Origin of the sequence: Kitasatospora sp. A2-31 (assembly GCF_022288725.1) — a bacterium.
GTDB lineage: Bacteria > Actinomycetota > Actinomycetes > Streptomycetales > Streptomycetaceae > Kitasatospora.
Genome location: NZ_JAKNTA010000006.1, coordinates 330,618 through 444,741 on the forward strand (window position 1 = coordinate 330,618; position 114,124 = coordinate 444,741).

Below are 114,124 nucleotides of genomic sequence, written 5' to 3' on the forward strand. Positions count from 1 at the left end.
AGTGCGATGCGGCGGGCCCGCTCGACCTGCTCCGGGCGGTAGCGGCGGAACCCGGTCCGCGGATCGACGTGTGCGGGCGGCAGCAGCCCCCGGTCGCCGTACAGCCGCAGCGCCTTGTGGCTCAGCCCGGTCCGGGCCGCGAGCTCACCGATGCCGATCGAGTCCTCGTGCATGCCGCCACTGTGGCCCCTGCCCCAGGGGCAGAGGCAAGCCGCCCCCTCGCGGGCCGGCCCGCGCAGGAAGTCGGCCCTGTCGACGTTTCCCGCTCCAGCCCGACTCACGGACCGGCCGCGGCACGACGGCCGGCCCACCAGTGGACGCCTCCGGGGCGTCCCTGAGGTGAACCCCGAGAGCACGTCCGCCTTCCCGGTGACGGAGCTCCGGGGCGGGATCGCCATCCAGGCTGAGGATTCCGCGGCCGCGACGGCGGAGCATGGAAGTACGCCAGCCGGAGAGACCGGCCCAGGCGCTACGACACGGAGAACGCCATGAGCCGCCTCGCCCGCCCCCGCCACAACCGCGTCATCGCCGGCGTCTGCGCCGGGATCGCCGAGCGCTTCGGCCTGTCCCCGTGGACCGTCCGGATCATCTTCCTCGCCTCCTGCCTGCTGCCCGGCCCGCAGTTCCTCATCTACCTGGCGCTCTGGCTGCTGCTCCCCCAGGAGCCGTGACCGCGGGGGGCTCGTGGCCCGCGGGCTCGTGGCCCCGGGGTTCGCCGCCCCCCCGACAACGGCGACGGGCCGCCCGCGCCCCGGGATCACCGGGGTGCGGGCGGCCCGCCGTACGAGGTGGAACGCTCAGCCGCCGATGCCCGGCAGCGGGAGGGCGCCGGTCAGCCCGCCGAGCGGGGTCTTGTCCAGGCCCGGCACGCTCGGCACGGCGGCCCGGGGGGCCGCGTCGGCCATCGGCGCCTGACCGGCGGTGGGGGCGAGGGTGCCCAGGGTGCCCGTCACCTTGTCGCCACCGGGCAGCTTGCCCGCGGTGTCGACGACCGCACCGGTCACGGCCGGGTTGCTCACCAGGCCGGCGGGAGACCCGAGGCCCCCGGCGGCGACCGGGTCGGCCGACGCGCTGCCGGCGCCGACCGCCGCGATGGCGAGCCCCAGCGCGGCGGTGCCGGCGGCCTTGAGCTTGGCCTGCTTCATGTTCGTCCCCTTGGATCCTCGTCGGTGGCCGACGTCCACGGCCGGACGGCGGTTTCCGCCGCCACGACCGGTCGGCGATGACTGGCACACCGTAGTGAGTGGATCGCACGAGGATCAAAGGCCGTTAACCCACACGAGTGGGTAGTCGGATGAACGCCGATTCCCTTGCGGGCAACGGGCGTTCATCCGATCTGGCGTTCGGGTCGGCGCCGGCCGGCACCCCCCGGTGCCGGCCACCGCTCGACCTCAGGAGCCGCTGCTGAACAGCCACTCCGCCTTGAGCTCGGCATAGCCCGGCTTGATCACGTCGTTGATCATCGCCAGCCGCTCGTCGAACGGCAGGAACGCCGACTTCATCGCGTTGACCGTGAACCACTCCATGTCGCCCAGGGTGTAGCCGAAGGCGTCCACCAGGTGACCGAACTCCCGGCTCATGCTGGTACCGCTCATCAGGCGGTTGTCGGTGTTGACCGTCACCCGGAACTTCAGCCGGCTGAGCAGCCCGATCGGGTGCTCGGCGTACGACGTGGCCGCCGCGGTCTGGAGGTTGGAGGTGGGGCACATCTCCAGCGGGATGCGCTTGTCGCGCACGTAGGCGGCCAGGCGGCCGAGCTCGACGCTGCCGTCCTCGTTGACGGTGATGTCGTCGACGATCCGCACGCCGTGGCCGAGCCGGTCGGCGCCGCAGCACTGCAGGGCCTCCCAGATCGACGGCAGGCCGAAGGCCTCACCGGCGTGGATGGTGAAGTGGTTGTTCTCGCCCTTGAGGTAGTCGAAGGCGGCCTGGTGACGGGTGGGGGGGTAGCCGGCCTCGGCGCCCGCGATGTCGAACCCGACCACGCCGCTGTCCCGGTGGCGGTTGGCCAGCTCGGCGATCTCCTGCGAGCGGGCGGCGTGCCGCATCGCGGTGATCAGGGTGCCGACGCGGATGCGGTGGCCGGCCTCACGGGCGTTGCGCTCACCGAGGCGGAAGCCCTCCTGGACGGCCTCGACGACCTCGTCCAGGGTCAGGCCGCCCTCCAGGTGCTGCTCGGGGGCGTAGCGGACCTCGGCGTAGACGACACCGTCGGCGGCCAGGTCCTCGGCACAGTCGGCGGCGACCTTGATCAGGGCCTCGCGGGTCTGCATGACGGCGCAGGTGTGCGCGAAGGTCTCCAGGTAGCGGACCAGCGAGCCGGAGTCGGCGGCCTCGCGGAACCACTCGCCGAGTTCCTTCGGGTCGGTGGTGGGGAGGCCCTCGTAGCCGACCGCGGCGGCCAGCTCGACCACGGTCTCGGGGCGCAGCCCGCCGTCCAGGTGGTCGTGCAGCAGCACCTTGGGGGCGCGGGCGATCTGCTCGGGGGTGGGGATCCGGGGGCCGGTGCCCGCGGTGGTGACAGGGATCTGCTTCTCCATTGCGGGAGTGTAGCTCCTACGCGCGTAGACAGGCCACCGTCCACACGGCCGGTTCGGCCGATGTGCACCGGTAATTCCCCCGATCGGACGAGCCCCGCTCGCTACCGGCCGGTTACCCCGCCCCGGGAGCCGGCGCCGCGCGGTCGCCGCTGCCGGGCGGCTCCCCGCCCCGGACCGACTTGCGCCCCGGAGCCCCCGCTCCCGCAGAGCCCCGTCAGTCGTGCTGGAGCAGCCGCCCCCGCCGCGACAGGACGAAGTCCCGGAACGCCGCCACCGGCGGGGTCACCGGCCGGCCCGCCGCCCAGGCCAGGCCGATCGCCCGCCGGGTGCGCGGCGCCGTCACCTCCAGTTCCGCCACCCCGGGCCGCGGCACCAGCGCGGGCGGCAGCAGCGCCACGCCCAGCCCGGCCGCGACCAGGCCGCGCAGCGTCTCCGCCTCCTCGCCCTCGAAGGCGATCCGCGGCGTGAACCCGGCCTCCTCGCAGAACCCGTCGGTGATCGCCCGCAGCCCGTACCCGCGCTCCAGCCCGACGAACGGCTCCTCGGCCACCTCCGCCAGCCGGATCCGACGCCGGCCGGCCAGCCGGTGGTCGGCCGGCACCACCAGGTGCAGCCGCTGCTCGTCCAGCCGCCGCGCCACCAGCGCCGGGTCGTCGTCCGGCACCGGCGCGACCAGGCAGAGGTCCAGCTCGCCGGCGCGCAGCCGCTCCAGCATCGCGCCGACGTAGTCCTGCACCAGCTGGAACCGCACCTGCGGGTACGCCGCCCGGAAGTCACGCAGCAGCGCCGGGACGGCGTCCGTCCCCATCGTGTGGAGGAAGCCGAACGCCACCCGCCCGGTGGCCGGATCGGCCTCCGCCCGGGCCGCCTCCGCGCCGCGCTCGACCTCGGCCAGCGCCCGCTCCACCGAGGCCAGCAGCAGCCGGCCGGCCCGGGTCAGCCGGACGGTCCGGCCCTGACGGGCCAGCAGGTCCACCCCCAGCTCCGCCTCCAACCGGGCCACCGAACGGGACAGCGTCGGCTGCGGCATGCCCAGCAGCGCGGCCGCCTGCGTCACGTGCTCCAGCCGCGCCACGGCGGCGAACTGGGCGAGTCTCGGGGCGAGCCGGGCGGCCGGCAGCTCCGGCCCCAACTCGGCCAACCGGTGCGGGAGCTCGGGCTCCGGTTCACCCTCGGCCATCTCCGCGCCACCTTCCCTCGCCGACCTTGGCTCATGCACTGTCGTATGCATTATCGGCTGATCATGCATTGGACGCATCAAGCGCGGCGGGCCTAACGTCGGAGCCATGCAGCCCTCCAGTACCGGGGCATCCGTGGTCACTCCGGATGCCCTCACCCAGCCGTCCCCGCACACCGGTTCCGCAGCGTGCACCCAGCCGTCCCCGCGCACGCAGCCGGCGGGCCGCACCCGCCCGCTGCCGGGCACCACCGCCGCCGACCGGCTCCGCCCCGGGCAGAGCGCCTTCCGCCGCGCCAACCTCGCGCTCTTCGCCGCCGGCATCGCGACCTTCGTCCTCCTCTACTCCACCCAGGGCCTGCTGCCGATCCTCTCGGCCGATCTCGACCTCACCCCGGGCCAGGCCAGCTGGACGGCCTCCGCCGCCACCCTCGGTCTCGCGCTGGCCCTGCTCCCGGCCAGCGCGCTCTCCGACCGGTACGGCCGGACCGCGGTGATGACCGCCTCCGTGCTGGCCGCCTCCGTGCTCGCGCTGGCGCTGCCGTTCGCCCCGGACCTCGCCACCCTGGTCGTGCTGCGCGCCCTCCAGGGCGCCGCGCTCGCCGGGCTGCCGGCCACCGCGATGGCCTACCTCGCCGAGGAGGTGCACCCGTCCGCGCTGGCCTCGGCGATGGGCCTGTACGTGGCGGGCAACAGCATCGGCGGCATGGGCGGCCGGCTGCTCTCCGGCTGGGTCGCCGCCGGCTTCGGCTGGCGCTGGGGCCTGGCCGCCTCGGCCGCCCTGGCCCTGCTCGCGGTGCTCGCCTTCCGGCTGCTGATCCCGGCCGCCCGGCACTTCACCCCGGCCCCGGTGGACGCCCGAGCCCTGGCCCGCACGGTCGGCCGGCACCTGCGCAACCCGCTGCTGGTCCGGCTCTACGCACTCGGGCTGCTCTTCATGGCCGTCTTCGGCGCGGTGTACAACACCGTCGGCTACCGGCTGATCGCAGCGCCGTTCCAGCTGCCGGAGTCCGTCGCCGCCTCGATCTTCGTCGTCTACCTGGTCGGCACCGGCACCTCGGCCGCCGCCGGGCGCCTCTGCGGCCGCCTCGGCCGCCGCGGCGCGCTCTACGTGGCGATCGGCGTGACCGCCGCCGGGCTGCTGCTGTCGCTCACCGACTCGCTGGTCTGCGCCCTGCTCGGCCTGGTGCTGATCACCGCCGGCTTCTTCGCCGGCCACGCCACCGCCTCCTCGGCCGTCGGACGCACCGCCACCGAGGGCCGCGCCCAGGCCTCGGCGCTGTACCTGATCGCCTACTACCTGGGGAACAGCCTCGGCGGCACGCTCGGCGCCGACGCCTACCACTCCACCGGCTGGTCCGGCGCGGCCGCCGTCGGCCTCGTCGCGATGACCGTGGCCGCCGCGGTCACCCTCTACGCCACCCGCCAGGCCCACACCGCGCGGCGTACCGTGCCCGCGGTGCGCTGAACCGGCCTGCCGTCGCCGCGACGGCACCGACCTGCCGAAGCCGTGACCGCCCGGCGGATACCCGACGCTCCACGTGAGGTGTCCGCCGAAGCGTCTCCCCGTCCGGCCCGCAGGGCCTCACCGCCGCGGGCTGTGGGCCGGCCGGCCATCGGCAGACGTCGATGCACTCCGGAACACGAGCATCGATCCTGCTGTGCACGCCCGGCTGCGCGAGATCGCGGAGCGGCTGCCGCAGGTTCCGGGGGCAGGGAAGGGCGACCGCGTCGCCGTCGGCCCCTGGAGCCCCGACCCGAGTGGCCTGCTCACGTACGCCTGAGCGGGCGCACGTGAGCAGGCCCCAGACCGCTCAGGCGATGCGGTCCAGGACGATCGGGTTCGGCGTGAACGCGGTGCCGGCCGGGGAGACCCCGATGCCGCCGGCCAGCGCCTCGATCGCGTACTCGAAGCGCTCCGGGGTGTCGGTGTGCAGGGTCAGCAGCGGCTGGCCGGCCACCACGGTGTCGCCCGGCTTGGCGTGCATCTCGACGCCGGCGCCGGCCTGCACCGGGTCCTCCTTGCGGGCGCGGCCGGCACCGAGGCGCCAGGCGCAGACACCCACCGCGTAGGCGTCCAGCTCGGTGAGCACGCCGGAGGCCGGGGCCGGGATGACGTGCTGCTCGCGGGCGACCGGCAGCGCGGCGTCCACGTCGCCGCCCTGGGCGGCGATCATCCGGCGCCAGTGGTCCATCGCCGAGCCGTCGCGCAGCGCGTCGGCCGGGTCCTTGCCGTGCACGCCGGCCGCGGCGAGCATCTCGCGGGCCAGCGCGAGGGTGAGCTCGACGACGTCCGCCGGGCCGCCGCCGGCCAGCACCTCGACCGACTCGCGGACCTCCAGCGCGTTGCCCGCGGTGAGGCCGAGCGGGGTGGACATGTCGGTGAGCAGGGCGACGGTGTTGACGCCGGCCGTGGTGCCGAGGCCGACCATGGTGCGGGCCAGCTCGCGGGCGTCGTCCAGGTTCTTCATGAAGGCGCCGGAGCCGACCTTCACGTCGAGGACGAGCGCGCCGGTGCCCTCGGCGATCTTCTTGGACATGATCGAGGAGGCGATCAGCGGGATCGCCTCGACGGTGCCGGTGACGTCGCGCAGCGCGTAGAGCTTCTTGTCGGCAGGGGCCAGGCCGTCGCCGGCGGCGCAGATGACGGCGCCGCTGGAGCGCAGGACGTCCATCATCTCCTCGTTGGAGAGCAGGGCGCGCCAGCCGGGGATGGACTCCAGCTTGTCGAGGGTGCCGCCGGTGTGGCCGAGGCCGCGGCCGGAGAGCTGCGGCACGGCGGCGCCGCACGCGGCGACCAGCGGGGCGAGCGGCAGGGTGATCTTGTCGCCGACGCCGCCGGTGGAGTGCTTGTCGCTGGTGGGCAGCGGCAGCGAGGAGAAGTCCATCCGGACGCCGGAGCGGATCATCGCGTCGGTCCAGCGGCTGATCTCGCGCGGCTGCATGCCGTTCAGCAGGATCGCCATGGCCAGCGCGGACATCTGCTCGTCGGCGACCTCGCCGCGGGTGTAGGCGTCGATGACCCAGTCGATCTGAGCGTCGCTCAGCTCTCCGCGGTCGCGCTTGGTCCTGATGACGGAGATGGCGTCCATGGCGTGCTCCAAGAGGGGTTCAAAAAGCGAAGAGTGTCGCGAGCTGGCCGGGTTTCGGCCTACTCGCGACACTCTACGCGCGTAACAGAGAGACAGACTAGAGCCGCTCCGGCCCGAACGCGTCGGGGAGCACCTCGCTCATCGGCTTCACCCCGGAGGGCAGCTCGACCAGCAGATCCGGCCCGCCGTGCTCGTAGAGCAACTGGCGGCAGCGCCCGCACGGCATGAGCAGCTGGCCGTCCCCGTCCACACAGGTGAACGCGGTCAGCCGGCCGCCGCCGCCGGCGTGCAGCGCGGAGACCAGACCGCACTCGGCACAGAGACCGAGCCCGTACGAGGCGTTCTCCACGTTGCAGCCGGTGACCACGCGGCCGTCGTCCACCAGCGCTGCAGCGCCGACCGGGAACCTGCTGTACGGGGCGTAGGCGTGGCCCATCGCCTCCCGCGCCGCGGCGCGCAGCCGCTCCCAGTCGACCTCCGGGGCCGTTCCGGACGTCACTTGCCCTGGCCCTTGCGGTAGATCTGGCCGTCGGCCTTCGGCGGCCGCAGGCGCTGCGAGGCCAGCGAGAGCACCACCAGGGTGATCACGTACGGCGTCGCCACGATCAGCGGACGCTGGACCTGGTCGGTCAGCGCGTACCAGGCCGCCAGGCCGCCGGAGACCACGAAGGTGATCGCGGCGCCGGTGAACTTCCGCCGGTAGACGTTCCAGAGCGCCAGCAGGAACATGGCGATGGCGACGACCAGGATCAGCACGTGGACCGACTCCGGGTCGCGCAGCTGGAGGCTGTCGGTGAAGCCGAACAGGCCGGCGCCCATGGCGAGACCGCCGGGCATCCAGTTGCCGAAGATCATCGCCGCGAGGCCGATGAAGCCCCGGCCGTTGGTCTGGCCGTCCTTGTAGAAGTGCGCCGCGACCAGCGAGAGGTAGGCACCGCCGAGGCCGGCGAAGGCACCGGAGGCGACGACCGCGTAGTACTTGTACTTGTAGACGTTGACGCCCAGCGACTCGGCCGCGGTCGGGTTCTCACCGCAGGAGCGCAGGCGCAGGCCGAACACGGTGCGCCAGAGCGCGAAGTAGCTCGCCACGATCAGCGCGCCGGCCAGCAGCACGACCACCGAGATGTTGGTGACCAGGCCGCCGAGCACACCGGCGACGTCGGAGACCAGGAACCAGTGGTGGCCCTCGATGTCCTTCAGGCCGGACGAGAGGCCGGGGACGGTGATGTACGGCAGCGGATCGGCCGGCGGGGACTGGTTCGCACCGGCCCCGACGGAGATGTAGTCCTTGTAGTAGATCCGGTTGACGTAGGCGCAGATGCCGGGGATCAGCAGGTTGACGCCGACACCGGAGACGATGTGGTCGACGCCGAAGGTCACCGTGATGACGGCGTGCAGCAGACCGCCGAGGGCACCACCGAGCATGCCGGCCACCAGGCCGACCCACGGGTTGTAGAGGTACCCGGCCCAGGCGCCGCAGAAGGTGCCGGCGACCATCATGCCTTCGAGACCGATGTTGACCACACCGGCCCGCTCGGACCAGAGACCGCCCAGACCGGCCATGCCGATCGGCACGGCGGCGCTGAGGGCGGCGGTGACCTGCCCGGAGGAGGTCAGCGAGTGGTTCCCGGTGGCCATGCCCACGGCGGAGAAGAGGACCAGGGCGCCCGCGATCAGCAGGAGCACCACCGGCCAGGACATCTTGCGCTTCTTGGCGGGAGCGCCCGGCGCCTTCGCACGGGCAGCGGTGGCGGTGCTCATGCCGACACCTCCTTCTTCTCGTTGGCAGCGGCCTGGGCGGCCAGCTCTGCGCCGACCTTCTGCTGCTGGCGCTTGAGGCCGTAGCGGCGCACCAGCTCGTACGCGACCACGACGCAGATGACGATGGTGCCCTGCATGACCGGGACGATCTCGAACGGGAAGCCGCCCTGGAGGGGCAGCTGCGCGCCGGTGGCGTCCAGGAAGGCGAAGAGCAGGGCGGCGAAGGCCATGCCGATCGGGCTGTTGCGGCCGAGCAGGGCGACCGAGATGCCCAGGAAGCCGAGGCCGCCCTGGAAGCTCTGGCCGAAGTAGTACGAGTTCTGCAGCAGCTCGGGCAGGCCGATCAGACCGGCCAGCGCGCCGGAGACCAGCATCGAGATGACGACCATGCGCTTGACGTTCACGCCGGACGCGGTGGCCGCGGTCTCGGAGCGGCCGGTGGCGCGCAGGTCGAAGCCGAAGCGGGTGCGGGTCAGGGTGAACTGGAACGCCACGCCGACCAGGATCGCGATGAACAGGAAGCCGTAGAGCGGGCCCCCGTCGGTGTTGATCGCGAAGAAGTGGCTGGACTGCGAGACCGGGGAGGTCTGGATCGCGTTGGACGTGCCGCCCTTCTCCGGCGCGAAGACGCCGGGGACGAGCAGCAGACCGACGATGGCGACCGCGATGGCGTTCAGCATGATGGTCGAGATGACCTCGCTGACGCCGCGGAAGACCTTCAGCAGACCGGCGATGCTGGCGTAGAGGCCACCGACCAGCATGGCGGTGATCAGCAGCAGCGGGATCTGGATGAACGACGGCAGGTCGAGCCGGCTGCCGATGTACGCCGCGAACAGCGCCGCGACCTTGTACTGGCCCTCGACACCGATGTTGAAGAGGTTCATCCGGAAGCCGAACGCAGCGGCCGCGGCGGCCAGGTAGTACGTGGTGGACCGGTTGAGGATGGCGACCTGACCGTCCGACTTGGTGGCGTACGTGATCATCACGTTCCACGCGTCGAACGGGTTCTTGCCCGAGGTCGCCAGCAGGACCGAGCAGATCGCGACGGAGAGGACGACGGCGAGCACCGGCGCCGCGAGGGCGAGCACGATCTTCTCGACGTTGAACCGCTGCGCCAGGGAGCTCTTGGCGGCGGGGGTGGGACTGGTCATGTGGCTACTCCCCCGCCTGCGGGTCGTCGGCGGTGTCGGTGGGGGTGTCGGACGCTTCGGTGCCCTCGGCCAGCGCCGCGTGGAACTCCTCGACGGCCTCCGGCTCGGACTCGATGTGGCCGCGGGCAGCACCGGTCATCGCGGTACCCAGATCCTCCGCGGTGACCGTGGCCGGGTCGGCATCGGCGACCAGACGGCCGCGGTAGATCACCCGGATGGTGTCGGAGAGGCCGATCAGCTCGTCGAGGTCGGCGGAGATCAGCAGCACCGCGAGGCCGTCGCGCTGGGCGGTCCGGATGTGCTCCCAGATCTGCGCCTGCGCGCCGACGTCCACACCACGGGTCGGGTGCGCCGCGATCAGCAGCTTGGGGTCGTGGCTCATCTCGCGGCCGATGATCAGCTTCTGCTGGTTGCCGCCGGAGAGGGAGGCCGCGGTGACCTCGATGCCCGGGGTGCGGACGTCGTACTCCTCGACGATCCGCTGGGTGTCCTTGCGGGCACCGGCCGGGTCGAGCAGCACGCCCTTGGAGTTCGGGGTCTCGGTGACGTGGCCGAGGATCCGGTTCTCCCAGAGCGGGGCCTCCAGCAGCAGGCCGTGCCGGTGGCGGTCCTCGGGGATGTAGCCGATGCCGGCCTCGCGGCGGGCGCGGGTGAGCGTGCCGGAGAGGTCCTTGCCGTCCAGGGTGACGGTGCCGGCGTCCAGCGGGAGCATGCCCATGATGGCCTCGACCAGCTCGGCCTGGCCGTTGCCCTCGACACCGGCGATCCCCAGGACCTCGCCCTTGTGGATGCGCAGCGAGATGTCGTCCAGCACCACGCGCTCGATGCCCTCGGCGTCGGTCTTGGCGATCCGCAGGCCCTGGACGTCGAGCATCTCGGTGGTGGTGACGGTGGACTCGCGGCTCTCCGGGGAGGGGAGCTCGGCGCCGACCATCAGCTCGGCGAGCTGGCGCGCGGTGACGCTCTTCGGGTCGGCGTCGCCGACGGTGGTGCCGCGCCGGATGACGCTGATCGCGTCGGCCACCGACAGCACCTCGTGCAGCTTGTGCGAGATGAAGATGACGGTGACGCCCTCGGACTTGAGCTCGCGGAGGTTGTCGAAGAGTGCGTCGACCTCCTGCGGGACGAGCACGGCGGTCGGCTCGTCGAGGATCAGGATCCGGGCGCCGCGGTAGAGCACCTTGAGGATCTCGACGCGCTGGCGGTCGGCCACGCCCAGGTCCTCGACCAGGGCGTCCGGGCGGACGCCCAGGCCGTACTGGTCGGAGATCTCCTTGATCTTCGCCTTGGCCTTGGCGCCGATGCCGTGCATGTGCTCGCCGCCGAGGACGACGTTCTCCCAGACGGTCAGGTTGTCGGCCAGCATGAAGTGCTGGTGCACCATGCCGATGCCGCGCGCGATGGCGTCGCCCGGGGTGTTGAACTCGCACTGCTCGCCGTTGATCGCGATGGTGCCCTCGTCCGGCTTCTGCATGCCGTAGAGGATCTTCATCAGCGTCGACTTGCCGGCGCCGTTCTCGCCCATGAGCGCGTGCACCGTACCGGTGCGGACGGTCAGGTTGATGTCGTGGTTGGCCACGACACCGGGGAAGCGCTTGGTGATGCCGCGCAGTTCGACGGCCGGTGTCGCCGTCCCCGCGCTGGGGGTACCGCCCTGGTTCAGGGCGGGGTCGGATGCGGTGATGGCGATCTCCTGGTGGTCTGGAGGCGCGACGTTGCGCTGGAGGGCCAAAAGAGAAAACGGTGGGGGGACGGGACGGGGCCCGGGGGTACGCACTGAGCGCACCCTTCCGGGCCCCTCCCTGATGCTGCGTCAATCATGGCGCTGCCGGGCAGGTGGCAGCGGCAGCGACGTCCGGGCGCGCCTTACGGGGCGGTCGGGACGGTGGTGGCGCCGCTCTTGATCGCCGTGGCGGCGTCGTTGAGCTTGCCCTGGATGTCGTCGATCTTGCCACCGGTGGTGGCGAGCGAGACACCGTCGGCCTTCAGGTCGAAGTTCTTCACGCCGGTGAAGACGGAGCCCTTCTTCGCCGACTCGATGTAGGCGTAGACGGCCTTGTCGACGTTCTTGACCATGGAGGTCATGATGACGTTCTTGTACTTCGCCAGGGCCGGCTGGGCGGCCTGGTCGGAGTCGACGCCGATGGCCAGGGCGCCCGGCTTGTTGGAGACGGCCTCGATGGCGCCGTTGCCGGAGGAGCCGGCCGCGGAGTAGATGACGTCCGCACCCTTGTCCAGCTGGCCCTGCGCGGCCTCCTTGCCCTTGTCGGGCGAGTTGAAGCCGGAGAAGTCCGGGGGCGTGGTCAGGTAGGTGGTCTCGATCTTGATGTTCGGGTCGATCGACTTGGCGCCGGCCACGTAACCGGCCTCGAACTTCTTGATCAGCTCGGACTGCACACCACCGATGAAGCCGATGTGCTTGTTCTTGGACTTGAGGGCGGCGGCCACACCGGCCAGGTACGAGCCCTCCTGCTCCGAGAAGGTCAGCGAGGTGACGTTCGCCGGCTGGGTGTCGGAGGCCGAGTCGATGATCGCGAACTTGGTGTTCGGGTTCTCCTTGGCGACCTTCTCGACCGCGGCCTGGTACACGAAGCCGACCGCGATGATCGGGCTGTAGCCGGCGGTGACCAGGTTCTTGAGGCGGGTCTCCTTGTCGGCCTCGGCCTCACCGGTCTTGGCGTCGGCCTCGGTGACGGTGACGCCGAGGTCGGCCTTGGCCTTGTCGAGGCCACGAGCGGCGGAGTCGTTGAACGACTGGTCGCCACGGCCACCGATGTCGTAGGCCATACCGACCTTCAGGCTGCCCTCGGAGGAGCCGGAGGAAGCGGTGGTGTCGTTGCTCTTTGCGCCGCAAGCGGCGAGCGAGGCCATGCCCAGGGAGCCCGAGAGCACGACCGCGGCGAGCTTAGTTGAACGGCGCAAGGGAGTATCTCCTTCTCACACGCACCCGTTTAGCGTGGTCGGACGCCACCGTAACGCGCGTAGAACACGGTTGGGTTACGGGCCGCCGGAGCATTCGGGTTGTTATCAAACCGTGGTCTCACGGCTCACCCGACGCTCCTTTCCGGTACGCGAACAGTGCTTGGTACTGGCCCGGCCCAGTTTACGTAACCCGACATAAAGCCCGTATCGCGACAATCCGCCCGGCAACTCCCTGCTCCTCCGGCCCTCGCCGCCCCTCCGCCCCTCGCCGCCCGTCCTCGGGCCGCCGACGCCCGGGCCTACGACTCCGCCGGGGCCAGCGCCAGGGTCGCGAACAGTTCCACGCCGATCCCGATCGCCCGCTCGTCCACGTCGAAGCGGCCCTGGTGCAGGTCGCGGACCGAGGTGTCGCCGGGGGTGCGGACGCCGAGCCGGGCGAGGGCGCCGGGCGCGTGCTCCAGGTACCAGGAGAAGTCCTCGCCGCCGAGGCTCTGCTCGGTGTCCTCCACCACCTGGCGGCCGTCCCGCCCGAACCGCGCCGTCATGGCCGCGTCCAGCAGCCCGACCGAGACCGCCTCGTTGACCACCGGCGGCACCCCGCGGTGGTAGTCGAGCGTCCACTTCGCCCGGTAGGTCTCGGCCAGCTTGGCGATCAGCTCGTGCAGCTGGTCCGGCGCCTCCCGCCAGCCGGCCAGCTCCAGGCAGCGGACGGTGCCCTCCAGCTCGGCGTGCTGCGGGATCACGTTGGGGGCGGAGCCGGAGGCGATCCGGCCCCAGACCAGGCTCACGCCCCAGCGCGGGTCCATCCGGCGGGCCAGCGCGGCCGGCAGGTCGGCCGCCATCCGCGCGATCGCGGTCACCAGGTCGGTGGTCAGGTGCGGGCGGGCGGTGTGACCGCCGGGCCCGTCCAGGTGCAGCACCAGCCGGTCGCAGGCGGAGGTGATCGCCCCGGTCCGCAGCCCGATCCGCCCCACCTCCACCTTGGGGTCGCAGTGCACCGCGAAGATCCGGCCCACGCCGTCCATCCCGCCCGCGTTGATCACGTCCAGCGCCCCGCCCGGCATGACCTCCTCGGCGGGCTGGAAGACCAGTCGGACCGGGCGGCGCAGCGCGCCGCTGCGGGCGGCCTCGGCGAGCACCAGGGCGGTGCCCAGCACCACCGCGGTGTGGACGTCGTGGCCGCAGGCGTGGGCCCGGCCCGGGACCGTCGAGCGGTACGGCACGTCGGTCTTGGCGTCGTCGATCGGCAGGGCGTCGATGTCGGCGCGGAAGGCGAGGAACTCGGCACCGCGCGGGGTGCCCGCGGGCACGATGTCCACGGTCATGCCGGTGCCGCCGGGCAGCACCCGGGGGTCGAGGCCGGCGGCCGTCAGCCGGTCGCGGAGCAGGCCGGTGGTGCGGAACTCCTGGCGGCCCAGCTCCGGGTGCCGGTGCAGATCGCGGCGGAAGGCGATCAGCTCGGGCTCCAGCGCCGCGATCCGGCCGCGCAGGTCGGCGGCGGGGCGGGCAGCGGTGAGCGTGACGGCCGGCTGGGCGGACTCAGGACGGTTCATCTCAACAAGGGTAGGCCTGTCGGGGGGATTTGGCCCGACTTCCCGAAAAGAAGTCCCCGGATGGGCGCATACTGGCCGCGCAGGTGGGTATGACATCTCGTTTCAGCCGCCTTCCCCGGGTTGCCTGCACTGTGCAACGACCGCCCGCCCCGGCGGTCACGGTCCCACCCGCTCGGCGGATTGACGTGCCGTCAGAACCGCTCGACGGGCGTGTGCGTCCCCCACACCTGCCGCAGGGCGTCACAGACCTCGCCGAGGGTGGCCCTGGCGGCCAGCGCCTCCTTCATCGGGTAGAGCACGTTGTCCCGCCCCTCGGCGGCACGCCGCAGGGCGCCCAGCGCACGGTCCACCGCGGACGCGTCGCGGGCGGCCCGCAGCCGGGCCAGCCGCTCGGCCTGCTGCGCCTCGATCGCCGGGTCCACCCGCAGCGGCTGGTACGGCTCCTCGGCGTCCAGCCGGAAGCGGTTGACGCCGACCACGGTCCGCTCACCGGAGTCGGTCTCCTGCTGGACGCGGTAGGCGGTGCGCTCGATCTCGGCCTTCTGGTGGCCGGCCTCGATCGCCGCCACCGCGCCGCCGAGGTCCTCCACCCGCTCCATCAGCACGAGTGCGGCGGCCTCCACCTCGTCGGTCAGCGACTCGACGGCGTACGAGCCGGCGAACGGGTCGACGGTGGCGGTGACGTCGGTCTCGTAGGCGAGCACCTGCTGGGTTCGCAGCGCGAGCCGGGCCGCCTTCTCGGTGGGGAGCGCGATCGCCTCGTCGAAACTGTTGGTGTGCAGCGACTGGGTGCCGCCGAGGACCGCCGCCAGCGCCTGCACCGAGACCCGGACCAGGTTGACCTCGGGCTGCTGCGCGGTGAGCTGCACCCCCGCGGTCTGGGTGTGGAAGCGGAGCATCTGCGACTTCGGGTCGCGGGCGCCGAACCGCTCGCGCATGATCCGGGCCCAGATCCGGCGGGCGGCCCGGAACTTGGCCACCTCCTCCAGCAGCGTGGTGCGGGCGACGAAGAAGAAGGAGAGCCGGGGCGCGAAGTCGTCCACCGCCATGCCGGCCGCCACGGCGGTGCGCACGTACTCGATGCCGTTGGCGAGGGTGAAGGCGATCTCCTGCGCGGGGTCCGCCCCGGCCTCGGCCATGTGGTAGCCGGAGATCGAGATGGTGTTCCAGCGCGGGACCTCGGCCCGGCAGTACCGGAACACGTCGGCGACCAGCCGCAGCGAGGGCTTCGGCGGGAAGATGTAGGTGCCGCGGGCGATGTACTCCTTCAGCACGTCGTTCTGGACGGTGCCGGTCAGCCGGGCGGCCGGCACGCCCTGGGCCTCGCCGACCAGCTGGTACAGGAGCAGCAGCAGGGCGGCCGGGGCGTTGATGGTCATCGAGGTGGAGACCTCGCCCAGCGGGATGCCGTCGAACAGCACGCCCATGTCCTCGACGCTGTCGACCGCGACCCCGACCTTGCCGACCTCGCCGGCCGCGAGCGGGGCGTCCGAGTCGTAGCCCATCTGGGTGGGCAGGTCGAAGGCGACCGAGAGGCCGGTGCCGCCGCCCGCGATCAGCTGCCGGTAGCGGGCGTTGGACTCGGCGGCGGTCCCGAAGCCGGCGTACTGGCGCATGGTCCACGGCCGGCCGGTGTACATCGTCGGGTAGACGCCGCGGGTGTAGGGGTACTCCCCCGGCCTGCCCAGGCGCTCCCCGGGATCCCAGCCGGCCAGGGCCTCGGGGCCGTACAGCGGCTCGACGGGGAAGCCCGACTCGGTGCGGCGCGGCTCGGCTGCCATGGTGTCCTCCGCGGGATCGGCGGAACGGTGCACTGGTACCCGCAATGTAGTGGTGCGGGCGGTCGCGGGCGCGGGCGACACCATTGAGATGATCGGGTCAGCGACCGAAGTGCTTCCACGAATGACCCAGGGAGTGGCAATGACCGAGCAGAAGGTGGCCGTGGTCACCGGTGCCAGCAGCGGAATCGGCGCGGCGACCGCCCGCCGGCTCGCCGAGGAGGGCTTCGAGGTGGTGCTGACCGCCCGGCGGACCGACCGGATCGAGGCACTGGCCAAGGAGATCGGCGGGCGCGCCCACACCCTGGACGTCACCGACCGGGCCGCGGTGGACGCGTTCGCGGCCGGGATCGGCCGGGTGGACGTCCTGGTCAACAACGCCGGCGGGGCGATCGGCGCGGAGACGGTGGAGAGCGGCGACCCGGCCGACTGGCTGGCGATGTACCAGGTGAACGTCCTCGGCGTGCTGCACATGACGCAGGCGCTGCTGCCGGCGCTGCGGGCGAGCGGCGACGGCACCGTGCTGCTGATGTCCTCCACCGCGGCGCTGGCCGCGTACGAGGGCGGCGGCGGCTACGTGGCCGCCAAGCACGCGGCGCACACCATCGCCGCGACCCTGCGGCTGGAGCTGTGCGGGGAGCCGATCCGGGTGATCGAGATCGCCCCGGGCATGGTGAAGTCCGAGGGCTTCGCGGTCACCCGGTTCCGCGGTGACGAGGAGAAGGCGGCCGCCGTGTACGCGGGGGTGGCCGAGCCGCTGACCTCGGAGGACATCGCGGACACCGTCGCCTGGGCGGTCACCCGGCCCTCGCACGTCAACATCGACCTGCTGGTGGTCCGCCCGCGCGCCCAGGCCGCCAACCACAAGGTCCACCGCGCCTGACGGCCCCGGGGCGGGCGGCCCGGGGGTCAAGATCGAACGCGTCACCCGGCAGTGGTACACACGTGCGATGACATCTCTTCGGGCCGCCCGTCCGCGGCTGCTGCTGGCCGCACTGGCGACCGGCACCCTGCTCCTCACCTCGGCCTGCGACGACGGCCCCGTGCCCGCGCAGGACCGGGCCGCCGGGACCAGCCCGGCCGCCGGCGCCCTGTCGGCCACCCCGACGGCGACGCCGACCTCGACGCCGACGCCGAAGCCCACCGGCGCGGACGACCCCGCGCTCAAGCCCTTCTACGGCCAGCAGATCTCCTGGGCCGCCTGCCCGGAGGACCCCAAGGCCGCCAAGGCCAGGATCGACACGTCCGGGATGCTCTGCGGCAGGCTGCACGTCCCGCTGGACTACGCCCACCCCGCCGCGGACGCCCTGGACCTCGCGCTGATCAAGCTGCCGGCCGCCAAGCCGGAGCAGCGGCTGGGCTCGCTGATGGTCAACCCCGGCGGCCCCGGCGGCTCCGGCATCGAGATGGTCAAGTACGGCGCCAAGGAGTACGACGGCGTCCTGCACAACCGCTTCGACGTGATCGGCTTCGACCCGCGCGGCACCGGCGAGAGCTCGCCCGTCGTCTGCTACGACGACAAGCAGCACGAGGAGTCCAACCAGCGCGACACCCCGATGGAGCCGGCCGCCCGCAAGGCGCAGCACGTCAAGGCCGCCACCGAGCACGCCGCGGCCTGCCAGGCCAAGGCCGGCAAGCTGCTGCCCTTCGTCGGCACCCGCAACACCGCCCGCGACCTGGACGTGCTGCGCGCCGCCGTCGGCGACCGGAAGCTCAACTATCTCGGCATCTCCTACGGCACCTACCTCGGCGCGCTCTACGCCGAGGAGTTCCCGAAGAACGCCGGGCGGCTGGTCCTGGACGGCGCCGTCGACCCCGCCCAGGACCGCCTGGACCACGGCATCGACCAGCAGGTCGCCTTCGAGAAGGCCTTCCGGCGCTTCGCCGCGGACTGCGTCGAGAACCACCCCGAGGACTGCCCGCTCGGCAAGGACCCGGACACGGCGGCGAAGAAGGCCGCCGACTTCCTGGACGGCCTGTACGAGCACCCGCTCACCGCCAAGGACGGACGCAAGCTCAACCGCGACCTCGGCTGGACCGGGACCGTCTCGATGCTCTACGGCGACGAGAAGACCTACTGGAAGGCCCTGCGGATCGCCCTCGGCTGGGCGATGAAGGGCGACAAGCCCGACTACCTGCTGGCCTTCGCCGACGAGTACAACGGCCGCGACGAGGACGGCCACTACAGCCCGATGGAGGAGGCCAACGGCGCGATCAGCTGCGCCGACACCTCCCGCCCGGCCCCGACCCCCGAGCGCGCCCGGCAGGCGGTCGCCCGGCTCCAGGCCGAGGCCCCGCTGCTCTCCAAGGGCGTCACGGTCGAGGACTACGACGAGCCCTCGTGCGCGTACTGGCCGTTCAAGACCACCGAGAAGCCGCACGCCGTCCGCGCCGAGGGAGCCGCGCCGATCCTGGTGGTCGGCACCACCGGGGACCCGGCCACGCCCTACGCCTCGGCCGAGGCGCTGGCCAAGGGCTTCGCCGACGCCACCCTGCTGACCCGGGTGGGCGAGGGCCACGGTGCCTTCGGCAAGGGCAACGGCTGCATCGACGCCGCGCTGGAGGCGTACCTCGTCGACGGGACCATGCCGGCCGCCGGGACCAGGTGCTCCTGAGGGGCCGGGCATGCCCAGGGATCCGGAGTATTAGCAGATGAAGGCGGGGAGAGCGCTGACAGAGAGGTGTCAACGTCACAACTTGATAGCTCGATCGGATGAATTCCGCGCGCGCTCTCCCCAACTGATGACCGCTCAACTACCGTTGAGCCGCTGCCCGGCGGGCGCTGGACGCCGCTCCGCAGCCCCATACTTCATCTGCTCCACCCCTTCCCACCGGCCCCTTCCCGCCCTCACGAGGAGGACCCGCTGGCCAGCGACATCCCGCCGCAGCGGCTCGATCCACACTCCGAGCCGACCCTCCTCGGGTTGCACCGCTTCAACGAGGCCGACGCCGGCGCCGCCGAGGAGGCCCTGCTGGCCTGCTGCGGCAGCCACCGCTGGGCCCTGCGGCTCACCGCCCACCGGCCCTACCCCGACATAGAGTCCCTGCTGGCCGCCGCCAGTGAGGCCTCCTACGACCTGCGCCCGGCCGACCTGGCCGAGGCGCTGGCGGACGAGAGCTGGATGCCGCAGCCGCTCCTCGGCATGCGCGCGCCGGGCAGCCAGGCCGCCCACACCGCCCTCCGCGCGGCCCACGCCGCGTACGAGGCCCGGTTCGGGCACGTCTTCGTGGTCTGCCTGGAGGGCGTCGCCCCCGAGGAGATGCTCGACACCGTCCTCCACTCGATCCGCACCCGGCTCGCCAACGACCCGGACGAGGAGCGGCTGATCGCGGCCGACGAGCTGCGCCGGATCGCCCTCACCCGGTTGGAGCACCTGGTCGCCACGCATTCCGGGGCCGCGGCCCGCTGAACCGCGGCTGCACCGCACCTCGCCCGGTGGCTCCGCGCCCCACGGCTCCGGGTTCCACGGCGCCACGCGTCACGGCGCCACGCGTCATGGCGCCACGCGTCACCGCACCGCCTGCGCGGCGCGGAGCTTGGCCGCCTGCTGCCGGACGATCCGCTCGTCCGGCGCGGCGGCCGGCTTCGCGCCGACGCCGACGGTCGTGAAGACCGCCAGCACCTGGCCGACCCTGACCACCAGCGCGCGCTGCGAGAGCACCACCGAGCCCGATTCATTCGTCAGGGTGAACCCGGTTACCGCGTCCGCTCCCCCGGGCGTGGGCGTGTCGTCCCGGGTCAGCCGGTGCCTGGTCCGCACTCCCTTCCGCGACCGGTCCGCCGGCGGAGGCGGCGCCGTGGAGGAGAAGGAGGCGCACGGGCCGAACAGCTTCTCCAGCTCGGCCTGCAGCCGCGCCGCCCGGCCCGGCCGGTAGCCCAGCAGCCCGCCGTACACCCCGCCCTCCGGATCGGCCGCCCGCGCCACGCTCAGACCGGTCTGCGCGTACGGGCCCTCCGGGCCGGGCGAGGCAGAGGCGGCCGGGGCCGCCTGGGCCGCCTGAGCCGCCGGGGTCACCGTGTCCAGCAACGGCTGGCAGGCCGGCACGTCGGACACCTCCCGCCCCCCGCCGGAGCCGGTCTCCCCGTGGCCGGGGGCCATCACCGTCACCGTGTACCCGGGACCGAGGTCGGCGTCGGCCACCGCGGCCGCCCGCAGCTCCCCCGCGGACAGCTCGCGCACCGGCCCGGCCCCGTCGGCCGAGCCGCCGACCGTGGTGCAGCCCGCCGCCAGCAGCAGCACGAGGACGGCGGCGGGGGCGAGGGGACGGGGCGGGGGGAGCGGCACGGCGGCCTCGGCAGGGTGTCGGCGCGGACGGCGAGCGGCCACCGTAGCGCAACCGCGAGGTCACCCTCCGTGCCGAATCGGGGCGGAGTTCCCGGCAGACTAGGCCAGTCGTGCCTGATTGATCACACCTCGGGCCCCCGGAGGCGGTTACCGAGAAGGCGTCGATAGGATGCTCGCGGCCGGTGGACCGTACCCGGCCGGGCTGACCGACACCGAAGCCGGCCGAGCCCCCAATCGCTTCCGGAGGGTTTTTCCGTGCCGGCTGGAACGCTGTACCGCGGCCGGGAAGGCATGTGGAGCTGGGTGGCTCATCGAGTCACCGGCGTCCTCATCTTCTTCTTCCTGTTCGCCCATGTCCTGGACACCGCACTGGTGCGGGTGTCGCCCGAGGATTACGACACCGTCATTCAGACGTACAAGACGCCGCTGGTGAACCTGATGGAGTACGGCCTGGTGGCCGCCATCCTGTTCCACGCGCTCAACGGCCTGCGCGTCGTCGCCGTCGACTTCTGGTCGAAGGGCCCGAAGTACCAGAAGCAGATGCTCTGGAGCGTGGTGGGGGTGTGGGTCGTCCTGATGGCCGGCGCCTTCTACCCGATCCTTCAGCACACGCTGACCTCCTGGTTCGGGAAGTGATCTGAGACATGTCCACGGAAATCTCCGACGCCCTGGTCGTCCCCTCCGCCCAGGCGCACACCGGCAAGGGCCTCGGCACCGGCAACCCGGCCGACGCCTTCGTGATCGAGCCGGCCCGGCAGCGGACCAAGAAGACCCCGCGCCGCACCCGCACCAACTTCGAGATGCTGGCCTGGCTCTTCATGCGCCTGTCCGGCATCGTCCTCGTGGTGCTGATCCTCGGCCACCTGCTGATCATGCTGGTGCTCGACGGCGGCGTCTCCCGGATCGGCTTCGCCTTCGTGGCCGGCCGCTGGGCCTCGCCGTTCTGGCAGGGCTGGGACCTCCTGATGCTCTGGCTCGCCATGCTGCACGGCGCCAACGGCATGCGGACGGTCATCAACGACTACGCCGAGAAGGACTCCACCCGGCTCTGGCTGAAGGGCCTCATGGGCGCCGCCACGGTCTTCACCGTGCTGCTCGGCACCCTGGTCATCTTCACCTTCGACCCGAACATCTAATCGGCAGAGGCCAGAGGCGAGTTAGAACCCCATGCAGATTCACCAGTACGACACCGTCATCGTCGGGGCCGGTGGCGCCGGCATGCGCGCGGCCATCGAGTCGACCCAGCGCACCCGCACCGCGGTGCTCACCAAGCTGTACCCGACCCGGTCCCACACCGGCGCGGCCCAGGGCGGCATGTGCGCCGCCCTCGCCAACGTCGAGGAGGACAACTGGGAGTGGCACACCTTCGACACGGTCAAGGGTGGTGACTACCTGGTCGACCAGGACGCCGCCGAGATCATGTGCAAGGAGGCCATCGACGCCGTCCTCGACCTGGAGAAGATGGGCCTGCCCTTCTCCCGCACCGAGCAGGGCCGGATCGACCAGCGCCGCTTCGGCGGCCACTCCCGCAACCACGGCGAGGCCCCGGTCCGCCGCTCCTGCTACGCGGCCGACCGCACCGGCCACATGATCCTCCAGACGCTGTTCCAGAACTGCGTCAAGCACGGCGTCGAGTTCTTCAACGAGTTCTACGTCCTCGACCTGCTGCTCAACGAGGGCAAGACGGCCGGCGTCGTCGCCTACGAGCTGGCCACCGGCGAGATCCACGTCTTCCAGGCCAAGTCGGTCGTGTTCGCCTCCGGCGGCACCGGCAAGTTCTTCAAGGTCTCCTCCAACGCCCACACCCTCACCGGTGACGGCCAGGCCCTGGTCTACCGCCGCGGCCTGCCGCTGGAGGACATGGAGTTCTTCCAGTTCCACCCGACGGGCATCTGGCGCATGGGCATCCTGCTCACCGAGGGCGCCCGCGGCGAGGGCGGCATCCTGCGCAACAAGGACGGCGAGCGCTTCATGGAGCGCTACGCCCCCGTCATGAAGGACCTCGCGTCCCGTGACGTCTGCTCCCGCGCGATCTACACCGAGATCCGCGAGGGTCGCGGCTGCGGTCCGGACGGCGACCACGTCTACCTGGACCTCACCCACCTGCCGCCGGAGCAGCTGGACGCCAAGCTGCCGGACATCACCGAGTTCGCGCGCACCTACCTCGGCATCGAGCCCTACACGGACCCGATCCCGATCCAGCCCACCGCGCACTACGCCATGGGCGGCATCCCGACCAACGTCGAGGGTGAGGTCCTGCGCAACAACACCGACGTCGTCCCGGGCCTGTACGCGGCCGGCGAGGTCGCCTGCGTGTCCGTGCACGGCGCCAACCGCCTGGGCACCAACTCGCTGCTGGACATCAACGTGTTCGGCCGCCGCGCGGGCATCGCCGCCGCCGACTTCGCCAACGCGAACGACTTCGTCGAGCTGCCCGAGAACCCGGCCGAGAAGGTCCAGGCCCTGGTCGACGGCCTGCGCGAGTCCACCGGCACCGAGTCCGTGGCGCAGATCCGCAAGGAGCTGCAGGAGACCATGGACACCAACGCGATGGTGTACCGCACCGGCGCCACCCTGAAGCAGGCGGTCGAGGACATCGCCGCGCTGAAGGAGCGCTACAAGAACGTGGCGATCCAGGACAAGGGCTTCCGTTACAACACGGACCTGCTGGAGGCCGTCGAGCTCGGCAACCTGCTCGACCTGGCCGAGGTGCTGGCGGTCTCCGCGCTCGCCCGCGAGGAGTCCCGCGGCGGCCACTACCGCGAGGACTTCCCGACGCGTGACGACGTGAAGTTCATGCAGCACACCATGGCGTACCAGGAGGTTGCCGAGGACGGCACCACCTCCATCCGCCTCGACTACAAGCCGGTCGTCACGACCCGCTACCAGCCGATGGAGCGTAAGTACTGATGAGCACTCCGACCGTGGAGAAGCACTCGGCCGCTCTGGACGCGGCCGAGGCGGATGCCGTCCAGCTGATCACCGTCACCTTCCGGATCCGCCGGTTCAACCCGGAGGAGCACCCGGACCCGGTGTGGGTCGACTACCAGCTGGAGATGGACCCGAAGGAGCGCGTCCTGGACGCGCTCAACAAGATCAAGTGGGAGCAGGACGGCACCCTCACGTACCGCCGTTCCTGCGCGCACGGCATCTGCGGCTCCGACGCCATGCGGATCAACGGCCGCAACCGGCTGGCGTGCAAGACCCTGATCAAGGACGTCAACCCGGAGAAGCCGATCACGATCGAGGCCATCAAGGGCCTGACGGTCCTCAAGGACCTGGTCGTGGACATGGACCCGTTCTTCCAGGCGTACAAGGACGTCATGCCGTTCCTCATCACCAAGGGGAACGACCCGACCCGCGAGCGCCTGCAGTCCGCCGAGGACCGCGAGCGCTTCGACGACACCACCAAGTGCATCCTGTGCGCCGCGTGCACGTCGTCCTGCCCGGTCTTCTGGAACGACGGCCAGTACTTCGGCCCGGCCGCGATCGTCAACGCGCACCGCTTCATCTTCGACTCGCGCGACGAGGGTGCGGAGCAGCGGCTGGAGGTCCTGAACGACCGCGAGGGCGTCTGGCGCTGCCGGACCACCTTCAACTGCTCGGAGGCCTGCCCGCGCGGCATCGAGGTCACCAAGGCGATCCAGGAAGTGAAGCGGGCGCTGGTCACCCGCCGCTTCTGATCCCGGCCTGACACGACGAGGGCCCCGTCCGATCCGCCGATCGGACGGGGCCCTCGTGCGTCCCGGCTCAGCGCAGGACGCCGAGGTCCTTCGGGGTGGTGAAGCCCTTGTACGTCAGCAGGTGCCGGTCGGCCGTGACGGCCCACAGGTCCGGCGTGCCGTCACCGTCGAGGTCACCGGAGCTGCCGAGGGTCGGGTAGGCGTCCACGGTGAACCCGGTGGCGACCGCACCGGACGACGGATCGGCGAGGGCGGAGAAGTCGAACGTGCCGTCGGCCTTCTTCGGGAGCGGGTACGCGTGCAGCGTGCCGGTGGCCCGCTCGCGCGCCCAGAGCGCGAGGTTCCCTGCGGCATCCGCGCCGGGGGCGATCAGGTCGTAGCCGTTCCACGCGCCGCTGGTGGTGAGCTTGTGAGCCTTCGGCCCGAAGAAGGCGAAGTTGCCGGAGTACAGCCAGAGGTTGCCGCGTTCCAGCGTGACCAGCGAGGGCGAAGGATCACCGCCCAACGGTCCGAGCGCGACGAGCTGGTCCACCTTCGACCAGTCGCTCGCGTAGTCGGCCGGGCAGGAGACCGTGGCACCGGTGGTGTCCTGGCACTCCTTCGGCCTCCGGGCGCTCGTCATTCCGCCCTCGAATGCCCCGTAGTCGGAGTTCTGGTAGAGATTCATCCAGCCGCTGCCCGGCTGGTGGATGAACACATCGTCCATCGACGGTGCGTGAGCGCCCGGGTTCCAGCCTCGGTGGGCGATCTGGAGCGCCGACCAATTCCGCTGGTCGCTGGGGGCACGCCTCGCCTCGACGACCGCGTGGGGCGTGCTTTCGCTCGCCGAGGCGCTGATGTACTGAAGGTTCCCCTGGGTGTCAGGAAGCACGATGTCCGCGACCCCGTCGCCGTCCACGTCGCCGAGCGTGCTCGGCGGGTTGGGGTTGGACGGCGCGTAGAAGTTGTAGGCGAAGGCCTGGCTGACGTTCCCCGCGTTGTCCACGGCCTCGACGTAGAGGGTGTTGCTGCCCCACTCCTTCACCTTCACGTCGAGGGTGGCGGTGCCGTCCGGGCCGGGCTGCACGGTGGGGCCGGCGCAGCCGCTGTAGACGGCGCTGTGGTCGTTCAGGGCGTACCGGTAGCACGCGATCCCCGAGGCCTCGCCTCCGCCGGCCGGCACCGGGTCGGTGCCGCTGATGACGAAGGCGGCGGTCTCGCCCGCGTACTTGTTCGGCTTCTGGCCGGAGCCGACGGGCGGGAAGTCCGTGGAGGTGACGGCCACGATGGCGCTGGTGAGGTCCACCCGGAAGTGGCAGTCGGCCGACGCCGGGGAGATCTTGTGGCCCTGGAGGGCGCGGGCCTGCCAGGTGTAGCCGTGGCCGTCCGCCAGGCCCGGGACGGTGATCCGGGCGCGGCCGGCCACCGCCGGGGCGGTGCCGCTGAAGACGGCCGGGTCGGTGCCGGTCGTGCTGTCCCAGACGGCGAAGCGGGCCGAGAGGCCGGTCGGCTGCTCGGCGGTGACTGTCGCGTCGAGGGCCGGGCCGTCGACGGTGCGCCCGATCCAGCCGGGCGTGGTGGTCGAGTCGCAGGCGTCCGTGACGGCGCCCGTGGAGACGGTCCGCGGCTGCGGGGACGCGGTCGTCGTGGTGACCCGCAGTCCAGTGTCGGCCGCGGCGGCCGGAGCCGCCAGCAGACCGGCGGCCATCGCCGCGGTCGCCGCGGCGCCCCACCGGCGCAGGTGCGCAGGCTTCATGAAAGTACCCACCCCTTGGGAGTCGAAGAAAGGTTCGACCTCTACTCAAACGGTGTGGATCTTGCCAGCGCCCCCGCTGACCGGCAACCGGGTTTGGTCGCTCAGTCGACGGCCGGCTCGCGTCGGGTGGCCCGGAGGCCGCGGACGCCGATGGCGCCGATCCCGACGCCGAGGACGAAGGACGTCACCGCGAGCAGGAGGTGCACCCAGAAGAAGGCGGTGGGCTGCGAGTGGTCGCCGCCGGCGAAGGCCTGACCGCCCGAGTCCTTCCAGAGGTTCTTGACGAAGGTGGTCCAAATGATCATGGACCAGACGCCGAAGGCGGTCAGGAACCAGGACGTGCGACGGCTGAGCTTCATGAGGTCCTCAACGGGCGGTGGCGTGAAGAAGGCGTGTCCCCCCAGTATGCGCGGGGGGCCGTTCGGCGTACCGCAGCCCCCTCCTGCGGAGGACGGGCCCGGAGTGGCGGACGACCGGGGCCCCGACTGGGTACGGTCAGCTGGTGCTCACACGCCCTAAGCTCGCACAGCTGATCGCCGCGTGCCTCGCGGCGCTCCCGGTCCTCCTCGCCGCCCCGGCCGCCGTCGCGGCCCCGCACTCCCCGCCGCCCCCGCAGACAGCGGTCGGCGGCGAGCGGATGGGGCTCTCCGGTGTCCAGGTGGACCCGCTGGCAGGCGCGCCGGCGCTGCCGCGGGACCTCACCGGGCGCTCCTGGATAGTCGCCGACGCCGCGTCAGGGGACGTGCTGGCCGCCAGCAACCCGCACCTGCGCCTGGCGCCCGCCAGCACGCTGAAGATCCTCTTCGCCGACACCGTGCTGCCCAAGTTCGACCGCAACGCCGTGCACCGGGTCGCGGACGCGGAGATCCAGGGCATCGGCCCCGGCAGCAGCCTCGTCGGCATCAAGGAGGACCTCGACTACAAGGTCGAGGACCTCTGGCGCGGGGTCTTCCTCAGCTCCGGCAACGACGCCGTGCACGTCCTGGCGCACATGAACGGCGGCATCCAGCAGACCGTCGCCGAGATGCAGGCCCGCGCGGACGCGCTGCAGGCCAGGGACACCAGGGTCGTCTCGCCGGACGGCTACGACATGGAGGGCCAGCTCTCCTCGGCCTACGACCTCACGCTGTTCGCCCGTGCCGGGCTGCGCAACCCCGACTTCCGGATGTACTGCGCCACCCGGGACGCGCTCTTCCCCGGCGCGGTGGACAGGAACACCGGCCAGCGCGGCAGCTTCGGCATCGCCAACACGGACCGGCTGCTCGGCAAGTATCCGGGGCTGATCGGTGTGAAGAACGGTTTCACCACCGAGGCCGGCTCCACCTTCGTCGGCGCCGCCGAACGGGACGGCCGTACCCTGCTGGTGACGGTGATGCACCCGACCACGTACCAGAAGGTCTACGACGAGACCGCGGCGCTGCTGGACTGGGGGTTCGCCGCGGCCGACAAGGTCACGCCGGTCGGGCGGCTGGTGGACGAGGCACCGGCGGCGGAGCCGGCGCCCGGCGGGCAGGCGGGCGGCCCCGCCGGGCCCCCCGCGCCGCCGCCGCACCCCACACCGTCCGCGCAGAGCGATCGGACCCCGCAGACTCCGCAGCCCGCGCCCGCCCGGACGGCCTCCGGCGGCGACGGCGGCGGGCTCGGCCCGGCCGCCTGGCTGCTCGCCGCGCTCGTGACGGCGGCGGGCGGCACCGCGGCGCTGCTGCTCCGGCGGCGCCGGTCGGGCCGGCCGGTCGAGTAGGTCCGCCCGGCCGCCGGCCGGGCGGCGACCGCCGTCACGGTCCGGGGCCCCGCGGGCCCGGTCTCATTCGCGGGACCGGGCCCGCGGCGCGTCCTCCCGCGCCGCCGCCTCCGCCTCGTCCGCCTCCTCCACCATCTCCCGGGCCCGCGCCCGCGCCCGGTCTCGGGCGGCGGCCGGGTCCGCGGTCGCCGTCCAGGCGACGCAGTACATCAGCAGCCGGCAGACGAAGTTGATCCAGAGCAGCAGCGCCACCGGCACGCCGAAGGCGCCGTAGAGGCTCTTCCCGGCGACCGAGCCGAGGTAGGAGGCGAGCAGGATCTTCAGCAGCTCGAAGCCGACCGCGCCGATCAGCGCGCCCTGCAGCACGTCCCGCCGGTGCTGGCCGCCGATCCGGGGGAAGGGCGCCAGCAGGTAGGCGAAGAGCAGTGCGTCCGAGGCGACCGCGATCAGCAGGCCGACACCGGTCAGCAGGTAGCCGCCGGGGCCCCCGGTGCCCAGGCCGATCCACTCGGCGATCCGCCCCGCCAGGGTCGTGCCGGCGGCCGAGGCGGCCAGCGAGAGCAGGGAGACCAGGCCCAGCCCGAAGAGGACCACGCAGTCCCAGGCCTTGCGCAGCACCAGGTTGCCGCCGTCCTCGGGCAGCTGCCAGACGTCCCGGATCGAGGTGCGCATGGTGTCCACCCAGCCGAGGCCGGAGAGCAGCAGCAGGAAGCCGCTGACCAGACCGACGGCGCCCGCGTTGGCCACCAGCGAGGGCAGGTTGAGCGCGTCGGAGATGCCCGGCAACTGCTCGGAGATGCGCTTCTCCAGGTCCGCGACCCGGGTGTCGGAGAGGGTCGCGACCGCGATCGCCAGCGCCACCGTGAGCAGCGGGAAGAGCGCCAGGAAGCCGAAGAAGGTGACGGCTCCGGCCAGCCGGTTGCCGCGGGCGGCGGTGAAGTGCTCGTACACCCGGTACGGGCGGCTGCGCAGTACCCGCGCCGCGAGCGGGCCGATCACGGGGAGGCGGGTCAGGAAGTCCACCCGACCGGTTATACCGGCCCGTCGCCCGAATGGCCGTCAGGCTCGGCGCGCACGCGGGGGGTCGGGCGCCGGGGGCGCGCACCCGGGGCCCGACCCGGCACCGCGGTCGGCGCTCCGGCGGTCAGCGGTCGGCGGTCAGCGCTCCGGCGGTCAGCGATCAGCGGTCGGCGGTCAGCGCTTCAGCAGGCGGCGGGCCTTCGCCAGGGCGCGGACGGTCTGGTAGGCGCCGTACCGACCGTGGCTGAGCAGCTCGGTGCGCACGCCGTCGACCCCGGCGGGTGCCTCGTAGCCGGCCGGGCGGAGCCGGGCGCAGTGCTCGGCGGCGCGGCGGAAGAACTCGCGGCGGTCGCCGGGCGGTACCCGGCCCGGCCGGGACACCACCGTGTTGAGGTGGTGCAGCATCCGCCCGTAGACCACCGGGCGCCAGCGGTCGAGGTCGGGGCGGCGGTCCAGGAAGGCGAAGACCAGGTCGTACTGGGCGAAGACGTCGAAGTGCTTGCGGCTGGCCGTGGCCAGGATGTTGCCGCCCTCCTGGCGCTGCCGGTAGTGGACGCCGACCTGGTCGAGCAGGGTGATGCTCCCCGCGGCGAGCAGCGCCGGGTACGTCCAGGGGGTGTCCTCGTAGTAGCCCGCGGGGAAGGTCAGGCCCTGCTCGGCGATGAAGCCGCGGCGGTAGGCCTTGTTCCAGACCACCTGCAGCAGGTCCAGCAGGTCGGGGCGGCGGTCGAGGTCGAAGACGTCCGGCGAGTCGGCGCCGAAGACGTGCGCCGAGGCGGCCCGGGTGATCCGGCCGTCGGAGTACGTCCGGGCGTAGTCGTACACCAGGATGTCCGGGTCGCCGCCGGCCGCGAGCCGGTCGTCGACGGCCTTGAGGAGGCCGGGGGTCAGCGTGTCGTCGCTGTCCAGGAAGACCACGTACTCGCCGGTGGCGACCTCCAGGCCGGCGTTGCGGGCCCGGCCGAGGCCGACGTTCTCCGGCAGGTGCAGCACCCGTACCCGGGAGTCGCGGGCCGCGGCCTCGTCCAGCAGCGCGCCGCAGCCGTCCGGCGAGCGGTCGTCCACCGCGATCAGTTCGAAGTCCGGGCCGCCCTGGCCGAGGACGGAGTCCAGGCATTCGGGAAGGTACTCCTGAACCCGGTAGACCGGGACGATCACGCTGAAGCGGGGCATGGGGCACAGAGTAGTGGCCACTCCGGCCGGCCGGTCCACCGCGTCCCGGCGCCGCCGCCACGGGCCCCGGCGGCGGGCGCCGGGCGGGCCCGGAGGGGGCCGGAGGCCGGACGGTAGGATCGACGGGCACGTACGCACCGATCAAAAGTGCGGCCAGACCCCGACCGGGCTGCCACGCTCCTTCCCAAGAAAGGCCTGCGTAGCCGATGGCTCCCCGCCTCTCCATCGTCGTACCGATCTACAACGTCGAGCGCTACCTCGTGGAATGCCTCGACTCGATCGCCGCCCAGACCTTCACAGACTTCGAGTGCGTCATGGTCGACGACGGTTCGAAGGACGGCAGCGCGGCCCTCGCCGAGGCGTACGCGGCCAAGGACTCCCGGTTCCGGCTGGTCCGGCAGGTGAACAAGGGCCTCGGCGCGGCCCGCAACACCGGCATCCGGCACATCGACCCGGACAGCGAGTTCCTCTGCTTCGTCGACAGCGACGACTCGATGCCGCCGAGCGCGTACGAGCTCATGATCAACACGCTGGACGAGACCGGCTCGGACTTCGCCACCGGCAACGTGCTGCGGTTCCGCGCGGTCGGCTACTACCAGTCCGGCGGCCACAGCCGGCCGTTCGCCAAGACCGTGCTCAAGACGCACATCACCGAGATCCCGTCGCTGGTCACCGACCGCACCGCGTGGAACAAGGTGTACCGCCGCTCGTTCTTCGACGCGGCCGGCCTGCTGTACCCCGAGGGCATCCTGTACGAGGACGCCCCGGTCAGCGTTCCGCACCACTACCTCGCCAAGAGCGTGGACGTGCTCTCCGAGCCGATCTACCACTGGCGCGAGCGCGAGGTCGGCGAGATGTCGATCACGCAGATGCGCACCAACCCCAAGGGCCTGATCGACCGCGTCACCTCGGTGGAGCTGGTCCGCGGCTGGCTGAAGAAGCAGACCGACCCGCGCTTCGCGCAGTACCTGCGCACCTACGACGAGAACACCCTCGTCGAGGAGATCCCGATGTTCTTCTGGTCCGTCGTGGACGGCGACAAGGAGTACCGGGACGCCTACATCAAGAACGTCAGCCGGCTCCTGCGGGCGATCGGCCCGGAGCAGGTCCGCAAGCTCCGCGCGCCGCTGCGCCTGAAGTACCACCTGACCCTGCAGGGCCGGATCGACGAGTTCGTCGAGCAGATCAAGTTCGAGGGCGAGAGCAACGGCGGCGTCACCGCCCGCGGCCTGCTGCGCCCGTACGCCGACTACCCCTTCCTGCGCGGCGGCCGCAAGAGCGTGCCCTCCAGCGTCCTCAAGCTGGACAACTCGCTGGTGATCCGCAGCCGGCTGTACGAGACGGCCTGGGTCGGCGGCAAGTTCCAGCTGACCGGGCACGCGTACCCGGAGCAGCTGGGCGCCGAGAACAAGCACGACATGGTCCGGGTGCTGATCCTGCGCGAGGCCAAGGGCCGCCGCGTGGTCGCCGTCCCGACCAGGACCACGTACAGCCCCGAGGCCACCGCCACCTGCCACCACGACCTGTACAACTGCGACTGGGCCGGCTTCACCGCCTCCATCGACCCGAAGAAGCTCAAGCAGCGGGGTCAGTGGAAGGACGGCAACTGGCGCGTCCTGATGGCCGGCGGCGGCAAGGGCGGCGTGTACAAGGGCCGGATCTGGGCGGGCTGGAGCGACACCGCGCTCTACATGCCGGCGCACTGGGTCGAGCCGGACGTCCGGATCGTCCCCTGGGTCCGCGACGGCAGCGTCTACCTGCGCGTCGAGACCGTGCAGGCCCGGGTGACCGGCCTGGCGGCGCACGGCGGCCGGGTGGAGGTCTCCGGTGCGATCCGCACCGGCGCGAGCCTGGCCGGCGCCCGGCTCAAGCTCACCCACGTCGAGTCGGACCGCACCCTGCAGTACCCGCTGGAGCTCGCCGCCCCGGTCGGCACCCTGCGGCCGTTCAACGTCTCGTTCCCGGCCGCCGAGCTGACCGCCGTCCGCGAGGCCTGGGCCGAGCTCGACCCGGTCGCGCCCACGCGCGCCCGCGACCGCTGGGACGCCGTCCTGCTGCTCGCCGACGGCACCTCCGTCCCGGTGGCCTGGGACGACCGCAACGCGCCCGAGCAGCTGCACGTCGCGCTCAACCCGCAGGCCCCCGCCCCCGAGCGCCGCGCGCTGTACGCCAAGCCCTCCCCCGGCGGTTACCTGCAGCTCACCGACCAGCTGCTGCAGCCGCTGGTGGACGAGGTCGTCCCCCGCGGCGCCGACGGCTTCCTGCTCAGCGGTTCCTTCCCGCTGCCCGGCGCGCACCGCTGGGAGCTGGTGGTCCGCCACAACTGGCGCGAGGAGGAGCACGTCTACCCGGTCGAGATCGCGGACGGGCGCTTCCGCGCCACGCTGCCCTCGGTGCCGACCGCGTCCTTCGCCGGCCGGGTGCCGCTCGCCCAGGGCACCTGGGACGTCTTCTTCCGCCCGGTCGGCGCGCCGGTCGACTCCGAGGTCACGCTGCACGCACTGATCACGCCCGGCTGCTTCGGCGCGCTGCCGCTGGAGACCGAGTCGCGCGGCAAGCGGATCGTGCTGGAGCGCCGCCACTACGACGGCCTCTCGCTGGAGTCGCACAACGCGCTGCTGCCCGAGGAGCGCAGCGGCTGGCGCCAGCGCCAGCTGCGCACCGTGGACTACCCGGCCGCGCGCCGGCTCCCGCTGCGCGACACCGTGCTCTACAACGTGGCGCTCGGCGGCCTCTACGCCGACTCGCCGCGGGCGATCCACGAGGAGCTGGTCCGCCGCGGCCTGCCGCTGGAGCACTTCTGGGGCAGCGACGACATGCAGGCCGACCTGCCGCAGACCGCGGGCGCGCTGCGGCTCTGGAGCCCCGAGTGGTTCGAGACCCTGGCCACCGCCAAGTACATCGTCACCAGCGCGCACCTGCCGGACTTCTTCGTCCGCCGCCCCGGCCAGGTGGTCGTCCAGACCTGGCACGGCACCCCGCTGAAGCAGATCGGCTACGACTTCGAGAAGGTCTGGTTCACCGACGCCAACTACCTGAAGGGCGTCGCCAAGGAGGTTCCGAACTGGAGCCTGCTGGTCGCCGGGAACACCTGGTCGGCTCCGGTGCTGCGGCGCGCGTTCGACTACAAGGGCGAGATCCTGGAGAGCGGTTCGCCCCGCAACGACCTGCTGTTCGCCCCCGACCGGGAGAAGACGGCCGAGCAGGTCCGCGAGCGGCTCGGCCTTCCCGAGGGCAAGAAGGTCGTGCTCTACGCGCCGACCTTCCGCGAGGACCGGCGCCGCCCGAACGGCGGCTACCAGATGGACCTGCGGATCGACCTGGAGGCGGCCAAGGCGGCGCTGGGCGACGACCAGGTGCTGCTGGTCCGCCGGCACAGCGTGATGTGCGGCCAGGTCCCCGACGCCGGCAACGGCTACGTCTGGGACGTCGGCAGCTACCCCGACATGGCGGAGCTGCTGCTGATCGCCGACGTGCTGGTCACGGACTACTCGGCGTCGGTCTTCGACTTCGCCACGACCGGCAAGCCGATCCTGTTCTTCACGTACGACCTGGAGCACTACCGCGACAACCTGCGCGGCTTCAGCCTGGACTTCGAGTCGGAGGCGCCCGGCCCGCTGCTGGCCACCTCCGCCGAGCTGGTCTCCGCGCTGGGCCGGGTCGACGCGGTGGCCGCCGAGCACGCCGAGAAGTACGCGGCGTTCCGCGAGGCGTACTGCGACCTGGACGACGGCCAGGCCGCGGCCCGCGTGGTGGACGGCATGCTCCGCCAGCAGCAGTAGCGCAGCCCGCCCCGGAGGCGCCCGACGCGAACCGCGTCGGGCGCCTCCGGGCTTTCCGGGAGTTGCCCGGGAGTTGCCCGCCCTTTACGCCCTCATTGCACTCGAACTCACGTTTCGCGAACGAATTTCCGAGCAATTCTGCCGGACCGTACAGTTGACCCCGGGTGTCATTCCGGTATGGGATGCGCATTGGCCGTCGCACTCCCCCCACCGTGCGCAGGTCTCCGGCCCACCGCCATGGACCGGATCCCGCTCCGAAGGACCTCCCATGCCTGTCCTCACCCGGCTCGTACTGCCGCACGCCGATCCGCGGTCCGCCGACGGCCTGCCACCCGCCGACGAGGACGCCGTCTTCGGGCTGCTGCGTGCCCGCTGGAGCGCCCGCGGGCTGGAGCTCACCGGCTTCGCCCGCCCCGAGGACGCGGACACCGCCCGCCCCGGCTCCGCCTGGACCTGGCTGACCCTGCAGCGCAGCGAGGACGAGCCCCCGGTCCACCTCCGCACCAGGCCGCGCCGCCTGCCCGAGGTCACCGACGACAGCGCCCAGCCCGACCACAACCACGACTGGTCCGGCTTCACCGCCCTGATCGAGCCGCGCCGGCTCCGCCGCGGCGAGGAGTGGCTGCTCGGCGAGTGGCAGGTCGAGGCCACTCTGTTCACCCGTCCCCGCCCCACCCGGCTGCGCCGCCAGTACGGCCTGCTCGCCCCGCACTGGTGCGGGTCCGGCGAGTACCCGCCCGCCCGCTGGGTCGACCGGGACGTCCGGCTCCAGCCCCGCTTCGAGGACGGCCGCCTCCGCCTGCTGCTCGAACGCCCCGGCGTCCGGCTCACCCACGCCGTTCCCGCCGCGGACGGCCTCGACCTGCGCGGCACCGCCGACCACTGCCCGGCGGGCACCGTGCTGCGGTTGCGCCACCGGGAGAGCGACGCCGCCGTCGAGCGCCCGGTCGCCCGCACCGGCAACACCTTCGCCGTCCACCTGCCGTACCGGCCGTTCACCGCGGACGGCCGCGGCACCCGCGAGCTGGAGCACTGGGACGCCGAACTGCTGCGGCCGGACGGCACCACCGAGCAGCTCACCCTGGACGAGCGCGGCGGCCCGGTGGCCGGCCAGCACCCGCTGCCCGGCGGGCCCGACCGGGTGCTCTACCTGAAGCACCTCGCGGACGGCCGGCTCCAGTTCTGCGTCCAGCCCCCGGCCGTCTGGGTCGAGCGGGTCGAGCCGCGGGCCGGCGGCTTCGACCTCACCGGCCACTGCCCCGGCACCGGGCCGTTCGAGCTGGTCCTGCGGCACGGCGGCACCGCCGGCGAGGTCCGCCACCCGGTCCGGCTCGGCGCCGGCGGCCGCTTCCGGATCCACCTGCCCGCCACCCGCACCGGCTCCGACGGCACCGCCCTGCCGCTGCGCAAGGGCATCTGGGAGGCCGCCCTCCACCCGACCGACGGGCGGCCCGGTCCGCGGCGCCCGCTGATCGCCGCGCCCGCCCTCGTCCCCGCGCTGCCCGCCACCACCCAGGCCGGCGGCAAGCGGATCCTGCTCCAGCGCCGCTGGCACGACACGCTGCTGCTGGACTCCACGCCCGTCCTCACCGCCGCCGAGCGCAGCGCCTGGACCCAGACCCGCCAACGCACCGCCGGCTACCCCGCCGCCCGCCGCGAGCCGCTGCGCGACGCGGTGCTGTACGACGTCTTCGGCGGCCGGGGCTACTCCGACTCCCCGCGCGCGGTGCACGCCGAGCTCGCCCGCCGCGGCGTCCCGCTGGAGCACCTGTGGGTGGTCGACGACGCCCAGGCCGAACTGCCCGCCGGAGTGCGCCCGGTGCGGATCTGGAGCCCCGAGTGGTACCGGGCACTGGCCACCAGCCGGTACCTGGTCGGCAACACGCACTTCCCGGACTTCCTGCGCCGCCGCCCCGGCCAGGTGGTCGTCCAGACCTGGCACGGCTCGCTGCTCAAGCGGATCGCCCACGACGTCGACAACCCCTGGCTGGCCGACCACGGCTACCTGGAGGCGCTCGACCGGGAGACCCCCCAGTGGAGCCTGCTGCTCTCCCCCAGCGCGTTCGCCACCCCGATCCTGCGCCGGGCGTTCCGCTTCGAGGGCGAGATCCTGGAGTCCGGCTACCCGCGCGGCGACGTGCTGGCCCGGCCGGACGCCGGCCGCATCGCGGCGGTGCGCCGCCGGCTCGGCATCCCGGACGGCAAGCGGGTCGTGCTGTACGCGCCGACCTGGCGCGAGGACCAGCAGCACGGCGACGGCGACGGGTTCCGGCTGGACCTGAGGATCGACCTCGACCGGGCCCGGCAGACCCTCGGCCGCGACCACGTGCTGCTGATCCGCCCGCACGTGCACGTCCGCGAACCGCTGCCCGGCGCCGGGGACGGCTTCCTCTGGGACTGCGGGGACTACCCGGACGTCCAGGAGCTGCTGCTGATCGCGGACGTGCTGGTCACCGACTACTCGTCGATCATGTTCGACTTCGCGATCACCGGCCGCCCGCTGCTCTTCTTCACCTACGACCTGGAGCACTACCGCGACACCCTGCGCGGCTTCTACTTCGACTTCGAGGCACAGGCGCCGGGGCCGCTCGTCCCCACCTCGGACGAGCTCCTGCACGAGCTGCGCGAGCTCGCCGACCGCGGCGCCGCGGTGCCCGCCGGCTACGAGGAACGCCACCGCCGGTTCCGGGCCGAGCACTGCGCCCTGGACGACGGCGGCGCCGCAGGCCGCGTGGTCGACCGGATGCTCCGGCTCGGGCGGGCCTGACCGCCCGGGCCCCGGGGCCGCCGGGACGCCACGGCCGGCCGGAGCCGCCGGGCGCTCAGGAGAAGTGGTAGTCCCGCCAGGGCCGCCAGACCTCGTCCTCGTCGAAGCGGGAGAGGCTGAAGCCGGGCACCGGGAAGGCCGCCCGGAAGCCGCGGGCCTGCTCGAACGCCTGGTCCAGCACGTCGTCCGGCAGGCCGTGAGCCACCGTGACGTGCGGGTGGTACGGGAAGGCCAGCTCCCGCGCCAGCGGGCCGGAGCGGATGTCCGCCTCCAGCAGCCGGCACTCCTGCGCGCCCTCCTCCACCCGGACGAAGACCACCGGAGAGACCGGCCGGAAGGTACCGCTGCCCTGCAGCAGCATCCGGAACGGCCGGTGCGCGCGCGCCACCGTCGCGAGGTGCTCCTCGATCTTCGGCAGGTCCGCGGCCGCCACCTCGGTCGGCGGCAGCAGGGTGACGTGCGTGGGTATCGACCGGGCCAGCGGATCGCCGTGCCCCGCCCGGGCGTCCTGGACCGCCGAGCCGTACGGCTCCGGGACGCTCACGGACACGCCGATGGTGAGCACCTCCCCGCCGAACGGTTCGACGGGGAGGGACCCGGAGGCGGGGTGCCCGGAGGCGGACGGCGAGTTGCCGGTCACCGCTTGGCGGCCGGGAGGAAGCCGATCCGGTCGTACACCGTCTCCAGGGTCTGCGACGCCACCGCGCGGGCCTTCTCGGCACCGACCGCCAGCACCCGGTCCAGCTCGGCCGGGTCGTCCAGGAAGGTGCGGGTGCGCTCCTGGAACGGCGTCACCCACTCGGTGAACAGCTCGGCCAGCTCGGTCTTCAGGGCGCCGTACATCTTGCCCTCGAAGTGGGCGACCAGCTGCTCCACCGACTGACCGCTGAGCGCCGAGTGGATCCGCAGCAGGTTGGAGACGCCCGGCTTCTCCTCCTCGTCGTAGGAGACGACGGTGCCGGTGTCGGTGACGGCGCTCTTGAACTTCTTGGCGCTGACCTTCGGCTCGTCCAGCAGGCTGACCAGGCCCTTGGGCGAGGAGGCCGACTTGCTCATCTTGACGCCCGGGTCCTGGAGGTCCTGGATCTTCGCCGTCTCCTTCAGGATGTACGGCTTCGGCACCGTGAAGGTCGGGCTATAGCGGGTGTTGAAGCGCTCCGCGACGTCGCGGGTGATCTCCACGTGCTGGCGCTGGTCCTCGCCGACCGGGACGGCGTCGGCCTGGTAGAGCAGGATGTCGGCGATCTGGAGGATCGGGTAGGTGAACAGGCCGACCGTGGTGCTGTCCGCACCCTGCTTGGCGGACTTGTCCTTGAACTGGGTCATCCGGGCGGCCTCGCCGAAGCCGGTGAGGCAGTTCATCACCCAGCCGAGCTGCGCGTGCTCGGGGACGTGCGACTGCACGAACAGGGTGCAGTGCTCCGGGTCCAGACCGGCGCCGAGCAGCTGGGCGGCGGAGACCCGGGTGTTCTCGCGCAGCAGCTTCGGGTCCTGCGGCACGGTGATCGCGTGCAGGTCGACCACCATGTAGAAGGCGTCGTTGGCCTCCTGCAGGTCGACCCACTGACGCACCGCGCCCAGGTAGTTGCCCAGGTGGAACGAGCCGGAGGTGGGCTGGATCCCGGAGAGCACCCGGGGACGGTCCTTGACCGGACCAGTGACCGCTGCGTTGACCATGGGGGCCATTGTTCCAGTTCCACCGACCGCTCAGGAAACGTCCGCCCCCGGAGGTTCCGACAGTGTGACCGCACTCACCCTCACCCGGGCGATCCGCCGACCCTCCAGCTTCGCCACCGTCAGCCGGACCTCCTCCTCGCCGATCGGGATCCGGACCTGGTCGCCGTCGACGGGCAGCCGGCCCAGCGCGGCCACCAGGCAGCCCGCCACCGTCTCGTACGGGCCCTCCGGAAGGGTCACGCCGGTCTCCTCGGTGAAGTCGCCGAGGTTCAGCAGGCCGTCCAGCTCCATGCCGCCGCCGGCCAGCCGGCGGGTGGTGGTCGGCTCCTGCGAGTCGTACTCGTCCCGGATCTCGCCGATCACCTCCTCCACCAGGTCCTCCAGGGTGACGATGCCGGCGGTGCCGCCGTACTCGTCGACCACGATCGCCAGGTGGTGGCCCTCGCGGCGCATCTCGCCCATCGCCTCCAGCACCCGCTTGGTGCCGGGCAGCAGCTTGACCGGGCGGGCCAGGTCACGGACCCTCACCGCCTGCTCGCCGCGGGCGCCGTAGAGGTCGCGGACGTGCACGAAGCCGGTGACCGCGTCGTAGCTGCCCTCGACCACCGGGTAGCGCGAGTGCGGGGCGGAGCCGGCCTGCTCGCGGACCTCGGCGAGCGGCTGCTCGGCGTCCAGGAAGGTCACCTCGGTCCGCGGCACCATCACCTCGCGCAGCTGGCGCTCTCCGGCCGAGAACACGTCTGCGATCAGGGCCCGCTGGTCGCTGCCGAGTTCGGTGTTGGCGGCGACGAGGCCGCGCAGCTCCTCGGAGCTCATCGAGCCGCGACCGGCGGCGGGATCCCCGCCGAGCAGGCGGACCATCAGATTGGTGGAGTGGCCGAGCAACCAGATGGCCGGGCGCAGCACCACCGACATCACGTCCACCACCGGGGCGGACAGCACCGCGATGGAGTCGGCGCGCTGGAGGCCGATCCGCTTCGGGGTGAGCTCGCCGAGCACCAGCGAGACGTAGCTGATGACCAGGGTCAGCCCGACCAGGGCGACCGCGTCGGCGAGGCCCTCGCTGAGCCCGGCCTCGACGAACAGCGGGGCGACCTTGCCGGCCAGGGTGTCCGCACCGAAGGCGGCGGAGAGGAAGCCCATGCAGGTCACGCCGACCTGAACGGCGGCCAGGAAGCGGTTGGGGTCGGCGGCCAGGTGCGCGGCGCGGGCCGCCCGGCGGGTTCCGCGCGCCTCCAGCGACCGGATCTGGCCCTCCCGCAGGGAGATCAGCGAGATCTCCGCGACGTTGAACAGGCCGCCCAGCATGATGAAGACGAGGACGAGCGCCGCGTCTTCGATGGTTTCGCTCACGGGGGGCAGTGTAGGGGCACCCCAGAGCGACGGCCCGCCGCCTCGTGGGGAGGCGGCGGGCCGGGTCGCTCAGCGGGGCTGCGCTCAGATCAGGCCGAGGGCCTGGACCGCGTCGCGCTCCTCGACCAGCTCGTTGACCGAGGCGTCGATGCGGCCGCGGGAGAACTCGGAGATCTCCAGGCCCTGGACGATCTCGAACTTGCCGTCCTTGGCGGTGACCGGGAAGGAGGAGATCAGGCCCTCCGGCACGCCGTAGGAGCCGTCGGAGACGACACCCGCGGAGGTCCAGTCACCCTCGGGGGTGCCGTTCACCCAGGTGAAGACGTGGTCGATGGCGGCGTTGGCGGCCGAGGCGGCCGAGGAGGCGCCGCGGGCGTCGATGATGGCCGCGCCGCGCTTGGCGACGGTCGGGATGAAGTCGCCCTCCAGCCAGGCCTGGTCGGCACCGACGGCCTCGAAGGCCGGCTTGCCGGCGATCTCGGCCTGGAAGATGTCCGGGTACTGGGTGGCGGAGTGGTTGCCCCAGATGGTGACGCGCTTGATGTCGGCGACGGTGGTGCCGGTCTTCAGGGCCAGCTGGCCGAGCGCACGGTTGTGGTCCAGGCGGGTCATCGCGGTGAAGCGCTCGGCCGGGACGTCCGGGGCGTTGCGCTGGGCGATCAGGGCGTTGGTGTTGGCCGGGTTGCCGACCACCAGGACCTTGATGTCGTCCGCGGCGTGGTCGTTGATGGCCTTGCCCTGCGGGCCGAAGATGCCGCCGTTGGCCTGCAGCAGGTCGCCGCGCTCCATGCCGGCGGTGCGCGGGCGGGCGCCGACCAGCAGCGCGACGTTGGCGCCGTCGAAGGCCTCGTTGGCGTTGTCGGTGATCTTGATGTCGCGCAGCAGCGGGAAGGCGCAGTCCACGAGCTCCATGGCGGTGCCCTCGGCGGCCTTGAGGCCCTGCGGGATCTCCAGGAGGCGCAGGTTCACCGGCACGTCGGCGCCGAGCAGGTGGCCCGAGGCGATGCGGAAGAGCAGCGCGTAGCCGATCTGGCCGGCCGCTCCGGTGATGGTGACGTTGACGGGGGTGCGGGTCATTTCTACCTTCTCCAGCAAATCGCCAGGTGCCCCAGGCACACCGGCGCACTGGAGCCGAGGACGGTCTCTCGACGTCGAGAGACCCGCGTCAGGTTATCGCAAAGGGAAGCCTACGCCGCGTGTGCGGGCGTGGCTGATACGTCACAGAAGCGGCGGCCCCCGCCCGGGATTCCGGGCGGGGGCCGCTGTCGGTGACTGCGCCGGGGCCGGCCCGTCAGCGCCGCGGTCGGCCGATCAGCTGACCGATGTTGTCGAGCAGCGAGATCTCCAGCCACGGGTTGGGCTGGGCCACCAGCGTCAGCAGCACGATCGAGACGCCCATGACGCTCAGCACGATCACGTCGGTGAACCGGCTGCGCACCGCGAGCATGCCGACCTCGGGCAGGACCAACCGCAGCACCGCACCGAGCAGCACGCCCCCGCCGAGGATCAGCAGGCCGTACTTGAAGCCCTCCTGGAAGTCGGCGAACCAGGTGACGGCGAGCCCGGCACCGACCACCAGCAGGACCAGCGTTATCGGCCACTGCCGCACCGGGAGCGAGTGCTCGCGCCCCAGCGCCGCGGCCGAGCCCTCGGGGGGCAGCGTGCCGGTGGTCTTGACCGGCCTGCGCCGCGACCGTGCCTCACTCATGGCTGGACGTCCCAATCCCTCTGGTGTCAGACGCCGGCGCGGCGCTCGGCCGCCTCGACGATGTTGTTGAGCAGCATCGCGCGGGTCATCGGGCCCACGCCGCCGGGGTTGGGGGAGATCCAGCCGGCCACCTCGGCCACGCCCGGGTGGACGTCGCCGACGATCTTGCCCTCGCTGCGGCTGACGCCGACGTCCAGCACGGCCGCGCCCGGCTTGACGTCCTCCGGCTTGACCAGGTGCGGCACGCCCGCGGCGGCCACGACGATGTCGGCCTTGCGCAGGTGGTAGCCGAGGTCCCGGGTGCCGGTGTGGCAGAGGGTGACGGTGGCGTTCTCGCTGCGGCGGGTGAGCAGCAGGCCGATCGAACGGCCGACGGTGACGCCGCGGCCGATCACGACCACCTCGGCGCCGTTGATCTCGACGTCGTGGCGGCGCAGCAGCTCGACGATGCCCAGCGGGGTGCAGGGCAGCGGGCCCTCGATGCCGAGCGCGAGGCGGCCGAGCGAGGTCGGGTGCAGGCCGTCGGCGTCCTTGTCCGGGTCCATCAGCTCCAGGACCGGGTTCTGGTCGAGGCCCTTGGGCAGCGGGAGCTGGACGATGTAGCCGGTGCAGGCCGGGTCGGCGTTCAGCTCGCGGACGACGTTCTCGACGTCCTCCTGGGTGGCGGTGGCGGGCAGTTCGCGCTGGATCGAGGCGATGCCGACCTCCGCGCAGTCCCGGTGCTTGCCGTTGACGTACCAGCGGCTGCCCGGGTCGTCGCCGACCAGGACGGTGCCGAGGCCGGGCGTGACACCCTTCGCCTTGAGGGCCGCCACGCGGGCGGCGAGTTCGGACTTGATCGCGGCCGCGGTGGCCTTGCCATCGAGAATCTGGGCAGTCATGACCCCATTCTCCCGGATCGCCGCAAGCTTCCGCGCCAGCCCCGGTGCCACCCCCGCGGAGGTCCGGTTCGCGGCCGCCCGCCGGGCCGGGAAGCGGCCGCGAAGGGTCCCGGAGCGTCCGGCCCACGTTGCGGTTGCGCCACAGTCCGGTCCGGTGCGCGAACGCGGCTGGACAGGGCCGGGTTGTCGGGTTGACGATAAGCGGGCATTCCCTGCCGCATCCGGCCCGGTGACGGGCCGACGGACACACCGGCGGGGCGTACCCGGGGGAAGAACAGAGTGAGCCGACCACACCAGACCGTGCCGCCCGACCGCCACGGCGGGGTGCCGCCGTGCCCGCAGCCCTGGTTGCCGCCGTCCGCACCGAGGCCCTCGTTCCCTCGCTTCCCACGGCTCTGAGCCGGCCGGCGGGCGCCGCTTCCTGCGCGCCCTCTTCGTCACCGCGCTCCGCCACCCTCCCGAGCGACCGCAGGCTCGACCGGCGGTCCGTTCCGGGTCCCGTGCCGTCCCGCCACCAGTCCCCACATCCTGCCCGGAGGCATCGATGAGTTACCCGCCCGACCCGAACAACCCGTACGGCCAGCAGCCGCCGCCGCAGGGCTACGGCTACCCGCAGCAGGCCCCGCCGGCGGCCGGCTACGGCTACCCGCAGCAGCCGCCGCAGGCTCCGGCCTACGGCGTCCCGCAGCAGCAGGCGTACGGGTACACGCCGATGCCGGGCACCCTCCAGGCGAACAACGGCTACATCAACCTTCACCACCTCGGCGCGGTGAAGCTCGCCACCATGGGCCAGCGGTTCCTGGCCCGCCTGATCGACGGTCTCGCGATCGGCGCGATCGTCGCACTGGTGATGGCGCTCGGCCTGGCCAGCGCTCTGGGCATCGCCAAGGACCAGAAGGACTGCAGCAGCCTGTACTCGTACGGCGGCTCCAACTCCGCGTACTACGACTGCCTGAACAGCAACAACGAGGCCGCCGCCGGCTTCTTCGTCACCATGATGATCATGGTCGGCGTGCTCTCGCTGTTCAACCTGCTCTACGAGTGGCTGATGGTCTCGTTCGCGGGCGCCACTCTCGGCAAGATGGCCATGGGCCTGCGCGTGGTCAAGGAGAGCACCGGCCAGGTCCCCGGCCTCGGCGGCGGCTTCATCCGCTTCATCATCCCGATCGTCGGCGCCTTCCTCTGCTACATCGGTGCCGCGCTGGTCTACCTGTCGCCGTTCTTCGACAACTCCGGCAAGCTGCAGGGCTGGCACGACCGTGCCGCCGGCACGCTGGTGATCAAGAAGTAGCGGTTCCCGCGCGCACGACGGAGCGGCCCGGCCCCCGCGGAGGGGGCCGGGCCGCTCCGTCGTCGCGTCAGTGGAAGAAGTGGCGGGTGCCGGTGAAGTACATCGTCACGCCGGCCGCGGCGGCGGCCGCGACGACCTCCTCGTCACGGATCGAACCGCCGGGCTGGACCACGGCCTTGACGCCGCCGTCGATCAGGATCTGCAGGCCGTCGGCGAACGGGAAGAACGCGTCGGAGGCCGCGTACGAGCCCTTGGCCCGCTCGCCGGCCCGCTCGACCGCGAGCTTCGCCGAGTCGACCCGGTTGACCTGGCCCATGCCGACGCCCACCGAGGCACCGCCCTTGGCCAGCAGGATCGCGTTGGACTTGACGGCCCGGCAGGCCCGCCAGGCGAACGCCAGCTCGGCCAGCTCGGCCTCGGACAGCGCCTCACCGGTGGCCAGCGTCCAGGTCGCCGGGTCGTCGCCCTCGGCGTGCACCCGGTCGGTCTCCTGCAGCAGCACGCCGCCGGAGATGGGGCGCAGTTCCCGGCGGTTGGCCGGCGCCTCGGGGGCGAGCAGCACCCGCAGGTTCTTCTTCCGGGCCAGCACCTCGACGGCGCCGTCCTCGTAGCCCGGGGCCACGACGACCTCGGTGAAGATCGGGGCGATCTGCTCGGCCAGCTCGACGGTGACCGGGCGGTTGACCGCGATCACGCCGCCGTACGCGGAGACCGGGTCGCACTCGTGCGCCTTGCGGTGCGCCTCGGCGACGTCGGCGCCGGTCGCGATGCCGCACGGGTTGGCGTGCTTGATGATCGCGACGGCCGGCTCGGCGTGGTCGTACGCGGCGCGGCGGGCGGCGTCGGTGTCGACGTAGTTGTTGTACGACATCTCCTTGCCGTGCAGCTGCTCCGCACCCGCCAGGCCGCCGGTGCCGTCGACGTACAGCGCGGCGCCCTGGTGCGGGTTCTCGCCGTAGCGCAGGACGTTCTGGCGCTCGTAGGTGCCGCCCAGGAACTCCGGGAACCGCTCGTCGCTCGGCGCGTAGCCGGCCTCGAACCAGGAGGCGACCGCGACGTCGTACGCGGCGGTGTGGGCGAACGCGGCACCGGCCAGGCGCTTGCGGGTGGCGAGGTCGAAGCCGCCCTCCTGGACGGCCTTCAGCACGTCGCCGTAGCGGGCCGGGTCGACCACGACGGCCACCGACGGGTGGTTCTTGGCGGCGGCGCGGACCATGCTCGGGCCGCCGATGTCGATCTGCTCGACGCACTCGTCCGGGGTGGCGCCGGAGGCGACGGTGGCCTTGAACGGGTAGAGGTTCACGACGACCAGGTCGAAGGGCTCGACGCCCAGCTCGGCCAGCTGCGCGCGGTGCGACTCCAGGCGCAGGTCGGCGAGCACGCCGGCGTGCACGCGGGGGTGCAGCGTCTTCACGCGCCCGTCCAGGCACTCCGGGAAGCCGGTCAGCTCGGAGACCTCGGTCACCGGCACGCCGGCGGCGGCGATCCGGCCGGCGGTGGAGCCGGTGGAGACGATCGCGACCCCGGCGGCGTGCAGGCCCTGGGCCAGCTCCTCCAGACCGGTCTTGTCGTACACGCTGATCAGCGCGCGACGGATCGGACGGATGTTCTCGGAGACAGGGGGGGTGGTGGAGCTGGCACTCATGCCGGGATCCATACCTTTCGGTCCTCGATGCGGTGACCCTCGCGGGCCAGCCGGCCCACGACGTCGACGAGCAGCTTGCGCTCGACAGTCTTGATGCGCTCGTGCAGCGCGTCGCCGCCATCGGCGTGGTCGGCGTCGACGACCTCGACGACGCCCTGCGCGATGATCGGCCCGGTGTCCACGCCGGAGTCGACCAGGTGGACGGTGCAGCCGGTGACCTTCACCCCGTAGGCGAGCGCGTCGGTGACGCCGTGGGCACCGGGGAAGGAGGGCAGCAGTGCGGGGTGGGTGTTGACGATCCGTCCGGCGAACGCGGCGACGAACGCGGGGCCGAGGATCTTCATGAAGCCGGCGGTGACCACCAGGTCCGGCTCGTACGCGGCGACGGAGGCGGTCAGGGCGCGGTCCCAGTCGGCACGGTCGGCGTGGTCCTTCACCCGGTGCACGAAGACCGGGAGGCCGGCGCGCTCGGCGCGCTCCAGGCCGGCGATGCCGTCGCGGTCCGCTCCGACGGCGAGGATCCGTGCACCGAAGGCCGGGTCGGCGGCGGCGTCGATCAGCGCCTGCAGATTGGTGCCGGAGCCGGAGACCAGCACCACCAGGCGGGCCGGTCCGGGCGTGCGGGGCGGGAAGAGCTGAGCGGGGGCGGCGGCCACTGCGCGATTCTCCGTAGGTCGGGCGCCGCCCGCTGGTACGTCCACCGGCGGTGGGGCCACTACGAACGGCAGGTCGAGCGAGGGGGAACACCAGGAGAACCCGCCACGACGCGGGCCCCGGGGAACCTCTGTGAGCTGCTGACCGTCACCACGATAACGGCTGGTCGGACGGCCTCTGAAACGGCCTGCGGGCGCTACGCGCGTAGTTGAGACGGGGATCTCCTCCCGCCCGCCGGGCCCGTCGGCGCCGGGCGCCCGAGCGGGTGTCCCGGCCCGGTGACAGGCCGCAGGGCTGCCCCGGCACGGCTGCGGGATCATAGGGTGGCGCGGGCGTCCGCCCCACCGACCGAGTAAGGAATGGCTGAAACCATGAGCAGCGGTGACGACACCGGCGAGCGCAACCCCTTCGCGCCGCCGCCGGCGGATGCCCCGGACCAGCCGTGGCGGCCGCGCAACCCCCGGCCCACCGGCGGATCGGAGCCGTCCGACGGCGAGGGCGGTCCCGAGGAGCGCCCGCAGGTCCCGCCGCCGCACCCGTGGAGCCCGGGTTACCAGGGCGGCGGCTGGCACCCGCGGCCCCCGGCCCCGCAGCCGCCCCGCCTCGACCCGAACGACCCGGCGCAGCGCAAGGCCCGGAACGCCGCGCTGGCCGGCATCGCCTCGCTGATCTGCGCGCTGGCCGCGCTGCACTACGTGGCCCTGTTCGTCGGCGCGCTCGCCGTCGCCTGGGGCATCGGCGCGATGCGCGCCCCGAAGCCGGCCGCGAGTGCCACCGGGGGCGCACCCACCGCGGCGGTCGAGCCCGGCGCGCCGAACCCCCTCACCCCGGCGGCGCTCGCCGGGGTGCTGACCGGTGCGATGACCGTGGTCTTCGTGACCTCGGCGATCGGGCTCAGCCTCTACTACAACGACTACGTCACCTGCGTCCGGGACTCGCTCACCACGACCGGTGCGGACAACTGCGAGCGGCTCGCGCCCAAGTGGTACGTGGACGTGACCCGGCAGAGCGAGTAGTCCCGCCCGGTCCGCCGCCGGTCGGTGTCGGGCCCGGCCGGCGTCGGACCTCAGTCGGTGCCCGGCCGGCGTCGGACCTCAGTCGGTGCCCGGCCGCTCGCGGGCGGGGGCGGCGGGGGCCGTCGACCGGGCGGGCGGCCCGGACGGTCCGTCCGGGCCGTCGACGGCGTCCGGAGCCGTCGGCGCGCCGCTCAGCCACAGGACGAGCACGTAGGCGCGGGACCGCAACCAGAGCCCGCTCCGGCGGGCCCGGCCGGTGAGGGTGACGACGAACCGGCCGACGGTGCCGACCGGCCGGGGCGCCGCCCCGGTCCCCTCCCCGGTCGCCCCGGTCGCCTTCCCCGCCGCCTCCCCGGCCAGCGCGCGGGACCGGGCGAGCAGGGCTCCCGGCACCGCCACCGCGGCCACCCAGCCGGCCGCCGCCAGACCCGTCCGCCACGGCACCGGACCGAGCTCGGCCATCCGGCCGCCGGCCAGCGCCCCGCCGGCGAGCCAGCCGAGCCCCATGGCGGCCGCACCGGTCAGCAGCGCCGCCACCAGGACTGCGACGGCGGTCGCCACCGGGTGCCACGGCCCGGTGGCGGCGGCCGACGGCTCGGCCGGGTCCGGCTCGTCCAGGCCGTAGTCCTCGAAGCTCCCGCCCTCCGGGCGGAGCCCGTCCCCGCCGCGCACCTCCGGCTCCCCGGCGTACGGCCACCGCGGGCCGGCCGCCGCCCGGCCCAGCACCAGGGCCGGAACCACCCCGGCCAGCGCCGGCAGCGTGCAGGCCGCGAGCCGCCAGCCGCCGGCTCCCGGCTCCGCCACCAGCGCGAACAGCGGGAAGTCCGGCACCGGCCCGAGCACCGCCCCGGCCGGTGCCACGAGCGTCCCCTCGCCCACCGCGAACCCAGGGCCGAGCGCGTACGCCGCGCCCCAGACCACCGCGTTCGGCAGCACCGCCAGGCTGAGCAGCAGCAGCCCGGCCACCGCGGCCGGACCGCGGGCCAGCACGGCCGCCGCCGGCCCGGCGCCGTCCACCGCCGCCAGCACCGCCGCCACCGCGACCACCAGCGCGCCCGCCGCCGTCAGCCCCGCTCCGGCCGCCAGCGCGGCCGCCCGGACCGCCGGCGCTCCCCCGTCGGGCCGCGCCCACCCCGGCACCCGGTCCAGCCACCGCCGCCAGTGCCCCGGCCACCCCGGGCCGGCCGACCCGCCACCGGGCCCGGGCCGGCGGACGGCCCGCGCACCCGAGCGCGTCGCCACGGCGGCCAGCGCCGCCACCACCAGGACGTCCGGCAGCACCCGGGCCCGGAACGGTCCGGGGCCCGCGCACTGGGCCACCACCGCGCCCGCCACCGCGCAGTAGCCGCACCACACCGCCCACGGCCCGCCCCAGCGCGGCCGCGGCCCGCTCCGGGCCGCCACCCGGGCGCCGGCCCGGCGGAGCTGGACCACCGCGAGCAGGCCGAGCAGCAGCGGGGTGACGGTCAGCGGGGCCTGCGCGGCACCGCGCAGGACCGGGGCACCGTGTCCGAGCAGCCAGAGCGCACCGGCGAGGCGGAGCGCTCCGGCCGCACCGTCGTCCGCGTACGGGGTCACCACCCAGAGCGCGAGCACCGGAACGGCGACCGCCGCCAGCCCGAGCAGCGCCGCCCGCGCCCCGGTGAGCAGGTCGGCCAGGACGGGCCTGGCCCCCAGTTCACCCGGTACTTCCACGATCGGACGGCCCATCAGCTGCGTCATGCGCCTCATGGTGCCAAGGCGACTCGCCATGCTTCGTGAAGAGGCAAACCGCCGTCGTGTCCCAGATTATTGGCTTATGCGCATTTTCGGACCCGGCCCGCTCGCTGCGGCCCCCACCCCGGCCCGGAGTGTCTGATGAGCACACCACCGACCGCCGAGCGCCCCACCGGCGCCCCGACCGACCACCAGCCGGCACCGCAGGGGCGCCCCGGGAAGGGGCGGCCCGGACGCGGCCGCGCCGCCGCGAAGCCCGCGCAGGGCACGCCCCTTGCGCCGCAGGCGCAGGCCGCCCCCGGCGGGCAGACCGCCGGGGGCGCGCGTGGCAGGGCGGCCGGCGGGACCTCCCCCGACCCCGCGGAGGCGTCCCGGTTGCTGCGGCAACTGACTCCGCGTGAAGCGCAGGCCCTGGCCCACCTGGCGGCCGGTCGACCGCTCGCCGAGTCGGCGGCCGCCCTGGGCGTCACCCCGGCCACCGCGCGGACCTACCAGCACCGGGCGATGCGCAAGCTCGGCACCCGCACCCGCGCGGAGATCGGCGCCTTCGCCGCGCTGCTGAGCCCGGCTCAGGCCTCGCCCGCGGCCGGGGAGACGGCGGGTGCCGCGGGCCGTCCCGAACCGGCCCCGCCCGAACGCGGCACGGCGGCGGAGCCCTCGGCCTCCTCGGCCGGGCCGGACCGGGGCCGGCCGGGCGGGAGCGGGGCCGACAGGGAGAAGGCGGGCACGGTGAAGGCCGGCGGGGAGAAGGCCGGCGGGGAGAAGGCCGGCGGGGAGAAGGCCGGCGGGGTGAAGGCCGGCGGCGCCCGTGTCGGCGCGCCGGAGGGCGGTGCGTCCCCGGACCGTCCTGCACCTGGCGGCCCGGCGGCCCCCGCCGCGCCCGGGGGGCGGCACCGCCGCAAGGGCCCGAGCGACGGCGCCCGTCCCGGACCGCCGGACGGTACGGCACCGGAGACCGCTGGGCCCGGCGGCGGGCGGCACCGCCGCGGAGGCCCGGCCGGCCGGCCGCGTCCGGCGGACCGGGCGGCCGACCGAGCGGCCGAACGGCCGGGCAACCCCGCCCCCGCCGGCCCCGGCGCCCCCGTGGCGGCGGCCGACCGCGACGGGGGCCGCGAGCGGCCCGCCGCTCCCGCGCAGGCCGCCGCGGCCCCCCGGTCGGAGCCGCCGGGCACCGCCACCGACCCCACTCCGGAGGCCGGAAGGGCGCAGGCCGGAAGGGCGCAGGCCGGAAGGGCGCAGGCCGGAAGCGCGCAGGCCGGAAGGGCCGAGGCCGGAGCGGGCGAGCCGAAGGACTCCCGGCGGCGGCAGCGCCCCGGCCGGCCGGACTCCCCCGACCACTCCGTCGCTGCCTCACCCCGGGCCACCGCCCGCACCGGCCCGCGCAGCGAGCCGAAGGACTCCCGGCGGCAACGGCCCCGCCGGGACCGGCCGCACACCCCGGCCCCCGCCCCCGCCTTCGAGGAGCTGTACGGGACCGCCCATGCCCGCCTGGTGCAGCAGACGTTCCTGCTCACCGCCTGCAAGCACCGGGCCCTGCACTGCGTCGGCCGGGCCTTCGCCGAGGCGCAGCGCCACTGGGTCGAGGTGTCGGGCGAGCCCGACCCGGAGGGATGGCTGCGGACCCGGGCCTTCGAGGCGGCGCTCTCGCCGTGGCACCGCGGCGGCCCGCGCCGGGCGCACGTCTGGCGGCTGCCGCACCGCCGGATCAAGGTCCGCCCGGCCGACGAGACGCAGGCGGTGCTGCCGGACCACGACCGGCTCACCGACCACGACCGCGCCCTGCTCAAGGCGCTCAGGCGGCTCTCCCGCCCGCAGCGCCGGGCGCTGGTCCTGCACGACGGCCTCGGCCTGCCCGCCGACGCCGTGGCCGTCGAGGTGGAGTCCACGGTGGCGGCAGCCGAGGGCCGGGTCTGGGCGGCCCGGGCGGCGCTGGCGCTCTGGGTACCGGAGCTGGTCGGCCCGGACCCGGCGGCGGACGGCTTCGCCGACCGGCTCAGCGGCCTGCTGCACCGCGCGGCCGTCCGCGGCTGCCCCGAGCCTCACCGGCCGCCGGTGCCACTGCTGCGCGCCCGGCACGGGCTGGCCGACGCCGGCCGGACCGGCGCCGCCGCCCTGCTCACCGCCGCCGTGGGTGCGGCCGTGGTGGCGACGCTGAGCGGCGGCGGGCCGGGGCAGCTGTTCCGGCCCGGCGAGCCGCCCGCCCCGACGCTCTGCGCCACGGCCGGGACCGTCGCCGCCGTCCCGGCCCCGCCGGACGCCCCGCCGACCGGCGTGCACAGCCTCTGGTGCAGCCCCACCCCGGGGGTCGAGGCGGTCGTGGTGGATCCGCCGCCGCCCCGCCGGCTCTGGGAGCTGCCGTCCGCAGGGCGCACCGCCGAGGCGCTGCCGCCGCCCGGCACGGTCACGGCGGGACCGCCGGCCTGCACGGTCTGGACGCTGCGCCCCTGCCCGACCGACGACGTCGGGCACCCCGCCCCGGCGCCCGCGGAGCCGAGGTGACGGGAGGGGGCGCTCCCCGGAAACGGCGAGCGCCCCCGCCCGGGATCCGGACGCTGTTGGTTAATTGCTCCGCCCCGCTGGTCATCCAGCGGGGCGGAGTGCTGCGAACGACGTGATGCGGGTGGGGGCCAGGGGCTGGCCAGTGAGCCAGGCGTCGATGCGGATGAGGTTGATCGCCGCCCCGGTGAACAGGTTCTGCAGGTGGGTCTTGGCGAGTCCGCGATAGCGGGATCGGCGCATGTCGAGGGCGTTGACGGCCTGGGCGATGGTGCCCTCGACGCCGGCGCGAACGTTGTAGCGCTTACGCCACTGCGGGGTGTCCTGCTGCGGCCTCAGCCGCTGGAGGATCTCGTGCTCCGCGCGTGGCCGCAGGGTGATGTAGCGGCCGTTGGGTGAGCTGGTGCAGTCCTGACGGGCCGGGCAGGCGGTGCAGTCGCGGGCCGCGAACTTCGCCCGGACCACGGGCGTGCCCCGGTGGCTGGTGGTCTCCCGCCAGGTCGTGCTGGTCCGGCCGTTCGGGCAGGCGACGTGCCTGTTGTCCCAGTCAACGGTGAAGCGGCTGTTGTCGAAGCCCGCCGACTGCGTCGTCTGCCGGTTGGTGTCCCGGGCGAGCGGGCCCACGAGCTCGACGCGGTGGTCGCGCCAGGCCAGGTGGACCTGTTCGGCATCGACGTAGCCGGCGTCCGCCAGGTGCACATCCGGCAGCAGGCCGCGGTCGGCCAGCAAGGTGTGGATTCGCTCGGTGACCGAGAGATCGGGCACCGGCGCTGGCGTCGTGACGACGTTGGTGACCAGGTGCGGCGTGCCGGGCTCGCAGGTCTCGGTCAGGTGGGCCTTGTAGCCGCTCCAGGCGGTGTCGTTCTTGGCCCCGGTGCGGGCATCCGTCTCGTGCGGGGTCCGCAGCCGGAGCAGACCCGGCGGGACGTTCTTCATCTCCCGCCACCGCACCTGCCCGTCCACGACCTGGAACTGCTGGACCCAGACCTGCCGCATGACCTCCAGCGCGGGCAGACCCCGAAGCCCGGGCGGCGCGTGTGGGCCGCTCACCGCCTCCCACAGGGCGAAGCCGTCCTCGCCGACCTGATCCCCGTGAGCGGCGCGGGCCGCCCACCGGCTGGGGAAGCGGGTCTCCTCCGGCCGGGCCGAGTAGCGGTCGAACCACTCAGGCCGGGCAACCTCCGCCAGCCACTGCCCGCAGGTGTCCGCGACGGCGTTCAACGCCGTCCGCAGCGTCTCGACCACGAACTCCAGCCGGCTCAGGTCCCGGGTGACCGCGAGGACATGCGTGGAGTCGGTGCGCTGACGCCCTCCGCTCTTGAGCAGCCCAGCCCGCTGGGCCGCGTCCAGCAGCGCGTCGAACACCCGCTGACCCGTGTCCGACGCGGCCAGCCGGGCACGGAACTCGCTCAGGACCGAGAAGTCGAACCCGGTGTCCGCCAGTTCCAGCCCCAGCGCGTACTTCCAGTCCAGGCGCGAGCGCACCGCATGGGCGGCCTGCCGGTCCGTCAGCCCCTCGGTGAACTGCAACACGGACACCACCGCCAGCCGGGCCGGCGATACCGCAGGGCGGCCCCGGACCGCGTACAGCCCCGCGAAGTCCGCGTCCGCGATCACCACCTGGAGGTCGTCCCGCAGCCGCATCGCCAGGCACCCCTTCGGGAACACCGCCCGCGCCAGCCGAGCGGTCTCCTCCGGCACCTCGCCCAGCCCCACCCCTCGCAGCGACACCCCAGTCCCTCCCAAAACGCAACGTCGGCCTGCCCAACCCCAACGGGGTCGGACAGGCCGACGTCACGCAGCCCCCGGATTAACCAACAGCGTCCGGGATCCGGACGGGGGCGCTCGAGGAGCGGGTGGCGTCAGCCGATCAGCTCGCGCGCCAGGCGGGCGGTCTCGGACGGCGTCTTGCCGACCTTGACACCGGCGGCCTCGAGGGCCTCCTTCTTCGCCTGCGCGGTGCCCGAGGAGCCGGAGACGATGGCGCCGGCGTGGCCCATGGTCTTGCCCTCGGGGGCGGTGAAGCCCGCGACGTAGCCGACGACCGGCTTGGTGACGTGCTCGGCGATGTAGGCCGCGGCACGCTCCTCGGCGTCGCCGCCGATCTCGCCGATCATGACGATCAGCTCGGTCTCCGGGTCCTCCTGGAACGCCTTGAGGGCGTCGATGTGGGTGGTGCCGATGACCGGGTCACCGCCGATGCCCACGGCCGAGGAGAAGCCGATGTCCCGCAGCTCGTACATGAGCTGGTAGGTCAGGGTGCCGGACTTCGAGACCAGACCGATCTTGCCGGAGGAGGTGATGTCGGCCGGGATGATGCCGGCGTTCGACTGTCCGGGGCTGATCAGACCGGGGCAGTTCGGGCCGATGATCCGGGTCTTGTTGCCCTTCGAGCCGGCGTAGGCCCAGAAGGCGGCGGTGTCGTGCACCGGGACGCCCTCGGTGATGACGACGGCCAGGCCGATCTCGGCGTCGATGGCCTCGACGACGGCGTCCTTGGTGAACTTCGGCGGCACGAAGATGACGGTGACGTCGGCACCGGTCTTCTCCATGGCCTCGGCGACGGTGCCGAAGACGGGCACCTCGGTGCCGTCGACGTCGACCGTGGTGCCGGCCTTGCGCGGGTTCACGCCACCGACGATCTGGGTGCCCGAGGCGAGCATGCGGCGGGTGTGCTTCATGCCCTCGGAGCCGGTCATGCCCTGGACGATGACCTTGCTGTCCTTGGTAAGGAAGATAGCCATGGTTGTGTAGTCCCCTTCCTTACTTGTTGGCCAGCTCGGCGGCGCGGTCGGCCGCACCGTCCATGGTGTCCACCTGCTCGACGAGCGGGTGGTTGGCGTCGGTCAGGATCTGACGACCCAGCTCGGCGTTGTTGCCGTCGAGACGGACGACCAGCGGCTTGGTGACGGCCTCGCCCTTGCTCTCCAGGAGCGCGAGGGCCTGCACGATGCCGTTGGCGACCGCGTCGCACGCGGTGATGCCACCGAAGACGTTGACGAAGACCGACTTGACGTCGGTGTCGCCCAGGATGATCTCCAGGCCGTTCGCCATCACCTCGGCGGAGGCGCCGCCGCCGATGTCGAGGAAGTTGGCCGGCTTGACGCCGCCGTGCTTCTCACCCGCGTAGGCGACCACGTCGAGGGTGCTCATGACGAGGCCCGCGCCGTTGCCGATGATGCCGACCTGGCCGTCGAGCTTGACGTAGTTCAGGCCCTTGGCCTTCGCCGCCGCCTCGAGCGGGTTGGCGGCGGCCTTGTCCTCGAGCGCCTCGTGCTCCGGCTGACGGAACTCGGCGTTCTCGTCCAGCGAGACCTTGCCGTCGAGCGCGATGATCTTGCCGTCGCCGGACTTGATCAGCGGGTTGACCTCGACGAGGAGGGCGTCCTCGGCGATGAAGACGGTCCACAGCTTCTGCAGGACCTCGGCGACCTGGTCCGCGACCTCGGCCGGGAACTTCGCCGCGGCGACGATCTCGGCGGCCTTCTCCGGGGTGCAGCCCTCGTTGGCGTCGACCGGGATCTTGGCGAGCGCCTCGGGGTTCTCCTCCGCGACGACCTCGATCTCCACGCCGCCCTCGACGCTGGCCATGGCCAGGAAGGTGCGGTTGGTGCGGTCCAGCAGGAAGGAGACGTAGTACTCCTCCTTGATGTCCGCGGTCTGGGCCAGCATCACCTTGTGGACGGTGTGGCCCTTGATGTCCATGCCGAGGATCGCCTCGGCCTTGGCGACGGCGTCCGCCGGGTCGGAGGCGAGCTTCACGCCACCGGCCTTGCCTCGGCCACCCACCTTCACCTGAGCCTTGACGACGGCGCGGCCGCCGAAGCGCTCCGCGATGGCGGCAGCGTCTGCGGCGGTCTCGATGACATCACCGTCAAGCACGGGCACGCCGTGCTTGGCGAAGAGGTCCCTCGCCTGGTACTCGAACAGGTCCACGTGTTTGTCCTTGTTCGTGGTCGCGGATTGTGTCTCTACGAGCGTGCCACGGCAGGATCTTCGCTGCGGGTCGTCGGGGCGGTGCGGGTACGCAGAGGTACGGCCTTGCGGCCCACACAGCCACGGGCGCACACGTCAATCAACACGCGCGTCACGTCCGTCTGGCAGGTTATCCCCGTCCGACGGGACTCTTTCGCCCGGGGCATGCCCGTATTGGGTGAGAACCGTCACAGCCAGCCTACGGCCGGGTGACGTGCACCGGGTGCGATCAGGCGCCGGTTTGGGCGCCCGGGCCGGCACGGGTTCGCCCGTCCGGGTGAACCCGTGCGCCGGTCGGCTACGCACTCCGGTCGGGCACCGGAATCGGGCGCTTCTCGATCGCCGCGGCCATGACGTCCGGGAAGGCGTCGGGGGTGCACGCGAACGCCGGCGCCCCCAGCGCCGCCAGGGCCGCGGCGTGCGCATGGTCGTACGCGGGCGCACCTTCGTCCGAGAGCGCGAGCAGCGCGACGAACTGCACGCCGGACGCCTTCATCGCCGCCACCCGCTTGAGCATCTCGTCCCGGATGCCGCCCTCGTAGAGGTCGCTGATCAGCACCACGACGGTCTCCGACGGGCGGGTGATCTTCGACTGGCAGTAGGCGAGCGCCCGGTTGATGTCGGTTCCGCCGCCGAGCTGGGTGGCGAACAGGACGTCCACCGGATCGGTGAGCTGCTCGGTCAGGTCGACCACCGAGGTGTCGAACACGACCAGCCGGGTGTCCAGGGACTTCATCGAGGCCAGCACCGCTCCGAAGACCGCCGAGTGCACCACCGAGGGGGCCATCGAGCCGGACTGGTCGATGCAGAGGATGACGTCCTTCTTCACCGCGCGCTGCGCCCGGGCGTAGCCGACCAGCCGCTCGGGCACGACGGTGCCGTGCTCGGGCAGGTAGTTCTTCAGGTTGGCCCGGATCGTGCGGTCCCAGTCGATGTCGCGGTGGCGCGGGCGGTTCACCCTGGCGCTGCGGTCGAGCGCGCCGCCCAGAGTGGCCCTGGTCCGGTCGGCGAGCCGGCGCTCCAGCTCGGCGACCACCTTGCCGACCACCGCACGGGCGGTCTCCCGGGTGGTCTCGGGCAGCGCGTGCTTGAGCGAGAGCAGCGTGCCGACCAGGTGGACGTCGGGCTCGACGGCCTCCAGCATCTCCGGCTCCAGCAGCAGGTGGTCCAGCCCGAGCCGGGTGATGGCGTCCTGCTGCATCAGCTGGACGACGGTGGTCGGGAAGTACTCGCGGATGTCCCCCAGCCAGCGCGCCACCTGCGGCGCCGATCCACCCAGCCCGGCGCTGCGCCTGCCGGACCGTCCGGCCCGGCCCTCCTCCGGTGCGCCCCGGTACAGGGCGGCGAGCGCGCCGTCCATCGCGGCGTCCCGGCCGCGCAGCGTGCAGCCGGTGCCGTCCGCCTCGCCGCCGAGCACCAGCCGCCAGCGGCGCAGCCGCTCCTCGGCGGCGAGGGGGGTGGTCACTGCCATCGGATGCTCCTTCGGGTCTTCGGTCGTCGGCACTTCGGGTCGTCGGGTCGGGCGGGTTTCGACTCTTCGACTCTTCGGGTCTTCGGGTCTTCGGATCGCCCGGTCTCCCTGGACCCGCGGGTACGGCGTCAGGTGTCGCGGCCGGTGGCCTGCCGCGGGATCCGGACCGGACCGCCGGGGCGGGGCGGGGCGGCGGGCAGGCCGAGCAGCAGCGCGACCACGGCCACGGCCGCGTCGGCGCGGGTCCGGTCGAGTGCCGGGCCGGGCTCGACGGCCCCGGCCGGCTCGCCGCCGAGCGGGCCGGCGGCGACCCGGCTTCCGACGGTGTTCCGCACGCCCGCCTCCAGCCCGGCGAAGGTGCGGCGCAGCAGTGGCAGCACGTCGGTGAAGACCTCCGCCGGGACGGCCGTCAGCCAGGCGTCCAGCAGGCCCAGCAGCCGGGGGTCGTGCAGCAGCAGCGCGCCGCCGCCGGTGAGGAAGCCCTCCACCCAGCCGGCCGCGTCCGCCGGGGCGCTGGCGGCCGAGAGCACCAGGCCCATCCGGCGGCCGGCCTCGGCGGAGTCCAGCCGGCCGTCGTCCAGCAGCAGCCGGACGGCGCGGCCGCGCAGCAGGCCGGGGACGCCGTCGGCCGGGCCGCCGGTCGGCTCCCGCCGGGCGAGCGAGCCCAGCGCGCCGGCCCAGCGGTCGGCCAGGCCGTTCGCGCCGTCCGCGTCCAGCAGGCCGATCGCGCCGTGCACCTCGTCGAGGTGGCCGCGCATCGCCGCCGCGCCGTCGGCGTCCAGGCCGGTGCAGGCCGGCGGCAGGCCGACGCAGATCCGGTCGGCGAGGCCGGCCGCGACCTCGCCGAGCGCGCCCTCGTCGGTACCGCGGACGTCTCCGTAGCGCAGGGCGCGGACCAGCGCGGGCAGCGCGCCCGCGAGGCGGGCGACGTCGGTGTCCAGTGCGGCGCAGTCGGCCAGCACCCGCATCACCGCGGGCAGCGCGCCGGACAGGCCGGCCAGCAGGCAGGTCTCCACCAGCGCGGTCAGCTCGGCCAGCTCCACCGCGGCCCGCGCAGTACCGACGGCCTTGCCGGCGGCGGCGTCCTCGACCGTGGTGCCCCACTGCGCGGCCTCGGCGATCCGGACCGCGAACTCGGGCTGCCAGCAGAGCCGCCAGCTCTCCCGGAAGGTGCCGGTGGAGTTCACCGCGGACCGCGCCGGCACGCCCCAGTCGACGCCGAGCAGCCGCAGCCGGTGCAACAGCCGGGAGCGCGCCGCGTCGTTCTCCTTGCGCAGGTCCAGGTCGAGCTCGCGCGGTTCGGCCTCCGGCTTCAGCCGCAGCGAGCGCTGCAGCCGGGCGAGGTCCCGCTGGAGCGGCACCGCGGGTGCGCCGTCCGGGACCTCCCCGAGCGCGTCGCCGATCACCAGGCGGTCGCGGACCAGCTCCAGCGCGACGTCGGAGCCGTCGCACATCACCGACCGGACGGCGTCCAGCGTCTCGGTCAGACCGGCCAGCGGGCGGCCACGCATCACCGCCAGCGTCCGGGCCAGCCGGACCGCCTCGATGACGTGCGCGGAGGAGACCGGGTGGTCCTCGGCGCGGAGCAGCTCGGCGGCCCTGGTCAGCCACTTCGGCAGCGGGTCCCCCGGCTCGGCGAACAGGTGGTGGTACCAGCCCGGTGAGACGATCCCCGCGCCGTAGCCGCTGAGCTGGGAGAGCCGGCGGTGCGTCCAGGGCACCCAGGTGATGTCGGTCCGCACCTTCTTCGGCAGGCCGGCCAGCAGCGCCCGGTCGTGGGCGACGGTCGGCAGTACGGCCAGCGCGGGCACGTGGAACGCACCGCAGACCACCGCGATCCGCCGGTGCCCGGCCCGCTTGGCGGCGCGGATCTGCTGCCGCATGTACGCCTCCCGCAGGTCGTCCCGGCGGGCCGCGCTGCCGGCCACCCCCGCCTCGCGCAGCGCCGTCATCGCCTCGGCCACGGCGGCGAACGGGGCGAGCGGATCGGCGCCGGGGGCGCGGTGCTCGATCACGTCCTCCCACCAGCGCTCCGGGTCGTCGTGGCCGGCCGCCTCGGCGAGCAGGGCGATCGGGTCCCCCGGCCGGTCCTCGACGGCGCCGTCCCCGGCCGCGCCGTCCACCGCGCCGCCCTCCGCGCCGGCGTCCCCCGCCGGGTCCGGGGCGAGGCCGTACGCCGCCGGCAGGTCGATGAACCGCACCGGGACCTCGGCATCCAGGCCGTACCGGATCGCCACCCACTCCGGGGAGAACTCGGCGTACGGCCAGAACGCGGCCCGGGCCGGGTCGTCCACGGCGTGGGCGAGCAGCGCCACCGGCGGCACCATGTCCTTCCCGGCCGCCAGTCCGACGATCGGATCGGCCTCCGGCGGGCCCTCGATCAGCACCGCGTCCGGCTTCAGCGCCTCCAGTGCGGCGGCCACCGCGCGGGCCGAACCGGGACCGTGGTGCCGTACGCCCAACAGCGTCACCTCAGCGCTCACGCGCCCTCCTCCCTCCACGAACTCGAACCTCGGACCGTCACCACGTCAGCGGGCGTTCTCCCGGGCGGCGCGGTAGAAGTCCTTCCAGCCGTCCCGCTCGCGCACCACGCCCTCGACGTACTCGCGCCACACCACCTGGTCGGCGACCGGGTCACGGACGACCGCGCCGATCACGCCGGCCGCGACGTCGCCGGCCCGCAGCACGCCGTCGCCGAAGTGGGCGGCCAGCGCGAGCCCGTTGGTCACCACCGAGATCGCCTCGGCCGTCGACAGCGTGCCGCTCGGCGTCTTCACCTTCGTCCGGCCGTCCGCGGTGATCCCCGCCCGCAGCTCCCGGAAGACGGTGACCACGCGCCTGATCTCCTCGGCGCCGCCGGGCAGTTCGGGCAGCTGCAGCGAGCGGCCGAGCTGCTCGACCCGGCGGGTGACGATGTCCACCTCCTCCTCCAGCGAGGCGGGCAGCGGCAGCACCACGGTGTTGAAGCGGCGGCGCAGCGCGCTGGAGAGCTCGTTCACCCCGCGGTCGCGGTCGTTGGCGGTGGCGATCAGGTTGAAGCCGCGGACCGCCTGGGTCTCGGAGCCCAACTCCGGTACCGGGAGCGTCTTCTCGGACAGGATCGTGATCAGGCTGTCCTGCACGTCGGCCGGGATGCGGGTCAGCTCCTCGACCCGGGCGATCTTGCCGTCGGCCATCGCCCGCATCAGCGGCGACGGCACCAGGGCGTCCCGGCTGGGCCCGTTGGTGAGCAGCTGGGCGTAGTTCCACCCGTAGCGGACGGCCTCCTCCGGGGTGCCGGCGGTGCCCTGCACCAGCAGGGTGGAGTCGCCGCTGATCGCCGCGGCCAGGTGCTCCGACACCCAGGTCTTCGCCGTCCCGGGCACGCCGAGCAGCAGCAGTGCGCGGTCGGTCGCCAGCGTCGTCACGGCGACCTCGACGACCCGCCGCGGCCCGACGTACTTGGGCGTGATCACGGTGCCGTCGGCCAGCTCGCCGCCCAGCAGGTACCGGGCGACGGCCCAGGGCGACAGCCTCCAGCGCTCGGGGCGCGGACGGTCGTCCTGGGCGGCCAGCGCGGCCAGTTCGGCCGCGAAGGCGTCCTCGGCGTGCTGCCGCAGAACGTCGGTCATGGGGCTCCTTCGGGTCGGCCGCCGGACACACCTGTGGCAGGCGGCGGGTGATCGGGGAGGCTCGGGCGTCTCGGACGACTCCCTCCGGGCGTGCGACGTCGGGGCACGCCGGTCCGGAGCGGATCGTCGGACACTCCCGGGGCCGGCGTCCCGGCCTGCAGGAACCACCCTGCACCGGGCCACTGACAATCCTGACCGGACCTCAGTTCGACGGCCCGGACTGTCAGTCCCCCCGCCTACCGTCGTCGGCATGGAGGAACGCTGGAGCACCGAACACGTCCTGTCCCTCGCGCCCGACGCCGCGTCGCAGAAGGCCGCGGGCAAGCTCTCCTCGCCCGCACCCTGGTCGGCCGCGGGCACCGACGGCAGCGCCCTGTGGGGGGAGTGCAAGGGCAGCGGCCGGACGCCGTACCGCACGGTCGTCGAACTCGCCACGCCCGCCTACAGCTGCACGTGCCCGAGCCGGAAGTTCCCGTGCAAGCACGCACTCGGCCTGCTGCTGCTCTGGAGCGGCAGCCCCGAGGCCGTCCCGGCCGCCGAGCCCGCCGACTGGGCGTCCGAGTGGCTCGCCCAGCGCCGCGACCGTGCCGAGCAGCGGGCCGCCCGGGCCGAGGCCCCGGGTGACCCGGCCGCCGCCCGCCGCCGCGCCGAGCGACGCTCGGCCAGGGTCGCCGCCGGCGCGGCCGAGCTCCGGCTCCGCCTGGCCGACCGGATCCGCCACGGCCTGGCCGACCAGTCCACCGCCGGCCCGTGGGAGGAGGTCGCCGCCCGCATGGTCGACGCGCAGGCCCCGGGGCTGGCCACCCGGGTCCGCGAGCTCGACACCGCACCCCAGCACCGCCTCCTGGAGGAGTACGCCATGCTCCACCTGCTCGCCACCGCCGCCACCCGCGTCGACGAGCTGCCCGACCCGCTCGCGGCCACCGTCCGCGCCCGGGTCGGCTACACCACCGACGCCTCCGAACTCCTGGCCGGCCCGACCGTCCGCGACCGCTGGCACGTGCTGGGCAGCCGCGACACCTCGGACGACCGGCTCACCACCCGCCGGGTCTGGCTCCGCGGCGCCAAGACCGGCCGGCCCGCCCTCCTGCTCGCCTTCGGCCGACCCGGCCAGGCACCCGACCTCGCCCTCCCCACCGGGCACCTGCTGGAGGCCGAGCTGGCCTTCCACCCCGGGGCCCGCCCGCTGCGCGCCGCGCTCGGCACCCGCTACGGCGCGCCCGGACCCGGCCCGGCCGTCGAGCCGCCCGGCCTCACCGTCGCCGAGGCCGTCGCCGGCTACGGCACCGCCGTCGCCGACGACCCCTGGCTCGACACCTGGCCCACCGTCCTGGCCGATGTGGTCCCCGTGCTCAGCCCCGAGGGCTGGCACCTCACCGACGGCCACCACACCCTGCCGGTCCACCGCGCCGGCGTCCCCGAGTCCGCCCTCTGGCGCCTCGCGGCCGTCTCCACCGGGCGCCCCCTCACCGTCTTCGGCGAGTACGGCCACCGGGGCTTCTCCCCGGTCACCGCCTGGGGTCCCGAGCGGCGCCCGATCGGCCTCACCACCCCCTGACCTCCGGGCGCGCAGCCCCGCCCGACGGCGGTCGCCCCAGCCGCCCGCCGGCCCACCTCACCGCTCAGGAGCCCGTATGCCCGACCCCTGGGAGTCCCTCCACACCACCGCCCTGCTCGGCACCGACCGCCGCCCGCTCCCCGCCGCAGACCCGGCCGTTCCCGCCACCGGGGCGGTCGACCGCGGCGACCCCGCCACGGCCCTGCTCGAACTGGCCGCCCTGGAGACCGTCCGCCGCCGCGCCGGTGGCCTCCCCCGCGCCGCCACCGTGCCGATCGACCCGCCCGCCCCGGCGGACGGGCGGCCCGAGCTGCCGGCGCCCGCCGCGCGCCGGCTCTCGCTGCTGCTCGGCACCAGGCCCGGCGGCAGCAGCGCCGTCCTCGCCAACGTCGCCGAGCTGCTCCCCCAGTGGCTCGGCACGGCCCGTGCCCGGGGGTTCCGCCCGCCCGCCGCGCTCGTCCCGAGCCTGCTGGACGCCGCCCGCGCCCGGAGCGAACTGCGCCCCGACGCGGTCGTCCTGGCCGGTCCGCTCGGCCGCTGGCTGGCCGCCCGGAATCCCGACTGGCGCTTCGTCCTGCGCACCACCGGCGACATCCCGACCCCCGGTGAGGTCCCGACCACCGGCGACGTCCCGACCACCGGCGAGGTCCCGACCACCGGCGGGGCCTCCGCGCCGGGCACCCCTGCGCCCCGCCCCGCCGACGGTGACCACCACCTCTGGCACGAGGGCCTCTTCGCCGAGCGGGTCACCCACCTGACCGCGCTGCGCCGCACCGACCCGGCCGCCGGCCTCGCCCTGCTGCAGAGCACTTGGCCGACCGAGCGGGCCGAGGACCGGCTGCTCTTCCTGGACGCCCTGCAGGAGGGCCTCTCCGCCGCCGACGAGCCCTTCCTGGAGGCCGCCCTCGGCGACCGCAGCAAGAACGTCCGCGCCACCGCCGCCGAACTGCTCTCCACCCTGCCCGGCTCCGCCCTCGCCCGGCGGATGGCCGAGCGGGCCCGTGCCGCCGTCCGCCTCTCCGACCGCGGCACCCACCTGCTGGTCACCCCGCCCGCCGAGTGCGACGCGGCCATGCAGCGCGACGGCATAGCGCCCAAGTCGCCCACCGGGCGCGGCGAACGGGCATGGTGGTTCGGCGAGGTGATCGCCGCCGCCCCACTGTCCGCCTGGTCCGAGGCCACCGGGCTGACGCCCGATCAACTGCTCGCCCTGCGGGTCGGCGACAGCCTGGACGAGACCGACGGCAGCTGGTCCGACGACCTGCGCGAGGCGTGGGCTCGGGCCGCCGTCCGCCAGCAGGACGCCGGCTGGGCCCGGGCGCTGCTCGGCCCGGCGCCGGCGCCGGCCCCGCAACAGCGGCGGGCCCGCGCCCCCCGGCCGAGCGGCGCCCCGGCCAAGCTGCTCGCGGTGCTGCCGGCCGAGGAGCGGGCCGCCTGGACGGCCGCCTTCATCGAGGTGCACGGCCTCGGTGAGGCCTTCCAACTGCTCGGCGCCTGCGCGACACCGTGGACACCGCCGCTCTCCACCGCGGTGGTCGCGGCCCTCGCCCGGGCGGCCGCCTCCGGTGCCTACCCGTGGAGCCACAGCGGGGTGCTGGGGATGACCGAGCGCGCGCTCGCCCCCGAGACGGCCGCCGCCGTCGAGGAGCTGGCGGCGCAGAGCACGCCGGCCACGGCCTGGGCCGAGACCTTCGCCCGGCTGGCCGGCACCCTGCGCTTCCGCGAGGCCATGCTCGCCGAGCTCGCCGCCTGATCGTTCGGCCCGCCGCCGGAGAATGCCCGGGCCGGTGCGGGGCGCACACCCCGCACCGGCCCGGCGAGCACTGTGGGACGGTCGGCTCAGCCCGCCGCGCGCAGGTTCGCCTCCACCCACGCCACCACGTCGCGGGTCGGTGTCCCGGGCGTGAAGATGTCCGCGACGCCCATCGCCTTGAGCTCGACGATGTCCTCGTCCGGGATGATGCCGCCGCAGAAGACCTTGATGTCCTCCGCCTCGCGCTCCTTCAGCAGCTCCAGGACGCGCGCGCAGAGCGTCATGTGTGCGCCGGAGAGGACGGAGAGGCCGATGCCGTCCGCGTCCTCCTGGATCGCGGTGTCGACGATCTGCTCGGGCGTCTGGTGCAGGCCTGTGTAGATGACCTCCATACCGGCGTCGCGCAGGGCGCGCGCGATCACCTTGGCGCCGCGGTCGTGACCGTCGAGCCCGGGCTTGGCGACCACCACACGGATCGGGCCTGACACACCCATCACTGCCTCCTGGACCTCGTCGTCCACCACCCCACCGGGCCTCGTGGGCCACGGGCGCGGTTAACCAGCAATAACCAACCTGAGGGGAGGTTAGCGCCACCCGGCCACCCTGGCCGCGCCGCCCCTCAATTGGAGGGGAAAATCACAGCGGGCCGGCCCGCGACCGCCCACCACCTGCCGGTTCACCCCGCGGAATGCGCGCCCGGCCCGCCCGCGACCCGCCGACCCACCTCTTGACATCCGGACTTTTGTCCGCATGTCGGCGTTGCGGCTACAGTCTCGGCAGTTTTCCCTCGCCCGATGACGTGCCCGAGGCCCACCGAGGAGGCAGCCCCCGATGGCTCCCGATGCAGCCGCCCGCCCGACCCGGGCGGAGATGCGGATGGCCGCCCGCGAGCAGTCGCGCGCCCAGCGCCGCGACGCCGCCAAGGCCGCCACCCGTACGGCTCTGCTGCGCGTCGCGCTGCCCTCGGTGGCCGCGCTCGGAGTGGCCGCCGCGGCCGCGGTCACCGTCCAGGGGGAGGCCGACCAGCGGCGCACCCAGGCGGCCGGCACGGTGCCCGAACAGGCCACCGCCGCCACCGCCGCCGACGACGCACCGGCCCGGAACGCCGCCCAGCAGGCCCTCGCCGGGAACGGCGCCCCACAGGCCTCCCGCGCCGACGCCCGCGAGCCGCTCGCCGGGGCCCAGCCCGCCGGCGCGGCCGACCCCGGGAGCGCCGACCCGACCCAGGCCGTGGCCGCCGAGGCGCCGCAGCGACAGCGCCCGGCCGTCTCGCTCCCGGTGGCCCAGCACGGGCTGGGCGAGACGTTCGGCGCCGCCGGCACGCACTGGGCGAAGCTGCACACCGGCATCGACTTCCCGGTGGACGGCGGCACACCCGTCATGGCCGTCACCGACGGCACGATCCGCACGCAGTGGAACCCCTCGTACGGCTACATGACGATACTGAAGATGGCCGACGGCACCGAGGCCTGGTACTGCCACCTGCGCTCGTACAAGATCCGCAAGGGGACGGTGAAGGCCGGGGACGTCATCGCCTTCGTCGGCAGCAGCGGGAACAGCACCGGTCCGCACCTGCACTTCGAGATCCGCCCGGCGAGCGGCACCGGCCCGGTCGACCCGCTGCCCTGGTTCCTCGCCCAGGGCGTCGACCCGCGCTGATCCTCCGGCGCTGATCCGCCGGCGCGGGCCGCGCCCGGAGCCCGCCCCGCCGGTCGGGCCGGGCCGGGCGGGGCCGCGGACCGACCGGCGGGACGGGCCTCAGAGCTTCTCGACCGGCGCGTACCGCAGCAGCAACTGCTTGCGGCCCTCCGTCCCGAAGTCCACCGTGGCCTGCGCCTTGTCACCGACGCCGGTGGTGGCCACCACCGTGCCCAGGCCGAAGGTGTCGTGGGTGACGCGGTCCCCGACCGCCAGCGCCACGACCTCGCGCTCGACCGCCGCACCCGAGCGCCGCGCCGACTGGCCCCAGCCCGCCTTCGGCGAGGCCGCCGCCGAACCGCGCGCCGCGCCGCGCGCGGAACCGCCGCCCGAACCGGCCCCCCGGCCGCCCCAGGACGACCCCGAGGTGTAGCCCCGCGAGGCCGGCGACGTAGCCGCCCCGGTCCGCTTCCACTCCACCAGCGAGTCCGGGATCTCCTCCAGGAACCGCGACGCCGGGTTGTACGCGGGCTGGCCCCAGGCGCTGCGCAGCACCGAGCGGGTCAGGTAGAGCCGCTCCCGCGCCCGGGTGAGCCCGACGTACGCGAGCCGGCGCTCCTCCTCCAGCTCCTTGACCTGGTTGAGCGCCCGCATGTGCGGGAAGATCCCGTCCTCCATGCCGGTCAGGAAGACCACCGGGAACTCCAGGCCCTTGGCGGTGTGCAGGGTCATCATCGTGATGACGCCCTGCCCCTCCTGGTCCTCGTCCGGGATCTGGTCGGAGTCGGCGACCAGCGCGACCCGCTCCAGGAAGTCGGCCAGCGAACCGACCGGCGGCGTGCCCTCCTCGCCGGCGTCGGGCCGCTCGCCCGGGTCCTGCTCGTACTCCAGGGCGACCGAGGCGAGCTCCTGGAGGTTCTCCACCCGGGTCTCGTCCTGCGGGTCGGTCGAGGACTGCAGCTCGGCGAGGTAGCCGGTCTCCTCCAGCACCGCCTCCAGCACCGCGGCCGGCCCGGCGCCCGACTCGACGACCTGCCGCAGCCCGGCCATCAGCTGGTTGAACTTCTTCACCGCGTTGGCCGAGCGCGCGGCCATGCCGTACGCCTCGTCGACCCGCAGCAGCGCCTGGGCGAAGGAGATCCGCTCCCGCGAGGCGAGGGCGTCGATCATCGCCTCGGCCCGCTCGCCGATGCCGCGCTTGGGCACGTTGAGGATCCGGCGCAGCGGCACGGTGTCCTCCGGGTTGGAGAGCACCCGCAGGTACGCCAGGACGTCCCGGACCTCCTTGCGCTCGTAGAAGCGCACCCCGCCGACCACCTTGTACGGCAGGCCGACCCGGATGAACACCTCCTCGAACACGCGGGACTGGGCGTTGGTCCGGTAGAAGATCGCGACGTCGCCGGGCCTGGCCTCGTCCTTGTCGGTGAGCCGGTCGATCTCGTCGGCGATGAACTGGGCCTCGCCGTGCTCGTCGTCCGCGACGTAGCCGACGACCTTCTCGCCGTGCTCGCCGGCCGTCCAGAGCTTCTTCTCCCGCCGGTTGGCGTTGCGCTCGATGACGGCGTTGGCGGCGCTCAGGATGGTCTGCGTGGAGCGGTAGTTCTGCTCCAGCAGGATGGTCGTCGCGTCGGGGTAGTCCTCCTCGAACTGGAGGATGTTGCGGATCGTCGCGCCTCGGAAGGCGTAGATCGACTGGTCCGCGTCACCGACCACGCAGAGCTCGGCGGGCGGCACCTCGGCCAGCCGGCCGGCCGCCGGGTTCACGTAGTCGCCGTCGGCGGTGCGCTTCGGGGCGTCCGCGACCGCGCCGCCGCTCAGCTCGCGGACCAGCGTGTACTGGGCGTGGTTGGTGTCCTGGTACTCGTCGACCAGGATGTGGCGGAACCGGCGGCGGTAGTGCTCGGCGACGTCGGGGAAGGCCTGCAGCAGGTTCACCGTCGTCATGATGATGTCGTCGAAGTCGAGCGCGTTGGCCTCGCGCAGCCGCCGCTGGTAGAGGAAGTACGCCTCGGCGAGCTTCTTCTCCATCGGGTTGGCGGCCTGGTCGGCGTAGGTCTCCTCGTCGATCAGCTCGTTCTTCAGGTTGCTGATCTTCGCGGTGAAGGACTTCGGCGGGAACTGCTTCGGGTCCAGGTCGAGGTCCCGGCAGACCAGCGACATCAGCCGCTGCGAGTCCGCCGAGTCGTAGATCGAGAACGACGAGGTGAAGCCGAGCAGCTTGGACTCGCGGCGCAGGATCCGCACGCAGGCGCTGTGGAAGGTGGAGACCCACATCGCCCGGGCGCGCGGGCCGACCAGCTGCTCGACGCGCTCGCGCATCTCGCCGGCGGCCTTGTTGGTGAAGGTGATGGCCAGGATCTCGCCCGGCTGCACCCCGCGCGCGCCCAGCAGGTAGGCGATCCGGTGGGTCAGGACGCGCGTCTTGCCGGAGCCGGCGCCGGCCACGATGAGCAGCGGCGAGCCCGCGTGCAGCACCGCCTCGCGCTGCGGGTCGTTCATGCCCTCCAGCAGCTGCGCCGGGTCCACCACCGTCCGGGCGGCGCCGTTGCGGTACCAGGCGTCCCGCTCGGCCTCGGCGGCGTGGTCGGTGTGGAAGAGGCCCTCCGGGATCGACTCCTCGTACGCCTCGTACGGGAGGTCGTCCTCGTACGGCGGCGGCTCCTCGTCGATGGGCGCGGGCTGCTGCTTCGACCCGGCGGCGGGGGCCTCGAAGCCGGGGAGCGGGAGGTCGTCAAAGAGGCTACTCATGGCACATCGAGTCTATGGCCCCGCACCGACAAGCCCGCCCGGCCCCGACGGACCGGGCGGGCGGGCACGGCGGACCGGGCGGGACCCGACGGACCGGGCCGGCTGAACCCGACGGACCGGGCCGGCTGGACCCGACGGACCGGCCGGCAGGCCCCGCCGGGCCCGTGGACCGGCTCAGACCAGGCGGCGGGCGGTGGCCCAGCGGGTCAGCTCGTGCCGGTTGCTCAGCTGGAGCTTGCGCAGCACCGCCGAGACGTGGCTCTCCACCGTCTTCACCGAGATGAACAGCTGCTTGGCGATCTCCTTGTACGCGTAGCCGCGGGCGATCAGCCGCAGCACCTCGCGCTCGCGCTGGGTCAGCCGGTCGAGGTCCTCGTCCACCGGCGGGGTGTCGGTGGCCGCGAAGGCGTCGAGCACGAAGCCGGCCAGCCGGGGCGAGAACACCGCGTCGCCGTCGGCGATCCGGAAGATCGCGTCCACCAGGTCGGTGCCGGTGATGGTCTTGGTGACGTAGCCCCGGGCGCCGCCGCGGATCACGCCGATCACGTCCTCCGCCGCGTCGGAGACGGAGAGCGCGAGGAACTTGACCCCGCCCGGCTCCCCCATCAGCCCGGCCGAGCGGCGCAGCACCTCGACGCCGCCGCCACCGGGCAGGTGGACGTCGAGCAGCACCACGTCCGGCCGGGTCTCGGCGACCACCCGGACCGCGGACTCGACGTCGTCGGCCTCGCCGACCACGTCGATGCCGGTCGCCTCGGTGCGCCCGATCTCGGCCCGGACCCCCGTCCGGAACATCCGGTGGTCGTCGACCAGCACGACCCGCGCGGTCCTGTCCGGCGCTGCCTCAGTCATTCGCTCTCTCCATCTCCAGCTCGACCTCGGTCCCGCCGTCCGGCGCGGGCCGCACCCGTGCGGTGCCGCCGTTGCGCTTCATCCGGCCGAGGATCGACTCCCGTACTCCCATCCGGTCCTCGGGCACCGAGTCGGGGTCGAAGCCGGGTCCGTGGTCGCGGACGAACACCATCACGGTCCTCCCCTCGACCTCGGCGTAGACCTGGACCGGTCCCCCGCCACCGTACTTGGCCGCGTTGACCGTCGCCTCCCTCGCGGCCTGCATCTGGGCCGCGATCCGCTCGTCCATCGGGCAGTCGCCGACGATGACCAGCTCGACCGGGACGCCGTGGCGGTCCTCGACCTCGGCGACCACCGCGCGCAGGCTCTCCGCCATGGTGTCCGGCGCGGCCTCGGCGGCGGCCTCCGGCCGGTACAGCCAGAGCCGCAGCTCGCGCTCCTGGGCCCGGGCGAGCCGCAGCACTTCCTTCGGGTCCTCGGCCCGACGCTGGATCAGGGTCAGTGTGTGCAGCACCGAGTCGTGGACGTGCGCGGCGATCTCGGCCCGCTCCTGGGCGCGGATGCGGGCGGTGCGCTCGGCGCCGAGGTCCTGCCACATCCGCAGCGCGTACGGGCCGACCAGCACCAGCACGCCGGCCAGCACCGCGAGCGCGGCCTCGATCACCGAGCCGATGGTGGAGCCACTGCCCTGCAGGGCGAGGAAGGCGATGGTGCCGACCACCACCAGCAGCACGCCGGCGCCGACCCGGGTGTAGGCGCCGCGGCGCTTCTCGCCCTCCTCCAGACCGAACCAGCGCTGCCAGCGCGAGTCGTCGGCCTGCCGCCAGACCAGCGCGACACCGACGCCGATGGCCAGCAGCGGCCAGGTGTACGGCCGGGCGGTCTGCACGCCGAGAGCGCTCAGCAGGGCGATCAGGCCGATCACCACCATGACCAGCGCGGCGAGCTGCCCGAGGCCGCCCTGGCGCGGCGCGGCCGCCCGGACCTGCGCGGGCTCGGCGCCCGGCACGGTGGCGGGCTCGCCCTGCAGGGCGTGCTGCAGCAGCTCCCGCAGCCGGCCGATCCGGCCGCGCCGGCCCTTGCTCAGCTCCGCGCCGGGCGCGCCGGAGGCCTGCCAGGAGCCGGCCGGGACGAAGGCCCCGTTGACGTACACCCAGTGCGCGCCGCCGCGCTGCGCGGGCTCGCCGATGCCGATCGGCACCACGAACCAGAACGCCGCGTACAGCAGGGCACCGATCCCCTGCGCGAAGAAGAGCAGGACGAAGGCGACCCGGACCCAGGCGACCGGGAGCCCCAGGTGCACCGCCAGACCGTGCGCGACCCCGCCGAGCATGCGGCCCTGCGGGCTGCGGTAGAGGCGCCGGTAGGGCGGCCGGCCCTCGCCGGGCACGGTCGGATCGCCGCCCGGCGACGGCGGGGCGTCGGGGACGAGCGGACGGGGGTCGGTACCGGGGGCTGCCACGCCACCGATCGTTCCACGCGGCCGGGTGCAGGCGCATCAGGGTCGGTCCCTACCCCCTCTCAGGGACAAGTCAGGGTACGGACAGGGCCGCGAACGGTTGGGCCGGCGTCCGGGAGCCACCAGGATGGTGGGCATGACCGAGGACCACCGCATCCAGGAGGCCGGGCCGAGCGCCCCGCCGGCGCCGGACCGCCGCCCGCTGAACCGGACCGAGCACCACCGCGTGGTCGCCGGCGTCTGCGGCGGCCTCGGCCGGCACCTGGACATCGACCCGGTGGTCTTCCGCGTCGTGACGGTGGTGCTCTGCCTCTCCGGCGGCCTCGGCCTCTTCCTGTACGGGCTGGCCTGGCTGGTCGTGCCGACCGAGCCGGTCCCGGACGGCAAGGGCGGCAGCCGGGCGGGCCGCACCGAGCTCCAGCGGGTGCTCACCGGCCGGGTGGACGGCCAGTCGGTCGGCGCGGTGCTGCTGACCGTGATCGGCACCGGCGTCTTCTTCTCCTCGATGGGCGACGGCGACCAGTTCTTCCCGCTGCTGCTGCTCGCCGCGCTGGTCTTCCTGGCCGTCCGCTACGACCCGGAGCGCCGCCGCGGCCGGGTGCGCGGGCGCCGGCGCGGACGGGAGCACCGGCACGGCCCGTACGACCGGCTCCTCCCCGAGGCGGAGGCGGAGGCGACGGTCCCGGGCACCCCCTGGACGCGCCCGGCCGAGGACGAGGCGATCCGCGAGCGGCACGCCCGGGAGCGGGCCGCCGGGACGGTGCCGGTCGACACCCCGCACGCCGGCCCGACCGGTTACCTCTGGGACCCGCGCCACCCCGAGCGCAACCCGTACGGCGAGGCGGCCGCGCCCCCGCCCGGGGGCGCGGCCCAGCCCTGGTGGCAGCGCACCGACCTGCCGCAGGGGGACCCGCTGCGCAAGAGCGGCCCGGCCGCCCCGCCCCGGCCGCCGGTCGTGGTGCACCGGCGCCGGCACGAGCACTCGCCGCTCTCCGTCATCGGGCTGCTGCTGGCGGCCGGGGCGGCCACCGCGGTCTGGTCGGCCTCCTCCCGGGGGCACAGCGTCACGGTGGTGAGCGCCGCGGGGCTGGCGACGGCGCTGCTGGTGATCGGGTTGACGCTGCTGGTCGGCGCGAAGTTCGGCCGGGCCCGCAAGCTGGTCGTGCCCGGGCTGCTGCTGACGCTGGCGCTCACCTTCGTCGGCCACTCGCCGACGTCGATGCAGAACGCGGCCGGCGAGCGCACCTGGACGGTCACCACGGCCACCGAGCTGGAGGAGCGTTACAGTCTCGGCGCCGGCGAGATGCGGCTCGACCTCGGCGGGCTGGACCCGGCGGGCGCCACCCTGGCGACCACCGTGGAGCTCGGCGCGGGACAGCTGACCGTGACCCTGCCCCGGGACGTGACGGTGAACCTGACGGCCCGGGTGCTGCTCGGCGACGTCAAGGCCCCGGGGGAGCCGGTCAGCCGGGAGAACGTCACGCGCGAGTACCAGTACCACCCGTTGAACGGTCAGACATCCAAGGGCACGCTCGACCTGAAACTGACGGTCGGGCTCGGCGACATCAAGGTGGTCCAGTCGTGAGGAAGCACCAGCTCGATCTCTTCTCGCTGATCGCGGGCGGGCTGTTCACCGTGATCGCGGTGCTGTACCTGGTGGCCGCGCTCAACCACCAGTCGGTGAACGGCCGGATCGTCCTCCCGGTGACCTTCATCGTGCTGGGCGTCGGGGGGCTGGTCGGCGCGGTCGCGGCGATGGCCCGGCGCGGCCGCCCGGACGAGCCGGAGCAGGACGACACGTTCTGAGCGAGCACGAGGAGCACGAGGAGGCGGAGGCGGGTCGCCGTACGGCGACCCGCCTCCGCCTCCGGGCGAGCAGCTCAGCTCTGCAGCGGCCCGAGGTTCAACTTGTCGCCGTCCTTGGTGACGCTGTACTTCGGCAGCGGCTTGGTGGCCGGGCCGTTCACCACCGCACCGGTGGCGGCGTCGAACCGGGAGCCGTGGCAGGGGCAGTACATCTGCCCGTTCTTCGGCGCGTCGACCGCGCAGCCGGAGTGCGTGCAGACCGAGGAGAAGCCGCAGTACTGGCCGGCCTTGGGCTGCACGATGTAGACCGCGTCGCCGGTGGCCGGGTCCTTGACCTGGGCCGAGCCGCCGACCGGGACGCTCGCGGCGGCGACCGAGGCGGGCGGGCCGGCCGGACCGGTGGGGGCCGGGGCGGCGGACTGCCTGGGCTCGGCGGCCTTTTCGTCCCGCCCGAAGGTGTTGGTCAGCGAGCCGGTGAGCAGCCCGGCGCCGCCGATCGCGACGGCCGCGATGCCGCCGTCCATCACCGCCCGCCGGCGGACGTGGTTCTCGGCCAGCCCGCGCTCTCGGTCCCGGGCGGCGCGCCCGGCCAGGTAGCCGTCCAGCGAGAGGTACGGGGTGCCCGCCAGCACCAGCGGGGTCCAGGCCATCAGGTAGGCGAGGTCGTTGCCGAGGTAGTACGGCGAGACGTTCCAGCTCACCGTCAGCCAGAGGCTCAGGTTGATCAGCGCGCCGCCGAGCGCCGCCACCCGGCCCCAGAGGCCGAGCAGGGTGCCGAGGCCGACCGCCAGCTCGCCGAAGGCGATGGCCAGCGCGAACAGGGTGGGCGCGTCCAGCGCGGGGCCGAGCAGGAAGGAGATCGGGCTGGTGCCCTTCACGGCCTGGGTCTGCGAGACGAAGGAGGCCGGGTCGCCCGCGCCGGCCAGGTAGTGCGCGTCCGAGAGCTTGTCCAGGGACGCGTAGACGAAGGTGACCCCGAGGAAGATCCGCAGCGGCAGCAGCGCGTACTTCGACGCCACCGCCTTCCGCAGGGCCGCTCGCTCGGCCCTGCCGCCCGCGTCCGCGACGGTCGCCCCGGCGCCGCTGGCCTCCGACATTCCTCACACCTTCCTTCGCGGCCCGCCAACGTCTGACAGGTCCGGTCCGCATTCTGCACGGTTGTGAGCGCTTTCGGTGGGAGGGCCCACCCGGTGGGCTCCCCGTCCACCGCGAACGGCCGCGCCGCCGCTCCCTTGTATACGGGAACGACGGCGCGGCCGTTCAATGCCGGTTCAGAACCGGTCGGGAGTGATCACTCCCACTCGATGGTGCCCGGCGGCTTGCTGGTGCAGTCCAGCACCACGCGGTTCACGTCACGGACCTCGTTGGTGATCCGGGTGGAGATCTTCGCCAGCACCTCGTACGGCAGGCGCGACCAGTCGGCCGTCATGGCGTCCTCGGAGGAGACCGGGCGCAGCACGATCGGGTGGCCGTAGGTGCGGCCGTCGCCCTGGACGCCGACGCTGCGGACGTCCGCCAGCAGGACGACCGGGCACTGCCAGATCTCGCGGTCCAGGCCGGCGGCGGTCAGCTCCTCGCGGGCGATCGCGTCGGCCTCGCGGAGCAGGTCCAGGCGCTCCTTGGTGACTTCGCCGACGATCCGGATGCCCAGGCCCGGGCCCGGGAACGGCTGGCGCTGGACGATCTCCTCCGGCAGGCCGAGCTCCTGGCCGACCATCCGGACCTCGTCCTTGAACAGCTTGCGCAGCGGCTCGACCAGCTGGAACTGCAGGTCCTCGGGCAGGCCGCCGACGTTGTGGTGGGACTTGATGTTGGCGGTGCCGGTGCCGCCGCCGGACTCCACCACGTCCGGGTACAGGGTGCCCTGGACCAGGAACTCGACCGACTCGCCGTGCTCGCCGGCCTCGGCCACGATCTCGGCCTGCGCCTGCTCGAAGACCCGGATGAACTCCCGGCCGATGATCTTGCGCTTCTCCTCCGGGTCGCTGACGCCCTTCAGCGCGTCCAGGAAGCGCTCCTGCGCGTCGACGACCTTCAGCTGGACGCCGGTGGCGGCGACGAAGTCCTTCTCGACCTGCTCGGTCTCGCCCTTGCGCATCAGGCCGTGGTCGACGTAGACGCAGGTGAGCTTGTCCCCGATGGCCTTGTTGACCAGGGCGGCGGCGACCGCCGAGTCCACACCGCCGGAGAGGCCGCAGATGGCGCGCTTGTCGCCGACCTGGGCGCGGATCAGCGCGACCTGCTCGTCGACCACGTTGCCGGTGGTCCAGGTCGGCGCGATGCCGGCGCCGCGGTAGAGGAAGTGCTCCAGGATCTGCTGACCGTGGTCGGAGTGCAGCACCTCGGGGTGGTACTGGACGCCGTAGAGGCGGGCCTCGTCGTTCTCGAAGGCCGCGACCGGCACCAGGTCGGTGGAGGCGGTGACGGTGAAGCCCTCCGGGGCGGCGGAGCAGGCGTCGCCGTGCGACATCCACACCGAGTGCTGCGCCGGGACGCCCTCGAACAGGGTGGAGCCGGTGCGGGAGACGGCCAGCGGGGTGCGGCCGTACTCGCGGGCGCCGGTGTTGTCGACGGTGCCGCCGAGCGTGATGGCCATCAGCTGGAAGCCGTAGCACATGCCGAAGACCGGGACGCCGGCCTCGAAGATCGCGCGGTCGAGCCGCGGCGCGCCCTCCTCGTACACCGAGGACGGGCCGCCGGAGAGGATGATCGCCTTCGGGTTCCTGGCGAGCATCTCGGCGACCGGCATGCTGCTCGGCACGATCTCGCTGTAGACCCGGGCCTCACGCACCCGTCGGGCGATGAGCTGGGCGTACTGGGCACCGAAGTCGACGACCAGGACGGTGTCGGTCTCGGGTGCGGTCTGGTCGGGAATAGCAGAGGACACGGACGGCCTTCCGGCAGCGGTATCTAGCGTGTCGCACGCTTGGCGCCCCCGGCTGGGGCGGCGGCGACGGGCGGGGGTCTCACCCCGAGTCTACCGGGCTGGCCGGTTTCACTCGTCTGCACGTCCAGGAGACCGTGACCGCGCGGGCCACCGGTTCGTTGCTCCAGACGACCGTGCCACCGCGCCGCGCCCGCCAGGCGCGCCGCCTCCGCCCCGGCCGGGGCACCGCCGCACGGGCTTGCAGGACCACGCGTGGAGCTCATCCCAGTCCACCGGCGCACGTGGTGCCCCCGCCGTCCCGGCCTCGCCGGGAGAGGGGCGCCGTGGGACCGTGCGCGGGTGCAGCGGCCGGCCAGCAGGGGACAGCGACCCCGGCCGCGACTGGACAAGGAGGTGGGGCGGTCGGCTCCCGGGGACGCCCGGGGGCCGGCCGCCGCACCCCGGCGCGACCCGGGCGCACATCGTTCACCGTCCCGCGCCGCTACGCGCGTCCTCGTGCGCTCCGGCGCCACCACTACGCACCGTGATCATCCAACCCATCCTGCCCGGATGTCGCAGAGTGCCTCCGCGCGCCTGCAGCCGGGCCGGATCGGAACGGCCGGGCCGAAAATGGACTGTGCCGAATCGTGCCGAATCGGTTGCAGACCAAGCCCTTCGTCCCTCACGATGCTGCGTGGAAGAGGTTCTCCCGGTGGCCGAAGGCCTCCTGCGGAGTACCGGCCCCGTGCCGCCGAGACCCGCGGCGGCAACGATCATCGCCTCACGCTCCGTGAGCGAAGGCCCGGCGCAGGCCTCACGCCGGCCCCGCACCGCGAGCGTGCGCGCCCCGCGCGACCGGCCCACCCGCGCCGGAACGCGACGGCGCGACCCGAAGCCGACCGACCCGACGGCGCTCCTCCCCCGGCGCCGTCACCCCAGCACCGGTGCAGCCCTGACGCCGTGTGCTGAACGACAAAGGGCCCCGTTCCCCCGCGGGGCCCTTTGCCCTGTCCGCGTGCGGCTCCGCCCGTGTGCACCGGCCGGCGCCGCCCGTCCGCCCTGTCCGCCGGCCGCGCCCCGACCTCCTCTGCGCCCCGGGCGCGCTCGGGTCGTGGGCGCCGGGCGCGGGACGGCCCCCGCGGCCCGGCGCGCGGCGCGGGCGCGGCCCACCCGCTACGGGTGCTTGCGCCAGACGCTCGGGTCCGACGGGGGGTCGCCCGGGTCCGCCGGGGGTGCGGCGGGCGGCGTGGGGGCGCCGTGGGAGCCGACCACCTCGCTCACCCCCAGGCCCGGCGCGAACGGCTCCGTCGCGGGCGCGGGCGCGGTTCCGGGCGCGGAGTGCGGTGCGGCCCCGGGCGCGGAGTGCGGTGCGGCCCCGGGCGTGAGGTCGGCGGCGTCCAGCGGTCCGCTCTGCGGGGGCACCGCGGCGAGCGGGCCGGCGGGTGCGCCGCCGCGGACCGCCGTCAGCAGCGGCGGCAGCGCGAGCGCGCCGACCGCCGCCCAGACCGCATTCGCCGCCAGCACGGTGCCGAACACCAGGCCGGCCGAGTACTCGTGGCCGAGGTCCCGGCTACGGCCGGAGTACGTCGAGGTGGCGCCGGAGCTGACCAGCGCCCCGGCCACCGTCATCAGCAGCGTCAGCCCCGCCGCATGGATCGCCGCCAGCCGGAGCCGGTCCGCCGCGTCGAGCTGCCGCCGGTACGCCGTCCAGCCGAGGTAGGCCGCGGCGGCCAGGGCGAGCAGGCCGGTCCACCGCCAGTCGGCGCTCTCCCCGTGCAGGTCGAAGAAGGAGAGGTCGGCGCCGTCCGCGCGGCCGTCCGCCTCCCAGGGCCCGGTGGAACCGCCGCGGCCGTCGTCGCTGCCGCCCCGGAGGGTCGCGCCCGAGCCGATGCCGAGCAGCAGCAGACCGGCGTTCGGCAGGAAGGCCACCGAGACGCCGGTCTGCCAGCCCTCGCCCTGGACCGCGATCAGCACGAAGGCGGCGAGCGCGGACAGGCCGACGGTGAACGCCAGCGCCCGGCCCGCGCTGAGGCCGGCCACCGCCCAGCCGCGCACCGCCCGGTTGCGCCAGGCCGCCCAGCGCAGCGCGTCGGTGCCGTGGACGGCGAAGGCGAGCAGCCCGGCGAGCAGCGCGGTCCAGCCGGCCGCCTGCAGCCAGCCGGCGTCCGTGGTGTAGGTGGCCCGGCCGAACAGGCCGCTGTAGTCGAAGTCGCCGGGGCGGTCGCTGCCGCGCGACCCGCCGGGGTGCCACCGGGCGCCGGCGACGAGGCCCAGCAGCACCGTCACGCCGCCCGCGACCAGCGCGGTGCGCAGCGCCTCGGCGGCGGCCTGCCGCCGGGTCTGCTGCTCGCCGGTCCGCGCCTGCCGGGTGCGCGCACCCGCACGCAGGCCCAGCCAGAGTGCGAACAGCCAGGCCGCGGTGACGGTCATCGGCACCAGCCGCACCGTGGTCTCGCTGGCGCCCGCACCGCGCAGCGTGCCGAGGTCGACGCCGAACCGGAACGGGGCGCCGAGCGCGGCCAGGGCCATGGCCAGCGCGGAGCCGAAACGGTCGTCGAACCCGGGCGCCTCGAAGTAGAAGGAGTACCCGTAGTCGTCCGGGATCGCGGCGATCAGGGCGGCGAGCAGGAGCACCGCGGTCGGCGCGATCAGCGCGCGCAGCGCCGGGCGCCAGTCCTCTCCGGTGAGCCAGCGCAGGGCGGCCGGCTGCCCCGCGGCCGGGTCGTACGGCCGGCCCGCACCCCAGCTGCCCACGGCAGGGGGTACGGCGGGCGGCGGGTACCCGGGCGCGGCGGCCCGGACCGGCGGAGCCGGCGGTACGGCCGGCACCCCTGCCGGCGCCGCGACCGGGGGCGGCGGCACCGCCGGGACCGCGGGTGGGGCGGGCGGCGGGGGCGGCGCGAGCGGCCGTCCGCACGAGGCGCAGCCGAGCGCCCCCTCCCCCGAAGCCGCACCGCACGCTGCGCAGATGGCCATGAACCGCGTTCCCCCCGGTCGAACGAGCCCCTGGTCCCCCCAGGGAGCCCGTTTATCCCACCGTGCCCGGAGGGATGTCAACCGGCGCCGGCGCACCGCCGGCCTCTGCTGACACCTCCTCAGGCCTCTTTCTGCTCGCCCCTCTTCGGCACCTTGGGGACGGCCAGCAGCGGCAGCCGCAGCGCGCCGAAGGCGTCCGCCGGCACCGCCGGGCGCACCGGCGCGACCGGCTCGACCCGCCGGTAGGCGTCGCCCGGGGCGGGGCGGAGGTCCTGCTCGCCCTTGTTGGGCCACATCGACATGGCGCGCTCGGCCTGGGCGGTGATCGTCAGCGAGGGGTTGACCCCGAGGTTGGCGGAGACGGCCGCGCCGTCCACCACGCTGATGCCGGGGTGGCCGTAGAGGCGGTGGTACGGGTCGACCACGCCGGTCTCGGCGGAGTCGCCGATCGGGCAGCCGCCGAGGAAGTGCGCGGTCATCGGGATGTCGAAGATCTCCCCGACGGTGCTGCCCGCGAAGCCGTTGATCTCCTCGGCCAGCGCCCGGGCGCCCTCCTCGGCCGCCGGGATCCAGGTCGGGTTCGGCGCGCCGTGGCCCTGGGTGGAGGTCAGCTGGCCCTTGCCGAGGCCGCTCTTCTTGAGCGAGACGGTGATCGAGTTGTCCAGCGTCTGCATCACCAGGCCGATGATCGTCCGCTCCGACCAGCGGCGCTGGTTCATCGAGCGGGCGAAGGTGATCGGGTGCCGGACGGAGTTGCCGAGGTAGCGAAGCCAGCGCGGCCCCTTGCCGGCGCCCCTGACCTGCGCGATCGAGAGCGCGCCCATCGCGTTGGACCCCTTGCCGTAGCGCACCGGCTCGATGTGGGTGTTCTCGTTCGGGTGGATCGAGGAGGTGATCGCGACGCCCTTGGTGAAGTCCGCCCGGCTGCCGTACCGCCGGTCGGTGGTCTGGGCTCCGACCAGCGCCTCCGAGTTGGTCCGGGTCAGCTCGCCGAGCCGGGCCGAGAGCCGGGGCAGGTGGCCGGCGTCGCGCATCCGGTGCAGCAGCGACTGGGTGCCGTACGTGCCGGCCGCGACCACCACCCGGGCGGCGGTGATGGTGCGCGCGCCCGCCTTGACCCGGTCGGTGGTCGAGCGGGCGTCGGTGCGTCGCACGTCCACGGCGAAGCCCTCGTTCCCGTGGGCGTCGCGGTACTCGCGGATCCGGGCCACCGTGGTCAGCGGGTGGATCTCGGCGCCGCCGCGCTCGGCCAGGTGGAGGTAGTTCTCGGTGAGCATGTTCTTGGCGCCGTGCCGGCAGCCGGTCATGCACTCGCCGCACTCCACGCAGGCCTTTCGGGCGGGGCCGGCGCCGCCGAAGTACGGGTCCGCGACCTCGTCGCCGGGGGCCGCCTCGGCCCGGCCGTCGGCGTCCTTGCCGTCGCCGAAGAACACCCCGACCGGCGCCATGTGGAAGGTGTCGCCGACGCCCATCTTCTCGGCGGCCGCCTTCAGGTGGACGTCGGACGGGGTGACGGTCGGGTTGAGCCGGACGCCGAGCATCCGCTGCGCCTGGTCGTAGAACGGCGCCAGCTCCTCCTGCCAGTCGGTGATGTGCCGCCACTGGCGGTCCTCGAAGAAGGCCTTCGGCGGCACGTACAGGGTGTTGGCGTAGTTCAGCGAGCCGCCGCCGACCCCGGCGCCGGCCAGGATCAGCACGTTGGCCAGCAGGTGGATCCGCTGGATGCCGTACAGGCCGAGCTTCGGCGCCCAGAGGTACTTCGCGAGGTCCCAGGAGTTCCGGGGCAGTTCGTCGCGCTCGAAGCGCCGCCCGGCCTCCAGGACGGCGACCCGGTAGCCCTTCTCGGTCAACCGCAGCGCGGAGACCGAACCACCGAAGCCGGAGCCGACCACGACCACGTCGTAGTCGAACTCCGCCTCATCGCGGGACCCCACCATGTGCCTTGCTCCTTAGGAAACGAAACGCGACGACGAAACGCGAACGGACGCGCCCGGCTCGGGACGGCCGCGCCGACCGGGCGCACCGCCCCTGACGGGAACGGCCCTGACGGGAACGGCCCGGACCGGCCTACTTGAACCGCAGCGCCTTCAACACGCGCAGCCCGCCGGTGAGCACCGCGGCGAACTGCCGGTCGTCCAGGCCGAAGGCGGGCGCGATCGGCATCAGCCGCTGGCTGGCGACGGTCTGCGCCTCGGTGTACCGCAGGATGCCCTCGGCCCCGTGCCGCCGGCCGAGCCCGGACTCGCCCATGCCGCCCATCGGCGACGAGACCGAGCCGTACGCCGCCGCGTAGCCCTCGTTGACGTTGACCGTGCCGGTGCGCAGCCGGGCCGCCAGCTTCCGGCCGCGCCGCAGGTCCCTCGTCCAGACGCTGGAGTTGAGGCCGTACGGGGTGGAGTTGGCGGCGGTGACCGCCTCGTCCTCGGTGTCGAAGCGGTAGACCGCGACCACCGGGCCGAAGGTCTCCTCGGCGCAGACGGCCATGTCCGCGGTGACGCCGTCCAGGATGGTCGGCTCGTGGAAGAACGGGCCGAGGTCCGGCCGGGCCCGCCCGCCGGCCACCACGGTGGCGCCGGCCTTGACCGCGTCCTCCACGTGCCGGACGGTGGCGTCCAGCTGCCGGACCGAGACGAGCGAGCCCATGTCCGCGCCGTACGCGAGGCCGCCGCCGAGGCGCAGCGCGCGGGTGCGCGCGGCGAACCTCGCCAGGAACTCGTCCGCCACCGAGCGGTGCACCAGCAGCCGCTCGATCGAGATGCAGAGCTGGCCGGCCGAGGAGAAGCAGGCGCGGACGGCGCCCTCGGCGGCCCGGTCGAGGTCGGCGTCGGCCAGCACCAGCATGGCGTTCTTGCCACCGAGTTCGAGCGAGGCGCCGACCAGCCGGGCGGCGGCGCGCTGGGCCACCTCGCGGCCGGTGCGGGTCGAGCCGGTGAAGGAGACGTAGTCGGCGTGCTCGACCACGGCCGGACCGATCACCGGGCCGTCGCCGATCACGACCTGCCAGAGGTCGGCCGGCAGTCCGGCCTCGATCAACAGCTCGCGGGCCCAGAGCGCGGTCAGGGCGGTCTGCGTGTCCGGCTTGTTGACCACCGCGTTGCCGGCCGCGAAGGCGGGCAGCGCGTCGCCGATGGAGAGCTCCAGCGGGTAGTTCCACGGCGAGATGTGCCCGATCACGCCCTTCGGCCGGCGGGCCTCGATCGCCTGGGTGAGCACCGGCAGCGCGCCGCCGTGCCGCTTGTCCCGCAGGTAGGAGTGGGCGGCGCGGCCGTAGTGGCGGGCGGCCATGGCGACGGCCAACACCTCCTCGAAGGCGTGCAGCCGGGCCTTGCCGGTCTCGGCCTGGATCAGGTCCAGCACCTCGTCCTGCCGCTTGAGCAGCAGGTCGTGGAAGCGCAGCAGGACGGCGGCGCGGCGGCGCACGGGCAGCGCGGCCCAGGCCGGCTGGGCGCGGCGGGCCAGCTGGAAGGCGACCTCGACGTCGGCCGGGGTGGACTGCGGCAGGCCGGCCAGGAGCTCGCCGGTCAGCGGGGCGACGGTCTCCACCAGGGCCGGCTCGCCGGCCGCGGTGATGCCGGCGGCGAGGCGGCTGACCAGCGACGGCGGAACGGCCGCGGCGACGGTGCGGCCGCCGCCGGGGGCGGCGGGGTTGCGGTCCGCGGCGGGGTTGCGGTCCGCGGCGCCGGGCTGCTCGATGGCCGTGGCATCTGCTGTGAGGTCCGTCATACGGCGCAGCCTAGGCGGTCGGCGGCCCGTTCGGTACCCGTCGGTAACAAGTATCTGCCCCGATCGGGCCAGAGCGGTCGCCCGTGGTCAGCGGGTCGGCGTGAAGTAGTGCAGCACCGTGTTGAAGCGCTGCTCGGCCTCGTCCCACTCGGTGCTGCGCTCCGGGCTGGAGGAGTAGATCGCGTAGCTGGTGCCGTCGTCGTCGATGAACTCCGCCTCGATCGCCCGCCGGCGCCCGCCTTCCTTGGCCGCGTAGCTGAACTCCCAGACGGCCGCGTCGTGCCCGTTGACCGCGACGCCGGTCAGCTTGTGCTGGCGGTACTCCTTCAGCTTGGAGACGGTGGTCTCCATCTGCCGCAGGTGCTCCAGCGGCTTGACGGACTGGCCGACGGTGACGGCGAACTGCAGGTAGTGGGTCCGGTTGTCCGGGCTGTAGAAGATCTGGTTGGCGGTGTCCGTGCTGCGCTGCCAGGCCGGCTTGGCCACCGGCAGCGGGAAGCGGAAGCCGGCCGGGTCGTCCACCCACTGGAAGCCGGTGGGCGGCGGGTCGACGGTGCCGGAGGGCTGCGGCTCGCCCGAGGCGGTCGGAACCGGGTCCACGGCCGGGGGGCCATCGTGCCGGGTGGCCAGGAAGGTCGCGCCGGCGGCCACGACGGCAACCGCCAGCGCGGCAGCGGCGGGCCGAAGCACGTTGCGGCGCTTGGCCGGACCGCGCGCGGGCGCGACGGGGTGCACCACCGGCGCGATCGGTGAGGTGTACGCCGCAGCCGCCTCGGGGGGCGCGCCCGCCACCCCGGCGGTACCGAGCGTCCCCGGCACGGCGGCGCCCGCGCCGGGCGCTCCACCGCCGACCAGGGGCACCGAACCCGGGTCGGCCACGGTCCCCGGCACCTCCGGCCGCGCCGCGGTCGGCGCCTCCGACTCGGCGGCCGGGGCGGGCTGCTCCGCATCCTCGGTCCGGTCGACCACCGGTACCGACTGGGTCGGCGTCTTCACCGGAGCGACCGGCTTGAAGCCCATGGTGTGCCCGGCCTTCACCTCGGCCAGCATCCGGGCCGCCTCGTCGGCGGTCGGCCGGTCGGCCGGGTCCTTGGCCATCAGCGCCGCCAGCACCGGGCCCAGCGCCCCGGCCCGGCGCGGCTCCGGCAGCGGGTCGCCGACGACGGCGGCGAGCGTGGTCAGCGGCGAGGTCCGGCGGAACGGCGACTCGCCCTCCACCGCGGCGTACAGCGTCGCGCCGAGGCCCCAGAGGTCCGAGGCCGGGCCCGGCCGCTCGCCCTGGGCCCGCTCCGGCGCCAGGTAGTCCGGCGATCCGACCAGGTCGCCCGGCCGGGTCAGCTCGGTCGAGCCCTCGTACGTCGCGATGCCGAAGTCCAGCAGCACCACCCGCCCGGTGCCGCGCTCCAGCAGGACGTTGGCCGGCTTCACGTCCCGGTGCAGCACGCCCAGCTGGTGGCCCCGGTGCAGGGCCGCCAGCACCTGGCTGCCGACCTCGGCGGCGGCGCGCGGCTGCAGGGTGCCGTCCTGGCTGATCACATCGGCCAGCGAGCGGCCGTCGACCAGCTCCATGACGATCCACGGCCGGCCGTCGTGCTCCAGCACGTCGTGCACGGTGATCACGCCGGGGTGCTTGATCCGGGCGGCCGCGCTGGCCTCCCGCTTCATCCGCGCGTGCAGGATCTGGAGCTCCTCCTCGGGGAGGTGGCTGACGGTGAGCTCCTTGACCGCGACCTCGCGGTCCAGCATCCGGTCCCAGGCCCGCCAGACCGTGCCCATCCCGCCGCGGCCCAGCCGGTCGCCCAGCTCGTACCGCCCGGCCAGCAGCCGCTCCGCCTCGGCCGCGTCCGGCCGGTCCTGCACGCCCATCGGCGACCGCTCCCCCTCATCCACCTGCCGTCACCGCGACGGAGGGCCTGGTGCAGACCACAGTTCGAACAAATCCCACGCACACATTAGGCGGCCCGCCCCCGACCCGGTAATCTCCCCCGGCGCCCGGGCCGGCCGCAGGCGCCCGGCGGGCACCGTCAGCCTGCGAACATCACCACGGCGGCCACACCGAGCACCAGCAGCAGGAAGACCCCGCCGACCAGGACGGGGCCCAGCAGCGCGGGCGGGATCCGCGGCGGCCGCACCGGCGCCGGCCCGGCGGCGGCCGCCACCGCCTCCCGGTCCGCGCCGCCCCGCCCGCGCCGACGCGGGCTCAGCGGCACCAGCGGGGCCTCCGGTCGCACCGCGAGCACCCCGGCCGGCCGCTCGCCGTCGACCGGCTCGGGCACACCCACCAGCAGCGCCGCCAGCTCCCTGCGGACGGCCGCCGCACCCGGTCGCAGCGCCGGGTCCGGCTGCAGCAGCCGCTCCGCCAGCGGCGCCAGCGGCCCGCACGCCGCCGCGGGCTCCCGCCGGCCGTCCCGCACCGCCGTCACCAGCTCCGGCACACCCGGCTCGGGGAAGGGCGAACGGCCGGTCACCAGCCGCTGCAGCAGTACGCCGAGCGCCCAGCAGTCACCGGCAGCGCCGCCGTCCAGCGGCCAGCGCTCGGCGACCGGCCCGACCAGGGCGGCCCGCACGTCGTAGCGGCGGCGCCCACCCGGTCCGCCCAGCTCCTCGGCCAGTGCCTCCTCGGCCACCCCGGAGAGCAGTCCGCCGAGCATCGCCGCGCCGTCCTCGCAGACCAGCACCGAATCGACGGTCAGATTGCCGTGCGCGAGCCCGGCCTCGTGCAGCGCCCTCAGCGCGCCCGCCAGATCGGCCGTGATCTCGGCCACCCGGTACGGCGGGAGCGGCCCCGGAGCCACCAGCTCGGCGAGCGCCACGCCGACCGGCGCCTCCTCGACCGTCCACAGCACGTCACCGTCGACGAACGCCCCGGCCCCCTGCAGCAGTCGGGGGTGCACCGGCGCCGCGGACCCGGCGGCCGCCACCTTCCGCACCAGCCGCTCGCCCTGCTCGGGCATCGGCTCGTCCGGCTCGTGACCCCCCGTCAGCACCGGCGGCAGCTCCAGGCCGCGCAGCCGGACGGTGTCGCCGGTCCGCTCGTCCACGGCGGACGCGCGCAGCGCCTCCGGACGGTCCGTCAGCAGATAGCGCCCTGCCAGTATCCGACCCGGGCCCGCTCGCATGCGTGTTCCTCTCGCTCGCGCCCCAGCCTAGTTGGCACCACCGCATTAGGCTCGGTCCCATGGACTGGACCGATCTCATCGACACGGCCTTCGACGTGGCCGGCAACAGCAGCAGTAGCACGCGGGCCGAAGCTCTGCGAACCGTCGAGGCGAGCGTCGCGCCCGACGAGAAGCCGGTCGCGTCGACGGCCGGGCGCCATCCCGACCACTTCCGCAAGGGGGTGCTGGTCCTCACGACCCACCGGCTGCTCTTCCTCAAGGACGGCAAACCGCCCGTCCCGGTTCCGCTTTCCGCGGTCACCGACGCGACCGTGACGAAGAGCCGGATCAACGGCGAGGTGCTGCTGGTGATCGCGCTCACCGGCTCGCACCGGTTCGAGGACGTGGTCAAGGCCGAGGTCTTCGCCGAGCAGGTCCGGGCCGCCGCCCGGCTGGCCCGGGAGGCGGCGCAGAGGTCCCAGGCCGCCGCCCCGGCCGCGGCGCCCTCGTCCGGCGCCGACCTGCTGGACCAGTTGGAGCGCCTCGCCGCCCTGCACGGCGCCGGGGCGCTCACCGACGAGGAGTTCAGCCGCGCCAAGCAGCGCCTGATCGGCTGACCGCCCGGCGCGGGCCCCGGTCCGGCCGGCTGGACCTCCTAGGGCGCGGGCTGGAAGGTGCCGAACACGACGTCCCGGACGCTCGCCTGCGCACCCCAGTCCGCGTCGGGCACGATCCAGTAGATCGAGTAGCCGTACTTGGCGGGCGTGCCGGTGACGAAGCCCCGGTTGAGCGAGTGCATCTTGGGCGTGCCGTTGGTCCACTCCCAGTCCGCCGCGTTGGTCCACTGCCGGTAGGTGATCGCCGCCAGGTTCAGCCGCTGGTAGTTGCTCACCTGACCGCGCACCGAGGGCTCGGACTCCTGCCAGTCGGCGACGGCGCTCGGGCCGGGCGTGTTGGTCCACTCGATCCGCAGCTGGCTGCCGTTGGCGCCCTTGAAGATGCGGCGGTTGGAGTCCGATCCGGCGGGCTGCAGCCAGTCGGGCAGCGCCACCGAGAAGCCGGACGGGTCCTTGTACTCGTGGAAACCGGCGGGCACCGCCGGGCCGGCCGGGGTCGGCGCCGCCGCGGAGGACGGGGCCGCCGGGCTGCCGGCCGCGGGGCCGGGGGCCGTGGCGGACGGGGTGGCACCGCCGGGCGCGGCAGCGGTCTGCGCGGGGGACGCCGGGGGCGCCGCGCCGGTGGGCGCGGCCGGCGGGGTGGTCCCCGCGGGCGTGCTCGCCGCCGGGGTGCCCGCAGCCGGGGCCGAGGACTCCTGCGCCGCCGGCGAGGTACCGGTGGCGCTCGCGCCGGTGGTGGCCGCCGCCGCGGAACTCTGGCCGGCGCCCTTGGGCGACCGCTGCTCGGAGCCGCCGAAGGCCTGCACCACCGCGACCACGCCGGCGATCAGCAGCAGCACCACGACCGCGGTGGCCACGGCCAGCCGCCGCCGGCCGGTGCGCGGGTCGGCGCCGGCCGCCTGGGTCGCGCCCAGGGTCCACTCGCTGGTCACCGGCCGGATCGGCTCGGCCGGCGGAGTGGCGGCGCGCTCGGCGGCGTCACCGGCGCCACGCGGTTCCACGGCCTCCGCACCGCCCTCGGCGGCCTCGGCCGCCGGCTGCTCCCCGTCCTTGGCCCGGCTGCCGACCCGGACGGTGCCGAGCAGCCCACCGACCGGCGGTCTGCCGGCCGGCTTCGTCGGCTTCGCCGGGCTCTCTTGCCCACCCGCCGGCTTCGCGACGTCGGCGGCGGCTCCGGTGCCGACCGCCTTCACCGGCATCGCGTGCTCGGTGGTCGACTCCGCCCGTGCGGTGGCCTCGGCGACCACCCGCTTGAGCATCGAGCGGGTCTGCGAGGCGTCCAGCCGCTCGGCCGGGTCCTTGGCCAGCAGGCCCTCGATCACCGGCCGCAGCGGCCCGGCGTTCAGCGGCGTGCTGAGCTCCTCGGTCATCACCGCCGTCAGGGTGGCCAACGCCGAGCCCCGGTCGTACGGCGGCCGCCCCTCGACCATCGCGTACAGCGTGCCGCCCAGCGACCAGAGGTCGGCCGGCGGGCCGGGCTTCTGCCCGCGGGCCCGCTCCGGGGATATGTACGAGGGGGCCCCGACCAGCATGCCGGTGGAGGTCACCGAGGCGTCCCCCTCCACGCTGGCGATGCCGAAGTCGGTGAGCACCACCCGGCCGTCCTCACCGATCAGCACGTTGGACGGCTTCACGTCGCGGTGCAGGATGCCCAGCGCGTGGGCCGCGACGAGCACGCCCAGCACGTCCAGCGCGATCTCGGCCGCCCGGGCGGGCCCCAGCGGCCCGTCCTCCTTGATCACGTCGGCCAGCGAGCGGGACTCGACCAGCTCCATCACGATCCAGGGCCGGTCGTCCTCCTCGACCACGTCGAAGACGGTGACCGCCGAGTTGTGCCGGATCCGGGCCGTCGCCTTGGCCTCGCGCAGCGTACGGACGATCAGCCGGTGCTTCTCGTCCTCCTCGACGCTGCCGTTCATCCGCAGTTCCTTGACCGCGACGATCCGGCCGAGCATCTCGTCCTCGGCGCGCCAGACGGTGCCCATGCCGCCGCGCCCGAGCACGGCGTTCAGCCGGTATCGGCCGGCCAGGAGCCGGCCGGTGGAACCCTGCGCCTGGGTCATTCGGAACGTTCCCCCATGTGGTGCTGGCCGGTCGTGACGACGCATCGGCCCGACGCCGGGCCCGAACGCCAAGCCTCCATCATCCCCTGTCCCGCGGGGTCACGACCACCCGCCCCCCGGCCACCCTGGCTCCGCACCCGGCGCGAACCGGCGCTCCGTGCCCGATCTGTGATCGAAAACGCTGTTCGAGCACGCCGGGGCGCTGCTACCGTTCGGCAGCTCACAGTCTTTCCGGGGGGATTCGACGCCCATGACCGCACCCGCAGAAGGCGCTGACGGCCAGTCGGGACGGCCGCGGACGGCCCAGCACTACTCGGTGGCACCGGCACAGGCCGCCCCCGAGGGCTACGTCGCCCCGGGCATGCCCGGCACCCCCGCGGCCGACTACCGGCCCGACCCCGCCGCCGGGCGGGCACGCCCCCGCCGGACCGGGGCGGCCGTCGCGGTCGCCGTCACCGCGATGCTGGCCGGTGCGGCCGCGTACGGCACCGCCCCGGCCCGGGTCGAGAGCACCATCGGCTGGCTGGCCATCGCCCTGGCCGCCGCCGTCGCCTGGCCGCTCGGCCGCCTCGGCGGCCGCAACCGCCTGCTACCCCCGCTCGGCGCCCTGCTGGCGGCCGGTTCGCTCTTCCTCGGCCAGTTGCTCGGCCAGACGCTGCGCCTGCACGACGTGTCCGGAACGCCCTACGGCGAGCTGCTGCGCGGCGCCCTGACGACCTGGCGGGCCGAGCGCCACCCGCTGGACCTCGCCTTCTACGGGATCGCCCTGGTCGGCGGATTCCTGCTCACCCGCCGCACGGCCGACCCCGGCTGACGGCAGGGCCCCCGCCGGATCGCGTCCGGCGGGGGCCCTGCTGCGGTCGTCGGGCTCAGCGGTGGTTGAGCGCCGGGTTGACCGTCACCTCGACGCGCTGGAACTCCTTGAGCTCCGTGTAGCCCGTGGTGGCCATCGCCCGGCGCAGCGCGCCGAACAGGTTCATGGTGCCGTCGGGGGTGTGCGACGGGCCGGTGAGGATCTCCTCGGTGCTGCCGACGGTGCCGAGGTCCACCCGCTTGCCGCGCGGCAGCTCCTCGTGCACGGCCTCCATGCCCCAGTGGAAGCCCTTGCCGGGCGCGTCGGTGGCGCGGGCCAGCGCGGCACCGATCATCACCGCGTCGGCGCCGCAGGCGACGGCCTTGGGGATGTCGCCGCTGTAGCCGACGCCGCCGTCCGCGATCACGTGCACGTAGCGGCCGCCGGACTCGTCCATGTAGTCGCGGCGGGGGGCCGCCACGTCGGCGACGGCGGTGGCCATCGGCACCTGGATGCCGAGGACGTTGCGGGTGGTGTGGGCGGCACCGCCGCCGAAGCCGACCAGCACGCCGGCCGCACCGGTGCGCATCAGGTGCAGGGCGGCGGTGTAGGTGGCGCAGCCGCCGACGATGACCGGGACGTCCAGCTCGTAGATGAACTGCTTGAGGTTGAGCGGCTCGGCGGCGCCGGAGACGTGCTCGGCCGAGACGGTGGTGCCGCGGATGACGAAGACGTCGACGCCGGCGTCCACGACGGCCTTGGAGAACTCGGCGGTGCGCTGCGGCGAGAGAGCGGCGGCGGTGACCACGCCGGAGTCGCGGACCTCCTGGATCCGCTGCTTGATCAGCTCGGCCTGGATCGGCGCGGAGTAGATCTCCTGCAGGCGGCGGGTGGCGGCGGCCTCGTCCGGGATCGAGGCGATCTCGTCCAGGAGCGGCTGCGGGTCCTCGTAGCGGGTCCAGAGGCCTTCCAGGTTGAGCACGCCGAGGCCGCCGAGGCGGCCGATCGCGATGGCCTGCTGCGGGGAGACCACGCTGTCCATCGGGGCGGCCAGGAACGGCAGCTCGAAGCGGTAGGCGTCGATCTGCCAGGCGATCGAGACCTCCTTCGGGTCACGCGTACGGCGGCTGGGGACGACGGCGATGTCGTCGAAGGAGTACGCCCGGCGGCCGCGCTTGCCTCGCCCGATCTCGATCTCAGTCACTTCGAGCCCTTCTGGTTTGTTGCTCATGCCCGCCGGGTCACCCCGGCCGCCCCCAGTATCCCGCACCGGCTGTTAGTCGCGCGCTCGCCTCCGGGGCGCTCCGACCCGGTGCCGACGGTCGTTGCTCCAAGGCCCCTCGTCCCTCACGTCCTCCTCGCGCCTCCCTCTCGACACCGGCACACCCCTCCGGCTCGGCGCGGGGGTCGCGCGCTCGCCTCCGGGGCGCTCCGACCCGGTGCCGACGGTCGTTGCTCCAAGGCCCCTCGTCCCTCACGTCCTCCTCGCGCCTCCCTCTCGACACCGGCACGCCCCTCCGGCTCGGCGCGGAGGTCGCGCGCTCGCGTCCACGGCGCCGTAGGCGCGAGGGGCCCGCCACCTGGTGGTGGCGGGCCCCTCGGATGCGTGCGGTGCGTGCGATCAGCCGCGGCTGGTGTAGTTCGGCGCCTCGACCGTCATCTGGATGTCGTGCGGGTGGCTCTCCTTGAGGCCCGCCGAGGTGATCCGGACGAACCGTCCCTTGCTCTCCATCTCCGCGATGGTGGCCGCGCCCACGTAGCCCATGGTCTGGCGCAGGCCACCGACCAGCTGGTGCAGCACGGCGGCCAGCGGGCCGCGGTAGGGCACCTGGCCCTCGATGCCCTCGGGGACGAGCTTGTCGTCCGAGGCCACCTCGGCCTGGAAGTAGCGGTCCTTGGAGTACGAGCGGCCCTGACCGCGGGACTGCATGGCGCCCAGCGAGCCCATGCCGCGGTAGGACTTGAACTGCTTGCCGTTGATGAACAGCAGCTCGCCCGGGGACTCCTCGCAGCCGGCCAGCAGCGAGCCCAGCATCACGGTGTCGGCACCGGCGGCGAGCGCCTTGCCGATGTCGCCGGAGTACTGCAGGCCACCGTCGCCGATGACCGGGACGCCGGCCGCCTGGCACGCCACCGCGGCCTCGTAGATCGCGGTGACCTGCGGGACGCCGATGCCGGCGACCACGCGGGTGGTGCAGATGGAGCCGGGGCCGACGCCGACCTTCACGCCGTCCACGCCGGCGTCGATCAGCGCCTGGGCGCCGTCCCGGGTGGCCACGTTGCCGCCGACCACGTCGACGCCGACGGCCGACTTGATCTTGGCGATCCAGGCCAGCGCGTTGTGGCTGTGGCCGTGCGAGGTGTCCACGACCAGGAAGTCCACGCCCGCCTCGACCAGGGCCTGGGCCCGGTCGAACGCCTCGGCGCTGGCGCCCACCGCGGCACCGACCAGCAGCCGGCCCTCGGCGTCCTTCGCGGCGTTCGGGTACTTCTCGGCCTTGACGAAGTCCTTGACGGTGATCAGGCCCTTGATCCGGCCCTCGTCGTCGACCAGCGGCAGCTTCTCGATCTTGTGGCGGCGGAGCAGCGCCATGGCGTCCTCGCCGGAGATGCCGACCTTGCCGGTGATCAGCGGCATCGGGGTCATGATCTCGCGGACCTGCCGGCTGCGGTCCGACTCGAAGGCCATGTCGCGGTTGGTGACGATGCCGAGCAGCTTGCCGGCCTCGTCCGCGATCGGCACACCGCTGATCCGGAACTTGGCGCAGAGCGCGTCGGCCTCGCCCAGGGTGGTCTCCGGGCCGACCGTGATCGGGTCGGTGACCATGCCGGACTCGGAACGCTTCACCAGGTCGACCTGGTTGACCTGGTCCTCGACGGAGAGGTTCCGGTGCAGCACGCCGACACCGCCCTGGCGGGCCATGGCGATCGCCATCCGGGACTCGGTGACCTTGTCCATGGCCGCCGAGAGCAGCGGGATGTTGACGCGCACGTTCCGGGAGACCCGCGAGGAGGTGTCGACCTGGTTCGGCAGCACCTCGGAGGCCCCGGGCAGCAGCAGCACGTCGTCGTACGTCAGCCCGAGCATCGCGAACTTCTCGGGTACGCCTGCGGCGTTGTAAGACATTTCGGGGGTACCTTCCGTGGCCGGCCTAATCCGCTCGCGCCCTGAGGGTGGGGGCGCTGTCGTCGCTCACTCGCTCAGGCCGCCGAAAGCTCGGTGCCTTGGAGGAACCTCCAGAGAATCCCCGCTCGCACCCACGGAACTTTGGCGACCCGCCCAGGCGCCGATACCCCATGGTACTGGCACCGGGAATGTGTCCTCGTGTGCCCTTGACAACATCAGGCACCCGTGGGCCATTCCGCGTGGGCCATTCCGCTCGCAGCGGACCCGCCGCGCGCAGCCCCCGGGGTTGCGGGCCGGGCCGCCCCGGACGGAGCCGGGAGCACCGCTGCCCGGTGCCCGGAGCCGGCCGGACGGCTCCGCCGCGTCAGGAGGACTCCTCCGCGAGCGCCCGCAGCCGGCTGAGCGCGCGGTGCTGGGCGACCCGGACGGCCCCGGGCGACATCCCGAGCACCTCGCCGGTCTCCTCCGCCGAGAGCCCCGCGGCCACCCGCAGCAGCACCAGCTCGCGCTGACGGGCCGGCAGGTTGGAGAGCAGCTCCTTGGCCCAGGCCGCGTCACTCCTCAGCAGCGCCCGCTCCTCCGGGCCGAGCGCCTCGTCCGGCACCTCCGGCAGGTCGTCCGGCGGGATCACCGTCGACCCGGGGCCGCGCATGGCGGCGCGCTGCAGGTCGGCGATCTTGTGGGCGGCGATGCCGTAGACGAAGGCCTCGAACGGGCGCCCCTGGTCCTTGTACCGGGGCAGTGCGCAGAGCACCGCGACGCAGACCTCCTGCGCGATGTCGTCCACGTGGTGCCGGGCGCCGCCGGGCAGCCGGACCAGGCGGCCGCGGCAGTAGCGCAGGGCCAGCGGGTGGACGTAGGCGAGCAGTGCGTCGATCGCCGGGCCCTCGCCGCGGACGGCGGCCGCGACCAGCTCGCCGACCAGCGGGGAGGAGCCGCCGGCGCCGAGCACCGGCGCCCGCTCGATCCCGATTCCGGCACCCGTCCGCCCGGCGGGACCGTCGTCCGGCGCGTCGCCGGCGGGGCCGCCTTCGCCACCGGGACCGCCCTGATCGGCGTACGACGGATCGCGACCCGGGCCGGAGGGCTCGACCGCCTCCACCGGGTCCGCCTCGCCGGCCGCACCGGCAACGTCGTCACGCATCGGTCCATGGTGCCTGGTCGAACGGGAAAACGCGGCACCGCGTCCGGAGTTGTGCACCGGAACGTTATGCGGTACGCCGCCCGGCCCGTGACCGCCGCGCACCACCGGCCCCTCCTGCACCGCGCCTCCCGCCCCGCAGCCTCCGGTGGTCCCGTCCGCCGCGCCGTCCGCCGAGTGTCCTGCGGCTGTGTGGTTCGCCGCAGTGCCTGTCCGCTGGTCCCCGAGGTGCTCCACTACTCCATGGTGCAACCTCGGGACCGTAACGTCACACGCCCCGGCGGGAGGAACCTCGAGCAGCCCGCCGCGACCGGCGGGGCCGCCGGCGGTCAGCGGACCAGGCCCCAGCGGAAGCCCAGGGCCACCGCGTGCGCACGGTCCGAGGCGCCGAGCTTCTTGAACAGGCGCCGGGCGTGGGTCTTGACGGTGTCCTCGGAGAGGAAGAGCTCGCGGCCGATCTCGGCGTTGCTGCGGCCGTGGCTCATGCCCTCCAGCACCTGGATCTCACGCGCCGTCAGCGTGGGCGCCGCGCCCATGTCGGGGCTGCGCAGCCGCCGCGGGGCGAGCCGCCAGGTCGGGTCGGCCAGCGCCTGGGTGACGGTGGCCCGCAGCTCGGCGCGCGAGGCGTCCTTGTGCAGGTAGCCGCGGGCACCGGCGGCCACCGCGAGGGCGACGCCGTCGAGGTCCTCGGCGACGGTGAGCATGATGATGCGGGCGCCCGGGTCGGCGGACAGCAGCCGCCGCACCGTCTCGACCCCGCCGAGGCCGGGCATCCGGACGTCCATCAGAACGAGATCGGAGCGGTCGGCCACCCAGCGGCGGAGGACCTCCTCCCCGTTCGTCGCGGTGGTGACCCGGTCGACGCCGGGTACGGTCGCGACCGCGCGGCGAAGCGCCTCGCGGGCGAGCGGGGAATCGTCGCAAACGAGAACGGAAGTCATGACCGTCGTCCTCCGCAGCTGATCCGCGTCACGTTGAGCCTCCTGGCTGGTACGAATCTCTCCGACACGGCCGATTGGCGACGGACCCGGTGCCGATCGCCTGAACTTCCCCGCGATCGTTCCCGACCTCCGGCGCCCGCTAACCGCCTCCGCACTTCCAACGACCGTCACTCGAATGAGTTACGGCCTTCAGGGCCATCTCCACCACTGTACGTGGCCAACCCGTTACCGATCAGCCGCATCGCGGTGCACACGCCGCACTTTTGTGCAGCTCGCGCGCGGTCGGCGCACCACCCGCACACCGGTGCGTGGTGTCGCGCGCCCGTCGGCCACCCGATTGCCATGCCCGTAGCCGCCGGAGCCCATGCCCACTTTGCCCGGTTTTATAGCTTTTGTATGGTCATTGACTGTTGTGCCACTCTGTGGGTGACTTGTCCATGGAGTTGCCGTAAGTCATATTTCCAGGTGTCCACACCAGCGCATCGAAGCCTCGCCGCACCGCACAGCCCGCCGGCGGTCGGCGCGCGGTCGACGAGCCTCTGAAGGGAATGAGCCATGGCAGATTTCTCCCGCCTCCCCGGCCCCAACGCGGACCTATGGGACTGGCAGCTCTCCGCGGCCTGCCGCGGCGTGGACAGCTCGCTCTTCTTCCACCCGGAGGGCGAACGCGGCGCCGCCCGCAGCTCGCGCGAGGCGAGCGCCAAGGAGGTCTGCATGCGCTGCCCGGTGCGCACCGAGTGCGCCGCGCACGCGCTGGCGGTCCGCGAGCCCTACGGAGTCTGGGGAGGGCTGACCGAGGACGAGCGCGAGGAGATGATGGGCCGCTCGCGCAACCGCCTGGTGGAGGTGCCGCTGGCGGCGCCGACGGGGCTGCAGCACTGACCCGAGATCTGTCCGCACCGGGGAGAAACGTTTCTTCTCGGCGCGCCCTGCCGCCTGCGCCCGGAGCGGGGCGGGAGCCGCCCGGGCCGCGACGTCCGCCCGGGCCGCGACGTCCGCCCGGGCCGCGACGTCCGCCCGGGCCGTGACATCCGGCCGGGCCGTTCGACCGTCCGGACCGTGAAGCCCGGTCAGCGCCCGGCGGCCGCGCCCGCCAACCGCTCCAGCATCAGGGCCACCGCCGGCACCTCGGCGAGGTCCGGCAGGGTCAGGGCGACCACCTGCCGCACCGCCGGCGCCCCCGAGGCGGTCCGCACCGGCACCGCCGACACGCCGTCAGGGCGCACCGACTCCAGGGCGAGGCCGGGCAGCACCGCCACCCCGAGCCCGGCCGCCACCAGGCCGACCACCGCCGGGTAGTCGTCGGTCGCGAAGTCGATCCGGGGCTCGAAGCCCGCCCCCGCACAGAGCTCCACCAGGTGCCCCCGGCACTGCGGGCAGCCGGCGATCCACTGCTCCCCGGCCAGCTCCGACAGCTTCACCGGCGCGTTCCCGCCGCCGCGCCCCGCCAGCGGGTGCGCGGCGGGCAGCAGACCCACCAGCGGGTCGTCCAGCAGCGGGGTGACCACCAGGTCGGACCAGTCGGCGCCGGCGCTGAGCTGCTGAGCCTCCAGGTTGGCCTCGGCCCGCGCCTCGCGCGGGGTCCCGTGCGTCGGGGCCGGGGCGGGCGACGGGGCGCCGTCGGGCGACTGCGGGTAGCGGAAGGCCAGCGCCACCTCGCACTCGCCACCGCGCAGCATCGCCAGCGACTCCGGCGGCTCGGCCTCGACCAGCGACACGCGGACCCCCGGATGGCTGTCCCGCAGCCGGGCGACAGCCGGCGGCACGAGGGTGGAACTCGCGGTCGGGAAGGACACCAGACGCACCCGCCCGGCCCGCAGGCCGGCGATCGCCGCCACCTCCTCCTCGGCCGCGGAGAGCCCGGCCAGGATCCCGGTGGCGTGCTTGAGCAGGACCCGCCCGGCCTCGCTGAGCTGCATCCCGCGGCCCGAACGGACCACCAGCGGGGTGTCGACGGACTTCTCCAGGGCCTTCATCTGCTGGCTGATGGCAGGCTGGGTGCACCCCAGCTCGCGGGCGGCGGCGGAGAAGGAGCCGGTGCGGGCGACGGCACGCAGGACGCGCAGGTGGCGGGCCTCGATCATGCCTCAGTTATAAGGCAGGCTTTGCCATCTGCAAAATTCCACTGATAATTGAACGCTGAAACACGCGCCGGCCCGGCCGGCACGCGCGCGGGCGGTCCGACGCCGGAGGCCCGGCCCGAACCCCCCCGAGGGGGCGCGGACCGGGCCTCCGGTCACCGGTCACCGTTCAGGCGTCAGTGGGAGTGGCCGTGCCCGCCGTGCGAGTGGCCGTGACCGTTGTCGGCCTCCTCCTCCTTCTTCTCCACCACGAGGGTCTCGGTGGTGAGGAGCAGGGAGGCGATCGAGGCGGCGTTCTCCAGCGCCGAACGGGTCACCTTCACCGGGTCGATGACGCCGGCCTTGACCAGGTCGCCGTACTCGCCGGTGGCCGCGTTGTAGCCCTGGCCCTGCTCCAGCTCGGAGACCTTGGAGGTGATGACGTAGCCCTCCAGGCCGGCGTTCTGGGCGATCCAGCGCAGCGGCTCGTGCAGCGCCTTGCGGACGACCGCGACACCGGTCGCCTCGTCGCCCGACAGGCCCAGGCCGCCGTCCAGCACCTTCGCGGCGTGGACGAGGGAGGCGCCACCACCGGCGACGATGCCCTCCTCGACCGCGGCACGGGTCGCCGAGATGGCGTCCTCCAGGCGGTGCTTGCGCTCCTTCAGCTCCACCTCGGTGGCGGCGCCGACCTTGATGACGCAGACGCCGCCGGCCAGCTTGGCCAGGCGCTCCTGCAGCTTCTCGCGGTCCCAGTCCGAGTCGGTGCCCGCGATCTCGCCCTTGATCTGGGCGACGCGGCCGGCCACGGCCTCGGCGTCACCGGCACCGTCGACGATCGTGGTGTCGTCCTTGGTGATGGTCACGCGGCGGGCGGTGCCCAGCACGTCCAGACCGGCCTGGTCGAGCTTGAGGCCGACCTCCTCGGAGATGACGGTGGCACCGGTCAGGGTGGCCAGGTCGCCGAGGATCGCCTTGCGGCGGTCGCCGAAGCCCGGGGCCTTGACGGCGACGGCGTTGAAGGTGCCGCGGATCTTGTTCACCACGAGGGTGGACAGCGCCTCGCCGTCGACGTCCTCGGCGATGATCAGCAGCGGCTTCGAGGCACCGCCCTGGAGGATCTTCTCCAGCAGCGGCAGCAGCTCCTGGATGGAGGAGATCTTGCCCTGGTTGATCAGGATGTACGGGTCCTCCAGGACCGCCTCCTGCCGCTCCGCGTCGGTGACGAAGTACGGCGACAGGTAGCCCTTGTCGAACTGCATACCCTCGGTGAAGTCCAGCTCCACGCCGAAGGTGTTCGACTCCTCGACGGTGATGACACCGTCCTTGCCGACCTTGTCGATCGCCTCGGCGATCAGCTCGCCGACCTGGGTGTCCTGCGCGGAGAGGGAGGCGACCGCGGCGACGTCGTCCTTGCCCTCGATCTCGCGGGCGACGGAGAGCAGGTGCTCGGAGACGGCGGCGACGGCCTTGTCGATGCCCTTCTTCAGGGCGGCCGGGCCGGCACCGGCGGCGACGTTGCGCAGACCCTCGTTGACCAGGGCCTGGGCCAGCACGGTGGCGGTGGTGGTGCCGTCACCCGCGACGTCGTTGGTCTTGGTGGCGACCTCCTTGACGAGCTGCGCGCCAAGGTTCTCGTACGGGTCGTCCAGCTCGACCTCACGGGCGATGGTGACACCGTCGTTGGTGATGGTCGGGGCGCCGAACTTCTTGTCGATGACGACGTTGCGGCCCTTGGGGCCGATGGTCACCTTGACGGTGTCGGCCAGCTTGTTGACACCGCGCTCCAGCGAGCGGCGGGCGTCCTCGTCGAACTGCAGGATCTTCGCCATGTTCCCTATTCCCTCGGGGCGACGGCCGCCACGGCGGCCGCCGGACTACGTGAACCAACAACCACGCCCCGGGCCCCTGTCACTTGGGACACGGATCCGGGGCGGGCTGGAACGTCTTACTTCTCGATGATGGCGAGAACGTCGCGAGCCGAGAGGACCAGGTACTCCTCGCCCTGGTACTTCACCTCGGTGCCGCCGTACTTCGAGTACAGGACGATGTCACCGACGGCGACGTCGAGCGGCAGACGCTGGCCGTCCTCGAAGCGGCCCGGGCCGACGGCCAGGACGACGCCCTCCTGGGGCTTCTCCTTGGCGGTGTCCGGGATAACCAGGCCGGAGGCCGTGGTGGTCTCGGCGTCGAGCGGCTGGACCACGATGCGGTCCTCGAGCGGCTTGATGGCAACCTTGCTGCTGGTGGTCACGTCCGAGCTCCCCTTCGGAGATTACGGGGTTTTCTAACGGGTAGGTGGCGAACCTGCGGGTCTGCCGTCGCGGGGGTCAGACGCGCGTCATCGCGTTAGCACTCCCCATGGGGAGAGTGCCAAGGACGACCATAGGCCGCTGTTAGCACTCAGTCAACCAGAGTGCCAACGACGCGCCCGCCGATTCCGCGGAGCTTGACGAGCGACCGCACGCACGTGCCACCCGGGCCGCCCGCGGCCCTCCCGGGCCCGGGCCGCCACGGGACACCCCGGGCGCCGAGACCGGCGAGAATGGCCCCGTGGAGACCGAGAACCTGCAGCCCCTGCTCACGCCCGAGGGCCAGGCCCTGCTCGCCGAGTTGCGCGAGTTCGCCCCCGAGGACGAGCTCGCACTGGCCACCAGGCTGCGCCGCGAGCACCCGGCGGAGCTGGTGTCGGCGGCGTTCGGGCAGGCCCGGCTGCGCCAGCGGGCCCGGGCCAAGTTCGGCGCCGACGCCGACCTGATGTACTTCACGCCCAACGGTGTCGAGCAGTCCACCCGCCGCAGCGTCGCCGAGTGGCGGGCCCGGCGCTTCGCCGAGCTGGGCGTCGAACGGCTGGCCGACCTCTGCTGCGGGATCGGCGGGGACGCGCTCGCCCTGGCCCGGGTCGGCATCGAGGTGCTCGCGGTCGACCGGGACCCGGCGGCCTGCGCCGCCACGGCCGCCAACGCCGCCGCGCTGGGCCTGGCCAAGCTGGTCGAGGTGCGCTGCGCGGACGTCGCCGAGGTCGACGTGGCCGGCTACGACGCGGTCTTCACCGACCCCGCCCGCCGCACCTCGCGCGGCCGGGTCTTCGACCCCGAGGCGTACGCGCCGCCGCTGTCCTGGGCGATCGAGGCCGGCCGGCGCACCCCGGTCGGGGCGCTCAAGGTGGCGCCGGGCATCCCGCACGAGGCCGTCCCGGCGGACGCCGAGGCCGAGTGGGTCTCCGACCACGGCGACGTCAAGGAGGCGGTGCTCTGGTTCGGCACCCGCGCCGAGCGGCCGCACCGCGCCACGCTGCTGCCGCAGGGCGCCTCGCTCACCGGCGGCGACCTGCCCGACCCGCCGGCCGGACCGGTCGGCCGCTACCTCTACGAGCCGGACGGCGCGGTGATCCGCGCCCACCTGGTGGCCGAGGTGGCGGAGCAGGTCGGCGGCCGGCTGATCGACCCGAAGATCGCCTACGTCACCTCGGACGAGCTGGTCGCCACCCCGTACGCGCACGCCTTCGAGCTCACCGACGTGCTGCCGTTCCACATCAAGAAGCTGAAGGCGCTGCTGCGCGAGCGGGCCGTCGGCACCGTGGTGATCAAGAAGCGCGGAATGGCGATCACCCCCGAGGAGCTGCGCCGCCAGCTGAAGCCGAGCGGCCCGAACACCGTCACGGTGATCCTCAGCCGCACCGACCACGGCCCGCTGATGATGCTCGGCCGGCCCGTCAGGGCCGACGCCCCGGCCCCGGCCGACGCCCCGGCTCCCGACCCGGCCGCCTCCTAGGAGGCCGGCGGCTGGATGTAGTCCTCCAGGCGGGCCACCGCGAAGCCCTGCTCCTGGATCCGGGCGAGCATCTCCCCGAACATCTGCGTCATGGTCTCGCCCTTGAGGTCCTTCGGGCCGCGGAAGTGGGCGAGCACGATGTCCCCGGGCCGCAGCTTCTTGTCGGCCGCCTGGTACTGCATGTCGTGGATCTGCATCGACTCGCGCCAGAGCACGACGGCCCGCGGCCCGCACTGCTGCACCGCGGTGTTCAGCGCCGGGGTGTTGGCGCCGTCCCCGTACGGCGGGCGGAACAGCAGCGGCGCGGTGCCGTACTGCTGTGTGAGCGCGGACTGCGCGTCGCAGATCTCCGACTTCTGCTTCTCCGGCGCGACCTTGCTCATGATCGCGTGGTCCACGGTGTGGTTGTGGATGTGGTTGCCGAGCGCCTGGAGCGGTTTGAAGTAGCCGTAGTCGTCCTTGACGATGTCCCGGGTCAGAAACATCGAGACCGGCACCTTGAGGTCGGTCAGCATCTCGACGAACTTCGGGTCCTTCTCGGCGCCGTCGTCGATGGTGATGAAGACGACCTTGTCGGTGGTCTTCACGTCGCTGAAGACCGGGACGGGGCCGGTCTTCTGGAGCTTGACCGGCTTGTCGGCGGGCGCCGCCGGGGCCGGCGGCAGCGGCTTGAGGTTCCACTTCGCCCAGGCGGCCGCGTCCCCGGCCGCGGGCGCGGCCCCCGGCGTGGTGCCGGCCGGAGCCGGCGTCGGCCGTCCCGCGGTGGTTCCGGCGGACGGCGCGGCCGCCGACGCCGCGCCGCCGGCCGTGCCGGATCCGGTCGCGCCACCGCTGCCGCAGCCGGTGGCGGCGGCCAGGAGTACCAGTGCCCCCGCCGCGTACGTCCCCGCCCTGCCCCGCCCGTACCTCTTCACCGCGCCGCGCTCCCCGGTCCCGTTCAGCGATCTCTCAGCTATGCACGGTAGCGGTCGGTCGTTCGGTTCCCGGACAGGCCTGCGAGCGGCTACTCCGCCCCGGGGAGCGGGTCGGGCCCGTCGGGTGGACCGGGCCCTACTCCACGTGCTCGCTGGTGAAGGACCAGCGGTGCACCGGGCGGCCGAGCAGCTCGGCGGGCGGATCGGCGACCGGCACCGGCCGCTCCCCCGCCCACCAGGTGATCAGCAGCACGCGGTCCCCCGGGGCGCCGAGCAGCTCGGTGCGGACGAGTCCGGCCGAGCCGCGCAGCGCGGGCAGCGCCGTCCCGCGCACCCAGGCGGCCAGCTCGGCCCCGCGCCCGTCGGCGGCCCGGGCCTCCCACATGGCGGCGGTGGTGGTCACCGGCCGCCGCCGCCCAGCGCGTCGTACGCCTGGCCGTGGACGTCGCCGTGCCCGACCGATGCGGCCGGCACGTGCACGTCGGTGACGGGCAGCGAGGAGTCCGCCGACAGGTCGAAGGAGGAGGGCGCGCGGTCGCGCCAGACCATCTCGGCGCCCAGCGCGGCGACCATGGCGCCGTTGTCGGTGCACAGGCCGGGACGCGGCACCCGCAGCCGGATGCCGGCCCGGTCGCAGCGCTGCTGGGCCATCTCGCGCAGCCGCGAGTTGGCCGCCACCCCGCCGCCGATCATCAGGTGGTCCACGCCGTTGTCCTTGCAGGCCTTGACCGCCTTGCGGGTGAGCACGTCGGTGACCGCCTCCTGGAAGGAGGCCGCCACGTCGGCGATCGGCACGTCCTCGCCGGACCGGCGCTTGGCCTCGACCCAGCGGGCGACGGCGGTCTTCAGGCCGGAGAAGGAGAAGTCGTACTCCGGGTCCTTCGGGCCGGTCAGGCCGCGCGGGAAGGCGATCGCCTTCCGGTCGCCCTCTCGGGCGGTGCGGTCGACCACCGGACCGCCCGGGAAGCCCAGGCCGAGCACCCGGGCCACCTTGTCGAAGGCCTCGCCGGCCGCGTCGTCGATGGTCGCGCCGAGCGGGCGGACGTCGCTGGTGATGTCCTCGCTGAGCAGCAGCGAGGAGTGCCCGCCGGAGACCAGCAGGGCCATCGTCGGCGACGGCAGCCGGCCGTGCTCCAGCTGGTCCACGCAGATGTGCGAGGCGAGGTGGTTGACCCCGTACAGCGGCTTGTCCAGCGCCCAGGCGTAGGCCTTGGCGGCGCTGACGCCGACCAGAAGCGCACCTGCCAGGCCCGGGCCGGCGGTGACGGCGATGCCGTCCAGGTCGCTCGCCTTGACCCCGGCGGTGTCCAGGGCGCGCTGGATGGTCGGGACCATCGCCTCCAGGTGCGCGCGGCTGGCGATCTCGGGCACCACACCGCCGAACCGGGCGTGGTCGTTGACGCTGGAGGCCACCGCGTCGGCGAGCAGCGTGGTGCCGCGCACGATCCCGACGCCGGTCTCGTCGCAGGAGGTCTCGATGCCGAGGACGAGCGGTTCGTCAGCCATGGCGGGTTTCCTTCAGGTCCTTCGGTTCGATGCTTGGGTGGTCGAGGCGCATCACCAGCGCGTCGACGTCGGCCGGCTGGTAGTAGCCGCGCCGGATGCCGACCGGTTCGAAGCCGAACCGCTCGTAGAGCCGCTGGGCGCGCGGGTTGTCGACCCGCACCTCCAGCAGCAGCTCGGCGCAGCCGCGCCGGGCGGCCTCCCGGATCAGGTCGGCGAGCAGCGCCGCGCCGAGGCCGGAGCCCTGGTGGCGCACGTCGACGGCGATGGTCTGCACGTCGCCCTCGCCGGCCACGGCCATCAGGCCGGCGTAGCCGACGATCGCGCCGTCCGGGGCGGTGGCGACGGTGAAGTGCCGGGTGCCGCCGGGGTGGGTGTCGGCCAGCTCGGACCAGAACATCCCGGCGGACCAGGCGTCCTCCGGGAAGAGCTCCAGCTCCAGCTCCATCACCGGGGCGATGTCCCACCAGCGCATCGGCCGCAGGGTCACGGCCCCGGCGCCGGGAGCGCCGGCCGTACGGGAGTCGGCAGGGGCCACCCCGGCGGCAGCGGTCGAGGTGCGGGCGGCGGGCTCGGCGGTCCCGGGGGCGCCGGCGCCGGGCGCGCTCACGCCTGGGGCGCTCACGCCGGGAGCACCGCCTTGTAGCCGGCGGGCACCTGGGCGTCCGGGCGGCGCAGGTACAGCGGCGCGTTGGGCAGCAGCTCGCGCCCGGCGGCCAGCTCGGCGGCGGCGAAGGCGGCCAGCGCGCCGGCCGACACGTGCTCGGGTCCGTGCGCACCGGGGAACGTGTCCGGGTAGAGCAGCGCGCCCGCGCCGACCGCGCGCGGCTGCGGCGACAGCTCGGCCGGGCGGTCCACACCCGGGCCCTCGGTACGGCGGCCGTCGGCGTCGTACGAGGCCCAGTAGACCTCCTTGCGGCGCGCGTCGGTGGCCACCGTGAACGGGCCGGTGAGTCCTTCGGTGCGGGCCTGGTGCGCGATCGCGTCCAGGGTGCAGACGCCGTGCACGGGCAGGCCGAGCGCGTGGCCGAGCGCGGCGGCGGTGACCAGGCCGACCCGGAGGCCGGTGTAGGGGCCCGGGCCGACGCCGACGGCGATGCCGGTCAGCCGGTGCTTGTCGACACCGGCCGACTGCAGCACCCGGTCGATGGCGGGCAGGAGCAGTTCGCCGTGGCGTCTGGCGTCGACCTGGTCGGTCTCGGCGAGCACGGTCGTCCCGTCGTGGACGGCCGCGGTGACGGCGGGGGTAGCGGTGTCGAACGCGAGCAGCAGCACGGGTCAAGGTTAGACCGGTCGGCGCGGCGGGCGGTTGGCGGTCCTCGGCCGCACGGTCGGCGCTCCCCGGTCGGCGCTCCTTCGCAGGACCGCCGCAGGTCACCGCCGGCCCGCGGATCGGCCTGGCGTACGGCTTCGGAACACACGTCCTACGTGGTGCGGGTCCGAGCACGCGGACCTGGCACGATAAGGCCGACGGGTTTTGGGACGGCGGTGGGAGCACACGTGGCGAAGATGGGTCCTGGAGTGGTGGTCACGGGGCTGACCCTGGGGGCCCTGGCGGTGGTGAGCCTGCTGGCCTTCCAGGCCAACGGTGCCCAGGAGCGCGCGGGCGCCACCCGCCCGACGGCGAGCGTCACCGCCTCGACGAGCGGACCGGCGGCCACGGCCACCCCGACCGCCTCGGCCACCCCGACCGTCCCGGCGCTGCCCGCCACCTCGGGCACCGGGCTGCGGGTCGTCTACTCGGTCGGCAGCCACCACGTCTGGCTGGTCGACCCGAAGAAGAACCCGCAGGTGGTGGCCGCCTTCCCGGTCACCCCGGGCTCGGTGGAGCCGAATCCGGGCAGCTACCCGGTCTACAGCCGCACGCCCACCACCACGGGCACCGACGGCCGTCAGATCGAGCACGTGGTGCGGTTCGCCCAGCAGAACGGGGTGGTGTTCGGCTTCAGCGCGGCCGTGGACGGAGCCACGCCGACCGCCGATCCGAAGGCCAAGACCGGCGGCATCCGCAGCAGCCGGGCGGACGGCCAGCTGATCTGGGACTTCGCGCCGAACGGCACCAAGGTGGTCGTGATCGCCTGAGGCCCGGCAGGGGCCGCGCGGGCGCGTACCGGCACGCGGACGAGGGCCGAGCGTCACCCTCCGGGACGAGCGTCGAGCGCCGGATCCACGTGACCCGGGTTCACGTGACCCGGGTTCACGTGACCCGGGTTCAGGCGGCCCGTTCCGAGCGCCCGGGTTCAGGCGCCCGGGTTCAGGCGGCGCGCCTGGTCTCGGCCGCCGGTGCCTCGGCGCCGGCCTCGGAGCGCTCCGCGCCCTCACCGCGCTCCGGCGGGGTGGAGACCGCCTCCGCGGCCGCGCACGCGGCCAGCAGGGCTCGCATCGACCCGCCCGGAACGCTGCGGGCGGGCTCTCCGGCCCCGGCGCCGCGCGGCGCGCGCTCCGGGGCGGGGGTGGTGCTCGACATGGCGCCTCCCTAGTTAGGCAGACCTAACCGCAGCACCCATCCCATCACGCCCGGTCCCCCGCCCGCAACACTTTGCCGACAGCTTGTCGGCAAGAGCCCGCCGCGGCCGGCCGGGGTCCGTCCGAACGGGAGGGGCGGGCCGACCGGCCCCACCCGCGGCGGGAGCCCGCTCAGGCCAGCGCGTCCAGCTCGACCCCGTCCCAGCGCGACCCGAGCCCGGTCAGCACCACCCGGCGCGGGTCGTGGTCGTCCCCGTTCGCCGTGTCGCCGAGCGCCCGCTCGATCCGGACCTCCAGCCGGTCCTCGGACAGCCGCTCGACCTTGCCCTCACCCCACTCGACCACCACCACGGACTCCGGCAGCGAGACGTCCAGGTCGAGGTCCTCCATCTCGTCCAGGTCGCCGCCGAGCCGGTACGCGTCCACGTGGACCAGCGCCGGGCCACCCACCAGCGACGGGTGGACCCGGGCGATCACGAAGGTCGGCGAGGTGACGGCGCCGCGCACCTGCAGCCCCTCCCCCAGCCCGCGGGTCAGCGTCGTCTTCCCCGCGCCCAGCTCACCGGAGAGCAGCACGAGGTCCCCCGGCCTCAGCAGCGCGGCGAGCTCCCGGCCGAGCCGGCCCATCCGCTCGGGAGTGGCGACGGTGAGAGTGGCGTGCGAGCCCATGCGCGAATCAAGCCCTTCGGTCCGGACGGCGGCGCACCGACCACCGGGCGCCCCCGCTACGGTGCCACATCCCCGCGCGGCCGTGCTCCGGACCCGCTCCGTCCCGGAGTGCCCTGGTTTGACACCCCCACTCAAGATCGACATCCCACCCCGCTCCCAGACGACTCCCAGGGTGCCTATAGCGTCCTGCTTCTGTTCCCCGTTCCGGACCGGCGTGAGGCCTTGCTTCGTACCGGTCCGAACCCCTGCGCCCGGGCCCCCCGACGGCCCGGCCGACCCCATGAGGTCACGCTCCCCATGAAGCTCCGTCGCGGTCTCGCGATTTCCGCGGTCGCCGCCCTGGCGTCCGCCTCCGTCATCGCCGCCGCCCCCGCCGCCCTCGCCGCCCCGCAGAGCACGGCCGCCGCCGCCTCCGCGGCCGAGTACGACGTCCACCCGCGCCTGACGGTCAAGAACCTCCCCGCCCAGATCACCGCCGGCGGTGCCGCGGCGACCTTCACGGTCGAGATCGAGAACACCGTCCACCGGGACATCGTGTTCCTGCCCTTCATCGGCACCGGCGCGGACCACTCCCCGCTGTACGCCAAGCGCCAGAAGCTCCAGTACCAGGACGTGGACACGAAGGTCTGGCACGACGCCTCCTACGTCACGCCGGAGGACGAGGCCTACCCGGTCGCCCTGCTCGGCCCGATGAAGGACGGTGTCGAGGCCGACGACGCCTACCTGTTCCTGCCCGAGGGCGAGACCCTGAGCATCCAGGTCCGGCTCTCCCTGACCGGCGAGGCCGTCGCGGACACCGCGGCCCTGCAGTTCGTCACCACCTCCTTCGACCTGGAGTCGGCCGAGCCGCTGCCGGTCGCCTCCGTGAGCGAGCCGGTCTGGTTCACCATCACCTCGCCGGGCGGCGGGACGGCCTCGCCGTCCGCGACGGCCAAGCCCACCGCGACGGCCACGGCGTCCCCGTCGGCCTCCGCCTCGGCCACCGCCACCGCGACGGCGACCGCCACCGCCACGGCGACGGCGACGGCGACGGCCTCGGCCAGCCCGAGCGCGTCGGCGACCGGCTCGCACACCGCCACGCCGAGCGCCCCGGCCACCGCGAGCGCCACTGCGAGCGCCGGCGGCTCCGCCAAGCCCGCGCCGACCACCCCCGCGGCGACCGCCGCCGCCACGCCGGCCGTGACCGCCTCCGGCAGCAGGGTCGTCCCGGCCGCGCACGTCACCCCGCTCGCGGCCAAGGCGCCGAAGCCGTCCGCCGACACGGTGGCCAAGGCCAGGACGAAGGCCGCCAAGCGCCCGTCCGGCGGCGCCAACCTGGCGACCACCGGTGGGGGTGACGACACCACCGCGATCGCCCTGGCCGGTGGAGCCGTCCTGACCGCCGGCGCCGGCACGCTGTTCGTGCTGCGCCGCCGCAAGGGCAACGCGAACGCCTGACGCCTCGCCGGCGCCCGGCACGGCCGCCTGCCGCGGCCGCCCACGGACCGGTGGCCCGGGCCCTCGTCAGGAGGGCCCGGGCCACCTGGCGTTCGGGGCGGATCCACAGCTCGCCGGGCGCCGGCGACGTTCGAGCCGGGCGCGTTCGAGCCGGTCGCGTTCGGACCGGCGCGCCGCTCAGGCCAGCCGGGACACCGAGAGCGGCAGCGGGGCCGTCCGGCGGTAATCGACCGCCCGCCCGAGCAGCGCGGCCAGGCGCCGGTCGACGAGGTCGGGCCGCTCCAGCATCACCAGGTGCCCGGCCTCCTCGATCAGCAGCAGCTCGGCGCCGGGCAGCTGCCGGGCCATCGCCTCGCTGTGGCCGGGCGGGGTCAGCAGGTCCTTGGTGCCGGTCAGCACCAGGGTGGGGATGCCGTGCAGGGCGGCCAGCGCCTCGGTCTTCTCGTGCGCCCCGAAGACCGGGTAGAACTCGGCCACCACGTCGATCGGGGTGGCGTCGAGCAGCTGCTCGGCGAACCGGACCACGCCCGGGTCGACGTCCTTCCCGCCGAAGGAGAACTTCCGGTAGAAGACGGCGCTCACCTCCGCCCCCAGCCGCCGCGTCGCCTCCACGAGCTCCACCTGGCGGCCGAGCAGCTTCACCACACCGGGCGCGATCTTCTTGAACAGCTTGGCGCCCGCCGACGGCAGGCCGAGGGTGACGGCCTCCCAGTTCCCGGCCATGGTGCCGATCAGCGCGACTGCGGCGACCCGCTCCCGGAACAGCTCCGGGTGCTGGTCCGCGAGGGCCATCACCGTCATGCCGCCCATCGAGTGGCCGACCAGGACGAGCGGCCCGGTCGGCGCGACCGCGTCGATCACGGCCTTGAGGTCCCCGCCCAGCTGGTCGATGCTCGCGGGCTCGCCGGCCAGGTACGAGCGGGAGCGCTCGGAGCGGCCGTGGCTGCGCTGGTCCCAGAAGACCAGCCGCATGCCCTCGCGCAGGGCGGCCCGCTGGAAGTGCCAGCTGTCCTGGTTGAGGCAGTAGCCGTGGCAGAAGACGACGGTGAGCGGCGGCCGGTCGCCGTCGACGGGCTCGTCCGGGCCGGTGCCGTCCAGCTCGACGTAGAGCTCGGTGCCGTCGGCGGCGGTCACCGTCTGCGGGCGGCCGCGCAGCGAGCCGTACGGGGCGTTGGCGTCCAGCTCGGCACGGGCCCGGCGCCTGGTCGCCCGGTGGACCGTCAGGCGCTCGATCGCCACGCCTGCGGCCGCCCCGGCCGCGACCACGCCGACCGAGATGCCGATCAGGCCCGCCCGGCTCACCCCCGACGCCCCGCCCACCGCCTTGGCCACCGACGCCACGGGACCGAGCGGACCCGCCGGGCCGGAGCCGGAGCCGGGCTCCTCGCTCATGCGAGCAGGCCCTGGACGGCGGCACCCTCCACCAGGAACTCGGCCGCACTGGCCGCGGTGGGCTCCTCGGCGATTCCGCCGACGTAACGCCGCGGCACCCGGGCGCCGATCCGGGTCACGATCTCGTACGCGATGGTTCCGCAGGCACGGCCCCAGTCCTCGGCGGTCGGCTCGCCCTGCGCGCCGTTGCCGAAGAGCAGCACCTCCTCGCCGATCGCCGGGGTGTCCCCGCCGAGGTCGACGACGAACTGGTCCATCGCCACCCGGCCGGCCACCGTGCGCCACTTGCCGCCGATCTGCACCGGGCCGGTGTTGCTGGCGTGCCGCGGGATGCCGTCGCCGTAGCCGACCGGGACGAGGCCGAGGGTGGTCGGGCCCGGCGTCGTGTAGTGGTGGCCGTAGCTCACGCCGTGGCCGCCGGGGACGCTCTTCACCAGGGCCAGGCGGGCGGTCAGCGCCATCACCGGGCGCAGGCCGAAGTCGGCCGGCGAGCCGACCTCCGGGACGGGCGAGAGCCCGTACATCGCCAGGCCGGTGCGGACCAGGTCGTAGTGCGAGTGCGGGAGCAGCAGGGTGGCCGGCGAGTTGGCCAGGTGCCGGACCTCGGGGCGCAGCCCGGCGGCCTCGGCGTGGGCGAGCGCGTCGCGGTAGGCGTCCAGCTGGGCCTGGATGGACGGGTGGCCGGGCTCGTCGGCGGCGGCGAAGTGCGACCAGATGCCGACCACCGTGAGCAGGCCCTCGGTCTCGGCCCGGCGGGCGGCGGAGAGCAGCTCCGGCCAGTCGTGCGGCTGGCAGCCGTTGCGGCCGAGGCCGGTGTCGGCCTTCAGGTGCACCCGGGCCGGGACACCGGTCGCACGGACGGCGGCCAGCAGCTCGTCCAGCGCCCACCGGCCGCTGACCGAGATGTCGATGTCGGCGAGCAGCGCCTCGCGCCAGGGGCCGCCGGGCGTCCAGAGCCAGCAGAGGATGCGGGCCTGGTCGGGGCGGATGCCGGCGGCGCGCAGGGCGAGCGCCTCCTGCGGGAGCGCCGTACCGAGCCAGCCGATGCCTGCGGCGACCGCCTCGCGGGCACACCGAACCGCGCCGTGGCCATAGGCGTCGGCCTTGACTGTGGCCATCACCGTGGCGCTGCCGACGCGCTCGCGCAGTGCGTCGAGGTTGCCGCGCAGGGCAGCCAGATCGATGGTCGCCTCGGCCCGTTCGCCGTCGGTGAGGGTGGCCGTGCCGGTCGTCTTCGCAGTTGTCATCAGGGTCAGTCTCCCAGACGTGCCAGAGTCCTCGCCGAACGGCCCTTCGGCGCGGCGTCCCCCACACCCCTCCCCGACCTACCGGACGCCCACGAAACAGAACCGGTTCCACCGCTTCCGCCACGCAGGAGGTCGGCCCTCCCGACTTCCTGCGTGGCGGCCACGACGCCCACACCGAACCCGCGGCGAGCCGCCGGACCGGTCGGGTCTACGCGTCCGACGACTCCGCGGACTCCGCGGTCGCCGAGGCGCGCACCCGGCGCCAGACGACCGGCAGGGCGGCGGCCACCTGCAGGGCGGTGATCGGGGCACCCGGGGAGCCGGCGGCGTGCCGGCCCGCGAGGCCGTGGAGGTACGCGGCCACCGACGCGGCGTCCAGGACCGGGAGGCCGGCCGCGAGCAGGGAGCCGGCCAGGCCGGCGAGCACGTCCCCGCTCCCGGCCGTGGCCAGCCACGAGGTGCCGGACGCGTTGACCCGGGCCGCGCCGCCCGGGTCGGCGACCACCGTCGTGGACCCCTTCAGCAGCACCGTCGCCCGGTACGCGGCCGCGAGCCGCCGCGCGGTGGTCAGCCGGGCGGCGGCCAGCTCGCCGGGGGGCGGCGGGGCCCCGCCGTCCGCCCCGGCCAGCAGCCGGGCCGCCTCGCCGGTGTGCGGGGTGAGCAGGGTGGGCGCCGTACGCCCGGCGAGCGCGTCCGGGCCGAGCCGTCCGAGCTCGGTGAGGCCGTCCGCGTCCACCAGCACCGGCACGTCGCTCGCCAGCGCCTCGGCGAGCGCCTGCCGGGCCCCCTCGCCGCCGCCCGGGCCGACCACCCAGGCCTGGACCCGTCCGGCGCCGGCCGGCCCGCCCTCGGTGACCAGCGTCTCCGGGAAGCGCCGCACCACCTCCTCGGCCGCGGTCCCGACGTACCGGACCGCGCCCGCGCCGCCGTGCAGCGCCCCCGCGACCGCGAGCAGCGCCGCCCCCGGGTAGGTCGCCGAACCGGCCGCCACCCCGACCACGCCGCGCCGGTACTTGTCGCTCTCCACCCCGGGCTCCGGCAGCAGCTCCGCCACCGAGGGGTGCTGCAACGCCGACACGTCTGCCGGCGGCAGGTCGAGCCCGATCCCCACCAGCTGCACCACCCCCGCGTACGCCGCACCCGGGTCGATCAGCAGCCCCGGCTTGTACGTCCCGAAGCAGACGGTGACGTCCGCCCGCAGGGCCACGCCGGCCACCTCGCCGGTGTCCGCGTCCACGCCGCTCGGCACGTCGACGGCCACCACCGTCCCCCGGCGCGCCGCCCGCGCGTACGGGGCGGCCTCGGCGCGCAGGCCGCCCCGGCCGCCGATGCCGACGATGCCGTCCAGCACCAGGTCCGCGCGCGAGAAGTCGGCCAGGCCGGCTTCCTGTTCCAGGACCACGCGCCCGTGGGCCGCCCGCAGGGCCGCGAGGCCCCCGGCGTGGGCCCGCTCCGGTGCGAGCAGCACCGCCGCCACCCGGGCCCCCCGCCGGGCCAGCGCCGCGCCGGCGTACAGCGCGTCGCCCCCGTTGTCCCCGCTGCCGGCGAGCACCACCACCCGGCTGCCGTACACCCGGCCGCGACGGCGGGTCAGCAGCCGGGCGCAGGTCGCGGCGAGGCCGGCGGCCGCGCGCTGCATCAACACCCCCTCCGGCAGCCGGGCCATCAGTTCGGCCTCGGCGGCCCGGACCTGTTCGACACGGTGAGCGCTGCGCATGCGGAAGCCCTATCCCCTCGGCGACGACTACCGCCGACGCTACGCCCGCAGCACGGCCGCGCGACACGCGGCACGACCCGACGTGCCCGGGCCCGCCCGTCCGCCCGCAGCCGTGCCGCCCGCCCCGCTCCGCCCTGCCCCGCCCCTGGACAGCACGGTGCCCCCGCGGTAGGACGCAGCCACCGCGGGGGCACCGGGGAACGAGCGGGGACGGCTACTCGACGGTGACCGACTTCGCCAGGTTGCGCGGCTGGTCGACCTCGTGGCCCTTGGCCGTGGCCAGCTCGCAGGCGAAGACCTGCAGCGGCACGGTGGAGACCAGCGGCTGCAGCAGGGTCGGCGTCGCCGGGATGCGGATCAGGTGGTCCGCGTACGGGACGACCGCCTCGTCGCCCTCCTCCGCGATGACGATCGTGCGGGCGCCACGCGCCCGGATCTCCTGGATGTTGGAGACGATCTTGTCGTGCAGGATCGAGCGCCCGCGCGGCGAGGGCACGACCACGACGACCGGCAGCCCCTCCTCGATCAGCGCGATCGGCCCGTGCTTCAGCTCGCCCGCCGCGAAGCCCTCGGCGTGCATGTACGCCAGCTCCTTCAGCTTGAGCGCACCCTCCAGCGCCACCGGGAAGCCGACGTGGCGGCCCAGGAACAGCACCGAACGGGCGTCCGCCAGGGAGCGGGCCAGCTCGCGCACCGGCTCCATGGTCTCCAGCACCTGCTCGACCTGCTTCGGCGCGTCGCCGAGCTCGCGGATGATGGTGAAGATCTCGTCGCCCCACTTGGTGCCGCGCACCTGGCCCAGGTACAGCGCGACCAGGTAGCAGGCGACCAGCTGGGTCAGGAACGCCTTGGTCGAGGCGACGGCGACCTCCGGGCCGGCGTGCGTGTACAGCACGGCGTCCGACTCGCGCGGGATGGTGGAGCCGTTGGTGTTGCAGATCGCCAGCACCTTGGCGCCCTGCTCGCGCGCGTGGCGCAGCGCCATCAGGGTGTCCATGGTCTCGCCGGACTGCGAGATCGCGATGACCAGCGTGCCCGGGCCCATGATCGGGTCGCGGTAGCGGAACTCCGAGGCCACCTCGACCTCGCAGGGGATGCGGGTCCAGTGCTCGATCGCGTACTTGGCGATCATGCCCGCGTGGAAGGCGGTGCCGCAGGCGACGATGACGACCTTGTCGACCGAGCGCAGGTCGGCGTCGGAGATCCGCAGCTCGTCCAGGGTCAGCCGGCCGTCGGTGCCGATCCGGCCGAGGAGGGTGTCGGCGACGGCCTTCGGCTGCTCGGCGATCTCCTTGAGCATGAAGTAGTCGTAGCCGCCCTTCTCGGCGGCCGAGGCGTCCCAGTCGACGTGGTACTCGCGCACGTCGGCCGGGGTGCCGTCGAAGTTGGTCACCGTGACGCCGTCCCGGCGCAGCTCGACGACCTGGTCCTGGCCCAGCTCGATCGCCTCACGGGTGTGGGCGATGAACGCGGCCACGTCCGAGGCGAGGAAGTTCTCGCCCTCGCCGCGCCCGACGACCAGCGGCGAGTTGCGGCGGGCGCCGACCACCACGTCCGGGGCGTCGGCGTGCACCGCGACCAGGGTGAAGGCGCCGTCCAGGCGGCGGCAGACCGTCCGCATGGCCTCGGCCAGGTCGCCCTCGTACACCTCGCCCAGCAGGTGCGCGACGACCTCGGTGTCGGTCTCGGAGCGCAGCGTGTGGCCGCGCTCGGCCAGCTCCGCCCGCAGCTGGGCGAAGTTCTCGATGATGCCGTTGTGGACCACCGCGACCCGGGCGGCGTCGTCCAGGTGGGGGTGGGCGTTCGCGTCGGTCGGACCGCCGTGGGTGGCCCAGCGGGTGTGGCCGATACCGGTGGTGCCGCCGGGGAGAGGGGTCTCGGCGAGCGACTTCTGCAGGTTGGCGAGCTTTCCGGCCCGCTTGTCGGTGGCCAGGCTCCACTGCCCGTCGGAGCCCTGCACCTGCACCGCGACACCGGCCGAGTCGTAACCCCGGTACTCGAGGCGCTGCAGGCCGGCGATAACTACATCAAGGGCGGGCTGCGCGCCCACGTATCCAACAATTCCGCACATGCGTGCCAGCATAAGGGCGCTCAGGATGCCCGTTTCTCACCGTTCGCCCACAGCGCGTGACCGACACCACAGCCACCGTGAACGCCGCTACGGCCCACAATGGAGCATGTGCTGACCGAACTCTGTACGCGGGGCGCCGCCACGCCCGGCCCGTCACCGTCCCCCTACGTGGACCTCAGCCGGGCCGAGTGGAGCGCGCTGCGCGAGCGTACGCCGCTGCCGCTCACCGCGGAGGAGGTGGAGCGGCTGCGCGGCCTGGGCACCGCCCTCGACCTGGACGAGGTCCGGGACGTCTACCTGCCGCTGTCCCGGCTGCTGAACCTCTACATCCACGCCACGCACGAGCTGCGCGGCGCGCTGGGCACCTTCCTGGACACCCCGGACACCGAGCGCACCCGCACGCCGTTCATCATCGGCGTGGCCGGCTCGGTCGCGGTCGGCAAGTCCACCACCGCCCGCCTGCTGCAGGCGCTGCTCGCCCGCTGGCCCGAGCACCCCCGGGTCGAACTGGTCACCACCGACGGGTTCCTGCTGCCCAACGCCGAGCTGCGCCGGCGCGGCCTGATGGCCCGCAAGGGCTTCCCGGAGTCGTACGACCGGCGCGCGCTGATGCGCTTCGTCGCCGACGTGAAGGCCGGGAAGGAGAAGGTCACCGCCCCGGTCTACTCCCACCTGGTGTACGACATCGTGCCGGACGAGAAGCTCACCGTGGAGCGCCCGGACATCCTGATCGTCGAGGGGCTGAACGTGCTCCAGCCGGCCCTGCCGGGCACCGACGGCCGGACCCGCCTCGCGGTCGCCGACTACTTCGACTTCTCGATCTACGTCGACGCCCGAACGGACGACATCGAGAGCTGGTACCTGGACCGGTTCCGCAAGCTGCGGCAGACCGCCTTCCAGGACCCGAACTCCTACTTCCAGCGCTTCACCGAGGTGCCGGAGGAGGAGGCGATGGAGTACGGCCGCCAGGTCTGGCGCACCATCAACAAGCCCAACCTGCTGGAGAACGTGCTGCCCACCCGCGGCCGCGCCACGCTGATCCTGCAGAAGGGCCAGGACCACAAGGTCCGTCGCGCGCTGCTGCGCAAGCTCTGACGTCGCAGGCCCCCGCCGTTCCCACGGCGGGGGCCTGCTGACGATCCGTCCGGATGAGCCGGTGTCAGCCCAGGTGGGTCCGGACCGCCTCGGCCAGCCGGTCGGCGACGGCCCCGGCCTGCACCTCGTCGGCGGCCTCGACCATCACCCGGACCAGCGGCTCGGTGCCGGAGGGGCGCAGCAGCACCCGGCCGGTGGCGCCCAGCTCGGCCTCCGCCGCGGCGACCGCGGCGGCCAGCTCGGTGCTGGTCCTCACCCGGCTCTTGTCGACGCCCTTGACGTTGATCAGCACCTGCGGCAGGCGGGTCATCACGGCGGCGAGGTCGGCCAGCGGCTGCTTGGTGGCGGCCAGCCGCGCACCCAGCATCAGGCCGGTGAGGGTGCCGTCGCCGGTGGTGGCGTGGTCCAGCAGGATCACGTGGCCGGACTGCTCGCCGCCCAGGGCGAAGCCGTGCTCCTTCATCGCCTCCAGCACGTAGCGGTCGCCGACCGCGGTCTCCACCAGGTCGATGCCCTCGCGCTCCATGGCCAGCTTGAAGCCCAGGTTGGACATCACGGTGGCGACGGCGGTGTTGCGCCGCAGGGTGCCGGCCTCCTTCATCGCGACGGCCAGGATCGCGATGATCTGGTCGCCGTCGACCTCGTTGCCGTCCGCGTCGGCGGCCAGGCAGCGGTCGGCGTCGCCGTCGAGCGCGACGCCGAGGTCGGCCCGGTACTCCTTCATCGCGGTGCGCAGCCGGTCGAGGTGGGTGGAGCCGACGCCGTCGTTGATGTTGAGGCCGGTGGGCTCCGCCCCCAGGGTGTGGACGACCTCGGCGCCGGCCCGGGCGAAGGCTTCGGGGGCGACGTAGGCGGCCGCGCCGTGGGCGCCGTCGATGACGACCCGGATGCCGTCCAGGCGGTTGGGCAGCACGCCGATCAGGTGGGCGACGTACTTGTCGAAACCCTCGGTGTACTCGCGGACC

The 114,124-nt window shown here is 73.9% G+C and carries 91 protein-coding genes and 1 pseudogene (2 of these 92 only partly in view); 28 read left to right on the forward strand and 64 right to left on the reverse strand.

The features are described 5' to 3' along the window. On the reverse strand, positions 1-173 hold the start of the coding sequence (locus MCM47_RS19440; RefSeq protein WP_238862902.1) for a MerR family transcriptional regulator. It extends 661 nt beyond the left edge of the window; 173 of the gene's 834 nt are visible here — the first part of the coding sequence; it begins with the start codon at positions 171-173; its stop codon lies off the left edge, out of view. 315 nt (positions 174-488) lie between these two features. Here MCM47_RS19440 and MCM47_RS19445 point away from each other — a divergent pair, with 315 nt between their 5' ends. Further along, positions 489-671: a PspC domain-containing protein gene (locus MCM47_RS19445; RefSeq protein WP_238862903.1), complete on the forward strand. Its 183-nt coding sequence runs from the start codon at positions 489-491 to the stop codon at positions 669-671. 126 nt (positions 672-797) lie between these two features. Here the strand turns inward: MCM47_RS19445 and MCM47_RS19450 are convergent, their stop codons facing one another. The 3 genes from MCM47_RS19450 to MCM47_RS19460 all read right to left on the reverse strand — a co-directional run bounded on the left by MCM47_RS19450 (position 798) and on the right by MCM47_RS19460 (position 3,720). Further along, the gene (locus tag MCM47_RS19450) at positions 798-1,145 is read right to left on the reverse strand and encodes an ATP-binding protein (protein WP_238862904.1); all 348 of its coding nucleotides are present in this window, start codon (positions 1,143-1,145) and stop codon (positions 798-800) included. Between the two features lie 246 nt (positions 1,146-1,391). Then, entirely contained in the window at positions 1,392-2,540 is a 1,149-nt protein-coding gene (locus MCM47_RS19455; protein ID WP_238862905.1) for an adenosine deaminase, read from the reverse strand. 214 nt (positions 2,541-2,754) lie between these two features. Further along, a complete protein-coding gene (locus MCM47_RS19460) occupies positions 2,755-3,720 on the reverse strand; it encodes a LysR family transcriptional regulator (protein WP_238862906.1) in 966 nt (321 codons plus the stop codon). A gap of 106 nt (positions 3,721-3,826) precedes the next feature. Here MCM47_RS19460 and MCM47_RS19465 point away from each other — a divergent pair, with 106 nt between their 5' ends. Continuing rightward, positions 3,827-5,185 (forward strand): MFS transporter, encoded by a 1,359-nt coding sequence (locus tag MCM47_RS19465; protein ID WP_238862907.1) that lies wholly within the window; start codon positions 3,827-3,829, stop codon positions 5,183-5,185. Positions 5,186-5,378: 193 nt separating this feature from the next. Continuing rightward, positions 5,379-5,501 carry a hypothetical protein gene (locus MCM47_RS41800; protein WP_255752511.1) on the forward strand — a complete coding sequence of 41 codons (123 nt, stop codon included), beginning with the start codon at positions 5,379-5,381 and terminating at the stop codon, positions 5,499-5,501. Between the two features lie 30 nt (positions 5,502-5,531). On the opposite strand, the gene MCM47_RS19470 is transcribed toward MCM47_RS41800, so the two are convergent. The 8 genes from MCM47_RS19470 to MCM47_RS19505 form a co-directional block, all read right to left on the reverse strand. Beyond that, positions 5,532-6,809 carry a thymidine phosphorylase gene (locus MCM47_RS19470; protein ID WP_238862908.1) on the reverse strand — a complete coding sequence of 426 codons (1,278 nt, stop codon included), beginning with the start codon at positions 6,807-6,809 and terminating at the stop codon, positions 5,532-5,534. Positions 6,810-6,906: 97 nt separating this feature from the next. Then, on the reverse strand, positions 6,907-7,308 hold the full coding sequence (locus MCM47_RS19475) for a cytidine deaminase (protein WP_308222370.1): 402 nt from the start codon (positions 7,306-7,308) through the stop codon (positions 6,907-6,909). After that, positions 7,305-8,570: an ABC transporter permease gene (locus MCM47_RS19480; RefSeq protein ID WP_238862909.1), complete on the reverse strand. Its 1,266-nt coding sequence runs from the start codon at positions 8,568-8,570 to the stop codon at positions 7,305-7,307. Before MCM47_RS19480 ends, MCM47_RS19475 begins: the two co-directional genes overlap by 4 nt. Beyond that, positions 8,567-9,721, reverse strand: coding sequence for an ABC transporter permease (locus MCM47_RS19485; protein ID WP_238862910.1), 1,155 nt, complete (start codon positions 9,719-9,721; stop codon positions 8,567-8,569). The genes MCM47_RS19480 and MCM47_RS19485 overlap by 4 nt, the downstream gene beginning before the upstream one ends. Before the next feature lie 4 nt (positions 9,722-9,725). Further along, complete coding sequence (locus MCM47_RS19490; protein ID WP_255752566.1) at positions 9,726-11,384, reverse strand: ABC transporter ATP-binding protein; 1,659 nt, start codon at positions 11,382-11,384, stop codon at positions 9,726-9,728. A 203-nt stretch (positions 11,385-11,587) separates the two neighbouring features. Beyond that, positions 11,588-12,643, reverse strand: coding sequence for a BMP family protein (locus MCM47_RS19495; protein ID WP_238862911.1), 1,056 nt, complete (start codon positions 12,641-12,643; stop codon positions 11,588-11,590). A gap of 299 nt (positions 12,644-12,942) precedes the next feature. Beyond that, complete coding sequence (locus tag MCM47_RS19500) at positions 12,943-14,196, reverse strand: amidohydrolase (protein ID WP_238862912.1); 1,254 nt, start codon at positions 14,194-14,196, stop codon at positions 12,943-12,945. Positions 14,197-14,387: 191 nt separating this feature from the next. Further along, positions 14,388-15,977: a methylmalonyl-CoA mutase gene (locus MCM47_RS19505; RefSeq protein ID WP_238862913.1), complete on the reverse strand. Its 1,590-nt coding sequence runs from the start codon at positions 15,975-15,977 to the stop codon at positions 14,388-14,390. Between the two features lie 139 nt (positions 15,978-16,116). Here MCM47_RS19505 and MCM47_RS19510 point away from each other — a divergent pair, with 139 nt between their 5' ends. The 3 genes from MCM47_RS19510 to MCM47_RS19520 all read left to right on the forward strand — a co-directional run bounded on the left by MCM47_RS19510 (position 16,117) and on the right by MCM47_RS19520 (position 19,384). Next, the gene (locus tag MCM47_RS19510; RefSeq protein WP_238862914.1) at positions 16,117-16,857 is read left to right on the forward strand and encodes an SDR family oxidoreductase; all 741 of its coding nucleotides are present in this window, start codon (positions 16,117-16,119) and stop codon (positions 16,855-16,857) included. 67 nt (positions 16,858-16,924) lie between these two features. After that, a complete protein-coding gene (locus MCM47_RS19515) occupies positions 16,925-18,589 on the forward strand; it encodes an alpha/beta hydrolase (RefSeq protein WP_238862915.1) in 1,665 nt (554 codons plus the stop codon). Positions 18,590-18,898: 309 nt separating this feature from the next. Next, a complete protein-coding gene (locus tag MCM47_RS19520) occupies positions 18,899-19,384 on the forward strand; it encodes a 2-oxo-4-hydroxy-4-carboxy-5-ureidoimidazoline decarboxylase (RefSeq protein WP_238862916.1) in 486 nt (161 codons plus the stop codon). Positions 19,385-19,483: 99 nt separating this feature from the next. Here MCM47_RS19520 and MCM47_RS19525 read toward each other — a convergent pair whose 3' ends face one another. After that, positions 19,484-20,260 carry a hypothetical protein gene (locus MCM47_RS19525; RefSeq protein WP_238862917.1) on the reverse strand — a complete coding sequence of 259 codons (777 nt, stop codon included), beginning with the start codon at positions 20,258-20,260 and terminating at the stop codon, positions 19,484-19,486. A 255-nt stretch (positions 20,261-20,515) separates the two neighbouring features. On the opposite strand from MCM47_RS19525, the gene sdhC reads away from it, so the two are divergent. From sdhC to MCM47_RS19545, 4 genes are read left to right on the forward strand one after another with little or no spacing between them, the layout of a single operon-like run. Beyond that, positions 20,516-20,896: a succinate dehydrogenase, cytochrome b556 subunit gene (gene sdhC / locus MCM47_RS19530; protein WP_238862918.1), complete on the forward strand. Its 381-nt coding sequence runs from the start codon at positions 20,516-20,518 to the stop codon at positions 20,894-20,896. Positions 20,897-20,904: 8 nt separating this feature from the next. Then, positions 20,905-21,396, forward strand: a complete 492-nt coding sequence (locus MCM47_RS19535) for a succinate dehydrogenase hydrophobic membrane anchor subunit (RefSeq protein WP_238862919.1) — start codon at positions 20,905-20,907, stop codon at positions 21,394-21,396. Between the two features lie 31 nt (positions 21,397-21,427). Next, positions 21,428-23,170 (forward strand): succinate dehydrogenase flavoprotein subunit, encoded by a 1,743-nt coding sequence (sdhA, locus tag MCM47_RS19540; protein ID WP_238862920.1) that lies wholly within the window; start codon positions 21,428-21,430, stop codon positions 23,168-23,170. Next, positions 23,170-23,943: a succinate dehydrogenase iron-sulfur subunit gene (locus tag MCM47_RS19545; RefSeq protein ID WP_238862921.1), complete on the forward strand. Its 774-nt coding sequence runs from the start codon at positions 23,170-23,172 to the stop codon at positions 23,941-23,943. The genes sdhA and MCM47_RS19545 overlap by 1 nt, the downstream gene beginning before the upstream one ends. 67 nt (positions 23,944-24,010) lie before the next feature. Here the strand turns inward: MCM47_RS19545 and MCM47_RS19550 are convergent, their stop codons facing one another. Together MCM47_RS19550 and MCM47_RS19555 are read right to left on the reverse strand one after the other, a co-directional pair. Then, entirely contained in the window at positions 24,011-25,678 is a 1,668-nt protein-coding gene (locus MCM47_RS19550) for a hypothetical protein (RefSeq protein WP_238862922.1), read from the reverse strand. A 101-nt stretch (positions 25,679-25,779) separates the two neighbouring features. Then, on the reverse strand, positions 25,780-26,037 hold the full coding sequence (locus MCM47_RS19555; protein ID WP_238862923.1) for an SCO4848 family membrane protein: 258 nt from the start codon (positions 26,035-26,037) through the stop codon (positions 25,780-25,782). Positions 26,038-26,180: 143 nt separating this feature from the next. Here MCM47_RS19555 and MCM47_RS19560 point away from each other — a divergent pair, with 143 nt between their 5' ends. Then, entirely contained in the window at positions 26,181-27,419 is a 1,239-nt protein-coding gene (locus tag MCM47_RS19560) for a D-alanyl-D-alanine carboxypeptidase family protein (RefSeq protein ID WP_374209171.1), read from the forward strand. A gap of 63 nt (positions 27,420-27,482) precedes the next feature. On the opposite strand, the gene MCM47_RS19565 is transcribed toward MCM47_RS19560, so the two are convergent. Beyond that, the gene (locus tag MCM47_RS19565) at positions 27,483-28,442 is read right to left on the reverse strand and encodes a YihY/virulence factor BrkB family protein (protein ID WP_238862924.1); all 960 of its coding nucleotides are present in this window, start codon (positions 28,440-28,442) and stop codon (positions 27,483-27,485) included. Positions 28,443-28,613: 171 nt separating this feature from the next. Further along, positions 28,614-29,612, reverse strand: a complete 999-nt coding sequence (locus MCM47_RS19570) for a glycosyltransferase family 2 protein (RefSeq protein ID WP_374209172.1) — start codon at positions 29,610-29,612, stop codon at positions 28,614-28,616. A gap of 206 nt (positions 29,613-29,818) precedes the next feature. Here MCM47_RS19570 and MCM47_RS19575 point away from each other — a divergent pair, with 206 nt between their 5' ends. Beyond that, positions 29,819-33,394, forward strand: coding sequence for a bifunctional glycosyltransferase family 2 protein/CDP-glycerol:glycerophosphate glycerophosphotransferase (locus MCM47_RS19575; protein WP_238862925.1), 3,576 nt, complete (start codon positions 29,819-29,821; stop codon positions 33,392-33,394). 268 nt (positions 33,395-33,662) lie between these two features. Further along, the gene (locus tag MCM47_RS19580) at positions 33,663-36,161 is read left to right on the forward strand and encodes a CDP-glycerol glycerophosphotransferase family protein (RefSeq protein WP_238862926.1); all 2,499 of its coding nucleotides are present in this window, start codon (positions 33,663-33,665) and stop codon (positions 36,159-36,161) included. Between the two features lie 55 nt (positions 36,162-36,216). On the opposite strand, the gene MCM47_RS19585 is transcribed toward MCM47_RS19580, so the two are convergent. The 6 genes from MCM47_RS19585 to MCM47_RS19610 form a co-directional block, all read right to left on the reverse strand. Next, positions 36,217-36,711, reverse strand: coding sequence for a 2'-5' RNA ligase family protein (locus MCM47_RS19585; protein ID WP_308222372.1), 495 nt, complete (start codon positions 36,709-36,711; stop codon positions 36,217-36,219). Between the two features lie 86 nt (positions 36,712-36,797). Continuing rightward, positions 36,798-37,793 carry a tryptophan--tRNA ligase gene (trpS, locus tag MCM47_RS19590; protein WP_238863045.1) on the reverse strand — a complete coding sequence of 332 codons (996 nt, stop codon included), beginning with the start codon at positions 37,791-37,793 and terminating at the stop codon, positions 36,798-36,800. A 75-nt stretch (positions 37,794-37,868) separates the two neighbouring features. After that, positions 37,869-39,191 (reverse strand): hemolysin family protein, encoded by a 1,323-nt coding sequence (locus MCM47_RS19595; protein WP_238862927.1) that lies wholly within the window; start codon positions 39,189-39,191, stop codon positions 37,869-37,871. An 84-nt stretch (positions 39,192-39,275) separates the two neighbouring features. Next, positions 39,276-40,268 (reverse strand): malate dehydrogenase, encoded by a 993-nt coding sequence (locus MCM47_RS19600; RefSeq protein ID WP_238862928.1) that lies wholly within the window; start codon positions 40,266-40,268, stop codon positions 39,276-39,278. A gap of 214 nt (positions 40,269-40,482) precedes the next feature. After that, positions 40,483-40,899: a DUF3017 domain-containing protein gene (locus tag MCM47_RS19605; protein ID WP_238862929.1), complete on the reverse strand. Its 417-nt coding sequence runs from the start codon at positions 40,897-40,899 to the stop codon at positions 40,483-40,485. 26 nt (positions 40,900-40,925) lie between these two features. Further along, positions 40,926-41,780: a bifunctional methylenetetrahydrofolate dehydrogenase/methenyltetrahydrofolate cyclohydrolase gene (locus MCM47_RS19610; protein WP_238862930.1), complete on the reverse strand. Its 855-nt coding sequence runs from the start codon at positions 41,778-41,780 to the stop codon at positions 40,926-40,928. Between the two features lie 544 nt (positions 41,781-42,324). Between MCM47_RS19610 and MCM47_RS19615 the strand changes: the two genes are divergently transcribed. Next, the gene (locus tag MCM47_RS19615; protein ID WP_238862931.1) at positions 42,325-43,071 is read left to right on the forward strand and encodes an RDD family protein; all 747 of its coding nucleotides are present in this window, start codon (positions 42,325-42,327) and stop codon (positions 43,069-43,071) included. A gap of 67 nt (positions 43,072-43,138) precedes the next feature. Here MCM47_RS19615 and purH read toward each other — a convergent pair whose 3' ends face one another. Together purH and purN are read right to left on the reverse strand one after the other, a co-directional pair. Further along, on the reverse strand, positions 43,139-44,716 hold the full coding sequence (gene purH, locus MCM47_RS19620) for a bifunctional phosphoribosylaminoimidazolecarboxamide formyltransferase/IMP cyclohydrolase (RefSeq protein ID WP_238862932.1): 1,578 nt from the start codon (positions 44,714-44,716) through the stop codon (positions 43,139-43,141). After that, on the reverse strand, positions 44,713-45,372 hold the full coding sequence (purN, locus tag MCM47_RS19625; protein ID WP_238862933.1) for a phosphoribosylglycinamide formyltransferase: 660 nt from the start codon (positions 45,370-45,372) through the stop codon (positions 44,713-44,715). The genes purH and purN overlap by 4 nt, the downstream gene beginning before the upstream one ends. A gap of 369 nt (positions 45,373-45,741) precedes the next feature. On the opposite strand from purN, the gene MCM47_RS19630 reads away from it, so the two are divergent. Next, on the forward strand, positions 45,742-46,386 hold the full coding sequence (locus MCM47_RS19630) for a hypothetical protein (protein WP_238862934.1): 645 nt from the start codon (positions 45,742-45,744) through the stop codon (positions 46,384-46,386). Between the two features lie 78 nt (positions 46,387-46,464). Here MCM47_RS19630 and MCM47_RS19635 read toward each other — a convergent pair whose 3' ends face one another. Then, positions 46,465-48,108 (reverse strand): DUF6350 family protein, encoded by a 1,644-nt coding sequence (locus MCM47_RS19635; RefSeq protein WP_238862935.1) that lies wholly within the window; start codon positions 48,106-48,108, stop codon positions 46,465-46,467. 135 nt (positions 48,109-48,243) lie between these two features. Between MCM47_RS19635 and MCM47_RS19640 the strand changes: the two genes are divergently transcribed. Continuing rightward, positions 48,244-50,601 (forward strand): LuxR C-terminal-related transcriptional regulator, encoded by a 2,358-nt coding sequence (locus MCM47_RS19640; RefSeq protein ID WP_238862936.1) that lies wholly within the window; start codon positions 48,244-48,246, stop codon positions 50,599-50,601. 81 nt (positions 50,602-50,682) lie between these two features. Here MCM47_RS19640 and MCM47_RS19645 read toward each other — a convergent pair whose 3' ends face one another. The 6 genes from MCM47_RS19645 to MCM47_RS19670 form a co-directional block, all read right to left on the reverse strand. Then, positions 50,683-52,329, reverse strand: a complete 1,647-nt coding sequence (locus tag MCM47_RS19645; protein ID WP_238862937.1) for an IS1182 family transposase — start codon at positions 52,327-52,329, stop codon at positions 50,683-50,685. Positions 52,330-52,460: 131 nt separating this feature from the next. Further along, positions 52,461-53,342, reverse strand: a complete 882-nt coding sequence (gene sucD / locus MCM47_RS19650) for a succinate--CoA ligase subunit alpha (protein ID WP_238862938.1) — start codon at positions 53,340-53,342, stop codon at positions 52,461-52,463. A 19-nt stretch (positions 53,343-53,361) separates the two neighbouring features. After that, entirely contained in the window at positions 53,362-54,534 is a 1,173-nt protein-coding gene (gene sucC, locus MCM47_RS19655) for an ADP-forming succinate--CoA ligase subunit beta (protein WP_238862939.1), read from the reverse strand. 337 nt (positions 54,535-54,871) lie between these two features. Further along, entirely contained in the window at positions 54,872-56,044 is a 1,173-nt protein-coding gene (locus MCM47_RS19660) for a VWA domain-containing protein (protein ID WP_238862940.1), read from the reverse strand. Between the two features lie 128 nt (positions 56,045-56,172). Next, complete coding sequence (locus MCM47_RS19665) at positions 56,173-58,527, reverse strand: DUF5682 family protein (RefSeq protein WP_238862941.1); 2,355 nt, start codon at positions 58,525-58,527, stop codon at positions 56,173-56,175. Between the two features lie 45 nt (positions 58,528-58,572). Beyond that, positions 58,573-59,655, reverse strand: a complete 1,083-nt coding sequence (locus MCM47_RS19670; RefSeq protein WP_238862942.1) for an AAA family ATPase — start codon at positions 59,653-59,655, stop codon at positions 58,573-58,575. 250 nt (positions 59,656-59,905) lie between these two features. Between MCM47_RS19670 and MCM47_RS19675 the strand changes: the two genes are divergently transcribed. Both MCM47_RS19675 and MCM47_RS19680 read left to right on the forward strand, forming a co-directional pair. Then, positions 59,906-61,213 carry an SWIM zinc finger family protein gene (locus MCM47_RS19675; RefSeq protein ID WP_238862943.1) on the forward strand — a complete coding sequence of 436 codons (1,308 nt, stop codon included), beginning with the start codon at positions 59,906-59,908 and terminating at the stop codon, positions 61,211-61,213. 76 nt (positions 61,214-61,289) lie between these two features. Beyond that, a complete protein-coding gene (locus MCM47_RS19680) occupies positions 61,290-62,966 on the forward strand; it encodes a DUF5691 domain-containing protein (protein ID WP_238862944.1) in 1,677 nt (558 codons plus the stop codon). Positions 62,967-63,052: 86 nt separating this feature from the next. On the opposite strand, the gene MCM47_RS19685 is transcribed toward MCM47_RS19680, so the two are convergent. Then, positions 63,053-63,460 carry a cobalamin B12-binding domain-containing protein gene (locus tag MCM47_RS19685; protein ID WP_148644434.1) on the reverse strand — a complete coding sequence of 136 codons (408 nt, stop codon included), beginning with the start codon at positions 63,458-63,460 and terminating at the stop codon, positions 63,053-63,055. Between the two features lie 337 nt (positions 63,461-63,797). On the opposite strand from MCM47_RS19685, the gene MCM47_RS19690 reads away from it, so the two are divergent. After that, the gene (locus tag MCM47_RS19690; protein WP_238862945.1) at positions 63,798-64,625 is read left to right on the forward strand and encodes a M23 family metallopeptidase; all 828 of its coding nucleotides are present in this window, start codon (positions 63,798-63,800) and stop codon (positions 64,623-64,625) included. A 99-nt stretch (positions 64,626-64,724) separates the two neighbouring features. On the opposite strand, the gene pcrA is transcribed toward MCM47_RS19690, so the two are convergent. The 3 genes from pcrA to MCM47_RS19705 form a co-directional block, all read right to left on the reverse strand. Then, entirely contained in the window at positions 64,725-67,352 is a 2,628-nt protein-coding gene (gene pcrA / locus MCM47_RS19695) for a DNA helicase PcrA (RefSeq protein WP_238862946.1), read from the reverse strand. A 174-nt stretch (positions 67,353-67,526) separates the two neighbouring features. Further along, the gene (locus tag MCM47_RS19700; protein WP_238862947.1) at positions 67,527-68,204 is read right to left on the reverse strand and encodes a response regulator transcription factor; all 678 of its coding nucleotides are present in this window, start codon (positions 68,202-68,204) and stop codon (positions 67,527-67,529) included. Continuing rightward, positions 68,197-69,594 carry an ATP-binding protein gene (locus MCM47_RS19705; RefSeq protein ID WP_238863046.1) on the reverse strand — a complete coding sequence of 466 codons (1,398 nt, stop codon included), beginning with the start codon at positions 69,592-69,594 and terminating at the stop codon, positions 68,197-68,199. Before MCM47_RS19705 ends, MCM47_RS19700 begins: the two co-directional genes overlap by 8 nt. Positions 69,595-69,799: 205 nt before the next feature. On the opposite strand from MCM47_RS19705, the gene MCM47_RS19710 reads away from it, so the two are divergent. Further along, positions 69,800-71,248 carry a PspC domain-containing protein gene (locus tag MCM47_RS19710; RefSeq protein ID WP_238862948.1) on the forward strand — a complete coding sequence of 483 codons (1,449 nt, stop codon included), beginning with the start codon at positions 69,800-69,802 and terminating at the stop codon, positions 71,246-71,248. Continuing rightward, positions 71,245-71,469 (forward strand): hypothetical protein, encoded by a 225-nt coding sequence (locus MCM47_RS19715; protein ID WP_238862949.1) that lies wholly within the window; start codon positions 71,245-71,247, stop codon positions 71,467-71,469. Before MCM47_RS19710 ends, MCM47_RS19715 begins: the two co-directional genes overlap by 4 nt. 74 nt (positions 71,470-71,543) lie before the next feature. Here the strand turns inward: MCM47_RS19715 and MCM47_RS44060 are convergent, their stop codons facing one another. From MCM47_RS44060 to MCM47_RS19755, 8 genes and pseudogenes are all read right to left on the reverse strand, one after another. Next, entirely contained in the window at positions 71,544-71,993 is a 450-nt protein-coding gene (locus tag MCM47_RS44060) for a Rieske (2Fe-2S) protein (RefSeq protein ID WP_238863047.1), read from the reverse strand. A gap of 42 nt (positions 71,994-72,035) precedes the next feature. Continuing rightward, positions 72,036-72,566, reverse strand: a pseudogene (locus MCM47_RS44065) (DoxX family membrane protein); the annotation flags it as partial. Between the two features lie 194 nt (positions 72,567-72,760). Next, on the reverse strand, positions 72,761-74,356 hold the full coding sequence (gene guaA / locus MCM47_RS19730; protein ID WP_238862950.1) for a glutamine-hydrolyzing GMP synthase: 1,596 nt from the start codon (positions 74,354-74,356) through the stop codon (positions 72,761-72,763). Positions 74,357-75,508: 1,152 nt separating this feature from the next. Next, positions 75,509-77,089 (reverse strand): hypothetical protein, encoded by a 1,581-nt coding sequence (locus MCM47_RS19735; protein ID WP_238862951.1) that lies wholly within the window; start codon positions 77,087-77,089, stop codon positions 75,509-75,511. A 341-nt stretch (positions 77,090-77,430) separates the two neighbouring features. Next, positions 77,431-79,248: a GMC oxidoreductase gene (locus MCM47_RS19740; protein ID WP_238862952.1), complete on the reverse strand. Its 1,818-nt coding sequence runs from the start codon at positions 79,246-79,248 to the stop codon at positions 77,431-77,433. 130 nt (positions 79,249-79,378) lie between these two features. Next, on the reverse strand, positions 79,379-81,034 hold the full coding sequence (locus MCM47_RS19745) for a succinic semialdehyde dehydrogenase (protein ID WP_238862953.1): 1,656 nt from the start codon (positions 81,032-81,034) through the stop codon (positions 79,379-79,381). 87 nt (positions 81,035-81,121) lie between these two features. Further along, on the reverse strand, positions 81,122-82,900 hold the full coding sequence (locus MCM47_RS19750; protein ID WP_238862954.1) for a serine/threonine-protein kinase: 1,779 nt from the start codon (positions 82,898-82,900) through the stop codon (positions 81,122-81,124). Between the two features lie 158 nt (positions 82,901-83,058). Then, entirely contained in the window at positions 83,059-84,153 is a 1,095-nt protein-coding gene (locus MCM47_RS19755) for a hypothetical protein (protein WP_238862955.1), read from the reverse strand. Between the two features lie 59 nt (positions 84,154-84,212). Here MCM47_RS19755 and MCM47_RS19760 point away from each other — a divergent pair, with 59 nt between their 5' ends. After that, complete coding sequence (locus tag MCM47_RS19760) at positions 84,213-84,749, forward strand: SHOCT domain-containing protein (protein ID WP_238862956.1); 537 nt, start codon at positions 84,213-84,215, stop codon at positions 84,747-84,749. Positions 84,750-84,787: 38 nt separating this feature from the next. Here the strand turns inward: MCM47_RS19760 and MCM47_RS19765 are convergent, their stop codons facing one another. Further along, positions 84,788-86,812 carry a serine/threonine-protein kinase gene (locus tag MCM47_RS19765; RefSeq protein ID WP_238862957.1) on the reverse strand — a complete coding sequence of 675 codons (2,025 nt, stop codon included), beginning with the start codon at positions 86,810-86,812 and terminating at the stop codon, positions 84,788-84,790. A 250-nt stretch (positions 86,813-87,062) separates the two neighbouring features. Here MCM47_RS19765 and MCM47_RS19770 point away from each other — a divergent pair, with 250 nt between their 5' ends. Beyond that, positions 87,063-87,626 (forward strand): hypothetical protein, encoded by a 564-nt coding sequence (locus MCM47_RS19770; protein WP_238862958.1) that lies wholly within the window; start codon positions 87,063-87,065, stop codon positions 87,624-87,626. Positions 87,627-87,681: 55 nt separating this feature from the next. On the opposite strand, the gene MCM47_RS19775 is transcribed toward MCM47_RS19770, so the two are convergent. The 4 genes from MCM47_RS19775 to MCM47_RS19790 form a co-directional block, all read right to left on the reverse strand. Next, positions 87,682-88,809, reverse strand: coding sequence for a GuaB3 family IMP dehydrogenase-related protein (locus MCM47_RS19775; RefSeq protein ID WP_238862959.1), 1,128 nt, complete (start codon positions 88,807-88,809; stop codon positions 87,682-87,684). Between the two features lie 417 nt (positions 88,810-89,226). Beyond that, positions 89,227-90,732: an IMP dehydrogenase gene (gene guaB, locus MCM47_RS19780; protein WP_238862960.1), complete on the reverse strand. Its 1,506-nt coding sequence runs from the start codon at positions 90,730-90,732 to the stop codon at positions 89,227-89,229. A 364-nt stretch (positions 90,733-91,096) separates the two neighbouring features. Then, positions 91,097-91,684, reverse strand: coding sequence for an RNA polymerase sigma factor ShbA (gene shbA / locus MCM47_RS19785; RefSeq protein WP_308222382.1), 588 nt, complete (start codon positions 91,682-91,684; stop codon positions 91,097-91,099). 518 nt (positions 91,685-92,202) lie between these two features. Continuing rightward, the gene (locus tag MCM47_RS19790) at positions 92,203-92,814 is read right to left on the reverse strand and encodes a response regulator transcription factor (RefSeq protein WP_014136228.1); all 612 of its coding nucleotides are present in this window, start codon (positions 92,812-92,814) and stop codon (positions 92,203-92,205) included. A 555-nt stretch (positions 92,815-93,369) separates the two neighbouring features. On the opposite strand from MCM47_RS19790, the gene MCM47_RS19795 reads away from it, so the two are divergent. After that, positions 93,370-93,696 carry a WhiB family transcriptional regulator gene (locus tag MCM47_RS19795; protein ID WP_238862961.1) on the forward strand — a complete coding sequence of 109 codons (327 nt, stop codon included), beginning with the start codon at positions 93,370-93,372 and terminating at the stop codon, positions 93,694-93,696. A 188-nt stretch (positions 93,697-93,884) separates the two neighbouring features. Here MCM47_RS19795 and MCM47_RS19800 read toward each other — a convergent pair whose 3' ends face one another. The 3 genes from MCM47_RS19800 to groES form a co-directional block, all read right to left on the reverse strand. Beyond that, complete coding sequence (locus tag MCM47_RS19800) at positions 93,885-94,898, reverse strand: LysR family transcriptional regulator (protein ID WP_238862962.1); 1,014 nt, start codon at positions 94,896-94,898, stop codon at positions 93,885-93,887. 173 nt (positions 94,899-95,071) lie between these two features. Continuing rightward, positions 95,072-96,706 carry a chaperonin GroEL gene (gene groL, locus MCM47_RS19805; protein WP_238862963.1) on the reverse strand — a complete coding sequence of 545 codons (1,635 nt, stop codon included), beginning with the start codon at positions 96,704-96,706 and terminating at the stop codon, positions 95,072-95,074. Positions 96,707-96,822: 116 nt separating this feature from the next. Beyond that, complete coding sequence (gene groES, locus MCM47_RS19810) at positions 96,823-97,128, reverse strand: co-chaperone GroES (protein ID WP_014136232.1); 306 nt, start codon at positions 97,126-97,128, stop codon at positions 96,823-96,825. Positions 97,129-97,427: 299 nt separating this feature from the next. On the opposite strand from groES, the gene MCM47_RS19815 reads away from it, so the two are divergent. Then, positions 97,428-98,648, forward strand: a complete 1,221-nt coding sequence (locus tag MCM47_RS19815; RefSeq protein WP_238862964.1) for a class I SAM-dependent methyltransferase — start codon at positions 97,428-97,430, stop codon at positions 98,646-98,648. Here MCM47_RS19815 and MCM47_RS19820 read toward each other — a convergent pair. From MCM47_RS19820 to tsaB, 5 genes are all read right to left on the reverse strand, one after another. Continuing rightward, the gene (locus tag MCM47_RS19820; RefSeq protein WP_238862965.1) at positions 98,645-99,562 is read right to left on the reverse strand and encodes a polysaccharide deacetylase family protein; all 918 of its coding nucleotides are present in this window, start codon (positions 99,560-99,562) and stop codon (positions 98,645-98,647) included. The genes MCM47_RS19815 and MCM47_RS19820 overlap by 4 nt on opposite strands. Before the next feature lie 136 nt (positions 99,563-99,698). Further along, positions 99,699-99,965: a hypothetical protein gene (locus MCM47_RS19825; RefSeq protein WP_238862966.1), complete on the reverse strand. Its 267-nt coding sequence runs from the start codon at positions 99,963-99,965 to the stop codon at positions 99,699-99,701. Further along, positions 99,962-101,068, reverse strand: coding sequence for a tRNA (adenosine(37)-N6)-threonylcarbamoyltransferase complex transferase subunit TsaD (gene tsaD / locus MCM47_RS19830; protein ID WP_238862967.1), 1,107 nt, complete (start codon positions 101,066-101,068; stop codon positions 99,962-99,964). The genes MCM47_RS19825 and tsaD overlap by 4 nt, the downstream gene beginning before the upstream one ends. Continuing rightward, positions 101,061-101,540, reverse strand: a complete 480-nt coding sequence (gene rimI / locus MCM47_RS19835; RefSeq protein WP_238863049.1) for a ribosomal protein S18-alanine N-acetyltransferase — start codon at positions 101,538-101,540, stop codon at positions 101,061-101,063. The genes tsaD and rimI overlap by 8 nt, the downstream gene beginning before the upstream one ends. A 146-nt stretch (positions 101,541-101,686) precedes the next feature. Further along, positions 101,687-102,340 (reverse strand): tRNA (adenosine(37)-N6)-threonylcarbamoyltransferase complex dimerization subunit type 1 TsaB, encoded by a 654-nt coding sequence (gene tsaB, locus MCM47_RS19840; RefSeq protein ID WP_238862968.1) that lies wholly within the window; start codon positions 102,338-102,340, stop codon positions 101,687-101,689. Positions 102,341-102,574: 234 nt separating this feature from the next. Between tsaB and MCM47_RS19845 the strand changes: the two genes are divergently transcribed. Further along, positions 102,575-103,147, forward strand: a complete 573-nt coding sequence (locus tag MCM47_RS19845; protein WP_238863050.1) for a hypothetical protein — start codon at positions 102,575-102,577, stop codon at positions 103,145-103,147. Between the two features lie 172 nt (positions 103,148-103,319). Here the strand turns inward: MCM47_RS19845 and MCM47_RS19850 are convergent, their stop codons facing one another. Both MCM47_RS19850 and tsaE read right to left on the reverse strand, forming a co-directional pair. Further along, the gene (locus MCM47_RS19850; protein WP_238862969.1) at positions 103,320-103,532 is read right to left on the reverse strand and encodes a hypothetical protein; all 213 of its coding nucleotides are present in this window, start codon (positions 103,530-103,532) and stop codon (positions 103,320-103,322) included. 170 nt (positions 103,533-103,702) lie between these two features. Continuing rightward, positions 103,703-104,200: a tRNA (adenosine(37)-N6)-threonylcarbamoyltransferase complex ATPase subunit type 1 TsaE gene (gene tsaE / locus MCM47_RS19855; RefSeq protein ID WP_238862970.1), complete on the reverse strand. Its 498-nt coding sequence runs from the start codon at positions 104,198-104,200 to the stop codon at positions 103,703-103,705. A 297-nt stretch (positions 104,201-104,497) separates the two neighbouring features. On the opposite strand from tsaE, the gene MCM47_RS19860 reads away from it, so the two are divergent. Beyond that, complete coding sequence (locus MCM47_RS19860; RefSeq protein WP_238862971.1) at positions 104,498-105,637, forward strand: LPXTG cell wall anchor domain-containing protein; 1,140 nt, start codon at positions 104,498-104,500, stop codon at positions 105,635-105,637. A 177-nt stretch (positions 105,638-105,814) separates the two neighbouring features. On the opposite strand, the gene MCM47_RS19865 is transcribed toward MCM47_RS19860, so the two are convergent. The 4 genes from MCM47_RS19865 to glmS form a co-directional block, all read right to left on the reverse strand. Then, positions 105,815-107,029, reverse strand: coding sequence for an alpha/beta fold hydrolase (locus tag MCM47_RS19865; RefSeq protein ID WP_238862972.1), 1,215 nt, complete (start codon positions 107,027-107,029; stop codon positions 105,815-105,817). After that, on the reverse strand, positions 107,026-108,276 hold the full coding sequence (gene alr, locus MCM47_RS19870) for an alanine racemase (protein WP_238862973.1): 1,251 nt from the start codon (positions 108,274-108,276) through the stop codon (positions 107,026-107,028). The genes MCM47_RS19865 and alr overlap by 4 nt, the downstream gene beginning before the upstream one ends. A 208-nt stretch (positions 108,277-108,484) precedes the next feature. Next, the gene (locus MCM47_RS19875) at positions 108,485-109,993 is read right to left on the reverse strand and encodes an NAD(P)H-hydrate dehydratase (protein WP_238862974.1); all 1,509 of its coding nucleotides are present in this window, start codon (positions 109,991-109,993) and stop codon (positions 108,485-108,487) included. Positions 109,994-110,207: 214 nt separating this feature from the next. Beyond that, positions 110,208-112,064 carry a glutamine--fructose-6-phosphate transaminase (isomerizing) gene (glmS, locus tag MCM47_RS19880; RefSeq protein ID WP_238862975.1) on the reverse strand — a complete coding sequence of 619 codons (1,857 nt, stop codon included), beginning with the start codon at positions 112,062-112,064 and terminating at the stop codon, positions 110,208-110,210. A gap of 99 nt (positions 112,065-112,163) precedes the next feature. Between glmS and coaA the strand changes: the two genes are divergently transcribed. After that, positions 112,164-113,159: a type I pantothenate kinase gene (gene coaA, locus MCM47_RS19885; RefSeq protein ID WP_238862976.1), complete on the forward strand. Its 996-nt coding sequence runs from the start codon at positions 112,164-112,166 to the stop codon at positions 113,157-113,159. Between the two features lie 64 nt (positions 113,160-113,223). Here the strand turns inward: coaA and glmM are convergent, their stop codons facing one another. After that, positions 113,224-114,124 carry the 3' portion of a phosphoglucosamine mutase gene (glmM, locus tag MCM47_RS19890; protein ID WP_238862977.1) on the reverse strand. The gene runs 464 nt beyond the window's last position, so 901 of the gene's 1,365 nt are visible here — the last part of the coding sequence; its start codon lies off the right edge, out of view; it ends in the stop codon at positions 113,224-113,226.

What these genes read in the sequence shown, in the direction of transcription:
- MCM47_RS19740 (WP_238862952.1), bottom strand. Translation starts at nt 79,248, where the DNA reads ATGGTGGGGTCCCGCGATGAGGCGGAGTTCGACTACGACGTGGTCGTG.
- MCM47_RS19465 (WP_238862907.1), top strand. Translation starts at nt 3,827, where the DNA reads ATGCAGCCCTCCAGTACCGGGGCATCCGTGGTCACTCCGGATGCCCTC.
- MCM47_RS19635 (WP_238862935.1), bottom strand. Translation starts at nt 48,108, where the DNA reads ATGACGCAGCTGATGGGCCGTCCGATCGTGGAAGTACCGGGTGAACTG.
- MCM47_RS19745 (WP_238862953.1), bottom strand. Translation starts at nt 81,034, where the DNA reads ATGACGGACCTCACAGCAGATGCCACGGCCATCGAGCAGCCCGGCGCC.
- MCM47_RS19875 (WP_238862974.1), bottom strand. Translation starts at nt 109,993, where the DNA reads ATGCGCAGCGCTCACCGTGTCGAACAGGTCCGGGCCGCCGAGGCCGAA.
- tsaE (WP_238862970.1), bottom strand. Translation starts at nt 104,200, where the DNA reads ATGGGCTCGCACGCCACTCTCACCGTCGCCACTCCCGAGCGGATGGGC.
- MCM47_RS19750 (WP_238862954.1), bottom strand. Translation starts at nt 82,900, where the DNA reads ATGGGCGTGCAGGACCGGCCGGACGCGGCCGAGGCGGAGCGGCTGCTG.
- MCM47_RS19755 (WP_238862955.1), bottom strand. Translation starts at nt 84,153, where the DNA reads ATGCGAGCGGGCCCGGGTCGGATACTGGCAGGGCGCTATCTGCTGACG.
- MCM47_RS19795 (WP_238862961.1), top strand. Translation starts at nt 93,370, where the DNA reads ATGGCAGATTTCTCCCGCCTCCCCGGCCCCAACGCGGACCTATGGGAC.
- MCM47_RS19470 (WP_238862908.1), bottom strand. Translation starts at nt 6,809, where the DNA reads ATGGACGCCATCTCCGTCATCAGGACCAAGCGCGACCGCGGAGAGCTG.
- MCM47_RS19850 (WP_238862969.1), bottom strand. Translation starts at nt 103,532, where the DNA reads ATGTCGAGCACCACCCCCGCCCCGGAGCGCGCGCCGCGCGGCGCCGGG.
- MCM47_RS19760 (WP_238862956.1), top strand. Translation starts at nt 84,213, where the DNA reads ATGGACTGGACCGATCTCATCGACACGGCCTTCGACGTGGCCGGCAAC.
- MCM47_RS19575 (WP_238862925.1), top strand. Translation starts at nt 29,819, where the DNA reads ATGGCTCCCCGCCTCTCCATCGTCGTACCGATCTACAACGTCGAGCGC.
- guaB (WP_238862960.1), bottom strand. Translation starts at nt 90,732, where the DNA reads ATGTCTTACAACGCCGCAGGCGTACCCGAGAAGTTCGCGATGCTCGGG.
- MCM47_RS19680 (WP_238862944.1), top strand. Translation starts at nt 61,290, where the DNA reads ATGCCCGACCCCTGGGAGTCCCTCCACACCACCGCCCTGCTCGGCACC.
- MCM47_RS19710 (WP_238862948.1), top strand. Translation starts at nt 69,800, where the DNA reads ATGACCGAGGACCACCGCATCCAGGAGGCCGGGCCGAGCGCCCCGCCG.
- MCM47_RS19700 (WP_238862947.1), bottom strand. Translation starts at nt 68,204, where the DNA reads ATGACTGAGGCAGCGCCGGACAGGACCGCGCGGGTCGTGCTGGTCGAC.
- MCM47_RS19580 (WP_238862926.1), top strand. Translation starts at nt 33,663, where the DNA reads ATGCCTGTCCTCACCCGGCTCGTACTGCCGCACGCCGATCCGCGGTCC.
- rimI (WP_238863049.1), bottom strand. Translation starts at nt 101,540, where the DNA reads ATGCGCTGGTGGGACATCGCCCCGGTGATGGAGCTGGAGCTGGAGCTC.
- glmS (WP_238862975.1), bottom strand. Translation starts at nt 112,064, where the DNA reads ATGTGCGGAATTGTTGGATACGTGGGCGCGCAGCCCGCCCTTGATGTA.
- MCM47_RS44060 (WP_238863047.1), bottom strand. Translation starts at nt 71,993, where the DNA reads ATGGACGGCGGCATCGCGGCCGTCGCGATCGGCGGCGCCGGGCTGCTC.
- tsaD (WP_238862967.1), bottom strand. Translation starts at nt 101,068, where the DNA reads ATGGCTGACGAACCGCTCGTCCTCGGCATCGAGACCTCCTGCGACGAG.
- MCM47_RS19600 (WP_238862928.1), bottom strand. Translation starts at nt 40,268, where the DNA reads ATGACCCGCACCCCCGTCAACGTCACCATCACCGGAGCGGCCGGCCAG.
- MCM47_RS19445 (WP_238862903.1), top strand. Translation starts at nt 489, where the DNA reads ATGAGCCGCCTCGCCCGCCCCCGCCACAACCGCGTCATCGCCGGCGTC.
- MCM47_RS19450 (WP_238862904.1), bottom strand. Translation starts at nt 1,145, where the DNA reads ATGAAGCAGGCCAAGCTCAAGGCCGCCGGCACCGCCGCGCTGGGGCTC.
- MCM47_RS19845 (WP_238863050.1), top strand. Translation starts at nt 102,575, where the DNA reads ATGGGTCCTGGAGTGGTGGTCACGGGGCTGACCCTGGGGGCCCTGGCG.
- MCM47_RS19535 (WP_238862919.1), top strand. Translation starts at nt 20,905, where the DNA reads ATGTCCACGGAAATCTCCGACGCCCTGGTCGTCCCCTCCGCCCAGGCG.
- MCM47_RS19770 (WP_238862958.1), top strand. Translation starts at nt 87,063, where the DNA reads ATGACCGCACCCGCAGAAGGCGCTGACGGCCAGTCGGGACGGCCGCGG.
- MCM47_RS19610 (WP_238862930.1), bottom strand. Translation starts at nt 41,780, where the DNA reads ATGACTGCCCAGATTCTCGATGGCAAGGCCACCGCGGCCGCGATCAAG.
- purH (WP_238862932.1), bottom strand. Translation starts at nt 44,716, where the DNA reads ATGAGTGCCAGCTCCACCACCCCCCCTGTCTCCGAGAACATCCGTCCG.
- MCM47_RS19690 (WP_238862945.1), top strand. Translation starts at nt 63,798, where the DNA reads ATGGCTCCCGATGCAGCCGCCCGCCCGACCCGGGCGGAGATGCGGATG.
- MCM47_RS19670 (WP_238862942.1), bottom strand. Translation starts at nt 59,655, where the DNA reads ATGACCGACGTTCTGCGGCAGCACGCCGAGGACGCCTTCGCGGCCGAA.
- MCM47_RS19505 (WP_238862913.1), bottom strand. Translation starts at nt 15,977, where the DNA reads ATGGCAGCCGAGCCGCGCCGCACCGAGTCGGGCTTCCCCGTCGAGCCG.
- MCM47_RS19510 (WP_238862914.1), top strand. Translation starts at nt 16,117, where the DNA reads ATGACCGAGCAGAAGGTGGCCGTGGTCACCGGTGCCAGCAGCGGAATC.
- sdhA (WP_238862920.1), top strand. Translation starts at nt 21,428, where the DNA reads ATGCAGATTCACCAGTACGACACCGTCATCGTCGGGGCCGGTGGCGCC.
- MCM47_RS19675 (WP_238862943.1), top strand. Translation starts at nt 59,906, where the DNA reads ATGGAGGAACGCTGGAGCACCGAACACGTCCTGTCCCTCGCGCCCGAC.
- MCM47_RS19860 (WP_238862971.1), top strand. Translation starts at nt 104,498, where the DNA reads ATGAAGCTCCGTCGCGGTCTCGCGATTTCCGCGGTCGCCGCCCTGGCG.
- MCM47_RS19500 (WP_238862912.1), bottom strand. Translation starts at nt 14,196, where the DNA reads ATGAACCGTCCTGAGTCCGCCCAGCCGGCCGTCACGCTCACCGCTGCC.
- MCM47_RS19570 (WP_374209172.1), bottom strand. Translation starts at nt 29,612, where the DNA reads ATGCCCCGCTTCAGCGTGATCGTCCCGGTCTACCGGGTTCAGGAGTAC.
- MCM47_RS19765 (WP_238862957.1), bottom strand. Translation starts at nt 86,812, where the DNA reads ATGACCCAGGCGCAGGGTTCCACCGGCCGGCTCCTGGCCGGCCGATAC.
- MCM47_RS19605 (WP_238862929.1), bottom strand. Translation starts at nt 40,899, where the DNA reads ATGAGTGAGGCACGGTCGCGGCGCAGGCCGGTCAAGACCACCGGCACG.
- MCM47_RS19790 (WP_014136228.1), bottom strand. Translation starts at nt 92,814, where the DNA reads ATGACTTCCGTTCTCGTTTGCGACGATTCCCCGCTCGCCCGCGAGGCG.
- MCM47_RS19685 (WP_148644434.1), bottom strand. Translation starts at nt 63,460, where the DNA reads ATGGGTGTGTCAGGCCCGATCCGTGTGGTGGTCGCCAAGCCCGGGCTC.
- MCM47_RS19800 (WP_238862962.1), bottom strand. Translation starts at nt 94,898, where the DNA reads ATGATCGAGGCCCGCCACCTGCGCGTCCTGCGTGCCGTCGCCCGCACC.
- sucD (WP_238862938.1), bottom strand. Translation starts at nt 53,342, where the DNA reads ATGGCTATCTTCCTTACCAAGGACAGCAAGGTCATCGTCCAGGGCATG.
- alr (WP_238862973.1), bottom strand. Translation starts at nt 108,276, where the DNA reads ATGACAACTGCGAAGACGACCGGCACGGCCACCCTCACCGACGGCGAA.
- MCM47_RS19455 (WP_238862905.1), bottom strand. Translation starts at nt 2,540, where the DNA reads ATGGAGAAGCAGATCCCTGTCACCACCGCGGGCACCGGCCCCCGGATC.
- MCM47_RS19660 (WP_238862940.1), bottom strand. Translation starts at nt 56,044, where the DNA reads ATGGCAGTGACCACCCCCCTCGCCGCCGAGGAGCGGCTGCGCCGCTGG.
- MCM47_RS19640 (WP_238862936.1), top strand. Translation starts at nt 48,244, where the DNA reads ATGAGCACACCACCGACCGCCGAGCGCCCCACCGGCGCCCCGACCGAC.
- MCM47_RS19515 (WP_238862915.1), top strand. Translation starts at nt 16,925, where the DNA reads ATGACATCTCTTCGGGCCGCCCGTCCGCGGCTGCTGCTGGCCGCACTG.
- MCM47_RS19865 (WP_238862972.1), bottom strand. Translation starts at nt 107,029, where the DNA reads ATGAGCGAGGAGCCCGGCTCCGGCTCCGGCCCGGCGGGTCCGCTCGGT.
- MCM47_RS19480 (WP_238862909.1), bottom strand. Translation starts at nt 8,570, where the DNA reads ATGAGCACCGCCACCGCTGCCCGTGCGAAGGCGCCGGGCGCTCCCGCC.
- MCM47_RS19550 (WP_238862922.1), bottom strand. Translation starts at nt 25,678, where the DNA reads ATGAAGCCTGCGCACCTGCGCCGGTGGGGCGCCGCGGCGACCGCGGCG.
- pcrA (WP_238862946.1), bottom strand. Translation starts at nt 67,352, where the DNA reads ATGAGTAGCCTCTTTGACGACCTCCCGCTCCCCGGCTTCGAGGCCCCC.
- MCM47_RS19555 (WP_238862923.1), bottom strand. Translation starts at nt 26,037, where the DNA reads ATGAAGCTCAGCCGTCGCACGTCCTGGTTCCTGACCGCCTTCGGCGTC.
- MCM47_RS19460 (WP_238862906.1), bottom strand. Translation starts at nt 3,720, where the DNA reads ATGGCCGAGGGTGAACCGGAGCCCGAGCTCCCGCACCGGTTGGCCGAG.
- MCM47_RS19545 (WP_238862921.1), top strand. Translation starts at nt 23,170, where the DNA reads ATGAGCACTCCGACCGTGGAGAAGCACTCGGCCGCTCTGGACGCGGCC.
- MCM47_RS19630 (WP_238862934.1), top strand. Translation starts at nt 45,742, where the DNA reads ATGAGCAGCGGTGACGACACCGGCGAGCGCAACCCCTTCGCGCCGCCG.
- MCM47_RS19485 (WP_238862910.1), bottom strand. Translation starts at nt 9,721, where the DNA reads ATGACCAGTCCCACCCCCGCCGCCAAGAGCTCCCTGGCGCAGCGGTTC.
- coaA (WP_238862976.1), top strand. Translation starts at nt 112,164, where the DNA reads ATGGAGCATGTGCTGACCGAACTCTGTACGCGGGGCGCCGCCACGCCC.
- groL (WP_238862963.1), bottom strand. Translation starts at nt 96,706, where the DNA reads ATGGCGAAGATCCTGCAGTTCGACGAGGACGCCCGCCGCTCGCTGGAG.
- MCM47_RS19615 (WP_238862931.1), top strand. Translation starts at nt 42,325, where the DNA reads ATGAGTTACCCGCCCGACCCGAACAACCCGTACGGCCAGCAGCCGCCG.